Source organism: Saccharospirillum sp. HFRX-2, assembly GCF_043196805.1.
Classification (GTDB): Bacteria; Pseudomonadota; Gammaproteobacteria; order Pseudomonadales; family Natronospirillaceae; genus Saccharospirillum.
The window spans coordinates 1-104,847 of sequence record NZ_JBEBMU010000010.1 but is presented as its reverse complement, the minus strand read 5'-3'; the positions used below and the strand labels follow the sequence as shown (position 1 = coordinate 104,847).

At 56.0% G+C, this 104,847-nt stretch carries 114 protein-coding genes and 1 riboswitch; of the genes, 74 read left to right on the top strand and 40 right to left on the bottom strand.

What is annotated here, in order from left to right; genetic code table 11:
• The first annotated feature begins 217 nt into the window (after nt 1–217).
• From ABMA60_RS16950 to ABMA60_RS16925, 6 genes are read left to right on the top strand one after another with little or no spacing between them, the layout of a single operon-like run.
• A complete protein-coding gene (locus tag ABMA60_RS16950) occupies nt 218–643 on the top strand; it encodes a YbaN family protein (protein ID WP_392805605.1) in 426 nt (141 codons plus the stop codon).
• A 38-nt stretch (nt 644–681) separates the two neighbouring features.
• A complete protein-coding gene (locus ABMA60_RS16945) occupies nt 682–2,496 on the top strand; it encodes an extracellular solute-binding protein (protein ID WP_392805603.1) in 1,815 nt (604 codons plus the stop codon).
• Between the two features lie 13 nt (nt 2,497–2,509).
• Nucleotides 2,510–3,622, top strand: a complete 1,113-nt coding sequence (locus ABMA60_RS16940; RefSeq protein WP_392805600.1) for a microcin C ABC transporter permease YejB — start codon at nt 2,510–2,512, stop codon at nt 3,620–3,622.
• The gene (locus ABMA60_RS16935) at nt 3,619–4,650 is read left to right on the top strand and encodes an ABC transporter permease (protein ID WP_392805598.1); all 1,032 of its coding nucleotides are present in this window, start codon (nt 3,619–3,621) and stop codon (nt 4,648–4,650) included. Before ABMA60_RS16940 ends, ABMA60_RS16935 begins: the two co-directional genes overlap by 4 nt.
• A 1-nt stretch (nt 4,651) precedes the next feature.
• On the top strand, nt 4,652–6,238 hold the full coding sequence (locus ABMA60_RS16930) for an ABC transporter ATP-binding protein (protein ID WP_392805596.1): 1,587 nt from the start codon (nt 4,652–4,654) through the stop codon (nt 6,236–6,238).
• A 43-nt stretch (nt 6,239–6,281) separates the two neighbouring features.
• Nucleotides 6,282–7,190 carry a DMT family transporter gene (locus tag ABMA60_RS16925; protein ID WP_392805594.1) on the top strand — a complete coding sequence of 303 codons (909 nt, stop codon included), beginning with the start codon at nt 6,282–6,284 and terminating at the stop codon, nt 7,188–7,190.
• Here ABMA60_RS16925 and ABMA60_RS16920 read toward each other — a convergent pair.
• Complete coding sequence (locus ABMA60_RS16920) at nt 7,187–8,032, bottom strand: CPBP family intramembrane glutamic endopeptidase (RefSeq protein WP_392805591.1); 846 nt, start codon at nt 8,030–8,032, stop codon at nt 7,187–7,189. The two genes, ABMA60_RS16925 and ABMA60_RS16920, sit on opposite strands and share 4 nt — an antisense overlap.
• Before the next feature lie 103 nt (nt 8,033–8,135).
• Here ABMA60_RS16920 and ABMA60_RS16915 point away from each other — a divergent pair, with 103 nt between their 5' ends.
• Nucleotides 8,136–8,618 (top strand): peptidylprolyl isomerase, encoded by a 483-nt coding sequence (locus ABMA60_RS16915; RefSeq protein ID WP_392805588.1) that lies wholly within the window; start codon nt 8,136–8,138, stop codon nt 8,616–8,618.
• 91 nt (nt 8,619–8,709) lie between these two features.
• Here ABMA60_RS16915 and tpx read toward each other — a convergent pair whose 3' ends face one another.
• Entirely contained in the window at nt 8,710–9,207 is a 498-nt protein-coding gene (gene tpx, locus ABMA60_RS16910) for a thiol peroxidase (protein WP_392805585.1), read from the bottom strand.
• Nucleotides 9,208–9,306: 99 nt separating this feature from the next.
• Between tpx and ltaE the strand changes: the two genes are divergently transcribed.
• Nucleotides 9,307–10,335 (top strand): low-specificity L-threonine aldolase, encoded by a 1,029-nt coding sequence (gene ltaE / locus ABMA60_RS16905; RefSeq protein WP_392805583.1) that lies wholly within the window; start codon nt 9,307–9,309, stop codon nt 10,333–10,335.
• Between the two features lie 5 nt (nt 10,336–10,340).
• Here ltaE and ABMA60_RS16900 read toward each other — a convergent pair whose 3' ends face one another.
• Nucleotides 10,341–11,129, bottom strand: coding sequence for a choline/ethanolamine kinase family protein (locus ABMA60_RS16900; RefSeq protein WP_392805581.1), 789 nt, complete (start codon nt 11,127–11,129; stop codon nt 10,341–10,343).
• Between the two features lie 76 nt (nt 11,130–11,205).
• A riboswitch (TPP riboswitch) is annotated at nt 11,206–11,303 on the top strand.
• Between the two features lie 110 nt (nt 11,304–11,413).
• Between ABMA60_RS16900 and thiB the strand changes: the two genes are divergently transcribed.
• The 5 genes from thiB (at nt 11,414) to ABMA60_RS16875 (ending at nt 16,886) form a co-directional block, all read left to right on the top strand.
• Entirely contained in the window at nt 11,414–12,400 is a 987-nt protein-coding gene (gene thiB, locus ABMA60_RS16895; RefSeq protein WP_392805579.1) for a thiamine ABC transporter substrate binding subunit, read from the top strand.
• A 3-nt stretch (nt 12,401–12,403) separates the two neighbouring features.
• Nucleotides 12,404–13,909 carry an ABC transporter permease subunit gene (locus ABMA60_RS16890; protein WP_392805576.1) on the top strand — a complete coding sequence of 502 codons (1,506 nt, stop codon included), beginning with the start codon at nt 12,404–12,406 and terminating at the stop codon, nt 13,907–13,909.
• Nucleotides 13,902–14,627, top strand: coding sequence for an ATP-binding cassette domain-containing protein (locus ABMA60_RS16885; RefSeq protein ID WP_392805573.1), 726 nt, complete (start codon nt 13,902–13,904; stop codon nt 14,625–14,627). The genes ABMA60_RS16890 and ABMA60_RS16885 overlap by 8 nt, the downstream gene beginning before the upstream one ends.
• A 105-nt stretch (nt 14,628–14,732) precedes the next feature.
• Nucleotides 14,733–16,253, top strand: coding sequence for a methyl-accepting chemotaxis protein (locus ABMA60_RS16880; RefSeq protein WP_392805570.1), 1,521 nt, complete (start codon nt 14,733–14,735; stop codon nt 16,251–16,253).
• A 102-nt stretch (nt 16,254–16,355) separates the two neighbouring features.
• Nucleotides 16,356–16,886 (top strand): thioesterase family protein, encoded by a 531-nt coding sequence (locus ABMA60_RS16875; RefSeq protein ID WP_392805568.1) that lies wholly within the window; start codon nt 16,356–16,358, stop codon nt 16,884–16,886.
• Here the strand turns inward: ABMA60_RS16875 and ABMA60_RS16870 are convergent.
• Nucleotides 16,879–17,475: a phosphoribosyltransferase gene (locus ABMA60_RS16870; protein ID WP_392805565.1), complete on the bottom strand. Its 597-nt coding sequence runs from the start codon at nt 17,473–17,475 to the stop codon at nt 16,879–16,881. The genes ABMA60_RS16875 and ABMA60_RS16870 overlap by 8 nt on opposite strands.
• Before the next feature lie 66 nt (nt 17,476–17,541).
• Between ABMA60_RS16870 and ABMA60_RS16865 the strand changes: the two genes are divergently transcribed.
• A complete protein-coding gene (locus ABMA60_RS16865) occupies nt 17,542–18,117 on the top strand; it encodes a phosphoribosyltransferase (protein ID WP_392805562.1) in 576 nt (191 codons plus the stop codon).
• A gap of 3 nt (nt 18,118–18,120) precedes the next feature.
• Nucleotides 18,121–18,351 carry a hypothetical protein gene (locus ABMA60_RS16860; RefSeq protein WP_392805560.1) on the top strand — a complete coding sequence of 77 codons (231 nt, stop codon included), beginning with the start codon at nt 18,121–18,123 and terminating at the stop codon, nt 18,349–18,351.
• 60 nt (nt 18,352–18,411) lie between these two features.
• On the opposite strand, the gene ABMA60_RS16855 is transcribed toward ABMA60_RS16860, so the two are convergent.
• On the bottom strand, nt 18,412–19,095 hold the full coding sequence (locus ABMA60_RS16855) for a glutathione binding-like protein (RefSeq protein ID WP_392805557.1): 684 nt from the start codon (nt 19,093–19,095) through the stop codon (nt 18,412–18,414).
• A 345-nt stretch (nt 19,096–19,440) separates the two neighbouring features.
• Between ABMA60_RS16855 and ABMA60_RS16850 the strand changes: the two genes are divergently transcribed.
• Both ABMA60_RS16850 and ABMA60_RS16845 read left to right on the top strand, forming a co-directional pair.
• Complete coding sequence (locus ABMA60_RS16850) at nt 19,441–19,764, top strand: hypothetical protein (RefSeq protein ID WP_392805554.1); 324 nt, start codon at nt 19,441–19,443, stop codon at nt 19,762–19,764.
• Between the two features lie 81 nt (nt 19,765–19,845).
• Nucleotides 19,846–22,056, top strand: coding sequence for a glycoside hydrolase family 3 C-terminal domain-containing protein (locus ABMA60_RS16845; protein WP_392805552.1), 2,211 nt, complete (start codon nt 19,846–19,848; stop codon nt 22,054–22,056).
• 63 nt (nt 22,057–22,119) lie between these two features.
• On the opposite strand, the gene ABMA60_RS16840 is transcribed toward ABMA60_RS16845, so the two are convergent.
• Together ABMA60_RS16840 and ABMA60_RS16835 are read right to left on the bottom strand one after the other, a co-directional pair.
• Nucleotides 22,120–23,094 carry a quinone oxidoreductase family protein gene (locus ABMA60_RS16840; protein WP_392805550.1) on the bottom strand — a complete coding sequence of 325 codons (975 nt, stop codon included), beginning with the start codon at nt 23,092–23,094 and terminating at the stop codon, nt 22,120–22,122.
• 83 nt (nt 23,095–23,177) lie between these two features.
• Nucleotides 23,178–25,109, bottom strand: coding sequence for a DNA topoisomerase III (locus ABMA60_RS16835; protein ID WP_392805547.1), 1,932 nt, complete (start codon nt 25,107–25,109; stop codon nt 23,178–23,180).
• 154 nt (nt 25,110–25,263) lie between these two features.
• On the opposite strand from ABMA60_RS16835, the gene ABMA60_RS16830 reads away from it, so the two are divergent.
• A complete protein-coding gene (locus ABMA60_RS16830) occupies nt 25,264–26,934 on the top strand; it encodes a glutamine--tRNA ligase/YqeY domain fusion protein (protein WP_392805544.1) in 1,671 nt (556 codons plus the stop codon).
• Between the two features lie 84 nt (nt 26,935–27,018).
• Nucleotides 27,019–28,224 carry an HD-GYP domain-containing protein gene (locus ABMA60_RS16825; RefSeq protein WP_392805542.1) on the top strand — a complete coding sequence of 402 codons (1,206 nt, stop codon included), beginning with the start codon at nt 27,019–27,021 and terminating at the stop codon, nt 28,222–28,224.
• Between the two features lie 15 nt (nt 28,225–28,239).
• Here ABMA60_RS16825 and ABMA60_RS16820 read toward each other — a convergent pair whose 3' ends face one another.
• Nucleotides 28,240–28,569 (bottom strand): YqcC family protein, encoded by a 330-nt coding sequence (locus ABMA60_RS16820; RefSeq protein ID WP_392805539.1) that lies wholly within the window; start codon nt 28,567–28,569, stop codon nt 28,240–28,242.
• Between the two features lie 127 nt (nt 28,570–28,696).
• On the opposite strand from ABMA60_RS16820, the gene ABMA60_RS16815 reads away from it, so the two are divergent.
• Together ABMA60_RS16815 and ABMA60_RS16810 are read left to right on the top strand one after the other, a co-directional pair.
• Nucleotides 28,697–29,716: a DUF3549 family protein gene (locus ABMA60_RS16815; protein WP_392805537.1), complete on the top strand. Its 1,020-nt coding sequence runs from the start codon at nt 28,697–28,699 to the stop codon at nt 29,714–29,716.
• Nucleotides 29,713–30,099, top strand: a complete 387-nt coding sequence (locus ABMA60_RS16810) for a YchJ family protein (protein WP_392805535.1) — start codon at nt 29,713–29,715, stop codon at nt 30,097–30,099. Before ABMA60_RS16815 ends, ABMA60_RS16810 begins: the two co-directional genes overlap by 4 nt.
• On the opposite strand, the gene ABMA60_RS16805 is transcribed toward ABMA60_RS16810, so the two are convergent.
• The 4 genes from ABMA60_RS16805 to ABMA60_RS16790 are packed head-to-tail and all read right to left on the bottom strand — an operon-like array spanning nt 30,096 to nt 32,614.
• A complete protein-coding gene (locus ABMA60_RS16805) occupies nt 30,096–30,497 on the bottom strand; it encodes a GNAT family N-acetyltransferase (RefSeq protein ID WP_392805532.1) in 402 nt (133 codons plus the stop codon). The genes ABMA60_RS16810 and ABMA60_RS16805 overlap by 4 nt on opposite strands.
• A complete protein-coding gene (locus ABMA60_RS16800) occupies nt 30,494–31,219 on the bottom strand; it encodes an SDR family NAD(P)-dependent oxidoreductase (RefSeq protein ID WP_392805529.1) in 726 nt (241 codons plus the stop codon). Before ABMA60_RS16800 ends, ABMA60_RS16805 begins: the two co-directional genes overlap by 4 nt.
• Entirely contained in the window at nt 31,216–31,788 is a 573-nt protein-coding gene (locus tag ABMA60_RS16795) for a uracil-DNA glycosylase family protein (protein ID WP_392805526.1), read from the bottom strand. Before ABMA60_RS16795 ends, ABMA60_RS16800 begins: the two co-directional genes overlap by 4 nt.
• Nucleotides 31,789–31,813: 25 nt before the next feature.
• Nucleotides 31,814–32,614 carry an alpha/beta fold hydrolase gene (locus ABMA60_RS16790; RefSeq protein WP_392805523.1) on the bottom strand — a complete coding sequence of 267 codons (801 nt, stop codon included), beginning with the start codon at nt 32,612–32,614 and terminating at the stop codon, nt 31,814–31,816.
• Between the two features lie 89 nt (nt 32,615–32,703).
• Between ABMA60_RS16790 and ABMA60_RS16785 the strand changes: the two genes are divergently transcribed.
• Together ABMA60_RS16785 and sufT (ABMA60_RS16780) are read left to right on the top strand one after the other, a co-directional pair.
• Complete coding sequence (locus tag ABMA60_RS16785) at nt 32,704–33,291, top strand: CGNR zinc finger domain-containing protein (protein ID WP_392805521.1); 588 nt, start codon at nt 32,704–32,706, stop codon at nt 33,289–33,291.
• Nucleotides 33,292–33,397: 106 nt separating this feature from the next.
• On the top strand, nt 33,398–34,246 hold the full coding sequence (gene sufT / locus ABMA60_RS16780; protein WP_392805519.1) for a putative Fe-S cluster assembly protein SufT: 849 nt from the start codon (nt 33,398–33,400) through the stop codon (nt 34,244–34,246).
• 52 nt (nt 34,247–34,298) lie between these two features.
• On the opposite strand, the gene ABMA60_RS16775 is transcribed toward sufT (ABMA60_RS16780), so the two are convergent.
• From ABMA60_RS16775 to ABMA60_RS16765, 3 genes are read right to left on the bottom strand one after another with little or no spacing between them, the layout of a single operon-like run.
• Nucleotides 34,299–34,709 (bottom strand): ExbD/TolR family protein, encoded by a 411-nt coding sequence (locus ABMA60_RS16775; protein WP_392805517.1) that lies wholly within the window; start codon nt 34,707–34,709, stop codon nt 34,299–34,301.
• 1 nt (nt 34,710) lies between these two features.
• Nucleotides 34,711–35,430 (bottom strand): MotA/TolQ/ExbB proton channel family protein, encoded by a 720-nt coding sequence (locus ABMA60_RS16770; protein ID WP_392805514.1) that lies wholly within the window; start codon nt 35,428–35,430, stop codon nt 34,711–34,713.
• Nucleotides 35,431–35,440: 10 nt separating this feature from the next.
• Nucleotides 35,441–36,175 (bottom strand): energy transducer TonB, encoded by a 735-nt coding sequence (locus tag ABMA60_RS16765; protein WP_392805512.1) that lies wholly within the window; start codon nt 36,173–36,175, stop codon nt 35,441–35,443.
• A 235-nt stretch (nt 36,176–36,410) separates the two neighbouring features.
• Here ABMA60_RS16765 and ABMA60_RS16760 point away from each other — a divergent pair, with 235 nt between their 5' ends.
• The 4 genes from ABMA60_RS16760 to glp all read left to right on the top strand — a co-directional run bounded on the left by ABMA60_RS16760 (nt 36,411) and on the right by glp (nt 41,575).
• The gene (locus ABMA60_RS16760; RefSeq protein ID WP_392805510.1) at nt 36,411–36,917 is read left to right on the top strand and encodes a sigma-70 family RNA polymerase sigma factor; all 507 of its coding nucleotides are present in this window, start codon (nt 36,411–36,413) and stop codon (nt 36,915–36,917) included.
• On the top strand, nt 36,917–37,912 hold the full coding sequence (locus ABMA60_RS16755) for a FecR domain-containing protein (protein WP_392805507.1): 996 nt from the start codon (nt 36,917–36,919) through the stop codon (nt 37,910–37,912). Before ABMA60_RS16760 ends, ABMA60_RS16755 begins: the two co-directional genes overlap by 1 nt.
• Before the next feature lie 74 nt (nt 37,913–37,986).
• Nucleotides 37,987–40,212, top strand: a complete 2,226-nt coding sequence (locus ABMA60_RS16750; RefSeq protein ID WP_392805504.1) for a TonB-dependent receptor domain-containing protein — start codon at nt 37,987–37,989, stop codon at nt 40,210–40,212.
• Between the two features lie 127 nt (nt 40,213–40,339).
• Nucleotides 40,340–41,575, top strand: a complete 1,236-nt coding sequence (glp, locus tag ABMA60_RS16745; protein ID WP_392805501.1) for a gephyrin-like molybdotransferase Glp — start codon at nt 40,340–40,342, stop codon at nt 41,573–41,575.
• A gap of 3 nt (nt 41,576–41,578) precedes the next feature.
• On the opposite strand, the gene ABMA60_RS16740 is transcribed toward glp, so the two are convergent.
• Nucleotides 41,579–42,544: a cupin domain-containing protein gene (locus ABMA60_RS16740; protein ID WP_392805498.1), complete on the bottom strand. Its 966-nt coding sequence runs from the start codon at nt 42,542–42,544 to the stop codon at nt 41,579–41,581.
• 174 nt (nt 42,545–42,718) lie between these two features.
• Between ABMA60_RS16740 and ABMA60_RS16735 the strand changes: the two genes are divergently transcribed.
• A complete protein-coding gene (locus ABMA60_RS16735; RefSeq protein WP_392805495.1) occupies nt 42,719–43,543 on the top strand; it encodes an NAD(P)H-binding protein in 825 nt (274 codons plus the stop codon).
• Nucleotides 43,544–43,572: 29 nt separating this feature from the next.
• Nucleotides 43,573–43,989 (top strand): DUF4345 domain-containing protein, encoded by a 417-nt coding sequence (locus ABMA60_RS16730; protein WP_392805492.1) that lies wholly within the window; start codon nt 43,573–43,575, stop codon nt 43,987–43,989.
• Here the strand turns inward: ABMA60_RS16730 and gcvT are convergent.
• A complete protein-coding gene (gene gcvT / locus ABMA60_RS16725; RefSeq protein ID WP_392805612.1) occupies nt 43,974–45,101 on the bottom strand; it encodes a glycine cleavage system aminomethyltransferase GcvT in 1,128 nt (375 codons plus the stop codon). The two genes, ABMA60_RS16730 and gcvT, sit on opposite strands and share 16 nt — an antisense overlap.
• Nucleotides 45,102–45,278: 177 nt before the next feature.
• Here gcvT and ABMA60_RS16720 point away from each other — a divergent pair, with 177 nt between their 5' ends.
• Complete coding sequence (locus ABMA60_RS16720) at nt 45,279–46,172, top strand: NAD-dependent epimerase/dehydratase family protein (protein WP_392805489.1); 894 nt, start codon at nt 45,279–45,281, stop codon at nt 46,170–46,172.
• A gap of 2 nt (nt 46,173–46,174) precedes the next feature.
• On the opposite strand, the gene ABMA60_RS16715 is transcribed toward ABMA60_RS16720, so the two are convergent.
• The 4 genes from ABMA60_RS16715 to ABMA60_RS16700 form a co-directional block, all read right to left on the bottom strand.
• Entirely contained in the window at nt 46,175–47,254 is a 1,080-nt protein-coding gene (locus ABMA60_RS16715) for an NADH:flavin oxidoreductase (protein WP_392805486.1), read from the bottom strand.
• Nucleotides 47,255–47,339: 85 nt separating this feature from the next.
• Nucleotides 47,340–48,827, bottom strand: coding sequence for a PhnE/PtxC family ABC transporter permease (locus tag ABMA60_RS16710; RefSeq protein WP_392805483.1), 1,488 nt, complete (start codon nt 48,825–48,827; stop codon nt 47,340–47,342).
• Nucleotides 48,824–49,498, bottom strand: coding sequence for an ATP-binding cassette domain-containing protein (locus tag ABMA60_RS16705; protein WP_392805480.1), 675 nt, complete (start codon nt 49,496–49,498; stop codon nt 48,824–48,826). Before ABMA60_RS16705 ends, ABMA60_RS16710 begins: the two co-directional genes overlap by 4 nt.
• Before the next feature lie 11 nt (nt 49,499–49,509).
• A complete protein-coding gene (locus ABMA60_RS16700; RefSeq protein WP_392805477.1) occupies nt 49,510–50,370 on the bottom strand; it encodes a putative selenate ABC transporter substrate-binding protein in 861 nt (286 codons plus the stop codon).
• A 155-nt stretch (nt 50,371–50,525) separates the two neighbouring features.
• On the opposite strand from ABMA60_RS16700, the gene ABMA60_RS16695 reads away from it, so the two are divergent.
• Entirely contained in the window at nt 50,526–52,220 is a 1,695-nt protein-coding gene (locus tag ABMA60_RS16695) for an L-lactate permease (RefSeq protein WP_392805474.1), read from the top strand.
• Nucleotides 52,221–52,351: 131 nt separating this feature from the next.
• Entirely contained in the window at nt 52,352–53,035 is a 684-nt protein-coding gene (locus ABMA60_RS16690) for a hypothetical protein (protein ID WP_392805471.1), read from the top strand.
• A gap of 31 nt (nt 53,036–53,066) precedes the next feature.
• Here ABMA60_RS16690 and ABMA60_RS16685 read toward each other — a convergent pair whose 3' ends face one another.
• Both ABMA60_RS16685 and ABMA60_RS16680 read right to left on the bottom strand, forming a co-directional pair.
• Entirely contained in the window at nt 53,067–53,450 is a 384-nt protein-coding gene (locus ABMA60_RS16685; protein WP_392805468.1) for an MAPEG family protein, read from the bottom strand.
• Between the two features lie 55 nt (nt 53,451–53,505).
• Complete coding sequence (locus ABMA60_RS16680) at nt 53,506–54,408, bottom strand: LysR substrate-binding domain-containing protein (RefSeq protein WP_392805465.1); 903 nt, start codon at nt 54,406–54,408, stop codon at nt 53,506–53,508.
• A gap of 149 nt (nt 54,409–54,557) precedes the next feature.
• On the opposite strand from ABMA60_RS16680, the gene ABMA60_RS16675 reads away from it, so the two are divergent.
• Together ABMA60_RS16675 and ABMA60_RS16670 are read left to right on the top strand one after the other, a co-directional pair.
• The gene (locus ABMA60_RS16675; RefSeq protein WP_392805463.1) at nt 54,558–54,824 is read left to right on the top strand and encodes a hypothetical protein; all 267 of its coding nucleotides are present in this window, start codon (nt 54,558–54,560) and stop codon (nt 54,822–54,824) included.
• Between the two features lie 62 nt (nt 54,825–54,886).
• Nucleotides 54,887–55,480: a DUF502 domain-containing protein gene (locus tag ABMA60_RS16670; protein ID WP_392805461.1), complete on the top strand. Its 594-nt coding sequence runs from the start codon at nt 54,887–54,889 to the stop codon at nt 55,478–55,480.
• On the opposite strand, the gene ABMA60_RS16665 is transcribed toward ABMA60_RS16670, so the two are convergent.
• The 3 genes from ABMA60_RS16665 to bfr (ABMA60_RS16655) all read right to left on the bottom strand — a co-directional run bounded on the left by ABMA60_RS16665 (nt 55,481) and on the right by bfr (ABMA60_RS16655) (nt 56,726).
• Nucleotides 55,481–55,660, bottom strand: a complete 180-nt coding sequence (locus ABMA60_RS16665; protein ID WP_392805458.1) for a hypothetical protein — start codon at nt 55,658–55,660, stop codon at nt 55,481–55,483.
• A 119-nt stretch (nt 55,661–55,779) separates the two neighbouring features.
• Nucleotides 55,780–56,247, bottom strand: coding sequence for a bacterioferritin (gene bfr, locus ABMA60_RS16660; RefSeq protein WP_392805455.1), 468 nt, complete (start codon nt 56,245–56,247; stop codon nt 55,780–55,782).
• A gap of 2 nt (nt 56,248–56,249) precedes the next feature.
• The gene (bfr, locus tag ABMA60_RS16655) at nt 56,250–56,726 is read right to left on the bottom strand and encodes a bacterioferritin (protein WP_392805453.1); all 477 of its coding nucleotides are present in this window, start codon (nt 56,724–56,726) and stop codon (nt 56,250–56,252) included.
• A 249-nt stretch (nt 56,727–56,975) separates the two neighbouring features.
• Here bfr (ABMA60_RS16655) and ABMA60_RS16650 point away from each other — a divergent pair, with 249 nt between their 5' ends.
• A complete protein-coding gene (locus ABMA60_RS16650; protein WP_392805450.1) occupies nt 56,976–58,238 on the top strand; it encodes a glycosyl hydrolase family 8 in 1,263 nt (420 codons plus the stop codon).
• A 43-nt stretch (nt 58,239–58,281) separates the two neighbouring features.
• On the top strand, nt 58,282–58,824 hold the full coding sequence (locus ABMA60_RS16645) for a nucleotidyltransferase family protein (RefSeq protein ID WP_392805448.1): 543 nt from the start codon (nt 58,282–58,284) through the stop codon (nt 58,822–58,824).
• On the opposite strand, the gene ABMA60_RS16640 is transcribed toward ABMA60_RS16645, so the two are convergent.
• Nucleotides 58,821–59,726 carry a 1,4-dihydroxy-2-naphthoate polyprenyltransferase gene (locus ABMA60_RS16640; protein WP_392805446.1) on the bottom strand — a complete coding sequence of 302 codons (906 nt, stop codon included), beginning with the start codon at nt 59,724–59,726 and terminating at the stop codon, nt 58,821–58,823. The two genes, ABMA60_RS16645 and ABMA60_RS16640, sit on opposite strands and share 4 nt — an antisense overlap.
• Before the next feature lie 146 nt (nt 59,727–59,872).
• Here ABMA60_RS16640 and ABMA60_RS16635 point away from each other — a divergent pair, with 146 nt between their 5' ends.
• The 3 genes from ABMA60_RS16635 (at nt 59,873) to ABMA60_RS16625 (ending at nt 61,820) form a co-directional block, all read left to right on the top strand.
• On the top strand, nt 59,873–60,256 hold the full coding sequence (locus ABMA60_RS16635) for a DUF2750 domain-containing protein (RefSeq protein WP_392805443.1): 384 nt from the start codon (nt 59,873–59,875) through the stop codon (nt 60,254–60,256).
• Between the two features lie 11 nt (nt 60,257–60,267).
• Nucleotides 60,268–61,203 (top strand): DMT family transporter, encoded by a 936-nt coding sequence (locus ABMA60_RS16630; RefSeq protein WP_392805441.1) that lies wholly within the window; start codon nt 60,268–60,270, stop codon nt 61,201–61,203.
• 83 nt (nt 61,204–61,286) lie between these two features.
• Nucleotides 61,287–61,820, top strand: coding sequence for a dihydrofolate reductase family protein (locus ABMA60_RS16625; protein ID WP_392805438.1), 534 nt, complete (start codon nt 61,287–61,289; stop codon nt 61,818–61,820).
• 49 nt (nt 61,821–61,869) lie between these two features.
• On the opposite strand, the gene ABMA60_RS16620 is transcribed toward ABMA60_RS16625, so the two are convergent.
• Nucleotides 61,870–62,748: a bile acid:sodium symporter family protein gene (locus ABMA60_RS16620; protein WP_392805435.1), complete on the bottom strand. Its 879-nt coding sequence runs from the start codon at nt 62,746–62,748 to the stop codon at nt 61,870–61,872.
• A gap of 144 nt (nt 62,749–62,892) precedes the next feature.
• On the opposite strand from ABMA60_RS16620, the gene ABMA60_RS16615 reads away from it, so the two are divergent.
• Nucleotides 62,893–63,264 carry a hypothetical protein gene (locus ABMA60_RS16615; RefSeq protein WP_392805433.1) on the top strand — a complete coding sequence of 124 codons (372 nt, stop codon included), beginning with the start codon at nt 62,893–62,895 and terminating at the stop codon, nt 63,262–63,264.
• Between the two features lie 13 nt (nt 63,265–63,277).
• On the opposite strand, the gene ABMA60_RS16610 is transcribed toward ABMA60_RS16615, so the two are convergent.
• Entirely contained in the window at nt 63,278–63,925 is a 648-nt protein-coding gene (locus ABMA60_RS16610) for a 2OG-Fe(II) oxygenase (protein ID WP_392805431.1), read from the bottom strand.
• 238 nt (nt 63,926–64,163) lie between these two features.
• Here ABMA60_RS16610 and iscR point away from each other — a divergent pair, with 238 nt between their 5' ends.
• The 17 genes from iscR to der all read left to right on the top strand — a co-directional run bounded on the left by iscR (nt 64,164) and on the right by der (nt 80,409).
• The gene (iscR, locus tag ABMA60_RS16605; RefSeq protein ID WP_392805429.1) at nt 64,164–64,685 is read left to right on the top strand and encodes a Fe-S cluster assembly transcriptional regulator IscR; all 522 of its coding nucleotides are present in this window, start codon (nt 64,164–64,166) and stop codon (nt 64,683–64,685) included.
• Nucleotides 64,682–65,851, top strand: coding sequence for an aminotransferase class V-fold PLP-dependent enzyme (locus tag ABMA60_RS16600; protein WP_392805426.1), 1,170 nt, complete (start codon nt 64,682–64,684; stop codon nt 65,849–65,851). The genes iscR and ABMA60_RS16600 overlap by 4 nt, the downstream gene beginning before the upstream one ends.
• Before the next feature lie 29 nt (nt 65,852–65,880).
• Complete coding sequence (sufB, locus tag ABMA60_RS16595; RefSeq protein WP_392805425.1) at nt 65,881–67,317, top strand: Fe-S cluster assembly protein SufB; 1,437 nt, start codon at nt 65,881–65,883, stop codon at nt 67,315–67,317.
• Between the two features lie 94 nt (nt 67,318–67,411).
• Nucleotides 67,412–68,161 (top strand): Fe-S cluster assembly ATPase SufC, encoded by a 750-nt coding sequence (gene sufC, locus ABMA60_RS16590; protein WP_392805423.1) that lies wholly within the window; start codon nt 67,412–67,414, stop codon nt 68,159–68,161.
• Nucleotide 68,162: 1 nt separating this feature from the next.
• Nucleotides 68,163–69,458 (top strand): Fe-S cluster assembly protein SufD, encoded by a 1,296-nt coding sequence (sufD, locus tag ABMA60_RS16585; protein ID WP_392805420.1) that lies wholly within the window; start codon nt 68,163–68,165, stop codon nt 69,456–69,458.
• Entirely contained in the window at nt 69,455–70,675 is a 1,221-nt protein-coding gene (locus tag ABMA60_RS16580) for an aminotransferase class V-fold PLP-dependent enzyme (RefSeq protein WP_392805417.1), read from the top strand. Before sufD ends, ABMA60_RS16580 begins: the two co-directional genes overlap by 4 nt.
• A gap of 30 nt (nt 70,676–70,705) precedes the next feature.
• Nucleotides 70,706–71,083, top strand: coding sequence for a HesB/IscA family protein (locus tag ABMA60_RS16575; protein ID WP_392805414.1), 378 nt, complete (start codon nt 70,706–70,708; stop codon nt 71,081–71,083).
• 10 nt (nt 71,084–71,093) lie between these two features.
• On the top strand, nt 71,094–71,624 hold the full coding sequence (gene sufT, locus ABMA60_RS16570) for a putative Fe-S cluster assembly protein SufT (protein WP_392805411.1): 531 nt from the start codon (nt 71,094–71,096) through the stop codon (nt 71,622–71,624).
• Between the two features lie 43 nt (nt 71,625–71,667).
• Nucleotides 71,668–72,096 carry a SufE family protein gene (locus ABMA60_RS16565; RefSeq protein WP_392805409.1) on the top strand — a complete coding sequence of 143 codons (429 nt, stop codon included), beginning with the start codon at nt 71,668–71,670 and terminating at the stop codon, nt 72,094–72,096.
• A 155-nt stretch (nt 72,097–72,251) separates the two neighbouring features.
• The gene (gene ndk, locus ABMA60_RS16560) at nt 72,252–72,677 is read left to right on the top strand and encodes a nucleoside-diphosphate kinase (RefSeq protein ID WP_392805406.1); all 426 of its coding nucleotides are present in this window, start codon (nt 72,252–72,254) and stop codon (nt 72,675–72,677) included.
• Nucleotides 72,678–72,762: 85 nt separating this feature from the next.
• A complete protein-coding gene (gene rlmN, locus ABMA60_RS16555) occupies nt 72,763–73,938 on the top strand; it encodes a 23S rRNA (adenine(2503)-C(2))-methyltransferase RlmN (protein ID WP_392805403.1) in 1,176 nt (391 codons plus the stop codon).
• On the top strand, nt 73,935–74,699 hold the full coding sequence (locus ABMA60_RS16550; protein WP_392805401.1) for a tetratricopeptide repeat protein: 765 nt from the start codon (nt 73,935–73,937) through the stop codon (nt 74,697–74,699). The genes rlmN and ABMA60_RS16550 overlap by 4 nt, the downstream gene beginning before the upstream one ends.
• Nucleotides 74,700–74,704: 5 nt before the next feature.
• Nucleotides 74,705–75,823 (top strand): flavodoxin-dependent (E)-4-hydroxy-3-methylbut-2-enyl-diphosphate synthase, encoded by a 1,119-nt coding sequence (gene ispG / locus ABMA60_RS16545; protein ID WP_392805610.1) that lies wholly within the window; start codon nt 74,705–74,707, stop codon nt 75,821–75,823.
• Between the two features lie 73 nt (nt 75,824–75,896).
• Entirely contained in the window at nt 75,897–77,150 is a 1,254-nt protein-coding gene (hisS, locus tag ABMA60_RS16540; protein ID WP_392805607.1) for a histidine--tRNA ligase, read from the top strand.
• Nucleotides 77,151–77,216: 66 nt separating this feature from the next.
• Nucleotides 77,217–77,852 carry a YfgM family protein gene (locus ABMA60_RS16535; protein ID WP_392805398.1) on the top strand — a complete coding sequence of 212 codons (636 nt, stop codon included), beginning with the start codon at nt 77,217–77,219 and terminating at the stop codon, nt 77,850–77,852.
• Complete coding sequence (locus ABMA60_RS16530) at nt 77,852–79,006, top strand: PQQ-binding-like beta-propeller repeat protein (protein WP_392805395.1); 1,155 nt, start codon at nt 77,852–77,854, stop codon at nt 79,004–79,006. Before ABMA60_RS16535 ends, ABMA60_RS16530 begins: the two co-directional genes overlap by 1 nt.
• On the top strand, nt 79,006–80,409 hold the full coding sequence (der, locus tag ABMA60_RS16525) for a ribosome biogenesis GTPase Der (RefSeq protein WP_392805393.1): 1,404 nt from the start codon (nt 79,006–79,008) through the stop codon (nt 80,407–80,409). Before ABMA60_RS16530 ends, der begins: the two co-directional genes overlap by 1 nt.
• A 37-nt stretch (nt 80,410–80,446) precedes the next feature.
• Here the strand turns inward: der and xseA are convergent, their stop codons facing one another.
• On the bottom strand, nt 80,447–81,814 hold the full coding sequence (gene xseA, locus ABMA60_RS16520) for an exodeoxyribonuclease VII large subunit (protein WP_392805390.1): 1,368 nt from the start codon (nt 81,812–81,814) through the stop codon (nt 80,447–80,449).
• Between the two features lie 239 nt (nt 81,815–82,053).
• On the opposite strand from xseA, the gene guaB reads away from it, so the two are divergent.
• Both guaB and guaA read left to right on the top strand, forming a co-directional pair.
• The gene (guaB, locus tag ABMA60_RS16515) at nt 82,054–83,523 is read left to right on the top strand and encodes an IMP dehydrogenase (protein WP_392805387.1); all 1,470 of its coding nucleotides are present in this window, start codon (nt 82,054–82,056) and stop codon (nt 83,521–83,523) included.
• Nucleotides 83,524–83,666: 143 nt separating this feature from the next.
• Entirely contained in the window at nt 83,667–85,256 is a 1,590-nt protein-coding gene (gene guaA, locus ABMA60_RS16510; RefSeq protein WP_392805384.1) for a glutamine-hydrolyzing GMP synthase, read from the top strand.
• An 83-nt stretch (nt 85,257–85,339) separates the two neighbouring features.
• On the opposite strand, the gene ABMA60_RS16505 is transcribed toward guaA, so the two are convergent.
• The gene (locus ABMA60_RS16505) at nt 85,340–86,245 is read right to left on the bottom strand and encodes a LysR family transcriptional regulator (protein ID WP_392805381.1); all 906 of its coding nucleotides are present in this window, start codon (nt 86,243–86,245) and stop codon (nt 85,340–85,342) included.
• A 98-nt stretch (nt 86,246–86,343) separates the two neighbouring features.
• Between ABMA60_RS16505 and ABMA60_RS16500 the strand changes: the two genes are divergently transcribed.
• Nucleotides 86,344–87,213: an aldo/keto reductase family oxidoreductase gene (locus ABMA60_RS16500; protein WP_392805378.1), complete on the top strand. Its 870-nt coding sequence runs from the start codon at nt 86,344–86,346 to the stop codon at nt 87,211–87,213.
• A gap of 90 nt (nt 87,214–87,303) precedes the next feature.
• Here ABMA60_RS16500 and ABMA60_RS16495 read toward each other — a convergent pair whose 3' ends face one another.
• The gene (locus tag ABMA60_RS16495) at nt 87,304–88,437 is read right to left on the bottom strand and encodes an FAD-dependent monooxygenase (protein WP_392805376.1); all 1,134 of its coding nucleotides are present in this window, start codon (nt 88,435–88,437) and stop codon (nt 87,304–87,306) included.
• Nucleotides 88,438–88,540: 103 nt separating this feature from the next.
• Here ABMA60_RS16495 and ABMA60_RS16490 point away from each other — a divergent pair, with 103 nt between their 5' ends.
• Nucleotides 88,541–89,434, top strand: coding sequence for a LysR family transcriptional regulator (locus tag ABMA60_RS16490; protein WP_392805373.1), 894 nt, complete (start codon nt 88,541–88,543; stop codon nt 89,432–89,434).
• 76 nt (nt 89,435–89,510) lie between these two features.
• Here the strand turns inward: ABMA60_RS16490 and ABMA60_RS16485 are convergent, their stop codons facing one another.
• Together ABMA60_RS16485 and ABMA60_RS16480 are read right to left on the bottom strand one after the other, a co-directional pair.
• On the bottom strand, nt 89,511–89,912 hold the full coding sequence (locus ABMA60_RS16485) for a CopD family protein (RefSeq protein WP_392805370.1): 402 nt from the start codon (nt 89,910–89,912) through the stop codon (nt 89,511–89,513).
• 3 nt (nt 89,913–89,915) lie between these two features.
• Nucleotides 89,916–90,203, bottom strand: coding sequence for a DUF3817 domain-containing protein (locus ABMA60_RS16480; RefSeq protein WP_392805368.1), 288 nt, complete (start codon nt 90,201–90,203; stop codon nt 89,916–89,918).
• 206 nt (nt 90,204–90,409) lie between these two features.
• Between ABMA60_RS16480 and ABMA60_RS16475 the strand changes: the two genes are divergently transcribed.
• Nucleotides 90,410–90,820: a hypothetical protein gene (locus ABMA60_RS16475; protein WP_392805366.1), complete on the top strand. Its 411-nt coding sequence runs from the start codon at nt 90,410–90,412 to the stop codon at nt 90,818–90,820.
• Nucleotides 90,821–90,900: 80 nt separating this feature from the next.
• Entirely contained in the window at nt 90,901–91,179 is a 279-nt protein-coding gene (locus tag ABMA60_RS16470) for a hypothetical protein (protein WP_392805362.1), read from the top strand.
• A gap of 42 nt (nt 91,180–91,221) precedes the next feature.
• Here ABMA60_RS16470 and yghU read toward each other — a convergent pair whose 3' ends face one another.
• Nucleotides 91,222–92,085: a glutathione-dependent disulfide-bond oxidoreductase gene (gene yghU, locus ABMA60_RS16465; protein ID WP_392805360.1), complete on the bottom strand. Its 864-nt coding sequence runs from the start codon at nt 92,083–92,085 to the stop codon at nt 91,222–91,224.
• Nucleotides 92,086–92,291: 206 nt separating this feature from the next.
• Between yghU and tadA the strand changes: the two genes are divergently transcribed.
• The 10 genes from tadA (at nt 92,292) to ABMA60_RS16415 (ending at nt 99,485) form a co-directional block, all read left to right on the top strand.
• Nucleotides 92,292–92,771 carry a tRNA adenosine(34) deaminase TadA gene (tadA, locus tag ABMA60_RS16460; protein WP_392805358.1) on the top strand — a complete coding sequence of 160 codons (480 nt, stop codon included), beginning with the start codon at nt 92,292–92,294 and terminating at the stop codon, nt 92,769–92,771.
• A 37-nt stretch (nt 92,772–92,808) separates the two neighbouring features.
• Nucleotides 92,809–94,005: an MFS transporter gene (locus ABMA60_RS16455; RefSeq protein WP_392805356.1), complete on the top strand. Its 1,197-nt coding sequence runs from the start codon at nt 92,809–92,811 to the stop codon at nt 94,003–94,005.
• A gap of 59 nt (nt 94,006–94,064) precedes the next feature.
• On the top strand, nt 94,065–94,691 hold the full coding sequence (locus tag ABMA60_RS16450; protein ID WP_392805353.1) for a LysE family translocator: 627 nt from the start codon (nt 94,065–94,067) through the stop codon (nt 94,689–94,691).
• Nucleotides 94,684–95,100, top strand: a complete 417-nt coding sequence (locus ABMA60_RS16445) for a GNAT family N-acetyltransferase (protein WP_392805350.1) — start codon at nt 94,684–94,686, stop codon at nt 95,098–95,100. The genes ABMA60_RS16450 and ABMA60_RS16445 overlap by 8 nt, the downstream gene beginning before the upstream one ends.
• A gap of 30 nt (nt 95,101–95,130) precedes the next feature.
• Entirely contained in the window at nt 95,131–95,628 is a 498-nt protein-coding gene (locus ABMA60_RS16440) for a GNAT family N-acetyltransferase (RefSeq protein WP_392805347.1), read from the top strand.
• A gap of 8 nt (nt 95,629–95,636) precedes the next feature.
• Complete coding sequence (locus ABMA60_RS16435) at nt 95,637–96,341, top strand: HAD family hydrolase (protein WP_392805344.1); 705 nt, start codon at nt 95,637–95,639, stop codon at nt 96,339–96,341.
• Nucleotides 96,342–96,959: a class I SAM-dependent methyltransferase gene (locus ABMA60_RS16430; protein WP_392805342.1), complete on the top strand. Its 618-nt coding sequence runs from the start codon at nt 96,342–96,344 to the stop codon at nt 96,957–96,959.
• Nucleotides 96,960–97,038: 79 nt separating this feature from the next.
• Nucleotides 97,039–97,878, top strand: coding sequence for a hypothetical protein (locus ABMA60_RS16425; protein ID WP_392805339.1), 840 nt, complete (start codon nt 97,039–97,041; stop codon nt 97,876–97,878).
• An 87-nt stretch (nt 97,879–97,965) separates the two neighbouring features.
• Nucleotides 97,966–98,583 (top strand): MSMEG_1061 family FMN-dependent PPOX-type flavoprotein, encoded by a 618-nt coding sequence (locus ABMA60_RS16420; RefSeq protein ID WP_392805336.1) that lies wholly within the window; start codon nt 97,966–97,968, stop codon nt 98,581–98,583.
• Nucleotides 98,584–98,828: 245 nt separating this feature from the next.
• Nucleotides 98,829–99,485, top strand: coding sequence for a tetratricopeptide repeat protein (locus tag ABMA60_RS16415; protein WP_392805334.1), 657 nt, complete (start codon nt 98,829–98,831; stop codon nt 99,483–99,485).
• A 77-nt stretch (nt 99,486–99,562) separates the two neighbouring features.
• Here ABMA60_RS16415 and ABMA60_RS16410 read toward each other — a convergent pair whose 3' ends face one another.
• Genes ABMA60_RS16410 through ABMA60_RS16395 form a run of 4 tightly spaced genes read right to left on the bottom strand, consistent with a single transcriptional unit; the run spans nt 99,563 to nt 103,261 of the window.
• On the bottom strand, nt 99,563–100,258 hold the full coding sequence (locus ABMA60_RS16410; RefSeq protein ID WP_392805331.1) for a dienelactone hydrolase family protein: 696 nt from the start codon (nt 100,256–100,258) through the stop codon (nt 99,563–99,565).
• A 35-nt stretch (nt 100,259–100,293) separates the two neighbouring features.
• Nucleotides 100,294–101,802, bottom strand: coding sequence for a glycogen synthase (locus ABMA60_RS16405; RefSeq protein ID WP_392805329.1), 1,509 nt, complete (start codon nt 101,800–101,802; stop codon nt 100,294–100,296).
• Nucleotides 101,795–103,033, bottom strand: a complete 1,239-nt coding sequence (glgC, locus tag ABMA60_RS16400) for a glucose-1-phosphate adenylyltransferase (protein WP_392805327.1) — start codon at nt 103,031–103,033, stop codon at nt 101,795–101,797. Before glgC ends, ABMA60_RS16405 begins: the two co-directional genes overlap by 8 nt.
• A gap of 45 nt (nt 103,034–103,078) precedes the next feature.
• Nucleotides 103,079–103,261, bottom strand: a complete 183-nt coding sequence (locus ABMA60_RS16395) for a hypothetical protein (RefSeq protein WP_392805324.1) — start codon at nt 103,259–103,261, stop codon at nt 103,079–103,081.
• A 133-nt stretch (nt 103,262–103,394) separates the two neighbouring features.
• Here ABMA60_RS16395 and ABMA60_RS16390 point away from each other — a divergent pair, with 133 nt between their 5' ends.
• Nucleotides 103,395–103,859, top strand: a complete 465-nt coding sequence (locus ABMA60_RS16390; RefSeq protein WP_392805322.1) for a hypothetical protein — start codon at nt 103,395–103,397, stop codon at nt 103,857–103,859.
• A gap of 58 nt (nt 103,860–103,917) precedes the next feature.
• Here the strand turns inward: ABMA60_RS16390 and ABMA60_RS16385 are convergent, their stop codons facing one another.
• On the bottom strand, nt 103,918–104,703 hold the full coding sequence (locus ABMA60_RS16385) for a hypothetical protein (protein ID WP_392805319.1): 786 nt from the start codon (nt 104,701–104,703) through the stop codon (nt 103,918–103,920).
• Nucleotides 104,704–104,847: the final 144 nt, after the last annotated feature.

Here is a 104,847-nt window from a genome sequence, read left to right as displayed (position 1 = left end):
TTCAGAAAGCTATCGGCGATTTCGTCGAAAGCGGGGCGCATCTTACCATCGGTTTTGACCTTTGCAAGGCTTTTTCTAAAAAAATTATCTAAATCAGTGTGTTACACCGGTTTTAGCGCGCTTTACCAGCACCGGTGTACCGCCGGTCATTGGGCTTTGCTATGGTTGGAGTCCTGTTGAGTGTTCGGTGTACCGGCGGTTTAGAGGAAGTGGGTCCATGCATCGTTGGTTGTTTCGTTGGATGATTTTTACCGCTGGCTGGATCTGTGTCGGACTGGGCGCTTTGGGTGTGGTCTTGCCGGTTTTGCCGACCACGCCCTTTATGTTGCTGGCGGCCTTTTGTTTTGCCCGCACCTCGCCACGCTTCCACCGTTGGTTGTTATCTTCTAAAGTGTTTGGACCCTTGATCGACAACTGGCAGCGTGAGCGCTATATCGAAAAGCGCTCCAAGCGAACCGCCTTAATGGTGGTGGCCGTTACCTTCGCAGTGTCCATTGCCGTTGTTGATCCCTGGCTGTTGAAGGTCATGCTGGTTGGTTTTTGGGTCGGCTGTACCGTCGGTATCGGACGGCTGTCGACCGTACCATTGTCGCAACGCCAAGCGGCGACAAAGCCGGCCGTTGTACAACGTCGGCCATCCTAATAAGAACATCACATCATCTAATTTGTGAGGGAGTCATTATGAGAGCCCGTCTTGCGGCTGTGGTTACTGTGTGTCTGGCGTTTCCGGCGCTTGCTGAGGAAGACGTTACCGTCTCCTATTACATCGCCGAACGTGGCGAGCCCAAATACCAGCAAGGCTTCGAGCATTGGGATTATGTGAATCCGGATGCGCCTCGAACCGGATCAGTAACCTACGGCGCTCGTGGCACTTTTGATAACTTCAATCGCTTTGCGCTGCGCGGCACAACTCCTGCGAGTATCGCCTCTTATCTGTTTGATTCTCTGATGGTCGGTAATGGCGATGAAGTTGGAGTCTACTACGGGCTGATTGCCGAGCAGGTTGAGTATCCTGCGACCAATGACTGGATCATCTTTCATCTGAATCCGGATGCGACTTTTCAGGATGGCAGCCCGATTGAGGCCTCGGATGTCGCCTTTACGTTTAACCTCCTGATGACCGACGGCGTGCCGCAATTTCGCAATATCTATGAAGGTGTGACCGTTGAGGTTCTGGATACTCGTCGGGTGCGTTTTGATCTGCCGGGACCCAGCAAATCGAATCTGGTCGGCCTGGCAGCTTTGCCGGTTCTGCCGGAGCATGATTTCGCTGATCGTGATTTCTCCGAGCCCTTTGAAGACGTTCCGCTTGGCAGCGGTGCCTACACCATCAGTGAATATGAGATGGGTCAGTATGTTGTCTATCAGCGAATCGACGATTACTGGGCAATCGATCACCCGACTCAACGGGGTCAGCTGAACATCGAGCGAGAACGCGTTGACTATTATCTGGACGACACCGTTTTGTTAGAGGCCTTTAAAAAGGGTGACTATGATTATCGAACGGAATCGTCTGCCCGCAAGTGGGCGACTCAATACACCGGCAGTAACTTTGATGATGGCTTTATCATAAAGGAAAGTATTCCCCACGAAATACCGACCGGCATGCAGGGCTTTGTCTTTAATATCCAACGTCCGGTGTTTGAAGATCGCCGCGTCAGAATGGCGATCAATCAGCTGTTCGATTTTGAATGGACTAACACTAACCTGCTCTACGGTTACTACGATCGTACCTACAGCTATTTTCAGAACACCGAATACATGGCCACCGGACTGCCGCAAGAGCAAGAACTGGCTATCCTGGAAGAATTCCGCGGGCAGATCCCCGATGAGATTTATACCCAGCCCTACAGCAATGTGCAGACCGACGGCAGCGGTAATATCCGGCCACAACTGAGACAGGCATTAGCCTTGTTGCGTGAGGCAGGCTATGAAAGTCGCGATGGTCAGATGGTGAATATTGAAACCGGTGAACCCCTGAGTTTTGAGTTGCTGCTTTATCGGCCAGATAACGAACGTATTGCCATTCCCTTTAAAGAAAATCTGGCCAAAGCCGGTATTAACATGACCATAAGAACGGTCGACACCACTCAGTATGTCAATCGTTTGCGTGAGCGTGATTACGATATGGTGTCGCGCGCCTTCTTCAGTTACGCCTACCCCAACGACAACCTTCGAATTCAATGGGGCAGTGGCTATCTGGATTCCAGCTATAACATGGTGGGCACCCAGGACCCGGTGATTGATGCGCTGATTCAGGGGGTGATGGATAACCAGCAGGATGAAGAGTTATTGCTGGCCTATGGCCGTGCGCTGGATCGGGTGTTGTTGTGGCGTTATTACGCCGTACCACAATGGCATAACAGCGAACATTGGGTTGCCTACTGGAACAAGTTTGGTCGGCCAGAGCGCCTTCCCCGTTACTCTCTGGGCGCCTCGTCCTGGTGGTACGATGCGCAGGCGGCGCAAACCTTACCGGAGCGTAACGGTCGTTGAGTAAGCCGATTTTATGACTGCCTATTTAGTACGCCGGCTGTTGCTGATTATTCCGACGCTTTGGGCGATCGTGACCATCAATTTTCTGATTATCCAGGTCGCTCCCGGCGGTCCGGTTGATCAGATGATTGCCAAGCTGGAAGGCAATACCGCTTCTATGCTGGATCGCGTTACCGGCAACAATCAAAGCGATACCGCCGACAGTAATCAGCAAAGCAGTGGCAGTGGCAACCGCACTGGAGATTCCTCTTACCGCGGTGCCCGCGGCCTGACTGAAAAAGACATCGAAGCCATCGAAGCGCGTTTTGGGTTTGATCGACCATTACACGAACGCTATTTCACCATGCTGTGGGATTATCTGCGTTTCGATTTTGGTGACAGCCTGTTTCGTGGTGGGTCCGTTGTTGATCTGATTGTAGAGCGTATGCCGGTCTCCATTTCTTTGGGACTATGGTCGACGCTGATCATCTATCTGGTCTCTATTCCTTTGGGTATTCGCAAGGCGGTCAAACACTCTTCCCCTTTTGATGTCTGGACCTCAGGCGTTATTTTCGCTGCCAATGCCATTCCGTCTTTCCTCTTTGCCGTGCTGCTGATCATCCTTTTTGCCGGCGGCAGCTATTTCGATTGGTTTCCATTGCGTGGTCTGACCTCGTCGAACTGGGAAGAGCTCAGCCTGCTTGGCAAAATCGCTGACTATTTCTGGCATATGGCATTGCCTATTTTCGCCATGGTAATTGGTGGCTTTGCCGGCCTGACCATGCTGACCAAAAACTCTTTTCTCGATGAAATCCATAAGCAATATGTAATGACAGCGCGTGCCAAAGGCGCGACCGAAAAACGCATTCTCTACGGCCATGTGTTCCGCAATGCCATGTTGATCATCATCGCCGGTTTTCCCAGCGCTTTTATTGCCATCTTCTTCAGTGGTGCGCTGTTAATCGAAACCATTTTCTCACTTGATGGATTGGGACTGCTCGGCTTCGAATCCACGTTACAACGCGATTATCCGGTGATGTTTTCCACCCTCTATGTGTTTACCTTGCTGGGTTTGGTGATGAATATCATCAGTGACCTGACCTATACGCTGGTCGATCCACGCATTGATTTTGAGGCGCGCTCATGAGCTGGTTTCAGTTGACGCCGGTCGGTCGCCAGCGTTGGCAGCGCTTTAAAGCCAATCGTCGAGCCTGGTGGAGTTTATGGATTTTCGGCATCGTCTTTGTGGTGTCGATGGCATCGGAATTGGTTGCCAACGATCAGCCATTGCTGATCTGGTACGACGGCCAACCTTATTTCCCGGTCGCCACGACCTATCTGGAAACCGATTTTGGCGGCGACTTTGAGTTGCCCGCTGATTATCGCGATCCCTATATGCGCGAACTGATCGCTGAAAAGGGTTGGATTTTGTGGCCGCCCATTCCATACAGCTACAACACCATTAATTACGATTTGCCAAGCCCGGCACCGAGTCCGCCCACCAGCGATAACTGGCTGGGTACCGACGACAAAGGCCGCGATGTTGTAGCGAATCTGCTCTACGGTTTTCGCATATCCGTCCTGTTTGGTTTTGCGGTCACCATTATTACCGCGGTTATCGGCATTGCTGCCGGAGCGGTACAGGGTTTTTATGGCGGCCGGCTCGATCTGTTTATGCAGCGCTTTATCGAAATCTGGAGCAGCATGCCGCAGCTGTTTATGCTGATTATCCTGATGAGCATCGTTACTCCCGGATTCGGTTGGTTGTTGCTGGTTACGCTGCTGTTTGGCTGGATGGGTTTTGTCGGTGTGGTGCGCGCTGAGTTTCTGCGCGCGCGTAATTTTGAATACGTCCAGGCAGCGCGTGCCATGGGTATGAGCGACGGGCGCTTGATGTTTCGCCATATTCTGCCCAATGCCATGGTCGCGACCTTGACCTTTATGCCGTTCACCCTGTCAGGCTCAATCACTATCTTAACGTCACTCGATTTTCTTGGTTTTGGTATGCCGCCGGGGTCTCCTTCGTTGGGATTATTGCTGGCGCAGGGTAAAGCCAATATTCAGGCACCCTGGCTGGGTTTTACTGCCTTTTTTATCGTTGGTTTTATGCTCACCACGCTGATCTTTATCGGCGAAGGTGTGCGCGATGCCTTCGATCCGCGTAAGGCCTATTGATATGAGTTTGTTAGCGCTGAAACAGCTGTCGTTAGGCTTTAAGCAAGGCGATCAGGTTTTGCCCGTGGTGCACGATGTCAGCCTGGAATTAAACGCCGGAGAAGTAGTGTCGCTGGTGGGCGAAAGTGGCTCGGGTAAGAGCGTCACTGCGTTATCCATTTTACGTTTGTTGCCGGAACCGCCGCTGACTTTCCTCGGTGGTGATATTGAATGGAACGGGCAGTCGGTGCGCTCGATGAGCGACAACGAATTACGTCGTTTACGCGGCGGCAAAATCAGCGTCATTTTTCAGGAACCGATGACCTCGTTAAACCCGCTGCATACCGTTGAGAAACAGCTGGTGGAAATGCTCGAGTTGCATCGGCCGATGCGTCGCAGCGAGGCCGTTAAACAGGCGTTGGTGATGCTCGAACGCGTCGGCTTGAAATCGCCGGAGAAAAAGTTGCGCGCTTATCCGCATCAGTTGTCCGGCGGTGAACGGCAAAGGGTGATGATTGCGCTGGCCTTGATGAACGAGCCGGAGCTGTTGATCGCCGACGAACCGACCACCGCATTGGACGTAACCATTCAGGCACAGATTCTGGAGCTGCTAGTCCGGCTGCAAAAAGAGCTGGGTTTGACGGTGCTTTTTATCACTCACGATCTGACGCTGGTGAATCGCTTTTCCGATCGGGTGGCGGTAATGGAAGGTGGTCGCTTGGTCGAGGTGGGCACGACACGACAGGTGTTTGATCAGCCGCAGCATCCCTACACCCAAAAGTTATTGGCCGCCGAACCGGGCGATGCGCCAGCACCCTTGAACGACGATGCGCCCTTGCTGCTGGAAGCCCAATCAATGCGCGTCTGGTTTCCGATTCAGCGCGGCATTTTGCGCCGCACCGTGGATCATGTGAAAGCGGTCGACGACATCAGTTTCCGGCTGCATCAAGGTGAGTCGCTGGGTGTGGTGGGCGAAAGCGGTTCGGGTAAATCGACTTTGGCGCGCGCTCTATTGCGGCTTAATTCGGCTCAGGGCGAGGTGCGTTTTGATGGTCAGGATCTGCAGCCGTTGAGCAACACCGAACTGCGTCCATACCGACGTGCCATGCAGATTGTCTTTCAGGATCCGTACGGCAGTCTGAGCCCGCGTTTGTCGGTGGAACAGATTGTCCGCGAAGGGCTCGACATTCATCAGATCGGCACGCCGCAAGAGCGTGAACGCGAAGTGATACGCGCGCTCGAGGAAGTCGAACTGAACCCTGAATTGCGTTTCCGTTATCCCAACGAATTTTCCGGTGGCCAGCGTCAGCGCATCGCCATCGCGCGGGCTTTGGTGATGCGGCCGCGCTTTATTATTCTCGATGAACCCACCTCGTCGCTTGATCGCACGGTGCAGTTTCAGGTGATCGAGTTGCTTAAGCGATTGCAGGCTGATCATGGTCTGGCTTATCTGTTTATCAGCCACGATTTGAAGGTGGTTAAGGCGCTCTGTCACTCAGTGCTGGTGATGAAAGACGGCCAGGTAGTGGAGCAGGGTGTCGCATCCAGGCTGTTTGCTCAGCCGCAACATCCGTACACTCAAGCGCTGTTGAAGACGGCTTTTGGCTGAATGTTTTTAGCTGCGTGACCTCGAATAAAAACAGGATGAACTTATGACCTCTGTTTCGGCGCCTATCGTCGACCATCGCAAGGGCGTTTTGATTGCCGCTCTGGGCGTGCTGGTATTGAGTTTCGATGCCTTGCTGGTGCGTCTTGTTGGCGCCTCGCCCTACGACGTGGGTTTCTGGCGCGGTGCGCTGGTGTTTGTGTCGATGACGAGCTTTATTATTGTCACCGGTCGCGCTCAGCAATTTCGTATCTATGCAGCTCATGGTTTGGCAGCGGTAATTGTCACTATTCTGTACGGCATTAACACCGGCTTATTTGTGTTTAGTGTCAACCACACCTCGGTCGCCAACACGGTGGTGGTGTTGGCGTCGTCTTCGTTTTTTGCCGCTTTATTTTCCTGGGTGCTGTTGCGCGAGACGATTCCGTTGCGCACCTGGATTGCCATTATCGTCGCCATGTCTGGTGTGCTTATAGTGTTTGCCGGCTCCGTTGGTCTGGATCAATGGCGCGGCGATGCCCTGGCGTTATTGCTGGCCATGCTGATGGGCTTGATGCTCACCTTGCTGCGCCGCTTGCCCAACTTGCCCAAGATGCCGGTGGTGGCGCTCAGTGGGTTGGTCACATCTTTGTTATGCGTTGCGTTTTCCGACCCGCTGACCTTGGCGGCAAGCAGCTACGGCTGGTTGGCGGTCATGGGTTTGTTGCAGATGCCGGTTGCCTCGGTATTGATTATGACGGCAACGCGTTATTTGCCAGCGCCTGAAGTCAGTTTGTTTTTGTTGATCGAAACCTTGCTCGGCCCGGTCTGGGTCTGGCTGGTGTTGAGTGAAGCCATTCCGCCGCTGACCTTTGTTGGTGGCATTGCCATTATGGGCGCCATCTTCGTGCATTCCTGGCTGTCACTGCGTCGTCCGGAAACCGATCTGGTCACGCCGACCGACCCGCCGCTTTAGTTCACCGCTATTGCCGTTAATGGATAGGTAAACAACAGCAGGTGCGCCAGGTTTAATAGCCAGTGCACCAGCACCGCCCAGAGCAAACGGCCGGTCCATAAATAGGCCAGGCCGTAGACCAGTCCCGCCAGCGTAACCACAGCAACATAAGTCCAGCCACCGGCCAGATGCGCGATGCCAAACAAGACCGCCGCCAGCACCAGCGCAGGCCAGGGTCCCAGACGGCGCTGCAGCCAGCCTTGCACGACGCCACGAAACAGCAACTCCTCTGCCAGACAGGTATTGAGCAGGTTGGCGACGGCGAAAATCCACAAGGCGGTGGGAATGGCCGGTTGCCAGCTGATCAGTCCGCTCGACCAGGCCAGCAACAAGGGCAGGGCGATACCGCCGGTGAGTGCTGCGATGGTGAGGGTTTTATTGGGCAGTGGCCGGGCTTCCAGGCTGGAGCGAAACAGCGGCATAAAGGCCAGCAGCGACCAGGCGACCAACACCTTGTCGTGATTGAAATAGAGACTGCTGGCAATGCTGTTGGCTTTCAGAGCGCTGTCGGCCACAACCACCAGGCCCTGATAACCAGGCACGGCGTGGGCAAACAGCAGCGCGCTGATCACCAACCAAAGCGCACCACGAACAAGGTTCAGCCACAGAGGCCCTGGTCGCAATCGCATCCAGGCGGTCAGCAGCACATAACCGAGCGCCACAGCAAAGAACAGCCAGTCGGTATAGCCAATCAGAGCGGCGGTAAACAGCAGCAGGGCAGTGCCGCCGTAGCGCAGCCGGTCATGTTGCGCCAGGCCAAGCACGACCAGCGCCAGTGAATAGAAGAGGGCAAAAGGGAGCATGGCAGAGACCGCTGAAAGAATCGCACCAGTTGACCACAGTGGTGACTGGAGTCAACGCCACAGCTGGCTATAATGGCGCACCCTTACCGGCGCGGAGAATGTTATGCCGATCGAAAAGAATCAAGTGGTCTTGTTTCACTACAGCGTCAGCGATGAACAAGGTAACGACATTGAAAGTTCGCGCAGCGGCGAACCCAATGCCTATTTACATGGCCACGGTGGCATTATCCGTGGTTTGGAAGAAGCGCTGGAAGGGCGTGATGCTGGTGACAGTTTCAGCGTCACCATCGCGCCGGAAAAGGCCTATGGTCAGCGCCGGCCCGATGCCATGCAGCGGCTGCCGATCAAACATCTGCGCGGTGCCAAACGCTGGCAGCCGGGCATGGTTGCCCAGGTGCAGACCGACAAGGGCGTGCGTCATGTGATGGTCGCCAAGGTTGGTCACAAGTTTGCCGACGTCGACACCAACCATCCGATGGCCGGTAAAACCCTGACCTTCGATATCGAGATCATTGAAGTGCGCGCCGCCGAGCCGGAAGAGATTGCTCACGGCCATGTGCATGGGCCGGCCGGGCACCATCACTGACGCATAAAAAAAGGCGCCAATCGGCGCCTTTTTGTTGAACCCGAATTGCTGCTTAAAAGCTGCTGCCTAAAAGTTGCTGCCTAAAAGTTGCTCAGGCAACGGCGCTCAGGGCCGCATCGTAGTTCGGTTCATCGGCGGTTTCAGCCACCAACTCGGTGTGCACGACCTCACCATTTTTGATCACTACCACTGAACGCGCCATCAGACCGGCCAGCGGGCCGTCGACGATCTTAACGCCATAGTCCTGACCGAAGGCTTCACTGCGGAACACCGATACCGGCGTTACGCGATCCAGACCTTCAGCGCCGCAGAAACGTTGTTGCGCAAACGGCAGGTCGGCAGACACGCACAGCACTTCGACGTTATCCAACTTGCTCATGGCCTCGTTGAAATGGCGAACGGAGGCGGCGCAAGTCGGGGTATCGACGCTGGGGAAGATGTTCAGGACCACGGTCTTGTTGGCGAGGTCAGCAGAACTCAGCTCAGACAGATCGGTTTTGGTCAGCTTGAAAGCCGGAGCTTTGCTGCCCTTGGCCGGCAGATCGCCGCTGGTGTGGATGGGGTTGCCTTGTAACGTAATCTCAGCCATGAGGTCTCCTTGAGATTGAGAAGGTTGCCCTGCCTCAAGTGGGGCGCGCCCGCCCAATTGCAATGGTAAAATGTGGTTTTAGCCGCCAGGAGTTTGAGCATGTCGAGCCGTCCCGTCCCGATTGATTTACGCAGCGATACCGTTACCCGCCCCACCGAGGCCATGCGCCAGGTTATGGCTCAGGCCGAGGTTGGCGACGATGTTTATGGTGACGACCCCAGCGTTAATGCGCTCGAAGCGCGTCTGGCGGATATAACCGGTAAGGCCGCGGCCGTGTTGCTGCCCTCGGGCACTCAGAGCAACCTGGTGGCTTTGCTGGCGCATTGCCAGCGTGGCGAGGAATACATCGTCGGCCAGCAGTATCACACCTACAAATACGAAGCCGGCGGCGCAGCGGTGTTGGGCAGCATTCAGCCACAACCGCTGACCGTTCAGGCCGATGCCACGCTCGATCTGGCCGAGGTCGAAGCCTATATCAAGCCGGACGATGTGCATTTTGCCCGCACCCGTGTGCTGGCGCTGGAGAATACCCACGGTGGGCAGGTGTTGCCGGATGGCTATAGCCAGCAAGCGCGGGCCTTGGTCGATCGCTATGGTCTGTCGCTGCATCTGGATGGCGCGCGTTTGTTCAATGCGTCTGTGGCGACGGGACAGTCACTGCGTGAGTTGGCGGCGCCGTTCGACAGCGTCAGCCTGTGTTGCTCCAAAGGCTTGGGCGCACCCATCGGTTCAGTGCTGGTGGGCTCGGCAGAACTGATTCAGCGCGCCCGGCGTTGGCGCAAGATGGTCGGTGGTGGTCTGCGTCAGGCGGGCATTTTTGCTTCGGCGATTGATTATGCGCTGGATCATCATGTTGAACGCCTGGCAGACGATCATCGTCGTGCCGCCGAATTGGCCGCAGCGCTGGATGGCTTGCCGCACGTTCAAGCCACGGTCGCCCATACCAATATGGCCTTTCTCACGCTCGATAGCGCTGCCACGGGCGATGCGCTTAAGGCGGCTTTGGCTGAAAGCGGTTTGCTGATCGCCGGAGGTCAGCGCATTCGTCTGGTGACGCATCTGGGCATCGACGATGCGGCTTTAGCCACACTGATTGAGCGCATCATTGCGCATCTGAAAACTGCCTAAACCGGTTAACCCCAGCGCGCCAGCCAGTCCTCTGCGTCTGGTGCGCCGGCGGGGGCCAGTTCTGGGTTGGCGGCGTACCAGACGACTGCCAAGGCTGACATCATCGCCCGCGCTTGGTCTAAACGTTCACTGCTGATGTCCATCACCTCGGCCAGTTGGGTACTCTGAGCGTCGTTTAATTCAAAACCGCTGCACACTGCGGCCAGGTCCATCGCCGGGTCGCCCAGGGCCGCAAATTCCCAATCCAGCAGGACCCAGCCGGAGTCGCTCAAGGCCAGATTGCCCGGATGCCAGTCGTGATGGCACAGCCTCAGTTGCGCGGGCAGTTGGTAGTTATCGCAGCGCTGCAACACAGCTGTTGTGAAAGCCGGCGGCAGGTCGTTGGTGTAGTGGTGCAGGTGTCGGATCTGGTCGGCAATGTTCAGCGGCGTGCCGCTGATTTCGACCGCTTGCACCGCCATCAAGGCCCTGGTCAACCAGGCCAGATCGGTTTGTTCACCAGAAACCGGTACAGCGCCTTCATACCAGGGTGTCAGCAGCCATTGATCCTGAACCGACAGCGGTGTTGGTGACCAGGATTGATCGGCCAGAGTGATCAGCACTTGTTGCTCGCGCTGACGATCAATGCCCAGGCGCTCGGCATCAGGATGGTTGATGCGCAGGGCGTAACTGCCGGTGTCGCTGTTTACCCGGAACAGTCGATTGCAGAGCCCGCCTGGCCAGCGTTGTACCGCCAGATCATCCGGCAGTCGGTCACCCACTTGCTCCAGTGCCTGAAAAAGCGCCAGCTCCATTGCCTAACCCTCAGCGATCAAAAGTGCGCATTGTTGCAGAATTTGGACATCGCTGGCGACATCAGTAGAATGGCTCGCGTTCTCGCCGGGGTGCCGCTTGTGGAAGTGGCTGAGACTGACCCGTCGAACCTGAACCAGTTAATGCTGGCGTAGGGAGTTGAGACGATCTGCCTTGCGCAATCCTGCTTCAACCTTATCCCCCAGCAAACAGTTTGATGGCACCGCGCCAGGCGCTGTTTGTACGCCGGTAATTGTTCACTCACGACAATTCAACCGGATGCCTTATGAAACTGAATAGACTGCTCTTAGCTACTGCCTTGCCGTTGTTAACCGCTTCGGTTGTGGCCGATCCACTGACCATCTACACCTACGAATCCTTCAACACCGAGTGGGGCCCCGGCCCGCAAATCGAAGCCGGCTTTGAAGCTGAATGTGGCTGCGATGTTGAATTTATCGGTCTGGAAGACGGTGTTGCCTTGCTCAACCGGCTGCGTCTGGAAGGCAGCAACAGCGAGGCCGACATCATTCTTGGTCTGGACGATGCGCTGATCGCCGAAACGCGCGAACTGGGTGTACTGGCCGAACACGACCTGGATTTGTCCGGGCTCGACCTGCCTTACGAGTGGCACGATGACGCTTTCGTGCCTTACGACTACGGTCACTTCGCCTTTGTTTACGACCAGACCAAAGTGGATCAGGTGCCGGCCTCATTGGAAGAGCTGGTGTACGACTCCGATCTGTCCATCATCTACCAGGACCCGCGCGTTTCTACGCCAGGCCAGGGCCTGATGCTGTGGATGAAATCCGTCTTTGGCGACGACGCCGACGACGCTTGGCGCGAGCTGCAAAAAAAGGTGGTTACTGTGACCCCGGGCTGGAGCGAAGCCTATGCGCTGTTCCAGGAAGGCGAGAGCGATATGGTGCTCAGCTACACCACTTCACCGGCTTATCACATCACCGCTGAAGACACCGACCAGTATCAGGCGGCTATTTTTGAGGAAGGTCACTATGCCCAGATCGAAGTGGCCGCGGCGCTGGCATCGTCCGATCAACTGGAGCTGGCGCGCGATTTTCTCGCCTACCTGATCAGCAAGCCGGCTCAGGACGTATTGCCGGGCACCAACTGGATGTGGCCCGTGCTCGACAGCGCTGATGCACCAGCGTCGTTCGAACAGATGATGAAACCAAAAACGCTGATCTTCGATAGCGCCGAGGTCGCCGAAAACCGTAGCGCCTGGTTGCGCGAATGGCGTAATGCAGCGAGTCAATAAGGCATGAAGCCAGCGTCCGCCTATCGTTATCTGGGAGCAGTCCTGCTTGGGTTGACGCTGCTGCTGGCCGGTCTGGGCATGATCGCCCATCCCGGTCGCGGCCTGGATTGGGCGCTCTATTTTGATGCCTATCTGGGTCGCTTGCTGTGGTTTTCCATCTACCAGGCGGTGCTGTCGGCGGGATTGTCGGTGGTGTTCGCCTGGCCTTTTGCCTGGGCTTTGGCGCAGCGCTCTTTTCGTGGCCAATGGGCGCTGGCGGGATTTTTGAATCTCGCCTTTGTATTGCCTGTGTTGGCCGTGGTGCTCGGCGTGGTCGCCTTGTTCGGCCGCGAAGGCTGGCTGGCCTTGCCGGGCAGCATTTACGGCCTTGATGGTATTCTGATTGCTCATCTGGCGATGAATCTGCCGTTCGCCATTCGCCTGTTGTGGGATCGCTTGAGTCAGATCCCCGATCATCAATTGCGCCTGGCTCAGGTACTTGGCTTGAGCCCCTGGCAACGCTGGCGCCGTCTGGAATGGCCGGTGCTGCGCGCCGCTTCCGGTCCGGTTTTTGTGCTCGAAGCCTTGCTCTGTTTCAGCTCCTTTACTGTCATCCTGACGCTCGGTGGTGGCCCGGCCAATACCAATTTGGAAGTGGCGGTGTATCAGGCGCTGAAATACGACTTTGATGCGCGAGCGGCAGCCTTGTATGCGGTGATTCACGGTGCTGTCGCCTTAACGGCCATCGCAGTTCTGGGGCGCGGCAGTGTGCTCAATATGGAGGCGGCTCGGTTGCCAGCCAGTGTCGTTGCTCAGCGGCCCAAAGCGGTCCAGTGGCTGGCCATTGTCAGCCTGCTGGTGTTGCTGCTGGCGCCTTATTTAGCCTTGCTGGGCCGGGCGCTGCGTGATGATTGGTATTGGTCGGCGCGCTTGCTCCCGGCCTTGCAGACCAGTCTGGGCATCGCCTTGTTCAGTGCTGTCTGTGCTGTTGCTTTGGCCTTGACTCGTTGTATGCCGGTGCGCGGCACAGATCGTTCGCGCTGGCTGAACTTTGGTGTTTTGGTGATTCCTGCCATGGTGCTGACCACTGGATTGTTTTTGCTGTGCCTGCGCCTGGGCTGGGCCAAACAGGCCACCTGGCCGTTGATTATCTGGATCAATGCCTTGATGGCCATGCCACTGATTATCCAGCCGTTGCGCGCCCGGGCCTTGGCGGCGCATCAGCAATATCAGCGTTTGACGCTGGTGCTGGGAATGTCGACGCTTAACGCCGTGCGGTTGATTTACTGGCCATTGCTGCGCCCCGTCGTGCTCTGGGCGCTGGCGTTGGCGGCGGTACTTAGCCTTGGCGATATGGGCGTGGCGGCGCTGGTGGGACAAGTCGATTTTATAACCCTGCCATTGTTGATTTACCAATCCATGGGCAGTTACCAAATGACGCTGGCAGCGCAACTGATGATGCTGTTGCTGGTGTTGTGTGCGGCGCTGTTGTTATTGGCCGAATGGGCTCGAGGAGGCCGTCGTGCTTGAAGTCAGACGCTTAAACGCCAGCTTGGGCAACAGTCAATTTCACTGGGACTTTCAGTTGCCTGAAGGCTCATTGACGGCCGTTATCGGCGCCAGCGGCCTGGGTAAATCGACCTTGTTGAATCTGCTCTGCGGTTTACACCAGCCAACGGGCGGCGATGTCTTGTGGCAAGGTCACAGCTTGCTCGACCAGCCGGTGGCACAACGTCCTTTTGGCGTGCTCTTTCAGGCCAATAATCTCTTCGATCACCTCAGTGTCGAGCTGAATCTGGCCTTGGGTATAAACCCCAGCGGCCGCTTAACCGATTCGCAACAGGCTTATCTGGAGCAGGCCGCGCAACGCTTTGAGCTGCAAACCCTGCTGGCGAGACGGCCCGATCAACTCAGTGGTGGCCAGCAGCAACGTGTTGCTCTGGCGCGGGTGTTTCTGCAACGCAAACCAGTGCTGTTACTCGATGAGCCCTTTTCTTCGCTGGATCCGGCTTTGCGTCAGGAAGGCTTAAAGTGGGTGCGTGACATTCAACACGAGCAGGGCAGTACGGTGATTCTGGTGACCCATCATCTGGATGAAATGCTCGATGCCACCGACCAGGTTCTGCTGGGGCTGGAAAGCGAACAGTGGTTGAATTTAAGTCTGGCCGAATTCGAACGCAAACGCAGTGAGGGCGCGTTCGACACTCTATTAGGACGCTCACTGGCGAACCCCCAAAAAGTCGAATAAGCTGATTTGTTACCTGCTGTTAATCTGCGCTAAAAAGGTCGCAGTATGAACGGAATCAGTCATAACAATAAAAAGACTGTAGTAAGCCAAGTGGGATTCGGCGCGTTGTTGGTTATCGCCAGCCTTGCTATTGCAGCGACATCCGTATTCTGGCCGGGAACACCCTGGCCGGGGCTGGCCGCTGGTGTGCTGGCGTTGCTGTTCTGGTGGTTGCCGGGGCGTACCAAAAAGAACACCCCTGTGGTGGACTGGTCGGCGGACGATGATGAAGCATCGCCGGCACAGATTGGTCAGGCGGCCAGTCGCATTGCCATTGAATCAGCCGATGCGTCTCACTTTCTCGATGGCATCCAAAAACATCTGGTCGAACAGCAACGCGTTGCCGGCGCTTTGGCCGAACGCGTTGAAGGTTTGGAAGGCGCGGCCCAAGGCATGAGCGGTGCGATGGACGATGCCAATGCCCGCGTCGATGACGCCCAATCGCTGGCGCTGGCCGGCCAGGAGCGTATGGCCAGCGTTGAGCAGGCGCGCACAGGGCAGCGCGATCAACTGAACGCCTGCCAGCAGCAGATTGATCGTCTGCAGCAAGAGTCTGCCGCCATCGGCGATATTCTTGGCACCATTCATAAGGTCGCCGATCAAACCAACTTACTGGCATTAAACGCGGCTATCGAAGCAGCGCGAGCCGGTGATCATGGCCGGGGCTTTGCCGTGGTAGCGGATGAGGTGCGTCAGTTGGCGCGCCAAACCGCCGATGCCACCGATACCATCGGTCGCTTGCTCGGCGGCATGAGCGAATGCACCGACCAGACCAAAACCGCCATGGATGCGTTGCTCAGTGTCGATGCCGAACTCGATGAAGCCCTCAATGGCATTGGCGAGCGTTTGTCCGGCGTTGCCGATGGCATGACTCAGGCGCGCGATACCGTTCACTCCATGGCCGATCTGCAAACCGCAGTCAGCCAGGACAGCCAGGGCATCAGCTCCGACATTGAACAGCTGCACGGTTCGATGCAGTCGATTGAGCACTCTATTGGTGAAGCCTCCAACCGTATTCTGGCGCTGAGCGAACGTGTCGAAGGCATTTTTGTGCAGCTGCGCCATTACGATATTGATGATCGCCACACTCAGTTGGCGCGGGCTGCGATCAATGCCGCTGCTGATATCGCCGCCGTTCTGGAGAGCGCGATCGAGGCCGGCCATATCAGCGAGGAAGAGTTGTTTCGCTTTGAATATACGCCGATTGAAGGCACCGATCCGATCAAGCACAAAAGCCCCTTTGATGATCTGACCGATCAGTTATTCCCACCCATCCAGGAACCGGTGCTGGATGAAAACGACGATGCCATCTACGCTGGCGCCGTCGACGTCAACGGTTATTTTCCCACCCATAACAACAAATTTTGCCAACCTTTGACCGGTGATTACGACATCGATGTCGCCGGTAATCGCACCAAACGTATCTTTACCGATCGTACCGGGCGACGTTGCGGCAGCCACGAAGAACCGTTTCTGTTGCAGACCTATAAGCGCGATACCGGCGAGGTGATGCACGATGTTTCAGCGCCCATCTATGTGGCGGGCAAACACTGGGGCGGTTTCCGAATCGGTTATAAAAGCGACTGATCACACCGCCATTGTGAACCCTGAGTTGGCAATGGCGTGCTCGGTTTGCCTTGCTTTTATTGCCGCGTCAGGATGCGCCCGAACCGGTTTCAGGCGGTACTGATGAATCTTCTTGGTCGTTTATTGTTGTTATTGCTCGGCGCCATTTTCCGGCGCAAAAATGCCGATCCTCTGGCGCCATTGCGGGTGCGTTTTCGGGTTTGGCCGCACGATATTGATATCAATATCCACCTGACCGCAGCGCGCTATTTTTCCTTTGGCGATCTCTGTCGCACTCGCTGGATCATCGATACCGGTATGGGCCGCGCCTATCTTAAAGAAGGTTATCGCGCCGTACTCAACGCTCAGGAAATGACCTATATCCGTGAATTCCGCCCCTTCAGCCGCGTCGATGCGCGCGTCCAATTGGTGTGCTGGGATGAAAAATACGGTTATTTTGAACAGCGTTTTTACAGCGGCGATAAGCTGTTCAGCGTTGGTCACGCCCGCGTCGCCATTCTTAAAAATGGCAAGGTAAAAGGGCTGGATGAGGTCTTTGCTGATCAGGGGCTGGCGTTAACCTCGCCGCCGGAAACCGAAGCGGTGACCGACTGGAAAGCAACGCTCGCCGCCAAGCGTGAGACCTTCAGTTAACGCTGTCGAGAATCTCGGTGAGGTAGGGTTTCTGGCGGTCGATTTCCTCGCGCGAAAGACCATTCATTTCGTAAGGAAATACCAGCCAGTCTTCGCTTTGGTGCAGGCTGTAATCCGGCCGAACACCGGTTTGGTTGGCTGACGGTCGTTCGTAAAGCGTCGCCAGACGCGTATCGGACGGCATATTGCGCTTTAGGTGGCGGTTCAGTCGCTCCAGCACCGCCGCCAGGCTGTGGCCGGTGCCGAAGGCGTCATCGACGATCAGCAGACGATCATCGGCGTTGAGGTTTTCCAGCAGATATTGCGTGCCATGCACCCGAATGCGGTGCTGTGGTGCCGCGACCATATCGGCGTAACGGGTCATGCCCTGATAGGACGTGCGCAGTGAGGTATGGTCGGTTTTCACACCCAAGGTCTGCAAACATTCCTGGACATAGATGCCAACGGTGCTGCCGCCACGCCACAGACCGACAATAAAATTGGGCCGAAAACCACTTTCAAAAATCTGTACGCCGAGGCGAAAGGCGTCGCGAATCAGTTCGGCTTCATCGAGGTAACGTTTGGGGCGATCGTAATCGGGATGCGTCATGGGTTGCCAGTCGGGTCTGCTTTGGGGACTATTGCTCACTGCTCAGTTTTGGACGCTAACCTCGCCATGGTGAAAAAACAATACCTCAGTGCTCAGGGCCTGCTGGAAGACAGCTTTCGCCTGGCTGCTCAGATACTGAACTCCGGCTTTCGGCCGACCTTTATGATCGCCGTCTGGCGCGGCGGCGTACCCATGGGCGCGGCGGTGCAGGAGTTTCTCGATTACCACGGTGTACAAACCGACAACATCGCCATTCGTACGGCGTCCTACAGCGGCATCGATAACCAGAGCCGTTCGGTCAAGGTGCTGGGTCTAGATTATCTGATCAAACACATCACCCATGATGACGCGCTGCTGATCGTTGATGATGTTTTTGATACCGGCCGTTCGGTCGAAGCCATTATCGATGACATTAAGGCGCGGGCGCGACTCAATACTCCGCACGACATCCGCGTCGCTGTGCCCTATTACAAACCCTCACGTAATGAAACCGGCCGGGTGCCGGATTATTTCGTGCACGAAACCGAAGCCTGGCTGAAATACCCACATTCATTGGAAGGCTTAACGCCCGAAGAAATTCGCGATAACCGACCCGATCTCTACGCCATTTTGGCGCCTCACCTGCCCAAGACAGAGAGCTGATTGATGTTGTTGCTGTTGTTCTATTTGCCGTTGGTGATTTTCATCGTTGGTTACACCCTGGCGCTGACCGAAGCATTCCGCCAGTCGATGGCCTGGGGGATTTTGGTGTTGCTGCCGCCGATGGCCCTGGTGTACAGCGTTTGGCACATTCGCCAGCAGTGGTTGCCGACGATACTGATGGCGGTGCCGCTGGCGTTTATCTTTGGGATATTTCCGTTATTCGTGAACAGCTGATGGTTGTTTTTGATGGAGACAAGGCTGCGGTAACAGCCGCCTTGTCTCGAACAAAATCCATCAACTGATCGCGCAAACCGCAGCACCAGCCTGCACGCCCGGCCGGGCATAAAACCGCTCGCAATAGTCCATCACATTTTTGAACTCGGCGGTGTTCAGCACGTCGTGACCTTCGTAGAAATCGATGCACTTGATCCAGGGCGCGATGGCCATATCGGCGATGGTCAGTTCGTCGCCCATGATCCACTGCCGGCCTTCCAGACGCTGATCCAGTACACCCAACAAGCGACGGCTTTCGTTGGTGAAGCGCTCTTTGGAGTAGGCGTCGCTCTTGTCGGCGGCGAATTTATAGAAGTGGCCAAACTGGCCCAGCATCGGGCCTATATGGGCGGTTTGGAAGAACAACCATTGCAGTGTCTCCAGGCGACGCGCCGGGTCGGTCGGCAGGAAGCGACCGGTCTTCTCGGCCAGATAAATCAGGATGGCACCGGTTTCCATCAACTGCAGTGGTTTGCCGTCCGGACCGTTGGGATCGATGATCGACGGGATTTTGTTGTTCGGGTTGAGTTTCAGGTAATCCTCATCGAACTGCTCATCTTTCATGATGTTGACGGTGTGCGCTTCGTACGGCAAACCGCTTTCTTCGAGCATGATGCCGATCTTCTGACCGTTCGGCGTGGCCAGTGAATAGAGTTGCAGAACGTCCGGGTTTTCAACCGGCCAACGTTTTGGGAAGGCAGACATGAATGAACTCCAATGGTGACTGATAGCTGACCTTGATGGGGGCGCGGATTGCAGCCACAAGCACCGGCGCCTGACGATGGCTGCAAAATAACTGAGTTAATTGATCAGATGAATTGAAGGATGGTTGCACCGTCGTGACGCACGCGGCTGTTAATCGCACTGCCTTGGTGGCGATTTGGCGGCATGGTTTGAAGGCATAGTTTGAAGGCTTGGTTTGAAGGTATAGCGGCCAAGCCTGTGCGGTCCGGGTATCGATGGGGTTGAAAAATGCGCCCTGGCAAAGAGGTTGCTTAATAGCTATTACTCATAGAACTGAGTGACCCGGGGTCGAGTCAGGAGGAAAGCATGGTCAATAAACGGTTTAGCCAGATACTCAATCAGTGGGAAGAGAGCCGCCGTGCGCGCCAGCAACTGGTGTCGACCGAAGTGCAGATGAGTCGTTCCGACCGGGCCAAACTCGAAGCACTGGCGGAAGTCTATGACCAGCCGATTGAGCGGGTGATGGCCGACCTGATGCACAGCGCTTTGCTGGAAGTGGAGTCGAGTATTCCCTATGTTCCCGGCGCCAAAATCATTCGCATTGAAGATGGCGATCCCTGCTACGAAGACGAAGGCAAGATGCCGGAATACCTGGCAGCGCGCCAGCGCAAGACGGGTTCTGCGCACTAGTTGATCGATCCGGGGTGGCCCTGTGATCGCATCCTGAAACCGGTTACAATCCGCGCCCGAATGTATCGATGGGAGTAACCGGTGTTCGATCCTAAAGCCATCCTGGCGCAATTGACGTCTGAAGAAAAAGTTCAACTCTTATGTGGCCTGGATGCCTGGCATCTGCGCGGCATTGAACGCCTGGATATTCCTGCCGTTACCCTGACCGATGGGCCTCACGGCGTGCGTCTGAGCGCTTCTTCCACCCTCGATGGCAGCGCAGAACCGGCGACCGTTTTCCCGGTCGAAGCGGCCATGGGCGCCAGCTGGAACACCGAATTAATGAACCAGGCCGCAGCAGCCATTGGCGATGAATGCCAGGCGCTGGGTGTGTCGGTTTTGCTCGGCCCGGGTCTGAACGGCAAGCGCACTCCTCTGGGTGGTCGTAACTTCGAATACTTCTCCGAAGATCCCTTCCACACCGGTGCTATGGCGGCGGCTTTTGTGAATGGGTTGCAGAGCAAAGGTGTCGGCGCTTGCATCAAACACTTCGCCGGTAACGAACAGGAAACCCGCCGTTTTCTGATCAACGCTGAAATCGACGAGCGTACCTTGCAGGAACTCTATGTTGAGCCTTTTGCCAAGGCCATTCGTGAAGCGAATCCGTGGACGGTGATGGGCGCTTACAACGGCGTTAACGGTCCGCATGCCTGCCAGTCTCCCGATCTGTTGCAACGCATTCTGCGTGATCAGTTGGGTTATGAAGGCCTGGTGATGTCCGACTGGGTGGCGGTAAAAGATAAGGTGGCCTCTCACCTCAATGGCCTGGACCTGGAAATGCCCGGTCCGGCTGAACGCGACGAACAATTGTTGGCAGCGCTGGCCAGCGGCGAGCTGCCAGAAAGCGTGTTGGACGAACACGCTTTGCGCGTGCTGGAACTGATCAATCGCAGCCTCGATAACCGTCGCGACGTGAAACCCGATTGGAGCGCACACCACGAAATCGCCGTGCAGTTGGCGACCGAAAGTGCCGTCCTGCTGAAAAACGACCAGCAGCAATTGCCGTTAAACAGCAACCAGCGTCTGGCGGTGATCGGTGATTTCGCGCAAAACCCGCGCTTCCAGGGCGGTGGCAGTTCGCATATGACAGCCCGCCAACTGAGCGATGCACTGAGCGCCATCGGTGCGCGTGCGGAAATCGATTTCGCTCCGGGTTATACCGAAATGAGTGTCAGCGAAGCGCAGAAAAATGAAGCGGTTGCTCTGGCCAGCGACGCCGATGCCGTGGTGTTACTGACCGGCACCACCGACGCCATGGAAAGCGAGGGCTTTGACCGCGCCAATATGAAACTGGCGCCGGATCATATTGAATTGATTAAGGCGGTCGCGGCGGCAAATAAAAATCTGATCGTGGTTTTGCACGCCGGTTCGGCGGTGGAAACCCGTCAGTTTGAAGCCGAGGTGCCGGCGCTGTTGCAAGCCTGGTTACCGGGTGAAGGCGGTGGCGAAGCGCTGGCGCGTTTGCTGTTTGGCGAAGCCAACCCATCGGGCAAGCTGAGTGAAAGTTTTCCGATTCGACTGGAGCATAACCCGACCTATGAGACCTTCCCTGGCACTAAGGAGACGGTCGAATACAGCGAAGGTTTGTTCACCGGTTATCGCTATTACGACACTAAAGAATTGCCGGTGCAGTATCCCTTTGGTCATGGCCTGAGCTACAGCCAGTTTGAGCTGTCTGAACCACAATACGATGCTAGCGCGCGTCGCGTCAGCGTGACCGTCACCAACATCGGTGATCGTGCCGGTGCGGAGGTGGTACAGCTCTATATTCACGACCAGAAGAGTACTTATCGTCGCCCGGTGCACGAGTTGAAAGGCTTTACCAAAGTCTATCTGGAAGCCGGTCAGTCGCAGACGGTCAACATCGATCTGGACGTTCACGCCTTCGCCTATTTCGTGCCGCATCTGGGGCGCTTCGCGGAGGAAAGCGGCCGCTTTGAATTGCGTGTCGGTGTATCGTCACGCGATATTCGCGCGACCCTGTGGGTGGATATTGAATCCGACACCGAGGTGAGAATTTTACCGAACCTCAACGACACCGTGGCGGATTGGCTGAACGACAGTCGCACCAAATCAACCATGCAGGGCGTTTTCGATCGTCTCGGTTTCAACAGTGAACACCAGATGTATGGCATTGCCCTGGGTTTTCCGATTCCGCAGTTGATCGATTTTATTCCGCAGATGGGCTTCAGCCAGGCCGAAGCGGAGCAGACGCTGCAGGATTTGACAGCGACCTTCGAACGACTGAAATAAGTGAAACGAATTAAAAAAGCCCCCGTCGAAGCGCTTCGACGGGGGCTTTTTTTTGCGCCTCTATTAAGGCAACAGCACGGTAGAACCGGTGGTCTTGCGCGCTTCCAGATCCCGATGCGCCTGAGCCACATCTTTGAGTGCATAGGTTTGGTTCACATGGATGGTGACATCGCCACGACCGACCACATCGAACAAACGCTCCGCGCCTTCTTCGAGCAAAGCGCGGGTACTGATATGAGTCGCCAGCGTTGGCCGGGTGACATAGAGCGAACCTTTGGGCGCCAGGATGCCCGGGCTGAAAGGCTCGACCGGGCCGGTGGCGTTGCCGTAGGAGGCCAGCACGCCGAAGGGGCGCAGGGCATCGAGTGACGCCTCGAAGGTGGCCTTGCCGATGGAATCGTAAGCCGCCGCCACGCCTTCACCGCCGGTCAGTTCGCGGGCGCGTTCGGCGATATTCTCTGCACTGTAATTAATGATGTGATCGGCACCGGCGGCCTTGGCCAGTTCGCCTTTGTCGGCGGAACCGACACAACCGATCACCACAGCGCCCAGTTGTTTGGCCCACTGAGTGAGGATCTGACCGACACCGCCGGCGGCGGCATAAACCAGAACCGGATCGCCGGCTTTGACCGGATAAGTGCGGTACAGCAGATAGTGTGCGGTGAGACCTTTAAGCATCATGGCCGCAGCGGTCTGGTCGGTAATGTTATCGGGCAGTTTGAGCAGTTTTTCTGCCGGTATCAGCCGCGCTTCGGTGTAGGCGCCGGGGCACATCGGGTAAGCCACCCGGTCACCTTCTTTTAAACCGGAGACCCCGCTGCCGACGGCTTCGACCACACCAGCGCCTTCCTGCCCAAGCACGGCGGGGAAGTTAGCCGTGGGGTAGAGACCGGTGCGGAAATAGACGTCGATGTAGTTGAGGCCGACGGCGGTCTGTTTGATGCGAACTTCGCCCGGACCGGGATCTCCGACTTGAATGTCTTCCCATTTAAAGACCTCGGGGCCGCCGTTTTGGTGAATGCGGATGGCGTGCGTCATGACCTCTCCTGAATCGATTCGATTGTTTTTCGGTGTTGGTTCGGTGAGTGATGGCGGCAGTTTACTCTGTTGCCGTGCTGGCATCATCCAGCCTTGCGGCGGCGGTTCGCAGCGGGTTTGCGACGCGATGTTTTCCGTTGCCCGCGTCGTGGTGGTTTGCCCAGGCCGGCGAGACCTGCCGGTTGCCAGGAACGCAGCGTGCCGGTCAGCTCCTGCAACTCGCTGACCAAGGGTTGCATGAGCGTTTCATAACGCGCCTGGCCGCTTGCGATGTCACCGAGAATGGATTCCCAGCGCGCGGTGCGATCCGGCAGCGTGAGGCTTTGCGGCAGCGCAGTGATCAGCGCTTTGCCAGCCTCGGTAGCGTGCAAGGCTTTGCCCTGGCGGTGCAAGAAACCGCGCTTGAACAGCACTTCCAGAATACTGGCGCGGGTGGCTTCGGTGCCCAGACCGTCGGTTTCTTTGAGTACCTTTTTCAGCTCCGTGTCGGCGACAAAACGGCTGATGCCGGTCATGGCCGCCAGTAAGGTGGCTTCGGTAAAAGGCTTGGGTGGTTGCGTTGCTTTTTCGCGGATCTCGGCGTTTGCACAGTGCACCTGGTCGCCTTCCTTCACAGAGGGCAAAACCGTCTCGGCTTCGTCTTGTTTGCTGGGAAAGAGCGCTTTCCAACCCGCAACCAGTGTTTGTTTGGCCTGGGCGCGAAACAGTCCACCGGCCAGCCGTGCTTCGATTTTTTGTTCGCGGCGTTGCCAGGCTGGCAGGAACTGCGCCAGATAAGCGCGGCTGACCAGATAATAAATTTTCGCCTCGTCTTCACTGAGCCGGGTCACAGTTTTTCCGGTGGGAATGATGGCGTGGTGTGCGCCGACCTTGGCGTCGTTCCAGGTACGGCTTTTCTGGCTGAGGTTCAGTTGCGGCCAGGCGGCGTCGAGGCGGTTGTCGTTCAACACCTTCAGGCTGGCACGAATGGCGCTGGTGACCTGGGCGGCCTCGGCATGATGTTCGCTGGGCAGATAACGACAGTCCGAGCGCGGGTAGGTAATGGCCTGGTGTTTTTCGTACAGACTCTGCGCCAGATCGAGCACTTTTTGCGCGCTGAAACCAAACACCTTGTTGGCTTCCATCTGCAAATTCGACAGGCTCGGCGGTAAGGGCGCGTGCTGATTGCTGGTGTTTGCGCTGGCCAGGGTGATGTCGCCATCCTGCCCCTGAACGGTTTTCACGACGTGCTCAGCCAGCGGTCGCGACAGGTTACGGCCATCATCATCCAGCCAGGCTTCGCAGGCCTCGCTCGGTTGCCATTGAGCAGCAAAACCTTCGCCGGCTTGGGTTGTTAGTTGCGACCAGACTTCGTAATAGGGTCGGCTGGTAAAGGCGTCGATGGCGCGATCGCGATCAACCACCAAACCCAGTACCGGCGTCTGCACCCGGCCGATGGAGAGCACGCCCTGATAACCCGCGTTACGGCCGCCAAGCGTGACTGCCCGGGTCAGGTTGATGCCATACAGCCAGTCGGCGCGTGCCCGTGCCAGAGCTGAGACGGATAAAGATTGGAAGTCGCGGTTGGGTTGCAGTTTATCCAATGCACGTTTCACCGCGCTTGGGTTCAAATCGTTGATCAGGCAACGCTGGGTGCTGTCGAGCTTGGCTTTGGGCACCTTTAAATAGTGCAGCACTTCATCGACTAAGAGCTGACCTTCTCGGTCCGGATCGCCGGCGTGAATCAGTTGATCCGCCTGTTTGACCAGTTTGCGCACCACCGCAAGCTGCTTGGCGGTCTGGCGTTTGGCCTGGTATTGCCACTGGTCGGGCAAAATGGGCAGGGTGTTGAATGACCATTGCTTGAACGCCGGGTCGTAAGCGTCGGGCTCTGCCTGCTCCAGCAAGTGGCCGATGCACCAGGTCACCACCGTATCGCCGACGGTGACGCAGCCGTCCTGGCGTTGCTGTTGACCGGGCAGGGCGGCGGCAATGGCGCGCCCGAGGCTGGGTTTTTCGGCGATAAATAAGCGCATGGCAATCAGTGTTGAGATATGGATGTATATACAGTATTGGCTCGTGCCGTCCAGCGCAAGGCGCGGCCCCTACTCAGCGCGGCCCAAACCGGTATAATCGCCGCTTTGGCAAACCCCATTCTCCTGCCGAGCGATTTCCGGAGTCCGCATTCTGATGAGTGACAAGCCGTCCAACTTTCTCGCCACCCTGATCGAAGACGACCTGAAAAGTGGTAAGCACGACAAGATCGTGACCCGCTTTCCGCCAGAGCCCAATGGCTATCTACACATTGGTCATGCCAAATCCATCTGCGTCAATTTCGGTCTGGCCGAGCAATTTGGCGGCGTCTGCAATTTGCGGTTTGACGACACCAATCCGGAAAAAGAAGAGCAGGAATACATCGACTCGATCAAAGCCGATATTAACTGGCTCGGTTTTGAGTGGGTGGGTAAAGAAAAATACACCTCCGATTATTTTGATCAGTTGTACGACTGGGCGGTCGAGCTGATTAAAAACGGCGACGCCTACGTCTGTGATCTCAGCGGCGAAGAAGCGCGCGAATACCGCGGCACTTTAACTGAGCCGGGTCGCAACAGTCCTTATCGTGAGCGCAGCGTCGAGGAAAACCTCGATCTGTTTGCGCGCATGAAAAACGGTGAGTTCGATGACGGAGCCAAATCATTGCGCGCCAAAATCGATATGGCGGCACCGAATATGAATCTGCGCGATCCGGTGTTGTATCGCATCCGTCGCAAGGAACATCACCAGACCGGCAACAAGTGGTGCATCTATCCGAGCTACGATTTTGCCCATGGTCAGTCCGATGCGCTGGAAGGCGTGACGCACTCAATCTGTACGCTGGAATTCGAAGATCACCGTCCGCTTTATGACTGGTTTATCGAAAAACTGCCGGTGCCGGCGGTACCGCATCAGTACGAATTTGCGCGGCTGAATGTGAACTACACCGTGACTTCCAAGCGCAAGTTGAAGCGTTTGGTAGATGAAGCTGTGGTCGATGGTTGGGACGACCCGCGTATGCCGACCATCAGTGGTATGCGCCGGCGCGGTATTACCCCAGCGGCGCTGCGTCACTTTGCCGATATGGTCGGCACCAGCCGCGCCGGTGGCGTGGTGGACTTGGGTATGCTCGACCATGCCATTCGTGAAGACCTGAACGATAACGCGCCGCGGGCCATGGCGGTGTTGAATCCGTTGAAGGTGGTGCTGAGCAATTTGCCGGATAATCACCGCGAAGTGTTCACCGCGGCAGGGCATCCAAATCGCAGCGACCTGGGTGAACGCGAGCTGCCGTTCACCCGCGAAATCTATATCGACCGCTCCGACTTCAATGAAGATTCCAGCCTGTCACGGAAGAAATTCAAGCGACTGGTTTTGGGTGAGTGGGTGCGTTTGCGCAACGCCTACATCATTCAGGCCGACGAAGTGATCAAGGACGCCAGCGGCGAAATTATTGAGATTCGCGCCACGGCTGTTGAAGGCACCGTCGGCGCCGATGCACCCGAAGGTGTGCGTCCACGCGGGGTGATTCACTGGGTATCGGCGAGCGAAGGTTTGCCGGCGGAAGTGCGTCTCTATGACCGATTGTTCGATCACGAAACCCCGGATCGTGGTGGTGATGATTTTATGCAGTACATCAACGCTGAATCTCTGGCGACACTCAGTAACTGTGTGGTCGAGCCCAGCCTGGCGCAGGCCGCACCGGAAGCTGCCTTCCAGTTTGAGCGCGAAGGGTATTTTGTGCTCGACCGCTATGACGGCGGCAACGGCAAACTGGTGTTTAACAAGACCATCGGTTTGAAGGAAACCTGGACTCGAAAAGTATAAAAATTGATCAGTAATCTTTCTTATTGCGGATAATTTTTGTACTAGACTTGACCCGAAAAAGGAGTTTTTGGGTCAGGTTCACCGATGATCAAACGTATTCCTATCCGCAGCCTTAAAGTCGGAATGTACATTTCCGACATGAATACTGATTGGATTCCGCACTACAACTACAGTCGTCGCGGCAAAATCGGCTCCGACCTTGTGGTCGAAAAAATCCGCAAGCTCGGCGTTCGCGAAGTCTATATCGATACCAGTAAAGGCCTGGATTCACCCGATGGCGTGCCCTGGGATGAGATCGAGCGCGACAACCACGCTCAGTTGCTCAAGGTTGGTGAGCAGACACCCTACAACCGTCCGCGCGTTGAACTGGCCAGCGAACGCGACCACGCCGATGCATTACACGGCGAAGCCAAAACCCTGATCAACACCCTGATGGCGGACGTTAAACTGGGCCGCGCCATCGATATGGGTTCGGTTAATGGGGTCGCCGAGAGTTTACTGGAGTCGGTGTTTCGCAATCACAACGCCCTAACTTGTCTCGGTCGCATCCGTCATAAAGATTCCTATTTGATGGAGCACTCGGTGAATTTGTCGGTGCTGATGTCGGTCTACGGTCGTTATCGCAAATTACCCTACGAGGTACTGCACCAGATTATGGTCGGCGCTTTGTTGCACGACATCGGCAAGACGATGATTCCCGATGAGGTCTTGCACAAACCCGATCGGCTCAATGACGAAGAATTCGAAATCATTAAACGTCACGCTCTGTACAGTAAGGAAATTTTGGAGCAGACCGAGGGCGTGTCCGAGCTGACTATTCAGGTTGCCGCTCAACATCACGAAAAAATGGATGGCAGTGGTTATCCATTTGGACTCAATGGCGAGCAAATCAGCGAATACGGACGCATGACGGCCATCGTCGATGTTTATGACGCCATTACCGCCGATCGTGTCTATCACCGGGGTATTCCACCAACGGCTGCCATGAAGAAGCTCATTGAATGGAGTGATCATCATCTGGACCGGAAACTGGTGGATATTTTTATCCAGTGTATGGGGATTTACCCGGTCGGTTCTTTGGTGGAAATGAACAGCGGTTTGATGGGCGTCGTGATCGAAATCAATGAACACGATCAGATGACGCCAACCGTACGCCTGTTTCAGAGTTATCGATCCGGTCAGCCGGTTCCCTGGCGAGTGCTGGACTTATCGGTTCCGGGCTGTCAGGACGCTATTAAACGCGCGCTCGATCCACTGAAAGAAGGCGTGCAACTGGCGCAGTACATCTGATCGAGGTCGGTGGTGCTACTGGTCCTGACCAGGCTTGCCGAGCGCTTCGTCGATGCTATCAATAATGTGCAGTAATTGATGGGCGGGCAGGTCGCGTTGCTGATCAAAATACTGATCGGCGTAGGGCTTAACCAGCGCACCACAGGGCAGGGCTCTGTCGGCTTCAAGCAGTGCACGCAGGCGTTGGATGTAGATCCATTGCAACCACTGTGGCAGCGTCAGCGTATCGACCGCAAAGGGCGCAGTGCTGGCCAGGGCTTCGGCGCTGGGTGGAACGTCACTCCACAAATTCAGCCGACGCAGTTCGGTTTCCAGGTTGTCCAGTAAAGTTGCAATCTGAGCCACTGTCACTCCGGTGGTTTCGGTTATTGATAAAATGATTCGCGCTGAATTCTAGCGGTAACCGTCGAATCTGTCAGGCCGGCGGTTGAGCGTGTAGAATCGGCCCCGCTTTTTAACCAGTGTAGACAAAATGCAAGCCCCCACACGCCTCGGTGAATTTCTCGATCAAAGCGGTGCGCGCTACCGCTTGTTCGATCTCGGCAGTCAGTTAAGACGTCTGCCCCGTGAAGACTGGCAACGCTTTGATCAAGGCGGTGCCTATCCTTATCCCTATCTCAATCATGCCTGGTTGGTGTTGCTGTTGTGGCATCCGGATAATCGTCAGCAGCACGCCATCTGGTTTATGAAATTACCACTGGATGAACAGGCCGGTTTGCCGGCGCCCATTGCGGCGGATGTGTTGAACCGTTTAATGAAAGCGCTCGCTACCTCTGATGCCGATGAGCGCCAACGCCTGTTGACCGACCATCCGTATCAGTTCAAACCGGACGACCCCAAGATGGCCGCGCTGCATGCGCGCGCCGGTCGTATTCTCGGTGCGCCGCCGAGTCAATATTATGACGACGCTTATAACTATCTGCTCGGTTCGGCCCAACCGGATAGCTGGCAGGCCATAGGTCTGCAAGGCATCGCCGAGGTGTTGGAGTTGGCCGATGACAAGGCGCAAAAACAGCTGGCACAACGGCTGACTCAGTTGCCGCTGGAACCACGGCTGCAGGTATTGCAAATGCTGGAACATCATCGTCCGGTGTTGGCCTTGACCGAGACCATCATTGCGCTGGCTGATGCTCAGGCGGAGGTCGCGCAGGATACCGCGGCGCTGCGTGCTTTATCGCAAAGTGATGCCATTGGTCTGTTGCGGGGCTTTATCAGTCGGGCGCTGAATCGCCATCCGGATGCGCTCGATCTGGTACTGGCGTTATTGAGCCGACATCCAGCTTTACTCGACGATACCGACTTGAGTCTGGTGGCGTTAGATCGTCTGGCGCAGCTGGCCGATCAGGATGGCTTTAATCGAGTGGTGCAGGGTTTGGCGTTACAACCCGGTTTGGCCGGTTTGGTGTTGCAGGTGATGCGTCACCCTAATCGATCAGAACGACTGGCCGTTGCCATGGGTGGTTTGCTGGATGCCAAGCGGAGTGTGCAATGAGCGCCTGTCCTTGCGGTCGTCCGGCCGATTACCGTCAGTGTTGTGGTCGGTATCTTGAGCAAGGCGCCACAGTGCCAGACTGTGAAACGCTGATGCGCAGTCGTTATACCGCCTTTGTTCGACAAGACTTGTCGTACTTGTTAGCGAGTTGGCATCCAACGAGCTGTCCGGATTTGCAACCGGCTGATCTGGAAGGGTCGACCTGGCTGGGGTTAGAAGTGCTGCGCAGCAAGACCGGTTTTAAAAAAGGTTACGTCGAATTCCGTGCGCGCTATCGCGATGAACATAAAACCGAACACAGCCTGCACGAAATTTCCCGTTTTACGCAGCATAAAAAGCGTTGGGTTTATCTGGATGAAATTGACGCCTGGCCGGGCGATTAATCAGTGCGCTGCATCAGATTATTTGGCTCGGTAACCGTTTCAAAACCATAGCGTTGGTACAGGCTGGCGGCCGTCTTGGTGGCCAGCATAAAGCGACGTAATCCTTGCAGCCGTTCATCAGCCAATATCGCTTCAATCAAGAGTTTTCCCAGCCCCTGTCCTTGTGCCTGCGGCACAATAAAAACATCGGCGAGATAGGCAAAGTGCACCTGATCGGTAGTGACGCGGGCAAAACCAATTTGCTGACCGTCGCGGTAAATTCCCCAACATAATGAATGTTCAATGGCACGGGCAACGCGTTCGCGCGTAATACCCGGGCTCCAATAACTGTTGGTCAAAAAGTCGTGAATCACATCCAGGTCAAGACGGTTTTTATCGCTGCTGATGTCGATGGTCATGCCAGTATCTCGCTCACCGATTTCAATTCGCCGCTGCGGAAAGAGCCCGCAATGATTTGGCTGACGGCAGTGGCAACTCGATCCGGTTGTACCAGTGCTCCCTGTTGCTGAAAGGCGCGGAATTCTTCCACGTCGGCAAACTGACTGGCGTCGCTGCCACGAATTTCGGCCTGCATTTCGGTGTCGATCAATCCCGGGCTGATGCGCAATGTCTGGATAGGATGATCGGCGTTTTGTTGCTCTTCGGCGATCGATTCAGCCAGTCGTTCCAAACCGGATTTTGCCAGACAATACAGACTCCAGCCGCCGATACCGGTTTGGGCCGCACCCGAGGAAATAACCGCCAGGGTTTTGCGCGCTGGCGCGTCTTGAAAGTGCTGCAGAAATAAACCTGCGGCCGAGACATTTAAGGTCAGATTCACATCCAGATTTTGCCACCAATCGCGCGGTACGCTGGAAGACAGCGGACCGATAGGACCGATCTGAGCTGCGTTAAGAATTACCACCACCTCATCCCAGTCGCGGCTGGCCTGAACGCGGAATTCAGCGTCGATGACATCGATGGCTGCTTCGCGGCGGCTGAAGTCGGCATCGATATGAGTGTCGCCGGACCCGGAGCGGGAGAACTCGCGCACCGTCCAGCCTTGTTGTTGATACTGCTTAACCAGTTCGGCGCCGAGACCGCGTGAGCCACCGGTCATCAGGCAGAGTTTATTACTCATCGTTGTTCTCCTAAGGCGTTTGCGACCGCTGTTTTTAAAGGCGGAAGAATATCAGTTTCGAACCAGGGGTTGCGCTTTAGCCAGGCATTATTGCGTGGGCTGGGGTGCGGCAATGCCTGACGATGGTTATTCAGACCTAGGCGGACCGCGCTGGTCAGATCGGTGGCCTCAGGCCAGTGCCAGTTCAAGGCGTGGCGGCCAATGATCAGTGTTAACTGCAGGGATGTCAGTTGTTCCAGCAAGGCTTGTCGCCAGGCTGGCGCGCATTCCGGACGCGGCGGCGCATCGCCACTTTTAGCCCGGCCTGGATAGCAAAAACCCATGGGGATAATGGCGACCTGGGTCGGGTCGTAAAACTGTGTTTGGTCCAAGCCGAGCCAAGCGCGTAAGCGTTCGCCGCTGGCATCGAGAAACGGCTGACCGGCCTGGTGCGAGCGCAACCCCGGTGCCTGGCCGGCGATCAACAGCCGAGCCCGTCGATCGAATTGCAGGATAGGGCGCGGCGGCTCCGGCAACTGAGCCTGACATAGGCGGCAGGCGCGGACTCTGGCTAATAGATCATCGGACATGCGCCCATGATAACAAGGTCGGAGCCTAATCGGTCAGCAGCAAACCGACCAAGGCTTCGGGTGCATCTTCCTGCACCAGATGACCGGCACCTGCAATCAGTTCTGGTGATGGTAGCTGCAGTAAGCGTGCGAGTTCCTGACCCTGAGCCGGTGGAATAAAGGTATCTTCAGCGCCCCAGATCAGCCGGGTCGGGCAGGGCGGTTGTTGATAGAGCGGTTGCAGTTCTTCGATAGCGGCGCTGTTTGACTGCGCAATCCAGCGGTAGAACGCCGCCTGGCCGGCTTCGTCCTGCCATGGCTGGAAGTAGCTTTGGTGTGCTTCAGCCGATAAGGGTTGGTAGGCCGCATTCTGAATATAGGCCGCAAACATGGCCTGGTGGGCGTAGCTGGGCAGACCGGCGAAGGCCGCTTCGTGTTCGCGTACATGGGCAAAGAAGGGTGACCCGGAAGGTAATACCGCCACTGCATCCAGCAGCGTCAGTCGGCTCATTTGTGCACCTTCGATAAAGAGCGCACGCAGAGCTGCCAGACCACCAAAATCGTGTGCCAGCACCTCAGGCTGTGCCAGTTGCCAATGAACGAGCAGGGCTTTTAGCAGCCGTCCCTGTATCTGCGAGGGCACGTCGGTCGGCTTGTCAGACGCACCGGAGCCGAGCAGATCGAAGAAATAGAGCCGGTAGCGCCGCGCCAGACTGGGCGCAATGCGTCGCCAGACCTGGCTGGAGAACGGAAAGCCGTGCACCAGTACCAATGCTGGTCCGTTGCCTAAAGTACCCCAGGCGACTGCATGACCCTCGAACTCAAAGTGTCGATCCAGATTGAGCATTGCCTTCTCCTGTAACTATTAAATTCAATTTAATGGTATTTGAGATAACAAAGATTGCAACCGTTAATAAAAATTTATAGGTTACAGTCATGAAGTACGCATGGCAGACCTTAGCGCCCTTCGGTGGGCATCCTTTTCTCGACTTCCTCAACAGCATTGATGAGGAGGATAAGCAGCGTTCAGCCAGTGCATTGCCGGATTGGCCGGCTTTGCTGAGCTGGGCGGTGACCTTTGAATTGCTGGATCAGCAGGAAGCCAGCGAACTGCAAACCTGGCCCGATAAGCGCGCCGATGCGGAATATCAGCGCTTGCTCGAACTGCGGGAAACCGGCTACCGCGTTTTCAGTGCGCTGGCGGCTCAGCGTGAACCCGATGCAACCGATCTGGATGAGTTGGCGCAGACGGCTGCCATGGCGGTGGTGGCGTCAAAGCTGGTGGCTCAGGATGGTAAGGCGCTCAATTGGCAGGTCGATCGCACCGCCAAGCAGAGTTTGGTGGCTGTTCGATTAGGGCTTGAGTTGTTGGATCTGTTGTCGCATTCCGATTTGTCTCGGCTCAAAGAATGCGGTCGCTGCACCGGTTTGTTTCTCGATCATGGTCGCGGCCGCGGCCGTCGTTGGTGTCGTATGCAAAGCTGTGGCAACCGCGAAAAGGTGGCCCGGCATAGAGCGCGTTGATAAAAAACCAACCAAGGTGGAAAGCGCTGGTTTCAGGCCTTGAAATAGTTGACCAAAGCACTCAGGTATAGCGCCAGTTCAGTTCGCTTCACCTGCCGAGGTACGCATGGAAACCAGCCTGAAAATATCCACCGCCGCGCGCGATTTTCTCATTCAGTTATTGGCGCGTCAGAAGGTGGAGGGTATGGCCGCGCGCTTGTTTGTCAGCGACCCAGGCACGCCGCGTGCCGAAACCTGTCTGGCCTATTGCCGCCCCGGTGAAGAACAGCCGACCGATACCCGTCTGGAAGTCGGCGAAGGCTTGGTGTTATTTCTGGAAAAAGCCAGCCTGCCTTATTTGAAAGACCTAGAAATGGGCATTCAGGAGGACGAACGCGGTCAGCGACTGACCATCAAGGCGCCCAACGCCAAAACCCCCGGCAGTGTTGGCGATAGCCGTATTCTGCTGCGCGATTGCGCGGCACGACAGGTGCCGTCGGGTGCGGCGACGACCTTGCCCGAAGGCGCCGAAGTGCGCATCACCCAGTCGCTCGGTGGCAGTTATACGCTGATTTACGGCGGCAATATGGTGCGTGTCGATGGCAGCGACGCCGATGCTTTGGGGCTGGAGCCTAATGGTCTCAGCTTTGAGGCGCCGGCCGATGGTCGCATCAGTGAGGAGCAGGTTTGGCAGGCGTTGGCGACGGTTTATGACCCGGAAATTCCGGTCGACATTGTTAATCTCGGCCTGGTTTATAAGCTCGATATCGATCAGGAAAAACACAGCGTTGCTGTTGAGATGACGCTGACCGCGCCCGGCTGCGGCATGGGTGATGTGCTGGTTGGCGATGTGAAATTCCGCCTGGCTCAGGTGCCGCATGTGCAGCAAACGGATGTCGAGCTGGTGTTCGACCCGCCCTGGCAGCAGCACATGATGAGCGAAGAAGCCCGACTGGAAACCGGGCTGTTTTTCTAAACGGCCAACCGGGCTGTTTTTCTAACATTTTCCGGCCGGCTCAGCGGATTGTTTAGGAGCCCGGTTCGGTCAAAAATCCCAACGACTGTATCCCCGAGCGCTGAATCGCCGCCATGGTTTTGGCGACGTGCTCGTAGGCAACGGCGCGGTCGCCACGCAGATGAATCGGCGGTTGCGGGTCCCGTGCCGCCGCTGCCGCCAGCCGGCTTTCCAGCTCATCGAAACTCACCGCGGTACTGTTCCAACTCAAATCACCGCCAGCGCCGACCGAAATGGTAATGGTGTCGGGCGTGGCTTCGGTGGGGGTGTTATCGGCTTCCGGTAAATCCAGATTCACCGAATGGGTAATCACCGGCACGGTGATAATAAAGATGATCAGCAGCACCAACATGACGTCCACCAGCGGTGTCATGTTGATTTCGCTCATGACTTCGTCGTCTTGATTGCCGCCGCCAAAGGCCATCTCAGTTCGCTCCTCTTTTGCCGGTTTTTATCACCGTCGGTGTGCCGGTAATGAGATAGGCGTGCAACTGGCTGGCAAAGCGATCTAGCCGGCCCAGAATGCCTTTGTTGCCGCGCGTGATGGCGTTGTAACCGAGCACGGCGGGAATCGCCACGGCCAGACCGAAGGCAGTCATAATCAAGGCTTCACCGACCGGACCAGCGACCTTATCGATGCTGGCCTGACCGGACACACCAATACCGACCAGAGCGTGATAAATCCCCCAGACGGTGCCGAACAGACCGACGAAAGGCGCGGTGGAACCGACCGATGCCAGGATCGCCAGGCCGCGTTGCATGCGTTCACGGCTTTCATCGAGCGCGCTGCCGATGGCGGTGGTCAGCCAGTCGGTCAGCGGTAACTGACTGTTGAGGTTATCGCCGTGAGTGCGGTGATAGTCGAGCGCATCGCGGCCTTTGACCGCCAGCAACCGATAGGGGTTTTGCGGCGTGGCCGGTTGCAGGTGCTCCAGCGCCTCGTTGAAATCGTGCGCCTGCCAGAAGGCATCGAGTGATTTCGCCTGACGTCGCAGCCGCCACAGATCGAGACCACGGATCACAATCACCAGCCAGCTGGCCAATGACATCAACAGCAGCAGGATGGCCACACCCTTGATGATGGCGTCGCCTTGGGTCCATAACGCCTCCAGGCCATAAGGATTATCCAGTGTGGTTTCATGCATCACAGCGTGCTCACTTCAGTTCGAAATTGATGGGTTGGCGGAACCAGTAATCAATGGCTTCACCGTTCTGTGTGGCCGGCACATAGCGCCAGCGCCGTACCGCATCCATGGCTGTTTCGTCGAGACGGTCGTAGCCGCTGGACTGGAGCAGGCGAATATCACCCACGCTGCCATCGGCGAGAATCAATACTTCTAAGACCACTTCACCTTCATGGCCCAGCCGCGCTGAGCGCCGTGGATAGGCGGGCGATGGATTGTCCAGATGGGCGGCATCTGAGCGTGGCGCAACGATGGGCGCGCCCTCGGTTTCGGCGTCTTCGGTATAAAGGTCCGCCAGAGCTTCATTAATCTGTGGTGTTGATGCCTGCTCGGTTTCCAGTTCCGGTTCGGGCTCCGGTATTGGTTCAGGTTCGGGAACAGGTTCCGGCTCGGGTTTTGGAACAGGCACCGGTTCAGGCTCAGGAATAGGTTCTGGCTCAGGCTCGGGTACCGGCTCTTGCACCGGTTCGGGTTCTGGCTCGGGTTTAGGTTCCGGCGGTGTTGCCACCGCAGCCGGTGCTTGCACCGATTCCGCTGCCGGCACCGGTATCAGCATGCCGCTGACGGTCGGTGGTTTAACCACCAGCGAATCCGAAGGACCGGCCAGAAAGGCCGATGCCAGAACGGCGGCATGCAAACCCACGACGAACAGGAAGACAGCGATGTTCAGGCTGAGCTGGCGCCATTGGGTAGAGCTGTCATTCATCGTGAATCGTCGTTTGCCGTCTGGTTGTGAAAGTAAGTCGGGTATAAGCCGGTGTTTCCTGCCGCTGTCGATCCATACCACTGCAGGCGGGCGCCAAGCTTAAAGTTGCCAAGAACAACTATCAAGAGCGGTTGAGAGGCAGTCTCACTATCGATGTCCGTATCGGCCGTTTACAGGATGAAACATCAGAGTAGAATGATAATAATTATTATTTGTAATTGTGAAGAGGTTCGTCGTGGACGCACTATCCAGATCGGGAGTCGCCACTCTGTATCAGCAACATCAGCCCTGGCTGTACAGCTGGTTATGCCGCCGTCTGGGCTGTGAGTTCGATGCGGCTGATCTCAGCCAGGATACCTATGTACGCCTGATGGTAGCTGGCCGCTTGCCTGAACCACAGCGGGCACGTGCCTTTCTAGCGCAGATTGCTCGCGGTCTGGCGGTGGATCTGCACCGCCGTCGCGCGCTGGAACAAGCCTATCTGGAGGCGCTGCGTGCGCTGCCGGAAGCGGTGGCGCCTTCGGCCGAACTGCAGCAGATGACACTGCAGGTGCTCAGTCATCTGGATCAGGCGCTGGACACCTTGCCGGACAAGGTCCGCCAGGCCTTTTTGCTGTCCCGCTTTGAAGGCCTGACCTATGCACAGATTGCCAAACGTCTGGAGGTGTCGGTCGCCTCAGTGCGGCATTACATGCTGCAAGCGGCCACGCTCTGTCTGGTGACCTTCGAGGCGTTGGCCTGATGATCACCCGGCAGGTACAGCAACTGGCGGACCGGGCGCAGGTCTCCGCTCAGGTGATGAGCGAAGCGCTCGGCTGGCTGGTGCAGCAGTGGTCGAACGAATCCGCAACGCAGAACGATGCCGAGTTGCAGCGCTGGTTGCAGCGTGGCGCCGAGCAACAGCGCGCCTGGCAACTGGTGCAAGGGGTACATCAGCGTCTCGATGCGGTTGCCGATCCGGCCGCGGCTCAAGGCTTGCGCGCCGCCCATAAAGCCGCCGTCAGCCGCCGTCAGGCGTTGCAGTTGCTCAGCTTGCTGGGCGTTGCAGTACTGGGCGGTTATGGCGCCAGTCAAAGCCAGTGGCTCGCCCGCCATGGCGCCGGTGTGCGTACCGCCACCGGGGAAATCCGCTCGTTGACACTGCCTGATGGCAGTCAGTTGACGCTGAACACCGCCACCGCCGTTAACCTGCATTTCGATGCGCTGCAGCGTCAGTTGGCGCTGCTGGAAGGTGAAATTCTGATCGAGACGGCAACAGACAGCCAACAGCCGGCGCGGCCTTTCGCGGTGACCACAGAGCTGGCGCTGTTGGAACCGCTGGGCACGCGTTTTGTGGTGCGCCAGACACAGGACGGCAGCGGTCAGTTGACGGTTCTGGAAGGCGCGGTGCGCTTGCGTTTGCATCAGTCGGCGCAGTCTCAGGTTATCGATGCCGGCATGACCGCCCACTACAACGCCCAGCGCATCGAACGGCTCGGCCCGGCTCAGGAAGGTGCCGACTGGAGCGATGGTCGCCTGGTGGTTGAACGGCAGCCGCTGGGCCAGGTGCTGGACGAACTGAACCGCTATCGGGCGGGCGTGATTCACTACCAGCCGGAAGCCGGCGAGTTAATGGTGTCGGGGACTTTTCCGGTCAACAACACCGATCAGGCGCTATCGATGCTGGCCAGTGCCTTGCCAATTCAGGTCAATGCCAGGCTGCCATTCTGGGTGTCGGTAAAAAAAATCGCTGATTGATTAGCACTTTTTTTATCTCGTTCGGGAAACAGAGAAAGCGCTTTGTTTTTCTCTACCCTGAACGAGGAATCACTATGCATTCATTTCGATTTAAGCTTGGTGCTCAAGCTTGGCGTCCTTATCTGTTCGCCGCCTTGCTGCCGTTGACGGCACTGGCGCCGCTAACCCCGGCGCTGGCAGAAACCGCCAGCGCCAGCCGCCAGACCTATAGCATCGCCGCCGGTCCTCTGGACCGGGCCCTGACTGACTTTGCCCGCGCGGCCGGTGTGTTGCTGGCGGTCGATGCTGCGCAGACGGCCGGCAAAACCAGTCCCGGATTAAGCGGCGCCTTCACCATCGATGCTGGCTTTGATGCCTTGTTGGCCGGTACCGGCTTGCGCGCGGTACGCACCGCTGACGGCAGTTTTAATCTGGAAGCGGCTAACGAAGGCGTACTGCCGACGGTGACGGTATCGGGCAATGTGATTGATCCGAGCCAACGCCAGATGGTGGTCAGCAGCGATGCGATCGAGCGGGGCCAGGCGTCGGATCTGAACGAGGTGTTTCGCCAGCAGCCGGATGTCAGCGTGGGTGGCTCGGCGGCCGTGGCGGAGAAAGTCTATGTGCGCGGTTTGGAAGATCCGCTGCTGAATATCTCTATCGATGGCGCCAGTCAGTCCGGTCGCCTCTACCATCACGCCGGTCGGCTCAGTATCGAACCCGATCTGCTGGAACGGGTTGAAGTCGAAGCGGGCGCGGGTGCGGCGACCGCCGGTCCCGGTGCGCTCGGTGGTGCCATCCGCTTTGTCACCAAGGATCCGGACGATCTGCTGGCCGACGATCAGCGTTTCGGCGGCAAGGTTTCCAGCGCTTATTTCACCAATGGCGATGGCTATAAAGTCAATCTGACCGGCTATGGTCGTATTACCGACGCCTGGAGTGCATTGCTGTCGGTGAGCCAGGCGGAACAGGACGATATCGAAGACGGCAACGGCGATACCATGGCCGGCACCGCGTCCTTGCAGCAGGTCGGTTTTGCCAAGCTGGTGGGGGAGCTGACTGATGCGCAAACACTGAAAGTCAGTTACGACTACCGTATTGACGACGGCGAACGGCCGCGACGGCCACAGTGGGCGGCAGCACCATCGAACCCGCTGTTTCCTCTGGAGATCGAACGCGCTACGACCACCATCAATTATGAACTGGCACCGGCCAATGACCCTTGGCTCGATCTGGCCGTGACCCTCTACAACACTGACTCGCAAATCACCCAGGATGGTGCCTTCGGTCTCTATACCGGCCGTTCGATCAGCCAGGGCCTGAATCTGCATAACACCCTAAAGCCTGGCGCTCATGAACTGACACTGGGTGTGGATTACCGCCACGATGAACTCACCGCCGGCCCGGCCGACACCGATCCGGAAGAACTGCGCGATACCAACGCCGTGGTGGGTGTCTACGCTCAGGATAACTGGCGCCTGAACGACGCCTGGCAGCTCAGCGCCGGCGCGCGTTATGACCGCTACGACCGCACCGACCATAACGACCAGTCCTATGAAGAAGCCGGTTTCAGTCCCAATGCTCAGCTAAGCTGGCAGGTGACTGAGCAACTCAGCAGCTACGCGCGTTACGCCGAAGCCTTCCGTGGACCGCTGTCGCCGGACGCCTTTGTGTTGGATGGCGGCACCAACGATCCCGATCTGAAAGCCGAGCGGGCCAGCAACCAGGAAGTGGGCGTTGAATATGCGACTCGCCAGTGGTTTGTCGCCGCCAAGCTGTATCAGTCTCGCATCGACAATGTGATTGAAGAGCCGGGTTACACCAATAACTACGAGAACATCGGTACGCTGGAAACCCAGGGTTATCTGCTCAGCGGTGGTTTTGAGTTGGGCAGTTGGAGCGGCCAACTGGGTTATCACGTTAACAGCGCCGAGCTCGAAGGTGATCCGCTGAACGCCTACGACCACCCGGGTGTGGGTAACTCCATCGGCAATACGCTGACCGCCAGTGTTGATTGGTTGATGAACGACGCCTGGCAATTCGGTTGGGAACTGACCTGGGTGCAGGATTTGAATGATCTGGAAACCTCGGCTGGCGACATCGATAAGCCGGGTTATCAGGTGCACGATGCCTACGCCCGTTGGCAACCGGACTGGGTCGAGGGACTGGAGTTCAATGTGAGCGTCAGCAACCTCTTTAATGAGGCCTACCTGGATCACGCCACCAACGCCAGCTATCAGCATTTCTCCGGCTACGACATGGTGATCGGCCAGCTCGAACCGGGCCGCGATGTTCGCCTGGAAACCAGCTGGCGCTTTTAAGCAATAGCTTCTGAAAAATTTTCCCCTTCAAGGCCGCGCTCGTTTTGTGACGATCCTGGCCTTTTCTGTCTGGTCAGTGTCATCGCCTTTAGTCAGAATGGCGCTCGAATGACAGAGGGAAAATTCCATGGGCTGTTCTGATCGTCCGGGCCTGACGCCGTTGGCAGATGGGCTTGCGCATTTACTCGAGCTTCTGGTGCCGCTTGCCGGAGCTGAAAGCGTTGCCTTGAGCGACAGTCTTGGCCGGGTGACCGCCACCGCCATCCGCGCTGAATCGCCGGTGCCGGCCTGGGATAATTCGGCGATGGATGGCTACGCCTTGCGTCGCGCTGATCTGCTGGCCGATAAACCCTTGCCGGTCCAGGGGCGTTCGCTGGCCGGTCAGCCTTATACCGAACCGCTCAGACCCGGCTATTGCATCAGGGTGATGACCGGTGCCGTACTGCCCGCCGGTTGTGATGCCGTGGTGATGCAGGAAGACGCTGAGGTCAGCGACGCCGGCGTGACCTTCGACAAGGTCCCAGAAGAGGGCAACAACATTCGCCGCGCGGGTGAAGACTGCCGAACCGGTGATCGACTGCTACCCGAAGGCCATCGCATTCGGCCTCAGGATGTGGCGTTGCTGGCCAGTGTCGGTTGCGCTGAAGTGAGTGTGCGACCGCAACTGAAGGTGGGTCTGTTGGCGACCGGCGATGAACTGCGCCAGCCGCATGAAACCCTGGGCATAGGTGATCTTTATGATTCCAACCGGCCGGCGTTGCACGCCATGCTCAGTCGTTTGGGGGTTGAGGTGCACGACTATGGCGTGGTCGCCGACGATCCTGATCAACTGCGCAGCGTGCTGCAACAGGCCGATGCTGACTGTGACCTGGTCATTACCAGCGGCGGTGTCAGCGTCGGTGAGGCCGATTACACCCGCCAGATTCTCGGCGAGCTGGGGGAGATTGAAATCTGGAAGCTGGCGATCAAACCAGGCAAGCCTTTGGCCTTTGGTCGTCTGAGCAACAGCTGGTTTATTGGTCTGCCGGGCAATCCGGTGTCGTCTGTGGTGACTTTTCATCTGGTCGCCACGCGCGCTATCCGCAAGCTGCAAGGTCAGCCGGATAAAGCGCTGCCGACTTTGGTTGCCACCACCACTGCGGCCATTAAAAAAACACCGGGTCGCATGGATTTTCAGCGCGGTGTCTGGCGTCAAACGGAAGCTGGCGTTGAAGTGCGACCAACGCGCGCTCAGCAGGCTTCACACATTCTCGGTTCGATGACCGAGGCTAATTGTTATATCGCACTGGAGCAGGAGCGCGGCAGCGTGGCCGCCGGCGAGACGGTGACGCTGTGGTTGTTCGACGAACTGTTCGGCGGCTGAGCGTTACGCCGGCCGTTGCCGGTTCTTGCGCACTTGCCCGGGCGCTTCGCCGAATACCCGTTTGAACGCCCGGCTGAACGCGGCTTCGCTGCGATAACCCAAACGATCGGCCACCGTCATCATCGAATCTGCGCTGTTTTCCAGTTGCAGCCGCGCCGTCTGCATGCGCCAGCGAGTCAGGTAGCGCATTGCCGGTTCGCCCATCAATTCGGTAAAACGCGCACTGAAACCCGAACGCGACAGGCTGGCCAGTTGCGCCAGTCGTTCAACCGTCCAGTCTTGCTGCGGATGCCGATGCATGGCCGCCAGCGCGCGGCCGAGCTGTTTGTCGCGCAGCGTCGCCAGCCAGCCGGTACTGGCCTGGGGGCTGTTGCGCAGCCAGTTGCGAATGACCTGAATGATCAGAATGTCGGTCAGGTGCGACATCACCGTCTCACCGCCGGGGCTGAGCTGCTGCGCTTCATACGCCATATAACGCAGCGTGCTTTGCAGCCAGCTGCCTTCCGCTTCTTCCCAGCTATTGATCACCATCACCGACGGCAACGAGCGAATCAGCTGCTGGCCGGCGGCGTGGTCGAAGCGGGCCACACAGCAGATGGCGCGGCAGACCTCGCCGTCGCCACCAAACTGCATGATGTCGTAGCGTTCGCTGATATGCTGCGCCGGAATATCAAACAACGGCGTCGCCGCGCCATCCACGGTACTGGCGATGCAGTGGCCGCGACCGTGCGGCAGCATCACCAGGCTGCCTTGGGGCAGATGCACCGGCGCCTCGCCATCGGCCAGCGTCAACCAGCAATGTCCGGCGGTGACGACGTGAATCATCAGACAGTCGTCGAAGGGTGGCATCTCGATGCCCCAGGGCGCGCGCAGTTCCGACTGGCAATAGAAAATGCCGCTGAGTTTCAACAGGTGCAGGGCTTCGCCTAAATAGTCGTTGTGTTCGGGCACCACCGGTTGATCCGTCATCGCTTTCACCTGAATGTGGGTTGGCTAAATCATCGCTTATTTTGATCGAAAATCCATTGGCTTTGGATTTTCGATCAAGGAGTCCGGTGTTCTGGTTATATCCAGTCCAATGGCCAGCGCCAACAATAGCGTCTCTTCATCCACCCCTTAAATGATGACCAGAGGCTAAACAACATGACCACTCCATTCCCCATCTTGATTCTCGGCAAACAGGCCAAAACCGGCGCGCGCGTCGATGCGTTGTTGCGCAACCGTGGCATTGCCACACGTGCGGTGTCGCGCTCCACCGAACCGAGCTTCGACTGGTATCAGCCCGACACCTGGCCGGCTGTGCTGGACGGTGTGCAACAGGTCTATATGACCTTTCAGCCGGATCTGGCGATCCCGCAAGCGGAGTCCATCGTCACGGCGTTTTTCGAGGCGGCGAAACAGGCCGGAGTGCAGCATCTGGTGTTGCTGTCCGGCCGTGGCGAAGACGGCGCCGAGCGGGCCGAACAGGTGCTGATCAACAGCGGCTTGCGCTGGAACGTGGTGCGGGCGTCCTGGTTTGCGCAGAACTTCAGCGAGAGCTTTCTGACGCCCTCGGTAATAAGCGGAGAAGTGGCCTTGCCGGTGGGCGATGTGCTGGAGCCATTCGTCGATTGCGACGACATCGCCGAAGTGGCGGTAGCGGCGTTAACCCAACCGGAACTGGCGAATCGATTGTTCGAAGTCACCGGCCCGGAATTGCTGACCTTTGACGATTGTGTTGCTCAGATTGCCAAAGCGACCGGCCGCGACATTCGTTTTCGATCGGTACCGATTGACGGCTATCTGGGTTATTTGCAGGAACTGGGTTTGAGCGAGGCGGAACTGTGGTTGTTGCGCGAGTTGTTCACGCAAGTGCTGGACGGCCGCAACAGTCATCTGACGTCGGGCGTTAGCGACGCCCTGGGTCGCCCGCCGCGTCGCTTTGCCGATTACGTCGCCAAGGCCCAGCGCAACGGAGCCTGGGGTTGAACGTCGATGAACGACCGGAGGCACAACCCATGAAATGGCCAAGTTTGATTCAGTCGGTGTTGGGGGTCAGCGGCGGCGTGGCGCTGGTGATCGGTGGCGCCATCCTGCTAGCGCCGGTGAGTTTTTATCAGTCGTATCAGATCGTGCTGCCGGATTCCGTTGAGTTGCGCAGCGAGCTCAGAGCCACCGCCACTCTGTTGCTGCTGGCAGCGATGGTGATCTTGGCTGGCGCCCTGAGCGCCGCGCATCGAACCCGGGCGCTGTGGGTAGCCATCGGGTTCTACGGTGCCTTTGTGTTCGGTCGGTTGATCAGCGCGTTGTTCGATGGCGCGCCGTCTTCCGCGCTGACGGCCGCCTGGGCCGTCGAACTGGGGCTGCTGACATTGAACCTGATGGGAGTGATGGCCGCGCGTCGCGCCGCGACAACACCTCAGCCGCGCACGTAACCAGGCGCGACGAACGGCATTTTGCTGACTGTCATCGGCAGTTGCTTACCGCGCACTTCGGCGAACACCGCGGTGTCGAGTGCGCTGTAGGCGGCGTCGACATAACCCATAGCAACCGGCGCTGCAACGCTCGGACCAAAGGTGCCGCTGGTGACGATGCCGATCTTGGCGCCGTCGGCATTAAACAGCTCGGTGCCTTCACGCACCGGCGCGCGACCCTGGCCCAGCAGGCCGACGCGTTTGCGCGCCGCATCTTTGCGCTCGATCTGACCCAGAATCACCTCGGCACCGGGAAAACCGCCAGGGCGTTCGCCGTCGTGACGACGCGTCTTGGAAACCGCCCAGATCAGGCTGGCCTCGGCCGGAGTGGTGCGGGTGTCGATGTCGTGACCGTAAAGACACAAACCGCCTTCCAGACGCAGCGAATCACGCGCGCCCAGACCGATGGGTTCGACTTCCGGCTCCGCCAACAACTTACGCACCAGAGCTTCGGCCGCATCCGCCGGGATGGAAATCTCATAGCCGTCTTCGCCGGTGTAGCCACTGCGTGACACAAAGCAGTCGATGCCGTCGATATCCATTTGCTGGTTATCCATAAACACCAGTTCGCTGACCGCCGGCTGCAAACGCGCCAGCACATCCACGGCTTTCGGGCCTTGCAGTGCCACCAAAGCGCGATCGGTCAATTCGGTGACGGTGATATCGGCGGGCAGGTTGGCGCGCAGGTGGGCGATGTCCTCAGCTTTGCAGGCGGCGTTGACGACTAAATAGAGGCCATCGCCCTGATTGGTGATCATCAGATCATCGAGAATGCCGCCTTCAGCGTTGGTGAACAGCGCATAGCGTTGGCGGCCTTCCGGCAGGTCGATGACATCGACCGGCACCAGTTGTTCCAGCGCGGCCGCAACATTGGGCCCGGTCAGTTTGACCTGACCCATATGGGACACATCGAACAACCCGGCCTGGGTGCGGGTGTGTAGGTGCTCACCTTTCACGCCGAGCGGGAACTGCACCGGCATCGAATAACCGGCGAAGGGCACCATGCGCGCGCCCAGTTCGATGTGCAGGTCGGTCAGCGGAGTGTGGTTCAGGTTATCCGGGCTGGCGCTCATGGGCGTCTCCATTGGCAGGCGGTTGGGCCGCAGTGCGGCGCGAATCTGGGCGCGATGATGCAACAAAGCCAGCGCCATTCCAATAGCAAAGTTTCCAATAGGAAACTTAAGAAAAATGAGGCTCGGCGCTTTCTGGTAGCATGAGCGCCGCATTCAACCTAAGCAGTGAGGACTCTTATGCGATTGTTATTCACCGGCGGCAGCGGCAAAGCCGGTCGCCATGCCACCGCTTATCTGCGCGATCAGGGGCATCGGGTCACCAATCTGGATTGGGTTGCCTCGGATGTACCTGGCATCACCACCCTGAAAATCGACCTCACCGATGCCGGCCAGGTGTTCAATGCCTGCCAGGCTTACGCCGATTTTGACGAGCTGGAGCCGGGCACGGGTGTGCCGCGTTACGACGCCATCGTGCATTTCGCCGCTATTCCGGCGATTCTGCACCGGCCCGATAACGAGACTTACCGCATCAATACGCTGAGCACTTACAACGTGCTCGACGCCGCCACCAAACTGGGCATTCCCAAGGTGATCTTTGCGTCCAGCGAAACCACCTACGGCGTTTGTTTTGCCGATGGTTTAAAACAACCGGAATACCTACCCGTCGATGAAGAGCACCCGACGGTGCCGCACGACAGCTATGCCATGAGTAAGGTGGTTAACGAAGTCACCGCGCGTTCGTTCCAGGCGCGCACCGGCATCGATATCTACGGTCTGCGCATTAACAACGTTATTGAGCCGCATGAATACCAAGAGAATTTTCCGGCTTTTATGAACAATCCGGCGCTGCGTCGGCGCAATATTTTTGCCTATATCGATGCGCGCGATCTGGGTCAGATGGTGGATTGCTGCCTGAAAACCGATGGTTTGGGTTACGAGGTTTTTAACGTGTCCAACGATGATCTGTCGGTGGGTTTGAGCAATCCCGAAGCCATTGCACAGTTTTATCCGGGCGTGCCCATCAAAGCGCAGATGGGTGAATGGGAGACTTTCTACAGCAATAAAAAGGCGCGTCGCCTGCTCGGCTTCGCGCCCCAATATTCCTGGCGTGATGTGCTCGACGCCGACTGAAATCAGTCGGCGATAAAGCCCGGGAAACCGCGCAGATAGGTCATAAAGGTGTCGCTGATGCCTTCACCCTCAAGTTGCTGCGCAGCGATGGGTAAAGCCGGTACCGAGTAGTCGGCATCGGCTTTAACCCGCTTAGGAAAATCGTGCGCCATAACGCCGGCCTTGCCGATGGCGACATAGTCGGCGCCGGCATCCAGCGCTGCCCGCGCATCGGCCGCGGACATGATTTTTCCGGCGACGCCGAGCTTGATGTCACCGCGTGGCAGTTCAGTGAACAGCGACATCAACGTCTTGCCCGCAAAGTGTTCATCTTCCGGCTGTTTGTTGAAATCCCACAGCGATAAATCCAGATAATCCAAAGCAGCGCTGGCCAGCAACTGACGCGCGACTTCGATCATATCCGGCAGTTCCAGACCAAAACGTTCAGTGGAAATGCGCACGCCAATCTGAAAATCGGGCCGGCAGGCCGCACGGATGCCGTCGAGAATAGCGAATAACAGACGGGCACGATTTTCCAGCGAGCCGCCCCAGCGATCATCGCGCTGATTGTATTGCGCCGACAAAAACTGGGTGAGGATGTAGCCATGGCCACCGTGAATCTGCACGCCATCAAAACCGGCTTGTTCGGCGCGCTGGGCAGCGCTGACAAAATCCTCTACCAACTGCTCGACTTCTGCTTCGCTCAGCGCCCGGGCGCCGGTTTCAGCGTGAGCGGACGGGCCGACTTTATCGGTCACGCCATCAAAGGCGCGAATGCCGGCATGGTGCAGTTGCAGCGAAGACACCGCGCCGGCGTCGCGCAGGCCATCGGCCAGTCGAGTGAGGCCGGGCAGGTGTTCGTCACTGAAACAACCCAACTGACCAGGAAAGCCCTGGCCATTGACCTGCACATGGCTGGCGCAACTGGTGACCAGACCAAAACCGCCCTCGGCGCGCATCGTCAGCCAGCGGTATTCATCCTCGGCCAGGGTGCCATCGGCGTGACTTTGGGTATTGGTCAATGGCGCCAGCACCAGGCGGTTGGCGGCGGCCGGGCCACGTTTAAAATGCAGTGGGTTAAACAGATCGGAAGCAGAACTCATCACCAAACCTCAATGGTTAATACAACGGAACAGCGAGTGCGTGGCAGCTCACGTAATTTAATCAGTTACGTGAAGTAGGGGCGGCTCAGCAATAATGCAATGGTTGGCTGAGATGCAGGCGCTGACGCAAGCGTCGGGCAGTAGCATCGACCAGAACATTCAGCACGGCGGTGGCGATCAGCAGCACCAGAGCGCGATCGAAACGGAACTCGGAAAAGGCCGAATCAATAAAAAATCCGAGCGTGGGAATGCCCAGCATGCCGAGGATGGCGGTTTCGCGAATCACCGTTTCAAAACGGTAGAGGGTAAACGCCAGGAACAACCGATACTGACGCGGCAGGACTTCAAAGAAATAGCGGTTTAGCCCGCGTGACGCATCATCGCGCAACCGCAGGCTGCGACTGTATTGGCCAACCAGGTGACCGACGATGGCGCCGTTGTGCAGCCCGAGCGCTAACACTGCGGGCAGCATCGACGGGCCGAGCAGAATCAAGGCAATAAAGGCCAGCAGATATTCCGGCAGCGAGCGAAACACGATCAGCAGCAGATGGCCCAGGCCGCGGCTGGCGCGGTTGCCAAACAGCGGCGAGACCGCTGGAAAGCTGAGCAGGCCGATAAGTCCCATCAGCATCAGCGCCAGCATCGCCAACACCAGCGTATTGCCAAGGCCGGGGGCGATCTGGTCAAGCCATAAATCCTGCAACCAGGGCAGCAGGTTTTCCGGCTGACCGGCACGTAAGGGCGCCGGCACGATGTCATGCGTTAAAAAGCGCAGCATCAGGCTGGGATTAACGCTGGCGTTCAGAGGTAAGGCTAATAGCGAGGCCAGCGCCAGAATGGGCAGAGAACGGGCGCGGCTCCACAGCGGTAAGGACGCTATAAGCACCAGCAAGGCGTAAAAATAGACCGCGCCTTCGGCGTAAAAACCCTGGCGCAATAAAGATTCCAGATGATAGCCCAGCGTTGGCAAACCGATAAAACCGAGCACCGCCGAGGAACGCAAACCGCACTCCAGTCGGTAGCGCGTATAAGCCACCAAATGCGGCCAGGCTTGGGGGAGAGTGGTGAATAATAAGCGCGATAACGCCGAGGTATTAAGCGGTAATGCCTGGGCCGGACTGGGATCAACTTCCTCGAATATTTCGCCATAGACCTTGGCAAAAATACCGGCGTAGGGCACGGCGATCGCCAGCACACCGGCGGCGCTGTTGAGCCCCAATAACTGAATAAACAACAGTGCCCAGAACAGTTCGTGCACGGCGCGAATTGAGGCCGCGAATACCCGCACCACACGCCAGTGATACAGCAACGCCAAGCCAAAACCCGCTAGCGCGCCCAGAGCGACACCCTGGAGCGCGAAACTCAAGGTGTTGATTATGGCGGTGATCAAGGTACTGCTGTCGGGCCAGGCTGGTTGCAGCAAACCCAGCGCCAGTTGGGTCAGCTCGCGGCCGGGGTTCAGGGTTTGGATGCTGAAATCGGCCCAGGGCAAACACAGCAGCGCCAGCAACACAATCAGGCCGGTGGTGCGCACCATGGCGCGCGCAGAACTGTTCGGTGGTGCAGCTGTCATGCGGCGCTGGGGTAGAGTTGGGCGAGGTCGGCGGCGCGCAAGTCAGCGCTTGGGGCGTCGATGATAATGCGGCCCTCTTTTAAACCGATAATGCGCTGACAGTGCGTCAGTGCCTGGTCGATATTGTGCAGTGCCAGTACCACCGTTTCATGCTGTTCGTTGATCAACCTCAGCAAGTCGTCGGCCTGGTGTTCATCGACCGCCGACACCGGTTCGTCGCCCAAAAACACCGGCCGTTGTTGATAGAGGGCGCGGCCTAAATTGACGCGACTTTGCTGGCCGCCCGACAAGCGGTCGACCGATTGCAGTAAGCGATCCCCCAGCCCCAAACGCTGCGCCAGTTCACCCAGTTCGGCACGACGCAGCGGCGCCGGCCAGAGTAAATTGCGCAGGTTATAGAGCGTCGAATAACGATCCAGCCGACCCATATAGAGGTTATGAAACACCGTCAGCAAGGGGACCAGTCCACTGTGCTGTGGACACCAGGCCACCTGCTGGGGATGTTGCTGGCGCAGCGCGCGCAACAAGGTGGTTTTGCCGCTGCCGGATTCACCGAGCAAGGCGATGGTCTCACCAGCCTCGATGCGCAAATCCAGATCACGCAGGATCACCCGGCCATCCAGGCCGAGCTCGGCCTGGTTGATACGGAACAGGGGCGCAGCGTCCTTCACTAGGCGTCCAGTCACTCGTCCATCACACCAATGCTGATGGCGGTTTCTTCAATCGGCGCGTAGTCGGTGTTGCTGGCCGGTACGAAGCCTGAACGCGGGAAGGCCGCGAGCAAGGTCGGGTCGGTCATATTGAGCAGCGCTTGCTGGACGCGATCGGTAAAGCCTGCGCCAAAGCGGTCGTCGGCATCGCCGCGAATGGTCCACTGATAATCCGGATAGGTCGGGCTTTCCCAGATCACCTGAACGGCATCGGTGTCGATGCTGCCGGCCTCGATAGCGGCATCCCAGACGGCGTAATTGAGTACACCCAGCTCATAAGCACCGGATTCCACTAAGGCGATGGTGCGCGAGTGATCGCCAGAAAATCCAACTCGGCTGAAAACTTCTTCCGGCGCGGCTTCGAAGGCTTCACGCAGATAGTACTCGGGCATTAATCGACCAGAAGTGGAACCTTTGGAACCGAAGGTAAAGCTCAGTCCGCGCAGGGAATCATCGAGGCTGTCCAGCGGTGCCAGGCCGGTGCTGGTGTTGGCGATCAGATAGCTTTTAAAGGCAGTGTCTTCAGCGCCCTGGGCAATGGCCTGACTGCCCGGAACCAGACGCCGTGCCTGGACGCCGGTCAGGCCACCAAACCAGGCCAACTGGACTTGGTCGTTGCGAAAGGCGGAAACCGCAGCGGCGTAACTTTTAACCGGAATGTACTCGACCTCGACGCCCAGTTCGGCTTGCAGATAGTCGGCGATCTGGCCGAAGCGTTCGGTCAGTTGGCGTTCGTCCTGGTCGGGAATGGCGGTGAAAACAAAAGTGTCGGCCTGAGCGAAACCGGCAACCAGCGCCAGTAGTAGTCCTTGCAAAGCAATGGGAGCGCGCATGAAAGATCCTTAGAGTCGGCGAAATTAGTTTGCATAAATGGCGCGGCAGTATACCAGACTGAGGCGATCGGTCCTTGCTTTGATCTATCGCAAGGTGATGGTCATACCAAGGGGTTAAGTTAAGGTAACTGCCAAGGAAATAAGGAGAAAACAAGATGGAAATGCTGCTGTACGGACTCGCCTTTTTACCCATTTTACTGGCCGGCGTCTTGCTGGTCGGCTTTCACTGGCCAGCGTCGCGCGCCATGCCTGTGGTCTTGGTGGTCGCCATCATCATGGCTTTGTTTGCCTGGCAGATGCCGGCCATCCGCGTGCTGGCGTCGGTGCTGCAAGGCTTAATGCTGACCGCCGGTATTTTGTGGATCATCTTCGGTGCGTTGTTCTTGCTGAACAGCCTGAAAGTGTCCGGTGCCTTAACCGCCATCCGGGCCGGTTTTTCTCATATCAGCCCGGACCGCCGTATACAGGTGATCATCGTCGCCTGGTTGTTCGGTTGCTTCCTGGAAGGCGCTTCCGGCTTCGGCACCACCGCCGCCATCGCTGCGCCCTTGTTAGTGGCGCTCGGTTTTCCGGCCTTGGCGGCCGTGGTGATGGGCATGATGATTCAATCCACCCCGGTGTCTTTTGGCGCGGTGGGAACGCCGATCGTGGTCGGTGTCAGTGGTGGTCTCGATAAAGCCGGTATCACTGAAGCCCTGGTGGCATCGGGCAGCAGCTGGAGTGAATTTTATCGGCTGATGGTGTCCGAAATTGCCATTACCCACGGCGTTATTGGCACCTTGATGCCCTTGCTGATGTGCCTGATGTTGACCCGCTTTTTCGGCGCGAAAAAATCCTGGCGCGAAGGTTTGGCCGTGGCGCCTTTTGCGCTCTTTGCCGGCGCGACCTTTACCCTGCCTTATATGGCTGCTGGGGTGTTTCTCGGTCCGGAATTTCCGTCCATGATTGGTGCGCTTGTTGGTCTCGCCATCGTCGTACCAGCAGCGCAGCATGGCTTTTTGATGCCCAAAGAACGCTGGGATTTCGCACCCGCTGAGCAATGGCCCGCCACCTGGTTGGGCACCGTCAAAATCAACCTGGATGATCTGACTCACCACAAACCCATGCCCTTGGTGTTGGCCTGGGTGCCTTATCTGATTTTGGCGATGGCCTTGGTGATCACCCGCGCCATTGAGCCGATCAAAGACTTCTGCATCAGCTTTCTGTCGGTGCATTGGAACGACATTCTTGGCCAGGTCGGTGTCAGTGGCACTATCGAACCGCTGTATTTGCCCGGCGGCATTATGGTCTTGGTCGTCTTGATCACCGCCTTGGTTCAGCGCATCAAACCGAGCGAGTTACGCACTGCCTTGGGTGAATCCACCCATACGCTGATGGGCGCCGGTTTCGTGCTGGTGTTTACCATTCCCATGGTGCGCATTCTGATTAACTCCGGCGTCAATGCGGCTGATTTGCCATCCATGCCCAGAGCTATGGCGGAGCTGGTGGAAGTCTCAGTCGGAGCGGTGTATCCGTTCTTTACTGCCACCGTCGGTGCCTTGGGTGCTTTTATTGCCGGCTCTAATACTTTGTCGAATCTGATGTTGTCGGATTTTCAGTTCAACACCGCTCAACTGCTGGGTGTTTCCGGCGCCATGATGGTGGCCAGCCAGGCCGTGGGTGCAGCAGCAGGCAATATGATTGCCATCCACAATGTGGTTGCCGCCTCGGCCACTGTGGGTTTGCTGGGCCAGGAAGGCCGCACCTTGAGGCTGACCATTCTGCCAACGATCTATTACCTGGTCGCGGCTGGTTTGATCACCTTGTTGATGGTTTATGGCGTAGAAATCGGCGATCCGACGATGCTGTAGTGCGTTTAAGGATGCTAAAACGCTTAACAGTGGTAAGGCGATAAGGGTGCCGCCGAGCTGATTATTCGCTACATTGCTTGGGCGCTAACGACATCCAAAGCGGTGTCGGGCCGATAGAAAAGGAGTGTGAGATGAAATTGACTGTAGTCCGGTTCGCCTTGGCGGGCCTGGTGTCAATGACGACGATCGCAGTTGCCCAGGCGGTCGATTGGACCGAGCAACCGACCCAGGGCACGATCAATCTGGCGGTAGGTTTTCTGCCTGACCCCTATGTCGTTGCCTTAACCGCTGGCGGTGAACATGCCGCCAGCGAAACCCATCAAAGTTGTTCCGGTTTTATCAGCAACGCCCCCGATGTTGATTTGAACTACAACGCCGGTAGTCATTCACTGAGCTTGTACGTCGATTCCAATGCCGACACTACGCTGGTGGTCTATGACCCAGACGGTAACTGGCATTGCAGTGATGACTTTGCCAGCGACAGCGCCGGGACCAACCCGGGCGTGGTGTTATCCAGCCCCGCCTCGGGTAACTACAACATCTGGATCGGCACCTATGCTGTTGGTGAGTACCCCGATGCTGAGCTGAAAATTTCCGAAACCCAGCCAGTTTGGGACCCAAGCGACGATCATCCAGATAGCCGCGCGGACATCGAATGGGGTGATAACAGCAGTCACTGGGCCAACGACGGCGAGTGCGATGACCCGCGTTTTGCCGGCCCGGGTGCGGCGGCCAATAACACCGTCAGTGATCGTTATCACGACGCCAACGATTGCCGCATGCTCTACGATCAGGGCGAGATTTATTTGCGGTAACGGTTCTTGGAAATAACGGCGCTCTGCTGACTTAAACCACCAAAGTCCAGCACAGCAGAATAATGGCGGCGGCCGTCCACAGGTAAGTGATGACGGCGCCCCAGAAGCGCAATAATTTCACCGCCCCAATCATGCCCAGTGCATGCATGACGCGACCCAGCGTAAAGCCCAAAACCAGGACCGCCAGCGCCATATCGGCCGCCAGCTGCAGCGACAACGCCAGCACCAGCAAAGCGAACAATGGCATGTATTCAACGCCGTTGGCGTGAGCACGGATGGCGCGTTGCAACGCCGGCTGATCGCCATCGCCGCTGGAAATTTTAAAGCGACGACGCACCAGTGACACATTAAAGGCGAGCGTAAACAGCAACAGGGCGTTGGCGGCGACGAACAGGCAGAACCAATAAAACGACATAGCGATTTCCGAGTGATAAACCGGAGGCGATTGTAGAGAAGCCAGGCAGTGCTGGCTAATGGGGATGTCGCAGCTGTTCGATCACATAGCCGGCGAGCGCCTCGCTGGCAGGACCTCGGCCGTCGCGTTTTTCCATGAGCACCTGATAATCGCCCAGCGGTGGCAAGCCTGAAGCTTCGTCGAGCACGCACAGCGGCGCCTTGACCATATTGCGGGGCAGCGGCGCTACCGCCAGATCGGCCATCACCGCCGCCACCTGTCCGGCGCAGTTCTCACTGTTGTAGGCGACACGGTAATCGCGACCGGCGTTATCAAGCGCATCGACGGCCTTGGTGCGCCAGCAGCAGCCGTGCCTGGCCAGTGCCACCGGCAACACCGCACGCTGTTGAGCAACCCCGCCTTTACGGCCAGCCCAGACCAGCTCTTCGCTGTGCACCGCTTCGCCACGTGCCGGATCCTGGCCATCGTTGCCGGCGGTGATCAGCACGATATCCAGCTCGCCAGCATCCAGTCGCGCCAGCAAATCCCGGCTGCTGCCAACGATGACATCCACCTGCACCGCCGGATGGGAACGGCCAAATTGCGCCAGTACGGCTGGCAATACCCGGGTGCCGACGTCATCGGGCGTGCCGAAACGCACCTGTCCTTCCAGGCTGGGGGCCAGAAACTGGGCCACCGCTTCTTCGTTCAGTTTGAGCAAACGCCGCCCAAAACTGAGCAGGATCTCGCCTTCCGGCGTCAGCCGAACCTGGCGCGCATCGCGCACGAACAGCGCCTTACCCAGCATTTCTTCCAAACGCTTGATCTGCATGCTGAGCGCACCCGGGGTACGAAACACCTGACGCGCCGCGCGGGTGAAACTGCCGGTTTCGGCAATGGCGACAAAGGTGCGCACCAGGTCGGTGTCGAGCAGCGGTAGCGGCGCTTGCAAGGATTCGGCGACAGTGGCTTCAGTCATCGTTTAGATTTCCTAAACATAGGTTGTAGTTTTTTTAGTTTGTCTGAACTTGGATGTCAAGCCATGCTGATTCCCGTGGTCGCGACCCACAGCACTTAAATCCTGGGGACTAACCGCCTGGCTTGATGAAGCCGGCAAGAGAGGTCGCTATGTCGATGAATTCAGTTTGCAACACCACCCTGGAACACCACGCGGATCATCTGGATCGCCCCGCCTGGTGGGAAAACATTCACACGCTTCTGGTTGCTTGGCAGCGCCGCCGCCGTATCGCGCGCTTATTGGACTACGATGATCATCTACTGGAAGACATGGGCCATCGGCGCTCCGATTTGCTCGAAGCCCTGGCCTTGCCAATAGCGGTCGACGCGCGGCTTTTGTTATTGCAACGTAAAGAGGAGCGTCGTCGCACCGGCTGAGGCTGCAGCCGGTTGAACCCGTGTGCGACACTGGGTGCCGTTTTTTTTCAGGAGTCTGTTTGATGAAACGCATCCTGTTACGCGGCACTTTAAGCATTCTGCCGCTGGCAATTTCTATCTGGTTGTTCTGGTCGATAGCGGTCACGCTCGACAAAATTGGCAAGGCGCTGTTGGGCCTGTTTGGTCTCGATTCGCTCTGGCCCGGTGTCGGCCTGGCGCTGATGGTGGGCATTGTGCTGGCGGTCGGAACGGCGATGAGCATTCGACCTTTCTACTGGATGTTCCGGCAGTTTGAGCAACAGTTGATGCGCACCCCGGTGCTGAAAACCATCTACGGGGCGGTCAAGGATGTGGCGACGCTGATCAATCAGAACGAAAAAGAACCCCGGCGCCGGCAAACCGTCCTGATTAAACAAGGCAGTGGTTACACCGTCGGTTTTGTCACCAGCGACCGGCTGCCCATGCCGCTGGCCAGAGCCATGCCGGACCAGGACGAAGACGATCCCTGGGTGCCGGTGCTGATTCAGATCAGTTATCAGGTTGCAGGTCTGACGGTACTGGCGCGACGCTCGGATCTGATTGAAGTCGACTGGACCTTTGATGAAGCCTTGGCCTTTATGGTTACCGCCGGCATCAATCGTTCGTTAACCGAGTGATCAGGCGCGATACTCAAAACCGCCGCTGCCCAGCAGAAAGCTGATGGCCGAGCCGATTAACGCCAGGATGATCAGCGCCGGTATGGCGGCAATGGCCCACTTGACCATAAAGACGACCATCGACAAAAACGGCATACGAATGTTGGTGACGGTCACTTCGGTGGGATGGCGATCGGACATAAATCACTCCTTAGGTTAAGCATAAAAAAAGCAAGGCGGGAATTCAGCCTTGCTTTAGCTTTGAACGGATAAGGGTTCAATTGCAACAACTCCGGCGCGGTGGCCCGGAGTGAAAACAATCACATCTGCGATTGCAGGTAGCGTTCCAGACCGATCATCTTGATCAGTCGCAGTTGCTGTTCCAGGAAATAGGCGTGGTCCATCTCGGTGTCGTCGAGCAGCGTCACCAGCATGTCGCGGGTGACGTAATCCTGTTCGGCTTCGCACAGTTTGATGGTGTCTTTCAACGCATCCTTTACTTCAATTTCCAGATCGAGATCGGCCTGCAACATGGCCGGCACGTCTTCGCCAATGCGAATCGGCGCGCGCGTTTTCATGTCCGGTTTGCCTTCTAAAAACAGCATCCGTTCGATCAACTTGGTGGCGTGACCACGCTCGTCGTCGAATTCGTGATCGATGCGTTCGTAGAGTTTATTCAAACCCCAGTCGCGATACATTTGCGAATGCAGGAAGTACTGATCCATGGCCGCCAGTTCGTTCGACAGCAGCATGTTCAGAGCGTCGATGATGTTTGCCTTGCCTTTCATGATCAGTCCTCGTCGTTCATCTGCGCTTGCAGGTAGACTTCGATACCCATGGCGCCGATCTGATATTGCTGGGTTTCCACCCAGTCCAGTTGTTCTTCTTCGTCTTCCAGAATTTCGGTCAGCAAATCACGGCTGACGAATTCCTGATTTTGTTCGCACACTTCAATGGCTTCGCGCAGTTGTGCGATGGCTTCGATCTGAAAATCGTGATCGGCCTGCAGCATTTCTTCGGTGTGTTCACCGATCATCAATCGATTCAGTTTTTGCAGATTCGGTAGACCTTCCAGGAACAGGATGCGTTCGATCAGTTCATCGGCCTGCTTCATGTCTTTGATGGACTTTTTGTAGTTGGCTTCGTTGAGCCGCTCCAGACCCCAGTTTTTGTACATGCGGGCGTGCAGGAAATAGTGGTTGATCGCCGTCAGTTCGGTGGTCAACACCTTGTTCAGTTGTTCGATGATGCGGCTATCGCCTTTCACGATGGTCGCCTCCGATTGGTATGAAGTTGGCCGCAGTATAGCGATGTCGATCAGCGTTTTGGTAGGTTGGAGGGTTAAAACTTTTTACATTTTGTTACAGATGGGAAGGGATATCTTTTGCGAAAGGAAGCAAGGTTGGTTTGCAATCGATGCTGATTTGCATCAACGCTTAAAAGCTAACTTCTTTGTTACCTTAAAGGTGCACAATAATCAGTTTGATAACTGGGTTTTGAGTCCTGAGGAATCGCTATGCAGATCGGTCAAATTTGGCGGCCTTGGCGTCAACTGGGGTTTTGGGGTGTGTTCTTGGTACTGGTCACCTGGGTAACAACGGCGTTGGCGCAACCGCTGTTGCCCTTTCCACAGCATCAGACTTATGCAGCGGGCAGCTTACAGCCGTCGCGCTGGAGTCAGGCGCAACAAGATCGTCACGTGCTTGAGTTTTACCGTCAGTGGAAAGCGGATTATCTGGTCGCCGTGCACAGTGATGACGGTCTGCCTCAGTACCGAGTCAGCTTTGGTTCGCAAAATCCTGGCCGTACCGTTTCTGAAGGGCAGGGCTATGGCATGTTGATCGTCGCGCTGATGGCTGGCGCTGATCCTGAAGCGCGCGCTCTGTTCGATGGACTCTGGCGCTTTGCCCGCGCCTGGCCCAGCGATATCGATTCGCGGCTGATGGGCTGGCAAATTCCTATTGATGAAGAAGAGGGTAATGACAGCGCTTTTGATGGCGATGCCGATATTGCCTACGCCCTCTTGCTGGCCTCGCGCCAGTGGCCGGAAGGCGATTACCTGGCGGCGGCCAAGGAGGTGCTGGATGGTTTGCTCGCCAGCGCCGTTGGCCCGGACAGCGATCTGCCCACCTTTGGTGATTGGGTAGAGCCGGACGGTGAGGAATACAACCAATGGGGCACCCGCACCTCGGATTTTATGCCCGCCCATTTTCGCGCCTTTGCTGCCATGGCTGACGAGCCGCGTTGGCTTGATGTCCGTGACCGCGTTTTGGATGTGGCGCTGGCGCTGCAACAACAAGAAGCACCGCGCAGTGGCCTGTTGCCGGATTTTGCTGTCGTCGCTCAGGACGGCCAGGTCTATGCATCGCCGCCGAACTATCTGGAAACCAGTTACGACGGCCACTACTTTTTTAATGCCGGTCGTGACCCCTGGCGCCTGGGGACCGAAGCCTTGTTGAGTGCAGAACCGCGTGCCCAACAGCTGGCTGCCGGTATCGCAGGCGGCATGCGTCGTATCACCGATGCCGACCCTGCGCAGATGCAATCCGGCTATTTGCTCAGTGGTCTGCCGATTCCCTATGAAACCGAAAACAGCAGCTTCTTTATGGCGCCGGTCGGTGTTGGCGCCATGCTGTTAGACGATGGTCAGGATTGGCTGGACGATCTGTATGAGGCCGTATATAGACGCCATCAGGATTACTACGAAGACAGCGTCACCTTGCTCTGTCTGCTGGTGATGACCGGCAACTATTGGGACCCGGTCACAGCCACTCAGTGATTGTTGGTGTTATGAATTTTTCAGAACAGAGGGCGTTGTCTTAGTGAATACCGAACCAGTGCTTCGCTGGCTTGAACAGGATTCAGCGCGGATGGCGGCGTTGACCATTGCCGCCGAGCTGAACCTGCCGGACTGGTGCCTGGCCGCTGGTTTTGTGCGCAATCTGGTTTGGGATCGGTTGCATGCGTATCAGCAAATCACGCCCTTAACCGATCTGGATTTGATTTATTTCGACGCCAGTAACACCGACGAACAGCGCGACCAACAATTGCAAGCTCGCCTGAGCGCTGGTCTGGAAGCGCCCTGGTCGGTAAAGAATCAGGCCCGGATGCATTACCGCAATGGTGATGCGCCTTATCGTTCAACGGCCGATGCCATGAGTTATTGGCCGGAAGTGGAGACCGCTGTCGGCGTGCGCCTGAACGGCACTGGCGAGATCGAGTTGATCGCGCCATTTGGGTTGGATTCGCTCATGAATGGTTATCTCAGCCTGAACCCCAAGCGCCCCAAGCCGGAAGTCTTTGCGCAACGTCAGGCGGAAAAATCCTGGTTAACGACCTGGCCGCACTTGAAGGTTCGAATTTAAACCAGCGCCAACAGCAACAGCACAATGGCGATCAATAAACTGACTCTGAGTTCGTACTGAGCGGTGTGGGCCAACAAAGCATTGAGTTCACTGCCCCGATAGCGGCGCAGTTGATGATCCAACTGCCAGGCCCAGTACAGGCTGGGTAGCAGTGCGACCGGCAACAGCAGTGGTAACTGTCCCAACCCTGCGGCAACCAGTGCCAGCACCAGGGGGCTGACTAACGCCGCCCGGTACAGCCAATGAGCGCCCTTAGGGCCAAGCCGAACCGCCAGGGTGATTTTGCCGCTGCGACGATCGGTATCGATATCGCGGATGTTATTGACCATCAAAATAGCGCAGCAGGGCAGACCGACCATCAAACCGACCCAGAGACTGGCGATGTGCCATTGTTCGGCTTGCAACCAATAGCAGCCGATCACCGCAACCAGTCCAAAGAAAATCAGCACCGCCACTTCACCCAAACCATGATTGGCGAGCGGCCAGGGACCGGCGGAATAAGCCAGAGCGGCGATGATGGAGGCCATGCCGGCCAGCGTCAGTGGCCAGCCGCCGGCGATCACCAGCGGTGTTCCGGTCAGCAAACAAAACAACAGACAAACCCACAGCGCGCGACGCATATGCGCCGGCGAAATCAGCCCGCTTTGGGTGACGCGGGTCGGTCCGAGTCGCTCGCCAGTGTCGACCCCGCTTTCGGCGTCGAACAGATCGTTGGCCAGGTTAACCAGAATTTGTAATCCCAGCGCGCAGAGCAGCGCCAACAACGCCAGTGTCGGGTTGAAGTGGCCGTGATAAATGGCCAGGGCGACCGCCGCTATGATGGGCGCAACAGCCGCTGGCAAGGTGCGCGGCCGCGCCGCCAGTAACCAGGGATTGGTGCGATCTTTGGTTTGGACCGTCATGCCAATGAATTCCTTTTGGAGATTTATAGCGCCATGCTAACGCAAAAGCGTTGTCGTCGGCTGACCTGGCTCAAGCTCTGGTGCAATGCGTGCGGCGACCTAAGGCGGCGTCTTTGTTATGATGCCGTTTTTTGATGGATGCCTTTATGACCCAGTCTCCCAGCCAGCAACAACTCGATACCGTGCCCACCTTGCCCGCCGAGGCACGCTACGATTTCCTGGTGCGTTCGGTATTGGCAAATGAACAGGTCTGGACGCTGCGTGGTGACGACGGCACGGTGTTGATGTCCTGCGATGGCGATGACTGTCTGCCGATCTGGCCGCACGCCGAATTTGCCCAGCAGTGGGTCAGTGGTGACTGGGCCGATTGCGCACCCTTAGCCATCGATCTGGCTGCCTGGCTGGAACGCTGGTTGCCCGGCTTGCAGGAAGATGGCTTGGCGTTGGCGATATTCCCCGGCAAAAAAGAAGAAGGCATCGTGCTGGAACCTTTAGAGTTTCTTGAGCAGCTGTCCGCTGGTCAGGATTAAGCGGGCGCGCTGTGTCGCCATCGCCCAAGGTGTCGCGCCGAGTCGATAACACTGGCGTCGCCATCGCTGTCATTCTGGCGACCGGTTTTTTCCTCGCCTTGGGCGATGCGGTGATCAAGGGCATCAGCACGCACTTTACGCTGTGGCAGATTTTCACGCTGCGTTCGCTCTTGGTATTACCCGTTTTGGCGGTGGCGTTGCGTTGGCGTACCAAAGCCTTGGCGTTGTGGCCCAAGCGGCCGGGATGGACCTTGCTGCGCAGCGTCTTGCTCAGCGCCATGTGGATCGCCTATTACACCTCGCTGCTTTACGTTGAGCTGTCGATTGCCTCGGCGGTTTATTATTCCTCGCCCATCTTTATTACCCTCTTTGCCGCCATACTGCTCGGCGACAGCGTTGGTCGCGCCGGTTGGTTTGCCGTTGTGCTGGGCGCTGTTGGTGTCTTGTTGATCCTGCAGCCGACCGCCTCGGCTCTTAACCTCTATAGCTTGCTGCCCTTGGCCTCGGCACTGGCCTATGCCCTGGCGATGATACTGACGCGTTCGCAATGCGCCGACGAAGAACCGCTGCTGTTGTCGATCTGGCTGAACCTGGTGATGTTGTTGCTCGGCATCGGTTTCAGCCTTGTACTGAGCCAGTTTTCTTCCGCGTCCCTGAGTGCCGGTGAAGCCTTTTTGTTCGGTGCCTGGGGCGCGATGAATTTGCTGCAGTGGGCGGCCATGGTCGTGCTGGCGGTCGCCATTATTGTCGGCAGTGTTGGTGCGGCGGTGGCCTATCAATTGGGCCGGCCGACCACCGTTGCCACCTTCGATTTTGCCTATGTCGCCTTTGCCACCGCCTGGGGTGCGCTGCTGTTTCACGAAGTACCTGGACCGATCGCCAGCTTGGGAGTCGTGTTGATCGCAGCGGCGGGTTTGCTCGCGGTGCGCAGCCGTGGAGCCGAATAAAAACGGTTCGTTTAATCCGGTCCGTTTCTGTCCCAATGCCTAGCTAAACTGCGTCGCTCTGTTCACCAAAAGTGAGACTCTGTATGCAAACAGCGGTGTTTATTGCTACCAGCCTGGACGGTTATATCGCCCGACCCGATGGCACTCTGGATTGGTTATTGCGACCGGAATATTCGCCTGATGAGGAAGACTTTGGCTATGCCGATTTTATCGCCACCGTGAGTTGTGTGGTCATGGGGCGGCACACCTTCGAGCAGGTGCTGAGCTTTGACGACTGGTTTTATCACGGCAAGCGCGTGGTGGTGATCTCACGCAGCAAAGCAGCGGTGCCCGATGGCTTTGCGCATGATGCCGAAAGCTTTGTTGGTTCGCTGGATGACCTAATGCAGCAGTTGCAAGACCAGGGCGAAACGCGGCTGTACATCGATGGCGGCCAGTTGATTCAATCCTGTCTCAGTGTCGACTTGATTGACGAAATGATCATCACCCGGGTGCCGGTGCTGCTCGGTTCCGGGCGGCCACTTTTTGGCGCCTTGCCCGCGGACCTAAAGTTCCAGCATCAGCATACCCAGGCTTACGCCAACGGTCTGGTGCAGTCGCATTATCGACGGCGTTAGCCGTCGGCGAATTCCTGGGCCAGCCATTCAGTTCAACCCTTGCTGCTGCTCAGGCGTTAGCGGGTTTGGCCGCCGCCTGAGCATCGCGATAACGCACCCAGGCCACATAACCGAAGCCGGGCAGGTTCATCAGTACGCCATAGATCAGCGGTACTGCGGCCAAGGCCGGCTGGTGCATCAGGCTGATGGCCACCAGCAAAGCCGTACCGGCGTTTTGAATGCCCACCTCGACGGCCAGTGTGCGGGTTGCCGCCACTGGCAGACGCAGGCGGGCGGCAATCCAGCCAGCGGCCAGCATGGCGACGCACGACAGCAGCAACACCGCCAGCGCCTGAGTCGGGTTCAGCAGCCGGCTCCAGTTAGTGATGATCAGGCCCAGCACCACCAGCAACATCAAGCCGGTGCCGATCCGTTTGCACCAGGGTTCCAACGGGTCCGCCAGTCGACTGGCCCAGTGACGGATGGCCATGCCGACTAATACCGGTACCAAAGTAACCGCCATCAATTGTTTGATGGTGGTGGCGATCGGTAATTGCAGGGCAACCCAGTCGCCGCCCGCCTGAGTCAGGTAAAGACCAAACAACAGCGGCAGCGTGAAGGGCACCAGCAGGCTGCTGATGGCGGTCAGGCTGATGCTCAGCGCCACCTCGCCGTTAGCGAGATAGGCAAACAGATTCGAGGTAGCGCCGCCGGGGCACAGCGACAGTAAAAACAAACCGGCGGCGGTGGCGCCATCCAGACGCAGCGCGGCGATAACCACCAGCGCCAAGGCGGGCAACAACAGCATCTGTAACGCCAAACCCAACAACGGCAGCGCTGGTGCTTGCAGCACCTTGATAAAATGTTGGCGGGTTAAGCCCAGGCCCATCGCCAACATAATGAAGGCGAGCACCAGCGGCAGAATGACTTGAGAAAGTGTGGCTGACATCAGTTACAGTCCTTGAGTTATGACAGCCTCAGGCTATACAACCTGGCCGCTACGACCTTGACCTACGGCAAGTGGCGCGGTGGTTTTTGTATGGCAGGTTGCTGCCTGACGGTTTATGACAGTCAATAAATTGAGCGAGTTGTTATGTTGATGCAACGCAGCGGCGTTAATTATTTTGGGCAAGTCTTGGTGGGTTTTTTGGCGCTGGCGCCGGGTCTGGTCCTGGCGGTAATCGGTGGGCTGGGTACGCTGCAAAGCCTGACTTTTTATGTGTTCGGCTATGGTGTCGAGATGAGTCCGGCGGTGCTCGGTGCCACCAGTGTGACGCTGTTACTGCACCCTTTGCTGTTTATGCTGGGGTTTTATTTGAGCCACCGTGGTGGCCGCGTGCTGCTGGGCAAAAGTGCCTTGCTGACGGGAAAGCGCGGACCGCTGTTGTGGCCTGATTGGCGTTATGCGCTGGCGGTCCTGGTTGTCTATTTGCTGCTGATGGGCGTGCGGCTGCTGCTGTCCTGAGCCGGCCGGTCGATCAACGCGCCGGGTCGACCCAGTCGGCCGTACTGTTGTTACGCCGAAACCAGCCGGTTATGGAAAAGCGGCTGCGGTTGGCGGCCAGTACTTCGTGTGGGAACTCTTCGCTGAGAAAAATCACCATGGCGCCGAGGCTGGGTTGCAGTCTGGTCAGTTCGCTGTCGTCGTGATCGTAGAGCACGATCTCGCCGCCATTGGATGAATTCCAGTCTGGGTTCAGATAGGTGACGGTGGTCAGTACCCGATTGGAGCGGCCGCGAAACGCATCCAGATGCTTGCGATAAAAAGCGCCACTGTCATAGCGGGCGTAATGGCATTCGTAGTCGAACAACCCCAGCAGTAAACGCCGGTTCAACTCCACCCGTAAGGCTTCGGTTGCCGCCAGATAACGCTGTTGAGCCTCGGTGTTCCCGGTTAACCAACTGGTGGCATCGCGGCGAATCAGCTCGTTAGTATGGTGATCCTGGCGACGGCCAATACCCGCCTGGCGCCATTGGTCTTCTGGCAGGCGGTGCAAATCCTGCAGCAGATCCAACGCCAGGCCAGATTCCACGCCCAGGGGCAAAGAAACCCAACCGGGGCCGCGCAGGCGATCAGCGATCAGGTCGTAATCCCAGAGCGGCTGGGTAGCAGGTTGGATGATCAAATGCATATCCTCAAAGCGGACCGGCGAGCATAGCGACCGATGACGGCGGGTAAAGCAAAAACTTTTGATCGTGACGATCACTACTGGAACGCCTTTCGACTCGAACAAAGCCCTTGAAAAGCGCCGCCAGGCCCCGAAATAGAGCGGTATAAATAGTTGACTGTTTTACTCGGGTATTTATAATTCGCGCCACTATTGAGGTTGCAACCGAGCCTGGAACCCGCACGGGAGCCGCGTTATGAGATTAACCACCAAAGGCCGCTACGCGGTCACCGCCATGCTGGACCTGGCGCTGAACCAGCATGCCGGCCCGATCAGCCTGTCCGATATCTCACAGCGACAGGATATTTCGCTGTCCTACCTGGAACAGCTGTTCTCCAAACTGCGTCGTCATGAGTTGGTGACCTCGGTGCGTGGACCGGGTGGTGGTTATCGTCTGGGTCGTACCAGCGCAGAAATCAGCGTCGCTGACGTGGTTGATGCGGTCAGTGAAAGCCTCGATGCCACCCGCTGCAAAGGCAAAACCGGCTGCCAGCAGGGCGAGGTCTGTTTAACGCATCATCTGTGGCAGGACCTCAGTTCCCAGATTCACGATTTTCTCGATGATATTTCCCTGGCCGATCTGGTCGCCCGGCGCGACATCCAATCGGTCAATCAACGTCAGAATTTGTATTTGCAGGAGAGCCAGGGCGAGGTGCCGGTGGACGAGGGCGCTAAGCGCCGGTCCAGCGAAGCGACCATCCTGGCGAGTCAGCTATGAATAACGCACCTATTTATTTTGATTACGCCGCCACCACGCCGGTTGATGAGCGAGTGGCGCAGAAGTTGATGCAGTTTCTGACCCGCGAAGGTCAGTATGGCAACCCGGCCTCGCGCTCCCACCTGCTTGGTTGGCTCGCGGAAGAAGCGGTGGAAGAAGCCCGTAATGAGCTGGCTGAGTTGATCGGAGCCGACAATCGCGAAATCGTCTGGACCAGCGGCGCTACCGAGAGCAACAACCTGGCGTTAAAAGGTGTGGCGGAGAATTTTGCGCCCGATGATTGCCATCTGATCGTCAGCGCAACCGAGCACAAAGCCATTCTCGACCCAGCCGAATACCTGCGCAAACAAGGTTACGGTGTGACGGTATTGTCGCCCGATCGTGATGGCGTGATCAGTGCCGCAGCGGTCGCCGAGGCGCTTCAGCCCAATACCCGTTTGGTTAGCATCATGGCCGCTAACAACGAAACCGGGGTGTTGAATCCGGTTGCTGAAATCGGTGCTCTATTGGCCGAACGGGATATCTGGTTTCATATCGACGCCGCTCAGGCGGTGGGCAAAATTCCGGTCGATGTGACGGCTTGGCAGGCGACCTTGTTGTCAATTTCCGGCCATAAATTTTATGCGCCCAAAGGTGTCGGCGCGCTCTATGTGAAGCGGCGTTCGACCCTGGAACTGAAAGCTCAGATTCACGGCGGTGGTCATGAACGAGGCATGCGTTCGGGCACCCTGGCGACCCATCAACTCGTTGCCATGGGCGAAGCCGCACGCATCTCCAAAACCGAACTTGTTGAAGAAGCCGAACGCATCGGCGCCTTACGTGATCGTTTGTGGGCGGGCATCGCCGATCTGGGTGATGTGCATATTAACGGTGGCGGCGCACCACGCACGCCCGGCCATTTAAATGTGGCCTTTGCTGGCGTCGACGGCGAAGCGCTGATGATGGCGTTACGGCAACTGGCGGTCAGTACCGGTTCGGCCTGTACCTCCGCCAGCGTTGAACCGTCACATGTTTTAAAAGCCATGGGCCTGGCCGACAGCGTGGCCCACGGTTCGTTGCGTTTCAGCCTGGGACGCTACACAACCACTGCAGAAGTGGATCAGGCCATCGACAGTATTCGTGAAGCCGTGCCGGCGCTGCGTAAGCAGTCATCGGTGGCTTCCTAAAAGGACGACCGTCCTCTAGGTGATAGACCATGAGTGAAAATATTGAGCAGTATCTGAAATCGGAATACGCCGCGGGTTGGACCACGGATGTTGAATCCTTGACGATTCCACCGGGCCTGAACGAAGACGTTATCCGACTGATTTCGGCCAAGAAACAGGAACCTGAATGGATGCTCGAGTGGCGTCTGCAGGCGTTCCGTGCCTGGCTGGAAATGGAAGAACCGAACTGGGCACACGTGAAATATCCCAAGCCGGATTTTCAGTCGTTGTCCTATTATTCCTCGCCCAAGAGCATGGAAGATCGGCCCAAGTCGCTCGATGAAGTCGATCCGGAATTGCTGCGCACCTATGAGAAGCTGGGCATTCCTGTGCACGAGCAGGAAGTGCTGGCCGGTGTCGCTGTCGACATGGTGTTCGACTCGGTCTCTGTAGGCACCACCTTCCGCGAAAAACTCAAAGATGCCGGGGTTATTTTCTGCTCCATTTCTGAAGCCATTCAGGAATACCCGGAGCTGGTGAAGAAATACCTCGGTTCCGTGGTGCCGCAGAAAGATAATTTTTATGCGGCGCTGAACTCGGCGGTGTTCTCCGACGGCAGCTTTGTCTACATTCCCAAAGGCGTGCGTTGCCCGATGGAATTGTCGACCTATTTCCGCATTAACGAAGCCAAAACCGGTCAGTTTGAGCGCACTCTGTTGATTGCCGATGAAGGCAGCCATGTCAGTTACCTGGAAGGTTGCACCGCGCCGATGCGCGATGAAAACCAGTTGCACGCCGCCGTGGTTGAGCTGGTCGCACTGGACGATGCCGAGATTAAATACTCGACCGTACAGAACTGGTACCCGGGTAATGAAAAAGGCGAGGGCGGTATTTTTAACTTCGTCACCAAGCGCGGCATGGCGCACAACCGCTCGAAAATTTCCTGGACTCAGGTGGAAACCGGTTCAGCGGTCACCTGGAAATACCCGTCGTGCATTTTGAAAGGCGACGACAGCATCGGTGAGTTTTATTCGGTGGCGCTGACCTCGAATTATCAGCAGGCCGATACCGGTACTAAGATGATTCACCTGGGCAAAAACACTCGTTCGACCATCATCGCCAAAGGCATCAGCGCCAAGCGTTCGGAAAATGCCTATCGCGGTCTGGTGCGCATGAACCCGGGTGCCGAAGGCGCGCGTAACTACACTCAGTGTGATTCGCTGTTGATTGGCGATCAGTGCGGCGCTCATACCTTCCCGTACATTGAATCGAAAAACCCGACCGCGGTGATCGAGCACGAAGCGACGACCTCAAAAGTCAGCGACGACCAGCTGTTTTTATGCCAGCAACGTGGCATCGATCCGGAGAAGGCGGTGTCGATGATCGTCAACGGTTTTTGCAAGGAAGTGTTCAAGGAATTACCGATGGAATTTGCGGTCGAGGCCGGCAAATTGCTGGAAGTCAGCCTCGAAGGCGCGGTGGGTTAAACGCACCGGAATGAGTCAGCGGCCGGTTGCTGATACCGGCGGTAAACGTACGGCAATCGTACCGATAAAGAGTTAAACGACGGATACCAACGCAATGCTTAAGATTGACAACCTCTCCGCCCAGATAGACGACAAAGCCATCTTGCGCGGCCTGAATCTGGACGTAAAAGCGGGCGAAGTGCACGCCATCATGGGCCCGAACGGCGCCGGCAAAAGTACGCTCGGTCATGTTCTGGCCGGCCGCCCTGGCTATGAAGTAACCGGCGGCAGCGCCGAATTCGATGGCCAGTCTTTGTTTGATCTGGAACCGGAAGAACGCGCCCAGGCGGGTCTGTTTCTGGCGTTCCAATATCCGGTTGAAATTCCCGGCGTTTCCAATATGGAATTTCTAAAAGCCAGCGTCGATGCGATCCGCCGCTCGCGCGGTCAGGAAGCCATGAGTTCGATGGACTTTATCAAACTGGCGCGGGAGAAATGTCAGGCGGTGGATTTGCCGCAGGACTTCCTCAAGCGTGGCGTCAATGAAGGCTTTTCCGGCGGCGAGAAAAAGCGCAACGAACTGCTGCAGATGATGTTGCTCGAACCCAAGCTGTGCATTCTCGACGAAACCGATTCCGGTCTGGATATTGATGCCTTGCAAGTGGTTGCGAATGGCGTCAATGCGTTACGCAGCCCCGATCGCGCCATGATAGTGGTGACCCACTATCAGCGTCTGCTCGACTATATCGTGCCCGATTACGTTCACGTTCTGGCCAAAGGCAAGATCGTCAAATCCGGTGGTCGTGAGCTGGCGCTGGAACTGGAAAAGCAAGGCTACGGATGGATCGACGAGGAGGTAGCCTGAGGTGGCCGTGGTATCAATGCAGGCACAGAATGCGCATCAACAGTTGCAGGCAGCGACCGACTGGAGCTGGCTGTCAAACTGGCGCGCGCTCGGCTGGGAACGTTTCAGCAATACCCCCTGGCCGACGCGTAAAACCGAAGACTGGAAATACACGCCGCTGCGTTCCTTGACCCATACCGACTGGCAACTGGCAGCGCCATCCAGCGCTGCTCAGGGTGTCGATTTTGGCGATTGGTCACGCCTGACGCTGACACTGGTGGATGGACAACTGGTCAATCATGACGAATTGCCGGAAGGCGTCAGTGTGCGTTTGTTGTCAAAAGCCGATGCGCAAACACGCAGTGAATTCGAGCAACGACTGAGCAAAACCCTGGCCGGTGAACGTCAGCTGTTTAATGTGTTTAATCAGGCGATGTTGACCGAAGCGGTGTGGATTGAAATTGCGCCAGGCACGGTGCTCGATAAACCGCTGCATCTGAATCAGGTGATTTCCTCGGCGGCGACCGAACGCGTCATTCCGGTACGAATACTGGTCGATCTTGGTGATCGCGCCGAAGCGACTTTAGTGGAAACCTTCAGCAACGAAGCGAGCGGTGCGGTCTTTATTAATCCGGTCACCGAATTGCAGTTGGCCGCTAATGCGCGCCTGCGGCATTACCATCTGTTGCTTGAAGAAGGCGATGTGCGCCATCTGGGTTCGGTGCATGCATCCTTAAGCAGCTACGCCAATCTCGACAGCTTTCATATGGCGCTCGGTGGTACTTTGAAGCGCAAGGATCTGGTGGTTGAACACAACGGCAGTGGCGCTGAATTGAGTTTGAATGGCGTCTATTTGCCGCGCGGTCAAGAACATATCGATTATCACACGACGTTGGAGCATTGCGTGCCGCACTGCACCTCCAGCGAAGTGTTTCGCGGCATCATCGCCGATAAAGCCAAGGCGGTTTTTAACGGCCGCATTCATATCCATAAAGATGCGCAAAAAACTCTGGCTGAATTAAGCAACAAAAACCTGCTGACCAGTCATCAGGCGGAAGTGGATACCAAGCCAGAACTGGAAATTTATGCTGACGACGTTAAGTGCGCTCATGGTGCCACCGTTGCTCAGCGAGACGACAGCGCGCTGTTTTATTTTCTGGCGCGTGGCATTCGTCGTGAAGAAGCCGAGGTGATGTTGAATTTCGCCTTTATTAACGAATTGCTCGATGGTCTGGCTGACGCTCCGGTGCGGGATTTATTGCAGCCGCTGTTGCGTGAACGCTTTGCCCAGGGCGCCGCGCTGGAGCCTTTGGCATGAGTTTTAACCTTGCCGAAATACGCGCCCAGTTTCCGATCCTGGATCAGCAGGTCAACGGCAAGCCGCTGGTGTATCTGGATAACGGTGCTACCACGCAAAAGCCCAATGTGGTGATCGATGCGATTTGCGATTACTACCGCCACGATAACGCCAATGTGCACCGCGGTGCTCATGCTCTGAGTGATCGAGCCACCGGCAAGTTTGAAGCCGCGCGGGAAGCGGTGCGCGGTTTTATTAATGCCGCCAATCGCGAAGAAATTATCTGGACCAAGGGCACCACCGAAGGCATTAATCTGGTGGCGTTCAGTTGGGGGCGCGAGCATCTGCGTCAGGGTGACCGGGTGCTGGTGTCGACCATGGAACACCACGCCAATATCGTACCCTGGCAGTTGCTCGCCGGTCAGACCGGTTGCGAATTGGTGCCGATGCCAGTCGACGACCAGGGTCAGATTGATCTGGCGGCGCTGGATGATCTGCTCGATGAGCGCGTCAAATTGGTTTCGGTCGTCCACGTTTCCAATGCGCTGGGCACGGTGAACCCGGTCGAAAGCATTGTTGAGAAAGCCCATGCCGTGGGTGCCAAGGTATTGATCGACGGTGCTCAGGCCGTGGCGCACTGGCTGCTGGATGTCCAGGCGCTGGATTGCGATTTCTACAGTTTCTCAGCGCATAAAATGTACGGCCCGACCGGTATGGGCGCGCTCTACGGCAAGCGCGAGCTGCTACAGGCGATGCCACCCTTTATGGGCGGTGGCGAGATGATTGAAACGGTCTCTTTTGCCGGCACGACTTATAATGCGCTGCCCTATAAATTCGAACCGGGCACCCCCAATATTGCCGGTGCCATCGGTATGGGCGCGGCGGTTGAGTTTCTCGAAGGGCTGGATCGCACAGCGCTGGCCGCGCATGAAACCGATGTGCTCAATTACGCAGTCGAGCGCGCTCAGTCTTATCAAGGTTTGCGCTTGATCGGTGAAGCGGATCACCGCGCCGGTGTGCTTAGCTTTTTGCTGGAAGGCGCTCACCCGGCCGATATTGGCATGTTGCTCGATCAACAGGGTATCGCCGTACGCACCGGTAACCATTGCGCCATGCCGGTGATGGAACGTTTTGGTATTACCGGAACGGTCCGCGCCAGTTTCGCGCTCTATAATAGTAGGGACGATGTCGACGCTCTGTTCGCCGGCCTCGACAAAGTAAAAACATTTTTGCTGTGACCATCATGGCCAGCAACAGGAGGGGATCTCATGAGTGTTGAATCCTTCGACCCGAACCAGGCCGCACCTGCGGTTACCATGACCGCTGCGGCGGTCGAACACGCCCGTCGCCAGATCCAACAGGCCGGTGCCTCGGGCATTCGCCTGGCGGTGAAAGAAAGTGGCTGCTCGGGCTACATGTATGTGGTTGATTTTGTCTCTGAAGCGGATGACAGCGATCTGCAATTTGCCGTCGCCGACGACGTAACTTTGTTCGTAGAGAAAAGCGCCTTGCCGATTGTGCGTGGTACCGAGATCGATTTTGGCGCCGATGGCGTTAATCGAGTGATCAAGTTCAACAACCCCAACGTCAGCGCAGAATGCGGTTGCGGCGAGAGCTTTATCATCGACCAAGAAGAGGCGGTGTGAGCGCTCGCCGATGACTGAAAAACGCATGGTGGTGACGCAACGCGATGTACCGGCGCGTCTGGTTCCGGTTGGAACCCCCATTACCATCCCGGCCGACAGCTTTATTACCCTGACGCAGTCGCTGGGTGGCAATTACACCGTGGTACATCAAGGCAATATGGCGCGTATTGATGGCCTGGATGGCGATGCCATCGGCATGGAGCCGCAGGTGTTGGAGTTTGCGCCCAGTGCCGACGGCCAACCCGATGAAGCCCATCTGTGGCAAGCCTTGGCGACGGTTTATGACCCGGAAATACCGGTCAATATTGTCGATCTCGGGTTGATCTACGGCGTGCGCATCGACGGTCAGACGGCTCACATTGAGATGACGCTGACCGCGCCGGGTTGCGGCATGGGCCCGGTACTGGTCGATGACGTTAAATATAGAGTTGCCCGGGTGCCGGGCATTGAAGCGGTCGAGGTCGAACTGGTGTTCGATCCACCCTGGAACCGGGAGCGCATGAGTGAAGAGGCCCGGCTTGAGACCGGGCTGTTTTTTTAATCCCGACCGCTTTATTTCAGCTTTTTAACCATGGGATAGAACCATGAGCAGCGAATTCGGCGTCGACATCACGCCTGACGACATTCTCGAAGCCCTGTCTTTCTTCGATAGCTGGGAAGACCGCTATCGCTACATCATCGATCTGGGCAAAGAACTGCCAGCGATGGATGACAGCCTGAAAACCGACGAGCGCATCGTGCGCGGCTGCCAAAGCCAGGTCTGGTTGGCGCACAGCGTCGATAACGAACGGCTCTATTTCCAGGCGGATTCTGACGCTCATATCGTGCGCGGTCTGCTGGCAGTGGTATTGGCGGCCTACAACGGACGTTCCAGCCAGGCGATTTTGGATTTTGATGTTGAAGACTACTTCGGCAAGCTCGATCTGGTGCGTCATCTGAGCCCGACGCGCGGCAATGGTTTGCGTGCCATGGTCGGTCGAATTCGCGATATCGCCGTACAAAACGCTGTTTAAACGGCTATTCAAACGTTTCGATGCCGTTGTTGACCGCTGTTTTGTCATTTGAGTCGGTAAAATGGGGTGCAACGAGGGTGCGGCCATGGTAACGGGCCGGCCGGCCACGTATAATCCGCCGCCGACCAATTGACCCTCAGTGGAGAATAATGCCCATGGCCAAAGAACGTACTCTGTCCATCATCAAGCCCGACGCCGTTGCCAAGAACCTGATCGGCGCCATCTACAGCCGTTTTGAAACCGCTGGTCTGACCATCGTCGGCTCCAAAATGCTGCGCTTGAGCCAGGAACAGGCCGAGGGTTTCTACGCCGAACACAAAGAACGTCCTTTCTTCGGCGCTCTGGTTGAGTTCATGACCTCAGGCCCGGTTGTGGTTCAGGTGTTGGAAGGCGACAACGCCATTGCCAAAAACCGTGAAATCATGGGCGCGACCAACCCGGCTGAAGCTGCCGCTGGTACTCTGCGTCACGACTTCGCCGCCAGCATCGACGCCAACGCCGTACACGGCTCTGACGCCCCGGCTTCTGCCGAACGCGAAATTGCGTACTTTTTCAATGAGAGCGAAATCTGCGCTCGATAAAGCTTAACGCCTGACGGGAGACGCCAAACCAAGTTAGCGTCAAGCGTCTCTCGTCAAGCGTCTTCCGTAACCATCGGGAACCAAAATGACTGAACAGGCACCATCCAAAGTTAATCTTCTGGGCATGGGTTTACCCGCGCTGGAAGATTTTTTCGTCAACGAACTGGGCGAGAAAAAGTTTCGCGCCACCCAGGTGCTGAAATGGATTCACCAGCGTCGTGTTGATGACTTTGATGCCATGACTGACGTCAGCAAAGCCTTGCGCGAAAAGCTCAAGGAAGTGGCGGAAATCGTCACCCCCGAGGTTACCTACTGCAAAGATTCCAAAGACGGCACGCGCAAATGGGTCATGAAAATGCCCGGCGGCAGTGCGGTCGAAACGGTTTATATTCCTGAAGACGGTCGCGGCACCCTCTGTGTGTCATCGCAGATTGGCTGCGCGCTGGACTGTTCATTTTGTTCCACCGGTAAGCAAGGCTTTAACCGCGACCTCAGCTCGGCGGAAATTATCGCTCAGGTTTGGGTAGCGGCACGGTCTTTCGAAGTCGGTGAAGACGGTCAGTCGTCCGCCAAAGAACGCCGCATCACCAACGTGGTGATGATGGGCATGGGCGAGCCGCTGTTGAATTTCGATAACGTCGTCGAGGCCATGGGCCTGATGATGGACGACAACGCCTACGGCCTGTCCAAGCGTCGCGTTACGCTCAGTACCTCCGGTGTGGTTCCGGCTATTTATGAACTGGCCAAAGTGACCGATGTGGCCTTGGCGCTGTCGCTGCACGCGCCCAATGATGCGCTGCGCAATACGCTGGTGCCGCTGAATAAAAAGTATGGCATTCAACAGGTGCTCGATGCCTGTAATCACTATATGTCGCGGTTCAGCGAGAAGCGTGTTACCACCATCGAATACACCCTGATCAACGGCGTTAATGATAAGCCGGAGCACGCCCATGAATTGGTGCAGGTGTTGCGTAATACGCCGTGCAAGATCAACCTGATTCCGTTTAATCCGTTTCCCAATTCCGGTTACGAACGGCCGAGCAATAATCGCATGCATCGTTTCCGCGATATCCTTCATGCCGCTGGCTACAACGTCACCATTCGCAAGACACGCGGTGACGATATCGATGCCGCCTGCGGCCAGTTGGTCGGTCAGGTAAGCGACAAAACCAAGCGTTCGGTGCGTTATATCGAAGCGGTGGAACTGGGCCGTACCGCGGCTGACATCGCCTCTAGCCGGGGCCAGCGGGGATCGCTGTGAAACGGCTGACACTGGCGGCGCTGCTGACTGTGCTGCTGGCAGGCTGCGTTGCTACCAGCAGCAGTCGTCTGGATGGCCAGGCCAATACCGATAAAGCGGTACAGACCTATATACAGATCGGCTATCGCCATTTCGAGAACAACAATTTGCACCAGGCCAAGGCCGCCTTGAACGAAGCTTTGTCGCTCGATGATGAAGCGGCCGGCGCCTATTTAGGTTTGGCGCGGGTGTTTGATGTCGAGCGCGAAACGGCGCTGGCGGAAGAGAATTTTAAACGCGCGGTGCGTTATGGCGGTGGTACTGAATCGATGTTTCAGTACGCCGTTTTTCTGTATAACGAAGGCCGTTATCAGGCCGCCCGTGATGGTTTTATTGAGGTGACCGAGGATGCGTTTTTCCAACGTCGCGCTCAGAGTTTTGAATATCTGGCCCTGAGTGAACGTCGTCTTGGCAATGATAGTGCAGCTATTGATGCCTATCGTCGTGCACTGACGCTCGATGCCGACCGTGCCAGTGCTTATTTGGGATTGGCCGATCTGCTCAATGAACACAATGAACAGGCTGCTGCCTTCGATGCTTATCAGTCGTTTATGCAGTTGGCGGAAGCTGATCAAAGTGCCAGCAGTCTGTGGTTAGGCATTCGCCTGGCGGACTCGAATCATGACGCTGAACTGGTTAATAAACTGGCTGAACAATTGGCCGCTCGTTTTGCCAACAGCGAGGAATTCCAGCTTTATCAAAGCTGGCGGGAGGAACGATGAGTGATATGAACAAACGCCATCAAAGCCCGATTAAACGCCGGGTCTCGCGTAAGATCTGGGTAGGTTCGGTGCCGGTGGGTGGCGATGCGCCGATATCGGTGCAGAGCATGACCAACACCGAAACGCGCGATGTCGATGCCACCGTCGAGCAGATTAATCGTATTCATCAGGCGGGTGCCGATATCGTTCGCGTTTCTGTGCCCTCTATGGATGCCGCCGAAGCCTTTGGCAAAATCCGCCAGCGCGTCGATGTGCCTTTGGTCGCCGACATCCATTTCGATTATAAAATTGCGCTGCGTGTCGCCGAGTTGGGCGTCGATTGCTTGCGTATTAACCCGGGCAATATTGGTCGTGAAGACCGCGTGCGTGCGGTGGTGCAGTCGGCTAAAGATCACGGCATTCCGATTCGTATTGGCGTCAACGCCGGTTCGTTGAGCAAAGATCTGCAACGCAAATACGGCGAACCGACACCGGACGCCTTGGTGGAATCGGCGCTGACTAATATCGATATTCTCGATCGCCTCGACTTCCACGAATTCAAGCTCAGCCTGAAAGCCTCGGATGTGTTTATGGCGGTCGCGGCCTATCGCAAGATTGCCGATCAGATTGACCAGCCGTTGCACTTGGGTATTACCGAAGCCGGTGGCTTGCGTTCGGGTACGGTAAAATCGTCGGTTGGTCTGGGCATGCTGTTGATGGATGGCATTGGCGATACCTTGCGGGTGTCGCTGGCGGCGGACCCGGTCGAAGAAGTCAAAGTCGGCTTTGATATTCTGAAGAGTCTGCGACTGCGTTCTAAAGGCATTAACTTTATTGCCTGTCCGTCGTGCTCGCGCCAGAACTTCGATGTCATCGGCACCATGAACGCTTTGGAAGAGCGTCTTGATGATGTGATGACACCGCTCGATGTCGCCGTCATCGGGTGCATTGTCAATGGTCCGGGAGAAGCCAAAGAAGCCGATGTCGGTCTGACCGGCGGTACGCCTCAGCATCTGATTTATGTTGATGGCGAAAAAGATCATAAGGTCGGTCACGACAATCTGGTGGATCACTACGAAAAACTGATCCGTCAGAAAGTGGCTGAAAAAGAAGCGCAAGAGGCGAACCTGATCGCCAAGGACTGATCGGTTTCAGTTCGTTGTCGCTGTGTTGTAATCGGGAGAAAGTGAGTTGTCCACACTGCAAGCCATTCGTGGCATGAACGACATTCTGCCGGACGTAAGTCCAGTCTGGCAGTATCTGGAAGCGCAGGTGCGCGCCGTGCTCGACCAATATGGTTATCGTGAAATTCGCATGCCAGTGGTCGAGCCGACGGCGTTGTTCAAACGCGGTGTGGGTGAGCATACCGATATTGTCGAAAAAGAAATGTATACCTTCGAAGACCGCGGCGGCGACAGCCTGACGCTGCGTCCGGAAGGCACCGCAGGTTGCGTGCGCGCGGCCTTGCAGCACGGCTTATTGCACAACCAGGTACAGCGGTTGTGGTACACCGGTCCGATGTTCCGTTACGAGCGTCCGCAGAAAGGTCGTTACCGTCAGTTTCATCAGATTGGCGCCGAAACTTTCGGCATGGCCAGCGCCGATATCGATGCCGAATTGATTCTGTTAAGCGCGCGTCTGCTCAACAATTTAGGTTTGAGTGAGCACGTTACCCTGCATCTGAATACGCTCGGCAGCAGTGCCGCACGCGCCAGCTATCGCGATGCCCTGGTGAGTTTTCTGGAAGGCGTTGCCGATCAGTTGGATGACGACAGCCAGAAGCGCTTGCACACCAATCCTTTGCGCATTCTCGATTCCAAAAGCGAAACCACCCAGGCGTTGCTCAACGACGCACCGGTCTTTGATGACTATCTCGATGACGAATCGCGTGAGCATTTCCAGCTGTTGTGCGAGTTGCTCGATGGCGCCGGCGTGAAGTACGTGATCAATCCGCGCCTGGTCCGTGGTCTGGATTATTACTCGCGCACCGTCTTTGAATGGATCACCGAGAGCCTGGGTGCTCAGGGTACTGTTTGCGGTGGCGGTCGTTACGATGGCCTGGTACCGCAACTCGGAGGCAAGGAAACGCCGGCCGCCGGTTTCGCCTTAGGCGTTGAGCGACTGATACTGTTGCTGGAAACCCTTGAAAAGATTCCGTCCAGCGTCTTTGCAACCCTGGATGCCTACTTTATTCTGGCCGGCGATGCCGCCTCGCGCGAGGGTTTCAAGCTGGCCGAGCAGTTGCGCAGTGAGATTCCCGGTTTGCGTCTGCAAGTGAACTGCGGCGGTGGTTCCTTTAAGAGCCAGATGAAAAAAGCCGATAAATCCGCCGCGCCTTTGGCGTTGATTTTGGGTGACGATGAAGTCGCCCGGCAGCAGCTGACCATCAAGCCATTGCGGGATGATCGCGAACAAATTCAGTGCGGCTTTGATGTGGCCGCCGATCAGTTGCAGTCGTTGCTGACTAACTGACTCTATTAATGACAAGAAAGCCTTCGGTTGTGACTGAAGGACGCCTCTGACAGCAGGAGTGACAAGGTGTACGACACAGAACAGGAACAGATTGAAGCGATCAAAAAGTGGTGGTCGGTTTACGGCAACTACGTCATTGGCGCCGTTCTGGTGGCCCTGGTGGCCTTTTTCAGCTGGACGTTCTACAAGAACACAAGCCAGTCCAAACTCGAAGCCGCGTCCACGCTTTATGATGATTTGATGAGCGCTGTGGAAAATGAAGATGCCGACACCGTCGCTGCGCGTATTGATAATCTGAAAAGCGGATACAGCGACACCGTTTATGGTGTTTACGCTGCGTTGCAAGGCGCCAAGCAGGCGGTTGAGGGCGGCGATCTTGTCGCTGCGGTGGACGAGTTGGAATGGGCGCTGGATAACGCCGATGACAGCCTGGCGCCGGTAGTGCATCTGCGTCTGGCGCGCGTGCATTATTCAGCAGAAAACTATGACGCTGCCTTGGCCGAATTGGACGCCATTGATCGTGAAGGCTTCGAAGTGCCCAGCCATGAACTGCGTGGTGACATCCTGCTCAGCCAGGGTGATGTGGATGCGGCTCGTGCTGCCTACCAGACCGCTCTGGAAGAATCCGCCCAGCAAGGCGTCAATGCGCCTTATCTGGAAATGAAGTTGAACGACCTGGCGACTGAGACGGACGAAGCTTAATGCGCAATGCCCTGATTCTGGCCGCGCTGGTCAGCCTGTTGACGGCCTGTGCCGGCGGTTCACTGCGTGAAGCTCAGGCACCTTTGCCGGAAGAGCGGCCGCAACTGGTCGATCTGCGCATCGACTGGTGGCAGATGCTCGAAGAGCGTTACACCGAGATGCCGTTCAGCCGCATCGCTCCGCTGGTGACTGACCGCGGCATTCTGACCGCTTCGCCGCTGGGTGAAGTGGCGTTGTTGTCGGAGTCGGGCAAGTTTATCTGGCGTCGCCAACTGGCCGATCAAATTACCGCGCCACTGGCCGCCGATGAGCGTCAGATGGTGATCATGACCGGCAATGGCGACGTCAAACTGTTCGACTGGGACGGCCGCGAGCTCTGGTCCAGTGCTATATCCGCGCTGGCAACCGAAGCGCCTCTGCTGCTCGAAGACCGTCTGATCGTGCAGACCATGGACGGCCGGGTGATGGCGCTGGAGCGCAATACCGGCCGGCCGCTGTGGGTCTATCAGGACGCCGAACCGGAGTTGACCATTACCGGTACCGCCCGACCGCTGCTGGTGAATGATCTGGTGGTCACTGGTCTGGCCAACGGCAAACTGGTTGGTTTGAGCCTGGCCGATGGTTCGCCCGCCTGGGAATACCGCATCGCCCGCGCTCAAGGTAAGACCGATGTCAGCCGCTTGGTCGATGTGGATGCCAGCGTCACTCGTGTCGGCGATTACCTGCTCGCTGCTGGCTATCAGGGCGATATGCTGGTGTTGGATGCAGCTTCCGGTCAGGTTCTGGCCAGCCAGCTGTTGTCGACTTACCGCGCTGTAATACCGGGTCAGAATTACTGGTACGCGGTGAACGATCAGAGCCATGTGGTGGCGCTGGATCCGCGCACCCTGGCTGTGGTCTGGACTCAGGAGCAATTCACCTACCGTCGTCTGAGTCAGGTGCTACCCTGGAAAGATAAACTGGCGGTCTCCGATGCCGATGGTTATGTGCATCTGCTCGACGCCGAAACCGGTGAATGGCTGGCCACTCGTCTGGTCGACTGGACCGGTGCCAGCACCGCGCCGGTGGCTTTGGGTGACGACTATATTCTGCAACAAGGCAACTCGTCGCGAATCAAACGGCTGTCGTTCCGTCAGCCCAACGAGGCTCGTTAATGATCCCGGTAATTGCCTTGGTTGGCCGACCGAACGTCGGCAAATCTACCCTGTTTAACCGCTTTACGCGCAGTCGCGACGCTCTGGTCGCCGATTGGGCGGGGCTGACGCGTGACCGTAAATACGGTGACGGCAAGCTCGATGATCGTTCCTTTATCGTTATCGATACCGGTGGGATCAGCGGCTTTGAAGAAGGCCTCGATGAGCGCATGGCTCAGCAATCGATGGCCGCCATCGAAGAAGCCGATGTGGTGCTCTTTATCACCGATGCACAATCGGGTGTGACCGCCGCCGATAACCACATTGCCCAGCATCTGCGCAAAACCGGTAAGCCGGTGCATCTGGTGGTTAACAAGACCGATGGTCTGGATACCGATGTGGTCCTGGGCGATTTTCACGAGCTGGGTTTGAAAGAGTCGCCGCGGCCAATTGCGGCTGCTCACAACCGAGGTGTGCGCTCACTGCTCGAAGACGTGCTCGCCGAATTTCCGGCCGATGACGATCCGCTGGCGACCGAAGACGATGACGACAGCATCCGTCTGGCCATCGTCGGCCGGCCCAATGTTGGTAAGTCGACCCTGGTTAATCGCATGCTTGGTGAAGAACGAGTCGTGGTTTACGACCATCCCGGCACCACCATGGATTCCATCTACATCCCTTACGAGCGTGATGATCAGGCCTATACGCTGATCGATACCGCTGGTGTGCGGCGCCGTAAAAGTATTTCTGAGGCGGTGGAGAAATTCTCCATCGTTAAAACGCTGCAGGCGATCCAGGATGCCAACGTGGTTATTCTGGTGATCGATGCGCGCGATGGTCTGGTCGAGCAAGACATGCACATGCTCGGCTTTGTGCTGGAATCGGGTCGGGCGTTGGTGGTTGCCATTAACAAATGGGACGGCCTGGATCAGGACAAAAAAGACCACATTAAAGAAAGCATTGAACGGCGCCTGCCGTTTTTGGATTGGGCCGATATTCACTTTATCTCGGCGCTGCATGGCACCAACGTCGGCCATCTGTACAAGTCGGTGAACCAGGCTTACGCGTCAGCGCGGGGCAAGTGGAGCACCAATCAGCTGACCAATATTCTGAAAGGTGTGATCGAGCTGCACCAACCGCCGATGGTGCGCGGTCGACGCATCAAGCCGCGTTATGCCCACCAGGGCGGTTCTAATCCGCCGGTGATCGTGGTGCACGGCAATCAGCTCAACGAGTTGCCGGGCAGTTACAAGCGCTATCTGGAAAATGCCTTTCGCAAAGCCTTGAAGGTGCGTGGTACGCCGATTCGTTTTGAATTCGTCGTGGGTGAGAATCCCTATGCCAATAAAGCCAGTACTCGCACCGGGGTACGCAAGAGTCGCGAGCACGCTAAAGGTCGCACTCAACGCGGCGGCCGCCGTTAAAGAAAATGGCAACCCGATCCCGGGTTGCCGGCTTGCCTCAGTCTGCCTTGGGAGCCGTTAACGGCTCCTCCATTTCGATCTTCTCTACGCTACTGACGACTCGTCCCTGACGCAGCAAGGTAGTGATGCGTTGGCCAGGCGTTAGGGTGTCAGCGTTCTGCACCACCTTGTCGTTTTCATCGCGAGTGATGCTGTAGCCGCGCTCTAACGTATTGAGCGGCGATAAGGCATTCAGTCGGCTGGCCAGCGAGCCCAGCTGTTGCCGACGCGGTGGCAGTTGTTGTTGGGCCAGTCGGCGCAGTTGTTTATCGAGCTGTTCCAGGCGGCGTCGGTCGCTGTTCAGTTGATTGACTGGGCTGGCACGACGCAAACGGGCGGTAAGAGTGGTAAAGGCCTGAGCGCGACTGCGTTGACCCGATTTCAGCGCCCGTATTAACCGACCTGCACGGTCGTCCAAGCGTTGCTGCCATTCGCGCAATAAACCACCCGGATCACGCAGCCGCTGACGCGCATGGTACAAACGCCGGCGATCAGCTTGCAGGCGTTGGTCGAGCCCTCGCGCCAGGCGAGCGCGCTGGTTGATCAGCGCGCGGCGAATATCATTCTGATCGGGGCTGACCAATTCGGCTGCCTGAGACGGCGTAGCGGCGCGCACATCGGCGACAAAGTCGCTGATCGACACATCGACCTCGTGACCAACAGCGGAAACGATGGGCAAGCGGGAATTGAAAATCGCCCGCGCGACGATTTCTTCATTAAACGACCACAAATCTTCCAACGAACCCCCACCACGACCAACGATCAAGGCATCAACCTGGTTCAACCGGTTGGCGGTTTCAATGGCGCGTACGATCTGCCCCGGTGCTTCCTCGCCCTGAACGGCGACCGGATAAAGAATGACCGCCATAGCAGGGAAGCGTCGTTTAAGTACGGTCAGAATATCGTGCAGCGCCGCCCCGGTGCGCGAGGTGACAACACCCAGCGTACGAATGTGATCCGGCAGCGGCTGCTTATGTTCAGCCGCAAACAGACCTTCTTTTTCCAGGCGTTCCTTGAGCTGGAAGAACGCCTGTTGCAAGGCGCCTTCACCTTCGGGCTGCATCGACGACACGATGATCTGATAATCGCCACGGCCTTCATACAAGCTAACCCGGCCACGCACGATGACCTGGTCGCCTTCTTTGGGTTTATAGCTGGAGCGTTGCAGGCTGGAGCGGAACATGGCGCAGCGCACCTGAGCGTTGCCGTCTTTCAGCGTGAAATACAGATGGCCAGACGCAGGCCGTGCCACATTCGACAGTTCGCCACTGACCGGAACGGCCGGATACTGGTTTTCCAGCAGGAATTTAACCTGGCGGTTGAGCTGACTGACGGTGAGCGGTGCTTGCGGGTCTGACAGTGCCATGGAAGTCCTGGAATAGAGATAGGCCCAGGCGGCACTCGCCCGGACGGGCGTTTTGATCAGCCTTTATATCAATAACGGCGGTTACATATGTGCGGCCCGCATTGGGGCAGCCTATATAAACCGGCGATTTGAGCATAAAACTTTGCTCGAAGTCAAAACTGGTTATAATGCCGCGCCAACTTAGGTTGCTGCTGTCTCTGCTGGCAACCGCCATTCCCACTTCGCCCGGAGGGAAGTCCATGTTGCGCATCGCCCAAACCGCTCTCACTTTCGATGATGTCCTGCTCGTGCCCGGTTTTTCCGAGGTCCTGCCCAAGGATGTCACGCTCAAAACCCAACTGACCCGTAATATCAGCCTGAACATTCCGCTGATGTCCGCCGCCATGGACACCGTCACCGAAGCTCGCCTGGCCATCGCCATGGCGCAGGAAGGCGGCATCGGCATCATTCATAAAAGCATGGGTATCGAACAGCAGGCGCAGCAGGTGCGCTTGGTGAAGAAGTTCGAAGCTGGGGTGGTGCGCGATCCGATCACCATTCAACAGAATGCGGCGGTTCGCGAACTGCTGGCGCTGACAGGCGAAAACAATATTTCCGGCGTGCCGGTGATGGATGGCGACGATCTGGTCGGCATCGTTACCAGCCGCGATGTGCGCTTTGAAAAGAACCTCGATGCCCGCATCGAAACAGTGATGACACCGCGCGATCAACTGGTGACCGTCAAGGAAGGCGTCGCGCCGGATCAGGTGCGTCAGCTGTTGCACGAACATCGCATCGAAAAAGTGCTGGTGGTCGACGACGACTTCCGGCTGCGCGGTCTGATGACCGTTAAAGACATCAATAAAGCCCAGGCTTACCCCAATGCCTGCAAAGACAGCGATGGCCGTCTGCGTGTGGGTGCCGCTGTCGGTACTGGCCCGGAAACGCCGGACCGCGTCGATGCCCTGGTGCGTGCCGGCGTCGATGTCATTGTTGTCGATACCGCCCACGGCCACTCTAAAGGTGTAATCGACCGGGTGCGTTGGGTAAAAGAAAACTATCCGCAAGTGGATGTGATTGGCGGCAATATCGCCACCGCCGCCGCCGCTCGCGATCTGGCTGAAGCCGGCGCAGACGGTGTCAAAGTCGGTATCGGTCCGGGCTCTATCTGCACCACTCGTATTGTCGCCGGCGTCGGTGTACCGCAAATATCCGCCGTGGCCGATGTGGCCACTGAATTGTCGGGCAAAGGCATTCCGGTGATCGCCGATGGCGGCATCCGTTTTTCCGGTGATATTGCCAAAGCCATTGTCGCTGGCGCTTCAGTGATCATGGCCGGTTCCATGTTTGCCGGTACCGATGAATCGCCCGGTGAAGTCGAACTGTTCCAGGGCCGCGCTTACAAAAGCTATCGTGGCATGGGCTCGGTTGGTGCCATGGGCCAGACTCAGGGTTCTTCCGATCGCTACTTCCAGACCGTGGAAAGCGGTGTCGAGAAGCTGGTGCCGGAAGGCATTGAAGGCCGCATCAACGTTAAAGGTCCGCTGCATGCGGTGGTGCATCAGCTGATGGGCGGACTGCGCGCCTCCATGGGTTACACTGGCTGCCGCACTATCGAAGAGATGCGCACCAAGCCCGAGTTTGTACAGATCACCGGCGCGGGAATTAAAGAAAGCCACGTGCACGATGTGCAGATCACTAAGGAAGCGCCCAACTACCGTCTGGCTTAAGATGGCGTGAGCGATTTCCGACACCGGCTTAGGCCGGTGTCTTTGTTTTATCGGCGCCAAGAGGGTGCCAAACGCATGATCAGCCGCAGCGGATAAGCCGCTCGGTATAACCGTTTTCTTCGTCTGACTGCTGGAACGCCGCCATGACTCAAGTTGATATTCACGCCCAGAAAATTCTGATTCTCGACTTTGGTTCGCAGTACACCCAATTGATTGCCCGCCGCGTGCGCGAAATTGGTGTCTACTGTGAAATCCACACCTACGAGATGACCGCCGAAGACATCGATGCCTTTAACCCGCACGGCATTATTCTGTCCGGTGGACCGGAATCGGTGCATGCCGATCAATCACCGCGCGCACCGCAGCGCGTTTTTGATTTCGGCGTGCCTGTGTTGGGTATCTGCTACGGCATGCAGACCATGGCCGAACAGCTGGGCGGCTCGGTGATCGGTTCTAAAGAACAGGAATTCGGTTACGCTGAAGTGCAGGTCGATAACGCTGGCAAACTGCTCGACGGTTTCAGCGATCGTGACTCAGGTGGCAACAACGCTGGCAAAGCCATGCTCGATGTGTGGATGAGCCACGGTGACAAAGTCAGCGCCATGCCCGAAGGCTTCCAGTTGATGGCTTCGACGCCGTCATGCCCAATTGCCGGTATGGCTGACGACAGCCGTCGTTTCTACGGTATTCAGTTCCACCCGGAAGTGACTCACACCTTAAAAGGTCTGGAAATTCTTGAGCGTTTTACCCGCACCATCTGTGGTTGTGATGCGCTCTGGACCGCCGCCAATATTATCGAAGATATGACCGCACGGGTGCGCGAACAGGTCGGCAACCGCAAGGTGTTGCTGGGCTTGTCTGGTGGTGTTGATTCGTCCGTTGTTGCGGCGCTGTTGCATCAGGCCATTGGCGATCAGCTGATCTGTGTATTCGTCGACAACGGCCTACTGCGCAAAGGCGAGGGCGACCAGGTGATGGCGACCTTCGCCGAACATATGGGCGTAAAAGTTATTCGTGTCAATGCCGAAGAGCGCTTCTTGAATGCACTCAAAGGCGAAGCCGATCCAGAGAAGAAACGCAAAATCATCGGTCATCAATTTATTGAAGTCTTCGATGAAGAAGCGACTAAATTGCAAGACGTCGACTTCCTGGCTCAGGGCACGATTTACCCTGATGTTATCGAGTCCGCCGCGTCCAAAACCGGCAAAGCGCACGTTATCAAATCGCACCATAACGTCGGTGGTCTGCCGGACGACATGAAGCTGGAATTAGTCGAGCCGCTGCGTGAATTGTTCAAAGACGAAGTGCGTAAAATCGGCCTCGAACTCGGCCTGCATTACGACATGGTCTACCGTCATCCGTTCCCGGGTCCGGGGCTGGGTGTGCGCATCCTCGGCGAAGTAAAAAAAGAATACGCCGACCTGCTGCGTGAAGCCGATGCCATCTTTATCGAAGAGCTGCACAAGGCTGACTGGTACCACAAAGTCTCTCAGGCGTTTGCGGTATTCCTGCCAGTACGCTCGGTCGGTGTAGTCGGCGACGGCCGACGTTACGAATGGGTGATTGCCGTGCGAGCGGTGGAAACCATCGACTTTATGACCGCCCGCTGGGCGCATCTGCCTTATGAATTATTGGGCCGTGTTTCCAGTCGTATCATTAATGAGATCAGCGGCGTATCCCGCGTCACCTATGATATTTCTGGTAAGCCGCCGGCGACGATTGAGTGGGAATAACTAAAAAGGGCGGCTGAGTAGCCGCCCTTTTTGATTAACGCAGAGTGTTTTTTATCAGTAAAAACGCTCAAAAAAACAGGCGTTCAATCTTCAGTTTGCTGCCGAATAAAGTCGACGAAGGCACGCAGTGGGGTCGGCACCAGTCGCCGACCTGAGTAATATAGAAAGGGTCCGCTGAACGACAGCCACCAGGGTTCCAGAATGGGCACCAACTCGCCGGAATCGAGATGAGGTTGCAGCCATTCTTCGAACAGGGTGATCACCCCGGTGCCGGCAATGGCCGCTTGTACTCCGACATCCACAGCACCACCAATGCTGACGACTAAAGGGCCTGTGGGTTTGACATAAACTGCATGACCATCGCGCTCGAATTCCCAACTGTCGGCAATGCCGGAATGAAATTTTCCTAAAATACAGGGGAAATTCAGCAGGTCGGCAGGCTCCTTTGGTTCGCCCAGTCGCGCCAGCAACGAAGGCGCTGCGGCGGTGGCATAACGTTGCACTCTGGGGCCGATGGGAACGGCAATCATATCTTGTTCGAGGTGTTCGTCGTAACGAATGCCGGCATCGAATCCAGCGTCGAAAATATTCATGACATTGCTGTCGGCTTCAACCTCCAGTTCGATATCCGGGTAAGTTGCTAAAAACTCGGGCACCACTTTGGTCAGAATCAGCTTGGTGGCACTGACCGGAACGTTCAGTCGCAGTTTGCCGGCAGGTGTGTCGCGGTAAAGGTTGATGTCGTCCAACGCCGAGTCCAGTTCGGACATCACAGGTTCCATTCGGGTCAGCAAGGCAGCACCGGCGGCGGTGGGCACAACCGAGCGAGTGGTGCGGTGAAGCAGCCGGACACCGAGGCGGCTCTCCAAGCGCCGAACGGCATCGCTGAGTCGGGATGCACTGATGTTGCTGGTCCGTGCGGCTTCGCGAAAACCGCGTGCATTGGCTACGGCAACAAAGGCTTTGAGATCGTTGAGGTCTGCATTCATTGTGCTGAATACCGTACAGGCTGTTCTGATTTGATCTAATTGTCGCACAAAAGGGTACGCAGTAGGCTAGCCATCGTCCACTACACAGGAGTTAAACGATGAGTGACGTACAGCAAGCCGGACGATTTATGTTGGGTGATAAGTCGGTCTATCGCATGGGCTATGGCGCTATGCAGTTGGCTGGCCCCGGTGTGTTCGGGCCACCCGAGGATCGCCAACAAGCCTTGGCGGTGTTGAAGGCGGCCGTTACGGCCGGGGTAAACCACATTGATACCTCGAATTTTTACGGTCCGCACATCACCAATCAACTGATTCGTGAAGCCTTGCACCCCTATGCGGAGTCGTTGACCTTGGTCACCAAAATAGGCGCTAAACGAGATGACAAGGGCAACTGGTTGCCTGCGTTTTCCGAACAGGAATTGATTCAGGCAGTGCACGACAACCTAACTAATCTGGGCGTGGAGCAACTGGACGTGGTGAATCTGCGCGTCATGTTATCCGCGGAAGGGCCGGCTGAAGGCTCCATTGCCGAAGCGTTTTCGGTACTGGCGAAGTTGCAACAGCAAGGGCTCATTGCGCATCTGGGGTTGAGTAATGTGACCGCCACTCAAGTGGCTGAAGCACAACATATTGCTCCGATTGTCTGCGTACAGAACCAATACAATCTGGTGCACCGGAACGATGATGCGCTGATTGATTGGTTAGCTGAGCAGGACATTGCCTTTGTGCCATTCTTCCCGCTGGGTGGTTTTTCACCATTGCAGTCTAACGCCTTGCAACAGGTCGCCGACGAGATGGCGGCAACGCCCATGCAAGTCGCCTTGGCCTGGTTGCTGCAGCGTTCGGACAACATTCTGTTGATTCCCGGTACGTCTTCAACGGCCCATCTGCACGATAATCTGGCAGCGGCCAAGCTAGAGTTGCCTAGCAGTGCCGTTGAAAAACTGAATGCGATCACCGCTCAATAACGTATTAAGTGAGGATTGCCTGGTGCCCTGTCAGCAAATTGATGGGGCTTTTATATAAGTCCAAGCCTCTAACCAGTCATCATCTTCCATCTAAGATACACGTAATCCTTGCATATAAAGATCGCTCAGTTGTTGTGCTGAAATGCTCGAGGCAGTTCTATTGGCTGGAAGTATTTTGCTCGAGGATTCCTGGCTAAATAATTGTTTGGCGACCTGCCTGCCTATTTGTTGTGCGCTGGTGGTTTTATGGATTCGGGTCTCGTAAAGCTGTTTCAAAATTATATCCAGTTGTTTGTCCGTACTGAGTAATTGAGACAAGTGCCAAGCATCTTCAAGGGCTTGACTGGCTCCTTGTCCGGATGTGGGCAAGGGGGCGTGCGCCGCATCGCCGATAATAAGAAGGTTCTCCTTGTGCCAATAGGGCAGTGGATCGAGATCATGGACAAAGATGCGTTTTAAACTGTCTGGCTGGTAGCTATTGAGTACCTGTTGAACTTTGTCTGGCCAATGCTGAAAACGTTGCTGCATTTCGTCAAACCAGTCATGTTGCGATCTGGATCTATCAAGTTCACAGGGCCAGGCCGCTGCCCAGTAGCAATATTGTTTGGCAACGGGAACGATGCCAAAACGTTCTGTGTTGTGGCGATAGTCATGAATTGTTTTTCGCAGTGGCGCGAGGTCTATCTTGCTAATGCCGATGATGTTAATAAAGCCTTGATATTGAGCGGGTACAGGCTCTTTGTATAGACACTCGCGAGCAGCAGAACGCATACGTCCATCACAGCCAACTACCAGATCAAAATCTTGCTGCAGTTGAGTAATGTCCTGAGTATTTATGGTTTTATTGAAGTGAATTGTTGCGCCCAGCGTCTCTGTTTTTTCTGCCAGCAATCGGATTAAATCTTCGCGCAATATGCACACCGTTGGAAAGCCACAAATCGAATCCAGCGTTGCAATACTAAACTCAGCTTGTTGGTTATTTTGCCGGTCAAACTGACATGTGAAACTTGGCTGGCCCCCGGCTTGGATCAGTTGATCCATTAAACCCAATTGTTTGATCACAAAGCTGGCATTCGGCCATAAGGTAACGCCAGCACCGATCGAGGAATAGTTGCTGCTTCTCTCGAATAAGGTGACCTTGATGCCTGCTTTTCTGGCAAAAATTGCCAACGCCAAGCCCGCCACACCAGCACCGATAATGGCCAACTGTTTAACTGTGCTCATCTGAATATTCCTAACGGCTCACAGGAAAACTGATGATTACAAAACCATTAAATAGGATATATATGCTATTTTTGGTTTGTTAATCCCATTTGGTGAGACAGTTGTGCTGGATAACATCGAATTGCAATGGCTGCTGAGCTTTCAGAAAGTCTATGAGCAACTGAGCTTTAAGCAAGCCGCTGAGCTGCGGCAGATCCCAAAATCGAATGTGAGTCGACATGTCGCTTTGCTGGAGCAAGCGCTTAATGTTCGATTATTAGAGCGTACGACGCGAAAAATGGTGGCGACGGAAGCTGGTAATCTGCTTTACCACAACCTTTCGCCACTGCTGGTTGCCATGGAGGATGTGCTGCAAGAGGTCCATCAAGATGGCCATGCCATTTCAGGGCACTTGAAAGTTATTACACCGGACTTGCCGTTTTTGGCTGAGGCCATGGCCGAGTTCTGCCATAAGCATCCAAGGATTCAACTCAGTTGCGACACCCGGCTGGATCCCGAAGAGGGGTTACTAGAGGGCTTTGATCTGGTGATTCGCTTTGGCCGTGGACCCGTGGAAGATTCAGGGTGGGTCGCTAGAGAACTGATTCGCTGGCCTAGCTGTGTGGTGGTGTCTCCTGGTCTTTTAAATCGATACTCACTGCCTGCTTCAACGACTGAACTCAGCAAACTCCCCTGCATTACCAGCTTATCCGTGTTGCAGGGTATGCCGTGGAAATTCAAAGGAGCAGGCGCTGTTGATGTGACATCTTCTTACAAAGTGAACAGCGGACAAATGGCGAAGGCTGCGGCACTCAAAGGTTTAGGTTTTGCAATCCTTCCTTGGGAAGCCTGCCGAAACGAATTTGAAGAAGGGGCTTTAATTAAAGTAGACGAGTTAGCAGATGAGCCGGAAGATTTGGTTTTGTACGCTTTTTATTCGGGTCGTAAGTACCCACTGGCAAAAGTGAAGGCGTTTGTGGAGCATCTTCAGACTGCCATTCAGCATCATTACCCTTAGGCCCATTTAATAAAATGGTCTTATTAGCGCCTTACATATGGCTTTATCAATAAGTATTTAGGGGCCTTGATGGATCTTAATACAGCTTGGTCTCAACCATAAATATTGCTAAAGCCATCAATACCAGCATGGCTAATAATACTGGCTTAACATGACTTTGAATGGACTCAAGGTCGTCCTTATTCAGCATTCTTCGTGCTTGCCCGCTTAACATGCCGTGCATGCCAGACAACACAAACACAGCAGCCAGCTTCACCCAAACCCAGGTGGCGCCGAACCAGCCGCCCCAGTAAACCAGGATCAAGCCCAGTACCCATACCAGCGCCATGGCCGGTGTAGTGACTTTTTTGTCCCAGGCACTGAGTAACTCTAAATGAGCCTTAGCGGGTCGTAGTAAACCCAGTGCCAAGGCCACCATGCCGGATATCCAGACAATGACGACGAGAATGTGCAGGCTTTTGGTGAGCAGGTAGAGCATGGTTTAGGCCTCCTGTCGTTTGCGCATCCAATAGTCGTTGATAAAACCACCGAAGGGAATAAAAGCGCCAACGATTAATGCCAAACTATAGACGATGCTGATAGTGCGCATAAATAAAGCGCGCATCAGCACGAAGATAAATAGCAAGAAGCAGATACCATGAATAGAACCGACAATGCTGACGGCGATGGGGAGTCCCACCATGTATTTTAATGGCATGGCAACACAGAACAACAGCACAAGTGTGGCGGCTTCGGCCAGATTAGCCCAGCGTAGAGGGGTGTCTGTCATAACAACTTCAGAGTGAGAAATATGCGCATTAGAATGCCAAACTTTCAAGCCGATAGCCCGTACCAAAAGTCAGTTTCATTGCCGATATATTGGATATCCATCCATGCTTTCGAATTGAGAGAACAGTAGCGGAGTTCTCTGGATAATTGCCGACCCGCAAAAAGTGTATGCTAAACGACCGGTTCGCTTACCACGGGTTCAGCTAAATGACGACTGAGGTTTATATCCTGATTGCAGGATCCACGGTGATGCTTATTACCTGGTTAATGGCCATGAAATTCATTCCTAAGCTCACCGGAATGACCAAAGATCTACCTGATGGTATTGGCGTCCCCAAGGATGAGAGCGGCTGGGGTACTGCTTATGTAAATGGTCCAAAATTCAGCGGTTGCGTGAAGTTAGTGGTCTTTGACAATGGGTTTGTTGTTAGAGCAATGCCTATTTTTGGAGGTATGAAGCTTTGGCTGCCAGCGGATAGCATTAAAATACTAAGCCAGAAAATGGATGGCAGATCGATTCTGCCTCGTTACATCGAGTTCAGCAGTCATGGCAACTATATTAAGTTATATGATGGACTGGCCGATTGTTTTCATAAGCACTATGAGTTCCAACAGTGAGTGGCTAGGTTACCCAAGTATTGCTTCAAGCTTTATGTCAAACTGAAGTGAATGAGTTGAATAGAAGCCTGGAACTTCGAATGAAAGATAAACTAAGACAGCTGTGCAATCCCATCCTGAAAATTTTCGAAACGGATGAGCCGGCGGTGAATTACAACCCGTCTCATCGCACCATTCTTCTTGGCGTCAGCATCTTGTTTTTTGTACTGACTATAGTGGCGGCCTGGTTTGCCTATTATGTCGGTAGTCTGGGTGCGCTAATTCCCATCATCGTCTTTCTTGGTGTGTCACTGACATTGTTGATTGTTGCAACTCTGGGGTCGGACAATGCCGTGGCTAAAATCTGGGGCAATCGATAAGGGCGGCATAAACGCCGCCCGTGAAAGGCTGGTGATAGCGCTTTAATCGGCCAGCTTGTCCTGTGTCTTGGTCTTGAAATCACTGGCATTATGGCGCTCGTGCAACTGTTCTGACGGTTCACCGATCACTCGATTCACCATCCGTCCACGCTGTACTGCTGGACGTTTGAGAATTTCATCGGCCCAGCGTTGAACATGTTTGTATTCGTGAACGGATAAAAATTCGGAGCTGCCGTAGGAGTCGAATTTCACCAAGCTGCCGTACCAGGGAAAGATGGCGATGTCGGCAATGCTGTAGTCGTCGCCGGCGATGTAATCGCGCTCGGCCAGTTGCCGGTCGAGCACATCTAATTGACGTTTGGTTTCCATGGCGAAGCGGTCGATCGCGTATTGAATTTTCACTGGCGCGTAATGATAAAAATGGCCAAAGCCGCCACCCAAATAGGGGGCGCTGCCCATCTGCCAGAACAGCCAGTTCAGGCATTCAGCGCGTGCAGCACCGGGTTCTGTCGGCACGAACTCGCCGAATTTCTCGGCCAGATAGAGCAGGATTGAGCCAGATTCGAATACTCGAATGGGGTTGTCACCAGAGTGATCCATCAGTGCCGGAATTTTGGAGTTCGGATTGACCTCAACAAAGCCGCTGCTGAACTGGTCACCTTCATTAATTTTGATCAGCCAGGCGTCGTACTCCGCATCACTGTGGCCGAGGGCCAGCAATTCTTCCAGCAGGATGGTGACTTTCTGGCCGTTGGGCGTGGCCAGCGAATAGAGTTGTAAAGGGTGTTTGCCAATCGGTAACTGTTTATCGTGCGTCGGGCCGGCGATGGGTCGGTTGATGCTGGCGAACTCACCGCCGTTGGCGTTGTCCCAGGTCCACACTTTGGGTGGGGTGTAATCAGTCACAACAAGGTCCTCAAGGTGGGTGGCGTCTGGATAGATCCATCAGCTTGATAGAAGTTCCTCATCCTGACCCAGTGCCAGCGGCTGGGCAACCGATGCAACAGTGATACGCTGCGTTTCCGCTAAGCTAACCTTGTTGCGAAGCCGCCGGCTGAACTGGTCTGAGGGCTGCTGTATGATAGCGGCCTTTTTCACGGGAGGGCAGGTCGATGGACGACACCCACTTTATGCGCCTGGCGCTGGCGCAAGCGCAGCAAGCCTTTGCCGCCGGTGAAGTGCCGGTGGGCGCGGTGGTGGTCCATGATGGCCAGGTGGTCGCCGAGGGTTTCAATGAACCCATCGGCCGGCTCGACCCCAGTGCGCACGCCGAAATGGTCGCCATCCGCAAGGCCGCTCAAGCTGTGGGCAATTATCGGCTCAGTGGCGCTACGCTCTATGTGACGGTCGAACCCTGCACCATGTGCGCTGGTTTGTTGGTGCACAGTCGTATTGAACGTTTGGTCTATGGTACCACTGAACCCAAAAGCGGTGCCGTGCGTTCCAACCTGCAGCTGTTTGATTCCGGACCCTATAACCACCGCCTGGAGGTTGTCGGCGGTGTGCTGGAAGACGAATGCGCTGAATTAATGTCGCGTTTTTTTGCCGAACGTCGTGCGCGACAAAAAGCGCTGAAAAAGAGTGCTGGCTGATGGTTGAGCACCTCGATGTTAAGTACTGAGAAGCCCAATGCCTGAATTAACCTTTCAACAGAAAGCCTGGCGCTTGTCGCCAATGTACGCCTGCTATTTCACCCTCTTTGGCGTGGTGTTTCCTTATCTGGCGCGATTTCTGGATGCCCGAGGACTGACCGCCCCGCAGATTGGTGTTATTTCGGCGTTGGTTTTTGGCGTCAATGTATTCGCCCCGTTTCTGTTCAGCCTAATTACCGATCGCACCGGGCGGCGATTGCCGATGATCCGCTTCGGCTTTGTCATGATGGGGCTGTTTTATTTGCTGACCTTGTTTGGCACCGGTTTTTATTGGTACCTCGGCGTATTCGGTTTGTTCGGCATTTTTTTATCGGCGGTATTACCGCAGATGGAAGGCTTGGCCATGACCGTGCTCGGGCCTGATAAAGCCCGCTATGGCCAGGTCCGGTTATGGGGTTCGGTTGGTTACGTCATCATTGTCTGGTTGCTGGGTATTGCGCTGGATTATCTGCCGGTCACCATCTTGCCGGTGATTGGCGTGGTGCTCTGTGGCCTGATGTGGCTGACCACGCTGTTGATTCCAGCCGAGACCCGCCTGAATTCCGCTCAGCGCAACGCCATTCGCGCCGGCGAGACTCAGTACATCGACTGGCGTCAGGTCAGTGTTTTGCTGGCGGTGGTGTTTTTTTGGCAGATCGGCATCGCTCCCTACAACACCTTCTTCGACCTGTTTTTAAAAGCGCGTGATTTCAGTGCCAGCACCATCGGCTTTTTGATCAGCTTTGGTACCGCGACAGAGATTGCCATTTTCTTGGTGATCGGCTCCTGGTTTCAACGTTTTACCGAACGTTTCTTATTGCTGACGGCGCTGATCGCCACGGTATTGCGCTGGTCATTGTTGGCAATGGTCGATAACAGTTTTGCGCTGGTTTTCTTCACCCAGATGTTACATGCGCTGACGTTTGGTGTGATTCACTCGGTCGCCATTCATCGTGTCGGCCGGTTGTTTCCGCCCAGCCGCCAGGGCTTGGGGCAGGGGCTCTATGTGGCAACCGGCATGGGTGTTGGACTGATTGTTGGCAACCTGCTGTCTGGTTGGTTGTGGACCGGAGCCGGTGCCGTCTATTGGACGGGTGCAGCCAGTACCGCCATTGCCACCCTGATTGCGTTTTTTGCCTTTGGTGCCATTCGAGGTCAGGACAGCGCGACCGAATCTGCGCGCCAGGATGCCTAACACAGTTCGCCGCGATATAGTGGACTCATTGTTCAACTCACGGTCGTGACGAGGGTGATATGGCCGACATCCATTACTGGTTGATCATTTCCGCTGCTCTGATTGCCTGCGCCAGCCCAGGTCCAGCGACACTGGCAATTTCCAGTACCGCTCTCAGTGGTGGCCGGCCACGCGCTTTGGCCGTGGCCGCTGGCATCTGGAGCGGCTCCCTGGTCTGGTCGGTATCCGCCGCCTTCGGCTTGAGCGCCATCATGCTGGCCAATGCCTGGCTGTTCGAAATATTTCGTTATCTGGGCGCAGGCTATCTGCTGTATCTGTCTTACCGCTCGTTTCGTTCGATGTTGCAAGCATCCATGCCGGTGACGCCTGTTGCTTCCCAGGGAGCACTGCTGGCGGCCTATCGGCGCGGTTTGCTGATCCACCTGACCAATCCCAAAGCGGTGTTGTTTTTCGGCGCGCTCTATTCATTGATGCTCAGCCCGAACACAGCGGTAATTTCGTTACTCAGTGTGATTGCTGTCATCAGCTGCACCAATGCTGTGGTATTTTTTGGTTACGCTGTTTTATTTTCCAACGCCAAAATACGCCGTGGTTACGATCAATCGCGTCGTTTTTTCGATGCGGTTTTTGCTGGCTTTTTTGCCTTCGCTGGCCTCAAGCTTTGGGTGAGTCGGATTAATGATTGAGATCATCTCCGTTGGTGCCAGCTACGCAACGGAGCTGGCGTTGTTGAACCAGATGTTGATCGCGGAAGAAGGCAGCACGACGCTGTTAAATCTGGTGCAGCTGGCTCACCGGATGCAGCAATGGCTGGCGGGTGACTATCAATGTTTAGCCGCCTTCGAAGGCGAGCGAATGATTGGTTATTGCTTGTTTGCTCTGCAGCCCGATCGAAATTATGTCCGTCAACTCTACGTAGTGTCAGACCAGCGTCGACATGGTCATGGCCGACGGCTTTTGGAGCGCGTGGAGGCTATGGCTACACCCGGCAAACCAATGCATTTGGAAGTTCTGGCAAACAACGATCGAGTATTGGGTTTCTACCAAAAATTGGGGTATTCACCCTTTGTGTATGAATTAAGAAAACAACGCTAGCAGAGCGATACTTAATATTAAGGAGGGCTCTTGATTCGCGAAGCAACCGCAAACGATTTTGACGCCATCTGGCCCATTTTTGAAACCATTGTTGGTGCCGGCGAAACCTATGGTTATGCCACCGATACCCCTCGCGATCAGGCCTATCAGCTATGGATGGCGTTGCCGCGCAAAACCTTTGTCTATGAAGACGACAAGGGTGACATCCTGGCGACCTACTATTTGAAGACCAATCAGGCCGGGCCGGGCAGTCACGTCTGTAACTGCGGCTATATGGTGTCGCCCGCCGCTCGCGGCCGGGGCCTGGCGACTGAGTTATGCCAGCACTCGCAACAGATCGCCCGAGATTTGGGTTATCTGGCGATGCAGTTCAATTTTGTCGCTGCCAGTAATGACGGTGCCGTACGGTTATGGAACAAACTGGGTTTCGAAACCGTCGGTCGTTTACCGCGCGCTTTCAATCATCCCACGCTGGGGTTGGTCGATGCGTTGGTGATGTATAAATGGTTGGCTGATCCAGCGGACTAGGCAGGTGCATGATCAAAGCGGTTTTTTTCGATCTGGATAATACGCTGGTTGATAGAAACAGCAGTATTGACCGATTTGCTGAGAGGTTCGTTGTTAACTTCATCGATCAACTTAAGGCGACCGATGCCGCCAAAATAGCATCCTTAATCAAAGAACATGACGGCGGTGGTTATTTATCCCCGGATTCTGGATTTAACAGTTTGGCAGACGCTATTTCGACAGCTCTCTTCGAAAAGTTGTTGTGGCGTTTACCGCCTTCGGTAGGTGATATAGAAACCTATTGGCGTTATGAATTTCCGTTGTGCTCGGTAGAAATGCCGGGTGCTTTTTCGTTGCTGACTCAGCTTTATAGCCATGGATATTATTTAGCCGTTATTTCTAACGGTTCCGATAAAAGCCGACATCGCACTCTTGAGTCAACTCGGTTGAATACCTTGATAGAGCGGGTGACCAGCTCGCAAGCAGCTGGGGTCAGTAAACCATCGGTAGCCATATTTCATAAAGCTATAGCGCACGCTGGGTATTTACCGGAACAGTGTTGCTATATTGGTGATCATCCCATTAACGATATAAAAGGGGCGAACAATGCCGGGATGCAGTCCATCTGGCTCAGAGGCTTTCATGGTGGACAAAAGTTACCGGAAGACACGCTAACCGTTGATCGGCTCGATGAAGTGTTAGGTATTATCGACAGGCTCGAAGGGAATAATTAAATGGCTGATTCAAGCCGGACTCACCGGGTGCCCAGGTCTGATCCCTGGCAACCGTATCTGCAGAAGTCGCTGAATAAACCATCGAACCCGGTTGTCACGGTGGCGGCTAAACTGAACCAATCAAGGCTTAATCGCGCCGTTGATGTTGGTTGTGGTGCGGGTAATGACTCAGCTGCGTTGCTCGATCTGGGCTACCAGGTGGCTGCTTACGATGGCAGTGCTGAAGCCGTACGCATCTGTAACGAACGCTTTGCCAGCGAGTCTGGCTTCTGTATTGAACAAGACCGGTTTGAGACCTACGACTATCCTGAAGCAGGATTGGTGATCGCATTCTCCAGTTTGTTTTTCTGTGAACCGGAGTGTTTTGATTTGGCTTGGGGCAATCTCAGCTCTGCCATAAAACCCGGTGGCGTCTTTGTTGGCCATTTTCTGGGGCCAGAAGATGACTGGGCACAGGGTTATCGGTTGCCAACCTGCCCATTAAGCAAAGCTCGGGTGCTGTCTTTGTTCGGCGCATTCCGGATTCACACCTATAAAGAACAGAACGAGATTGGCACTACTCGGCTGGGCTTTGATAAACACTGGCATACTCATCAGGTTCTGGCGATAAAGCGCTGAACCGGGCTGCGCTCAATGGTGGAGCTTATTGCGACTGTGCTATGGTCAAGGCCCTGTTGAATGCATGGAGAGTCGAGCGATGCTCGCACGCACTGCCTTTTCGTTGTTGCTGTTGTCATTGCTGGCTGGTTGCGCCGGTCAGGCCACCTATGAGGTACCGCAGTCGGAGACCTTTGCTGATTGGGTGGAAGCCAAAGCTGTTTATGAACGCAGTCTGGCTCAGGTTATGGGTTCGGTGCCGGTACCGGATGCTGCCGAGCAGGAAGATGCTTCTTTAATTCAGGCCATCGATCAGAACCTTTACCCGCATTTGTTTTGGGGCTATATCCAGGCCGATGGTCAGATTATTGCCGCCACCGATGGCCATACCGAAGGTCTGTGGATTCTGTTTTTGGAAGAAAACCATCCCAGCCTGGCTCAGGCGGGACCAACCTTGCAGACTGGACAGCAGGCTAATCTGACTGCGGTAACAGTGCGGCCGAATCGTATTTCTCCGGCTTTTGCCGGCGTCTTTATGACTCACGAATTAATGCATGGCTTTAATGAATTATTTGCTGATGGCGCGCTGCCGGAGGCGAGTGAATTCAATGCTTATTCAGTCGAGAAAGCCGCCTACAATTACCGTTATAACGGGCGCCTGGATAAGGTTCTGGATGATCTTCTCGATGAAAGTGACATCGATAGCTACGACGATTTATTGGCCTTTACTCAGGCTGAAGATGATCGCCTGGATCAGTTCCTATTAAACATTGACAGCGACTTGCAGCACGGCCCAGCGCACAGCCCGGAAGAGCACGAAATGCGTCTGGGTTTTTATTTAATGGCGACATCAATTCGGGTTGGTGAACGCAGCGGCAGTAGCTTTTTCGATAATACCGCTCGCTTAAATCGGTTGCTGGAACGATTCGGTCGTTATTGATCGTCGAGCTTCCATAAAACCAAGACTGTTTACAAGCGGCGGAATTGTATTGCTTTAGGATTGTATTGCTTATAGGAGAGTGTCGTGGTGAATATCAGAAGTGAATATGATGTCCGTAACGAGGAAGATCTCAGAGACGTTATTGCGCCACCCAGCTCGGCCGTACCCGATAAAGTCGAGGCTTTATTAACTGAGCAGTTCAGTCAGTTTATTGCCCGCTCACCTTTCGCTCTGGTTGCGACCTGCGATGCTCAGATGCAAGTGGATGTATCACCAAAAGGGGATGCTCCGGGTTTTGTTCGTGTATTGGATGACCATACTCTGGTTATACCGGAACGTAAGGGAAACCGGCTGGCATTTGGGTTCCATAATATTCTTCAGACCGGTTCGATCAGTCTGATTTTTATGATTCCCGGTACCCGTGAAACGTTAAGAGTTAATGGTCGGGCTCATTTAAATCGAGATCCTGACTTGTTAGCAGAGCTGGCTGCGGATGGCAAAGCTGCACTGTTGGCAACAGTGGTTAAGGTTGAGGAAGCTTTCTTTCATTGTGGTAAAGCTTTAGTTCGCTCTGGTCTGTGGCAGGTTTCAACTTATAGCGCTGAGGCCGAGACCTTGGTACGTCAGTATTTTTCAAATCTTCGATCTATGAAAGTCGAAGCTGTCAGTGATTATTTGGAAACCAATTACACAGAGGAGCTTTAGACCGGGTTTCATTTCTTTGAAAATGAATACTGGATCACAAAATATAGACACTGCTGATGAGAGTTTAATTTCTTCGCAATCGTAATCGCTGACTGGTTCACAAATTTGCAATTTAGTTGCTTTTTTCTTCCCTGATTCAAACGCTTATTCAATCGCTTGATCGTTAATCTCCAGCCTTGTGGCACAGGGTTTTGACTCCCTTGTGTTCAAACACATGGATGTTTATGGCAAGGAAGGAGAGAACGATGGCAATGATTGCCTCTTTGCAAGTCATTAATAAGGCGATTGACGGCGGCGAGTTCGAACGGGCCAGTAAGCTATTAGTACCGCTGATTAACAGTTATCCAGATGATCCTGAAATACGACTCCACTATGCGTTGGTGTTGTCGCAATTAAATGAGCTGGAAAAGGCATTAATGCAACTTAAAATCCTGTCTAAGGATTACTCTCAGGTACCGGCAGTGAGTATTAATTATGGCGACATACTTAATCGCTTGGGTCGAAATGAGGAAGCTATTGAAGTGCTAAGTCGTTTTGTACGCAAACGGCCGCGCTTTTTTCTCGCTCGATTTAATCTCGCGCAAGCGCTGAACGATGCCGGCCATCTTGATGAAGCGATTGCCGAGTACCGGATGGCCCTTGCGCATGCTCCGGATCAGGGAGATGCCTGGTTCAGTTTGGGGAAGCTGCTTCTGAATGATGGTCGGGCAGCCGAAGCTATTGATTGTTTCACTCAGGCACTGGAGCGACTTCCCGAAATGTGTCAACCCAAGGTCGCCCAGCAACTGAGACGTGCCTGGCAATTGCAGGGGTATGCAGTCAAGGAGCCAGCGATTCTTCGTAGGGAGCGAGATGAGTTGTCAGCCCTGTATGACAGTCTCGCTCACCACAGTGGACACTAGGACGTTGCTGAATCAAGCCGCTCAGATGAGCGGCTTTTTCGTTTTGAAGATCATTTAAATTTCAGGACTGCATTGCGCTATAAATGCTTAGCCAAAAACTCCAAACTGCGCCCGTGTGCCAGCGCTGAAGCTTTCTGGTTGTACAGCGAACGCCCCCAACAGTTAAAGCCGTGACCGGCATCGGGATAGTCAAAAAATTCGGCGATGTTTTTACCACTAAAAGCGGCTTTTATGGCAGCGACTGCATCAGCTGGAATACTGCCATCCTGACCACCATGGTGGAACTGAATGGGTACGTTAATCTGCTTGGCTTCATCCAGATAGTCGACGGTTTTGCCCCCGTAATAACAAACGGCAGCATCGGGTTTGCCAGTCGCAGCGGCGCGGAAGGCCAGTTGGCCACCCAGGCAAAAACCCAGCACGGCTGTTTTGCCAGTCACTTCATTACGCGCTTTTAAACAATCGACGGCATCGGCGACATCGAGTGTGGCCTGGTCGCGGTCAACACTTTTCGCCAGACCAAATGCTTTTTCATTGCCTGCCTCGTTGTACTCTAAATCGATGCGCGGTTCGATGCGCCAAAATACATCCGGTGCCAGGACGGTATAGCCCGATAAAGCAAATTGATCGGCTACGGTTCGAATATGATGATTCACGCCCCAGATTTCCTGCAGCAAGACAATGCCGGGGCCGCTGCCGGTCGGTGGCAGTGATAGATAACCTTGAAATTGTTGGCCGTCGCGGCTGGGAATATCGATCCAGGATGCATTCATGATAAAGCCTCCATCAGGATGTCAGTGTTATTGGTTTAACGCGGGGTTGAATGATTTTCAGCGGTTGAATTGACGCGAGGTTTGTTCAGCAGCAGTCGGTAGAAATCGACATAGACCTGCGCCGAATCGAGCCACTCGAAACGTTGTGCCATGGCATTGCGTTGCATTTGTTGCCAGACCTCCGGCTGCTGGGAAAAGACACTGATCAGTTGTTCAAGTGCCTGTTGCAGGGTGACCGAGTTCGGTTCCAAAAAACTAAAGCCAGTAGCGTTATTGTGGTTGGTCGCTGTGTCGTTCAAGGCGGTGACCGTATTTTTCAGACCGCCAACTTCGCGCACCAGAGGCAGGGTGCCATAGCGCTGGCTGTAGATCTGGTTCAGCCCACAGGGTTCGAATAAAGAGGGCATCAAAAACGCATCACCGCCGGCTTCCAGACGATGCGACAGGGCCATGTCGTAACCTTCAACGAAGCGAACTTTCAGTGGAAAACGTTGCTCAAGGCTGTGCAAACGCGCTGCCAGTTCGGCGTCGCCGGAGCCGAGCAGAATAACCTGAATATCGGCCTCTTTTAATATCTCTTCCAGGGCCGGTATTAACAGATGAAAGCCTTTTTGATCGGTGAGTCGGCTGATGGACACCAGCAGCGGCACCGGGCGTTCGGCCAAGCCGAATTCCTGTTGCAGGGCGGCTTTGCAAAGCGCTTTACCAGGTTCATCGATGTTGTGGAAATGAGCGGCAATATTGGGGTCGGTTTCGGGTGACCACTGGCCATAGTCGCAGCCATTAAGGATGCCGATCAGGTCTTGCTGGCGAGCGCGAAAAAACCGACCCAGACCGTGACCGCCGAGATCGGTCACCAGTTCTTCGGCGTAGCCGGGACTGACTGCATTGAGGCCATCGGCAAAATGGATACCGCCTTTGAGCAGATTGATGCGGCCGTAATCTTCGAAGATATCTTCACGGAAATAGCGAGCTTCGATGCCCAGAGGTTGCAGCCAACTGGCATCGGCATGGCCCTGATAAGCACCGTTATGTAAGGTTAGCAGGCTGCGTGTCTGAGCAAAGAAGGGTTCATCTTTGAAGTGCTCGGCCAGGTAGTAAGCACCGAGCGCGCTTTGCCAGTCGTTCAGGTGCACGATATCGGGTTGCCAGTCGTTGACCAGACACCATTGCAGCGCGCCCTTGCTGAGGATGGCGAAACGACGCGGGTTGTCGTCAAAGGCATGATAACCATCGTCGTAAACACCGGCTCGTTCAAAGCTTTCTGGATGCTCGATCAGCACCATCGGCAGGCCGTCGTTGTCACCGGTGCGCGCCTGGATGGTGTGGCGTTCGGCTTGACTCAACGGCAAGTTGATTGGCTGGGCTGGCCAGTCGCGCCAGTGTTCGCGGATGCGCTCGTAGGCAGGCATGACCACTTTGACATCGTGGCCCATGGCTTTTAAGCAGGCGGGCAGGGCGCGGGCGACGTCGGCGAGACCGCCGGTTTTGACCAGTCCTTCGACTTCAGAAGCAACAACCAGAATTCTCAGCGGTTCAGTCATCAAAGCCTACACGCGCGCCCTTGGGAATGACGACAACGCCACCGGGCGAGACGTGGAAGCGCTGGCGGTCCTGTTCCGGGTTTTCACCGATGACGGTGCCTGGTGCAACGGTGACGTTTTTATCGAGAATGGCGCGACGAATGCGACAGCCGCGGCCGATGTCATTACCGCCCATCAGCACACTGTCTTCGACGGTGGTGTAGCTGTGAATATGGCTGTTATGACCGAGGATCGATTGATGCACGCTGCCGCCGGAAATGATGCAGCCACCGGAAATCATCGAACTGATCGCCTGGCCGGTACGGTTGGCTTCGTCGTGCACGAACTTGGCCGGTGGCACCGCCGGATGATGCGAACGCAACGGCCAGTGACGGTTGTACAGATCAATCGGCGGCGTGACTGCCAGTAAATCCATATTGGCTTCGAACAGTGAGTCGATGGTGCCAACATCGCGCCAGTAACCGCTGGTGTGTTCGGCTTCGCCGCGGATGCTGTTGGTGGAAAAATCGTAGACATAAACCACCCCGGCTTCGAACAACTCGGGGATGATGTTGTGGCCGAAGTCGTGAATCGAATCGGTACGTTCGGCGTCGGCGCGCAGGCTGCCGACCAGGGTGTCGGCCTCGAACACATAGTTGCCCATGCTCGCCAATACCCAGCCCGGTCGACCGGGAATGGTTTTGGGGTTGGACTTGGGCTTTTCCTGGAAACCGATCATCTTATGGTTTTCGTCGATTTCAATAATGCCGAATTGATCGGCCTGCTCGACGGGCACTGGAATGGCCGCGACCGTCAGGCGGGCGTCATCGTGGCTGCGATGAAATTCGATCATCTGGCGCACATCCATTTTATAGATGTGATCGCCACCAAAGACGCAGACGATTTCCGGATCCAGCCCTTCCACCAGATCGATATTCTGGTAGATGGCATCGGCGGTGCCCTGGTACCAGTGTTTGCCCATCTGCATCTGGGCGGGAATGGGGTCGATAAAACGGTTGGTCAGGCCGGTGACGCGCCAGCGCCGGCTCATGTGTTTCATTAATGAATGGGATTTGAACTGCGTTAACACAAAGATCTGCAGCAGATCAGAGTTGACGAAGTTATTGAGCACAAAGTCGATGATGCGGTAATTGCCACCAAAGGGTACCGCCGGTTTGGCGCGGACCGAGGTGAGAGGTGCCAGGCGTGTGCCTTCACCGCCGGCTAAGATCATGGACAGTATGCCGGACATAGCCGTTCCTTCTGGTTAGTCGTTCAGGCGCAGCGCCAGGACAAATCAGGCGATGCGGTTTTGCGGCTCGCCAGCATTCGACAAGGAGCGTTCGAACAAGGCTGGGTTCGTCACTTTGCTGAAAAAGACCGGCGAATTCCAGGGCGCTTGTCGCTGTTGCTCAAAATAGACCAGCGCTGCCACAAAGGCCACGACCGCCAGCAGGAAGAAGATCAGACGCTTGTTCATGATGGTGTTTGGATTGCGCTGTTCAGGAGATGGATCGCATTGTGTACCGGTTGATTCCGAAATGGCAAGGGAACTGCTGGCGAGTTCTGGTAAACTGCTGACGGTTTTATCGTTTAGTCAGTTGAGGTCCGTTATGAAAACCCGTCTGGGTCTGATTCTGAGTCTGTTGTGCTGTGCTATCACCACCCCTGTTCTGGCTGCCGAGGTTGTATTAACCGTCCAACCGCAAGCCCGGTTGCAGCTATCGCCGTTGGTCGACCAAACACTGACTGAAACCACGACTGTGACAGTCCATCCCGAGGATGCGGGCAGCCCTGAAGGCGCCCTGAGTGAACCCTTGCCGGATTATTGTCTGCTGTCAGTTGAGGTGGATCTGGGGCAGTCCGGGGCGGTATTAACCCCCGGCAAGATGATCTGCATTACCGAGGATCATCGCATTCTCGAGGCTCAGCCGCAGGCCGAAATTGTCGACCTGGGAGAGTGTCAGAATGAGAATGGCAGCTGTGGTCGCTATCGCCTGAGTACGGAACAGGTCGGTGAGCTGCGGTTGTCGGCACCGATGGAATTCAGTCTGCAGCCGCGTAATATGAACAACTGATGGTTGATCTCGATGACCGGTTTGAGCTGTTGCTGAAACCGGTCTGCTTCGCCTGGGATCAATCGTAAACGTTCTTCTTCTTCCAGCTTTCCTGATCTTCCACCATGGATTCCATGCCTTCGGCCAGTTTCTCGGCCTGGGTTGAAGACAGCTGAGTGCGATATTCCTGCCACTCCTGCTTGGTACTATTGAGTTGATTGCGCAGTGCCATTTCTTCTTGCTTAAAAGCGCCGGCATGGCGAGAGGCGGTGATGGTGTCCATACCTTTTTGGAAAGCCCGGCAGGCTTCTTGATAATTTTTGCTGTTCACGCACTGCTCGCCGCGTGAACCAAAGAAGCGAACCGCCGTCTCTACCAGCTTTATTTCCACCTGAGCGAGCATCTTTTCTGCGGCTGCCTTATCCATGTGGCCGGTTTCGTAGTTGCGTTTGATAAACAGGAATAAGGCTTTAAGAGTGTGACGATGCAGGTTGATTTCTTCGGGTGATAAATTCGGGATCGTTGCCTTGGGGGGATGCAGTTTGGCTTGGGCACGCTCGGTGGTGAGCTGTTCGTAATCGCTGATCAGATATTTTTCCTGATCGGGCTTTAATTTCACCTGTGCCCGTAAGTTTTGCAGCAAGGCTTGATAAATAAAGTCGCGTAATTCGGCCGACAGGTAACCTTCGGGCAGACTGCGTAAGACGTTATTCAGTTTGCGGAACTGGGTGTTGAGGTTTTGCAGTTGCTCACGAACAGCGGCCTGATGACGATGGCGACCCTGGGTAATCATCATGGCCACCAGCATCACAACGACCATGATGACCGCCGCTATGGAGAGCAAAACCTTTATATCGATGCCCATGAACCGTTCCATCATCGTGAAAGGAACGGTTTGTTCCTTTCATGCACTATTCAGTGTAATGCAAAAATAGGGTGTCGCCGAGCCCGGCAAAACCGGCGCTTGACAGTTAAAAGAGGCGTCCTTAAAGTTCGCCGCCTGCTGATT

Bases quoted from the DNA above. Each gene is read 5' to 3' on its own strand.
- ABMA60_RS16640 (WP_392805446.1), bottom strand. From the start codon at position 59,726: ATGACGGTCCAAACCAAAGATCGCACCAATCCCTGGTTACTGGCGGCG.
- ABMA60_RS16710 (WP_392805483.1), bottom strand. From the start codon at position 48,827: ATGACAGCTGCACCACCGAACAGTTCTGCGCGCGCCATGGTGCGCACC.
- ABMA60_RS16775 (WP_392805517.1), bottom strand. From the start codon at position 34,709: ATGGCCTTTGGCGGCGGCAATCAAGACGACGAAGTCATGAGCGAAATC.
- tpx (WP_392805585.1), bottom strand. From the start codon at position 9,207: ATGGCTGAGATTACGTTACAAGGCAACCCCATCCACACCAGCGGCGAT.
- ABMA60_RS16770 (WP_392805514.1), bottom strand. From the start codon at position 35,430: ATGCATGAAACCACACTGGATAATCCTTATGGCCTGGAGGCGTTATGG.
- ABMA60_RS16810 (WP_392805535.1), top strand. From the start codon at position 29,713: ATGAGCGCCTGTCCTTGCGGTCGTCCGGCCGATTACCGTCAGTGTTGT.
- ABMA60_RS16715 (WP_392805486.1), bottom strand. From the start codon at position 47,254: ATGAGTTCTGCTTCCGATCTGTTTAACCCACTGCATTTTAAACGTGGC.
- ABMA60_RS16795 (WP_392805526.1), bottom strand. From the start codon at position 31,788: ATGTCCGATGATCTATTAGCCAGAGTCCGCGCCTGCCGCCTATGTCAG.
- ABMA60_RS16740 (WP_392805498.1), bottom strand. From the start codon at position 42,544: ATGACGGATCAACCGGTGGTGCCCGAACACAACGACTATTTAGGCGAA.
- ABMA60_RS16665 (WP_392805458.1), bottom strand. From the start codon at position 55,660: ATGTCCGATCGCCATCCCACCGAAGTGACCGTCACCAACATTCGTATG.
- ABMA60_RS16615 (WP_392805433.1), top strand. From the start codon at position 62,893: ATGTTGATGCAACGCAGCGGCGTTAATTATTTTGGGCAAGTCTTGGTG.
- ABMA60_RS16890 (WP_392805576.1), top strand. From the start codon at position 12,404: ATGAAGCCAGCGTCCGCCTATCGTTATCTGGGAGCAGTCCTGCTTGGG.
- sufT (WP_392805519.1), top strand. From the start codon at position 33,398: ATGGAAACCAGCCTGAAAATATCCACCGCCGCGCGCGATTTTCTCATT.
- sufC (WP_392805423.1), top strand. From the start codon at position 67,412: ATGCTTAAGATTGACAACCTCTCCGCCCAGATAGACGACAAAGCCATC.
- ABMA60_RS16730 (WP_392805492.1), top strand. From the start codon at position 43,573: ATGAAATGGCCAAGTTTGATTCAGTCGGTGTTGGGGGTCAGCGGCGGC.
- xseA (WP_392805390.1), bottom strand. From the start codon at position 81,814: ATGGCACTGTCAGACCCGCAAGCACCGCTCACCGTCAGTCAGCTCAAC.
- ABMA60_RS16765 (WP_392805512.1), bottom strand. From the start codon at position 36,175: ATGAATGACAGCTCTACCCAATGGCGCCAGCTCAGCCTGAACATCGCT.
- ABMA60_RS16475 (WP_392805366.1), top strand. From the start codon at position 90,410: ATGACGACTGAGGTTTATATCCTGATTGCAGGATCCACGGTGATGCTT.
- ABMA60_RS16785 (WP_392805521.1), top strand. From the start codon at position 32,704: ATGAAGTACGCATGGCAGACCTTAGCGCCCTTCGGTGGGCATCCTTTT.
- ABMA60_RS16565 (WP_392805409.1), top strand. From the start codon at position 71,668: ATGAGCAGCGAATTCGGCGTCGACATCACGCCTGACGACATTCTCGAA.
- ABMA60_RS16825 (WP_392805542.1), top strand. From the start codon at position 27,019: ATGATCAAACGTATTCCTATCCGCAGCCTTAAAGTCGGAATGTACATT.
- ndk (WP_392805406.1), top strand. From the start codon at position 72,252: ATGGCCAAAGAACGTACTCTGTCCATCATCAAGCCCGACGCCGTTGCC.
- ABMA60_RS16925 (WP_392805594.1), top strand. From the start codon at position 6,282: ATGACCTCTGTTTCGGCGCCTATCGTCGACCATCGCAAGGGCGTTTTG.
- ABMA60_RS16855 (WP_392805557.1), bottom strand. From the start codon at position 19,095: ATGTCTGCCTTCCCAAAACGTTGGCCGGTTGAAAACCCGGACGTTCTG.
- ABMA60_RS16790 (WP_392805523.1), bottom strand. From the start codon at position 32,614: ATGCTCAATCTGGATCGACACTTTGAGTTCGAGGGTCATGCAGTCGCC.
- ABMA60_RS16580 (WP_392805417.1), top strand. From the start codon at position 69,455: ATGAGTTTTAACCTTGCCGAAATACGCGCCCAGTTTCCGATCCTGGAT.
- ABMA60_RS16870 (WP_392805565.1), bottom strand. From the start codon at position 17,475: ATGACGCATCCCGATTACGATCGCCCCAAACGTTACCTCGATGAAGCC.
- ABMA60_RS16850 (WP_392805554.1), top strand. From the start codon at position 19,441: ATGGTCAATAAACGGTTTAGCCAGATACTCAATCAGTGGGAAGAGAGC.
- ABMA60_RS16625 (WP_392805438.1), top strand. From the start codon at position 61,287: ATGCAAACAGCGGTGTTTATTGCTACCAGCCTGGACGGTTATATCGCC.
- sufB (WP_392805425.1), top strand. From the start codon at position 65,881: ATGAGTGAAAATATTGAGCAGTATCTGAAATCGGAATACGCCGCGGGT.
- ABMA60_RS16390 (WP_392805322.1), top strand. From the start codon at position 103,395: ATGAAAACCCGTCTGGGTCTGATTCTGAGTCTGTTGTGCTGTGCTATC.
- ABMA60_RS16755 (WP_392805507.1), top strand. From the start codon at position 36,917: ATGATCACCCGGCAGGTACAGCAACTGGCGGACCGGGCGCAGGTCTCC.
- ABMA60_RS16410 (WP_392805331.1), bottom strand. From the start codon at position 100,258: ATGAATGCATCCTGGATCGATATTCCCAGCCGCGACGGCCAACAATTT.
- guaA (WP_392805384.1), top strand. From the start codon at position 83,667: ATGACTCAAGTTGATATTCACGCCCAGAAAATTCTGATTCTCGACTTT.
- der (WP_392805393.1), top strand. From the start codon at position 79,006: ATGATCCCGGTAATTGCCTTGGTTGGCCGACCGAACGTCGGCAAATCT.
- ABMA60_RS16415 (WP_392805334.1), top strand. From the start codon at position 98,829: ATGGCAATGATTGCCTCTTTGCAAGTCATTAATAAGGCGATTGACGGC.
- ABMA60_RS16385 (WP_392805319.1), bottom strand. From the start codon at position 104,703: ATGGGCATCGATATAAAGGTTTTGCTCTCCATAGCGGCGGTCATCATG.
- guaB (WP_392805387.1), top strand. From the start codon at position 82,054: ATGTTGCGCATCGCCCAAACCGCTCTCACTTTCGATGATGTCCTGCTC.
- ABMA60_RS16485 (WP_392805370.1), bottom strand. From the start codon at position 89,912: ATGCTCTACCTGCTCACCAAAAGCCTGCACATTCTCGTCGTCATTGTC.
- ABMA60_RS16800 (WP_392805529.1), bottom strand. From the start codon at position 31,219: ATGAGTAATAAACTCTGCCTGATGACCGGTGGCTCACGCGGTCTCGGC.
- ABMA60_RS16680 (WP_392805465.1), bottom strand. From the start codon at position 54,408: ATGACTGAAGCCACTGTCGCCGAATCCTTGCAAGCGCCGCTACCGCTG.
- ABMA60_RS16450 (WP_392805353.1), top strand. From the start codon at position 94,065: ATGGCCGACATCCATTACTGGTTGATCATTTCCGCTGCTCTGATTGCC.
- ABMA60_RS16405 (WP_392805329.1), bottom strand. From the start codon at position 101,802: ATGACTGAACCGCTGAGAATTCTGGTTGTTGCTTCTGAAGTCGAAGGA.
- ABMA60_RS16930 (WP_392805596.1), top strand. From the start codon at position 4,652: ATGAGTTTGTTAGCGCTGAAACAGCTGTCGTTAGGCTTTAAGCAAGGC.
- gcvT (WP_392805612.1), bottom strand. From the start codon at position 45,101: ATGAGCGCCAGCCCGGATAACCTGAACCACACTCCGCTGACCGACCTG.
- bfr (WP_392805455.1), bottom strand. From the start codon at position 56,247: ATGAAAGGCAAGGCAAACATCATCGACGCTCTGAACATGCTGCTGTCG.
- ABMA60_RS16435 (WP_392805344.1), top strand. From the start codon at position 95,637: ATGATCAAAGCGGTTTTTTTCGATCTGGATAATACGCTGGTTGATAGA.
- ABMA60_RS16700 (WP_392805477.1), bottom strand. From the start codon at position 50,370: ATGCGCGCTCCCATTGCTTTGCAAGGACTACTACTGGCGCTGGTTGCC.
- ABMA60_RS16835 (WP_392805547.1), bottom strand. From the start codon at position 25,109: ATGCGCTTATTTATCGCCGAAAAACCCAGCCTCGGGCGCGCCATTGCC.
- ABMA60_RS16695 (WP_392805474.1), top strand. From the start codon at position 50,526: ATGGAAATGCTGCTGTACGGACTCGCCTTTTTACCCATTTTACTGGCC.
- hisS (WP_392805607.1), top strand. From the start codon at position 75,897: ATGAACGACATTCTGCCGGACGTAAGTCCAGTCTGGCAGTATCTGGAA.
- ABMA60_RS16750 (WP_392805504.1), top strand. From the start codon at position 37,987: ATGCATTCATTTCGATTTAAGCTTGGTGCTCAAGCTTGGCGTCCTTAT.
- ABMA60_RS16900 (WP_392805581.1), bottom strand. From the start codon at position 11,129: ATGGAGCTGGCGCTTTTTCAGGCACTGGAGCAAGTGGGTGACCGACTG.
- ABMA60_RS16480 (WP_392805368.1), bottom strand. From the start codon at position 90,203: ATGACAGACACCCCTCTACGCTGGGCTAATCTGGCCGAAGCCGCCACA.
- ABMA60_RS16860 (WP_392805560.1), top strand. From the start codon at position 18,121: ATGTTGTTGCTGTTGTTCTATTTGCCGTTGGTGATTTTCATCGTTGGT.
- ABMA60_RS16685 (WP_392805468.1), bottom strand. From the start codon at position 53,450: ATGTCGTTTTATTGGTTCTGCCTGTTCGTCGCCGCCAACGCCCTGTTG.
- tadA (WP_392805358.1), top strand. From the start codon at position 92,292: ATGGACGACACCCACTTTATGCGCCTGGCGCTGGCGCAAGCGCAGCAA.
- ABMA60_RS16950 (WP_392805605.1), top strand. From the start codon at position 218: ATGCATCGTTGGTTGTTTCGTTGGATGATTTTTACCGCTGGCTGGATC.
- ABMA60_RS16505 (WP_392805381.1), bottom strand. From the start codon at position 86,245: ATGAATGCAGACCTCAACGATCTCAAAGCCTTTGTTGCCGTAGCCAAT.
- ABMA60_RS16620 (WP_392805435.1), bottom strand. From the start codon at position 62,748: ATGTCAGCCACACTTTCTCAAGTCATTCTGCCGCTGGTGCTCGCCTTC.
- ABMA60_RS16650 (WP_392805450.1), top strand. From the start codon at position 56,976: ATGCAGATCGGTCAAATTTGGCGGCCTTGGCGTCAACTGGGGTTTTGG.
- ABMA60_RS16915 (WP_392805588.1), top strand. From the start codon at position 8,136: ATGCCGATCGAAAAGAATCAAGTGGTCTTGTTTCACTACAGCGTCAGC.
- ABMA60_RS16445 (WP_392805350.1), top strand. From the start codon at position 94,684: ATGATTGAGATCATCTCCGTTGGTGCCAGCTACGCAACGGAGCTGGCG.
- ABMA60_RS16815 (WP_392805537.1), top strand. From the start codon at position 28,697: ATGCAAGCCCCCACACGCCTCGGTGAATTTCTCGATCAAAGCGGTGCG.
- ABMA60_RS16675 (WP_392805463.1), top strand. From the start codon at position 54,558: ATGTCGATGAATTCAGTTTGCAACACCACCCTGGAACACCACGCGGAT.
- iscR (WP_392805429.1), top strand. From the start codon at position 64,164: ATGAGATTAACCACCAAAGGCCGCTACGCGGTCACCGCCATGCTGGAC.
- ABMA60_RS16495 (WP_392805376.1), bottom strand. From the start codon at position 88,437: ATGAGCACAGTTAAACAGTTGGCCATTATCGGTGCTGGTGTGGCGGGC.
- ABMA60_RS16600 (WP_392805426.1), top strand. From the start codon at position 64,682: ATGAATAACGCACCTATTTATTTTGATTACGCCGCCACCACGCCGGTT.
- ABMA60_RS16455 (WP_392805356.1), top strand. From the start codon at position 92,809: ATGCCTGAATTAACCTTTCAACAGAAAGCCTGGCGCTTGTCGCCAATG.
- ABMA60_RS16430 (WP_392805342.1), top strand. From the start codon at position 96,342: ATGGCTGATTCAAGCCGGACTCACCGGGTGCCCAGGTCTGATCCCTGG.
- ABMA60_RS16635 (WP_392805443.1), top strand. From the start codon at position 59,873: ATGACCCAGTCTCCCAGCCAGCAACAACTCGATACCGTGCCCACCTTG.
- ABMA60_RS16735 (WP_392805495.1), top strand. From the start codon at position 42,719: ATGACCACTCCATTCCCCATCTTGATTCTCGGCAAACAGGCCAAAACC.
- thiB (WP_392805579.1), top strand. From the start codon at position 11,414: ATGAAACTGAATAGACTGCTCTTAGCTACTGCCTTGCCGTTGTTAACC.
- ABMA60_RS16530 (WP_392805395.1), top strand. From the start codon at position 77,852: ATGCGCAATGCCCTGATTCTGGCCGCGCTGGTCAGCCTGTTGACGGCC.
- ABMA60_RS16805 (WP_392805532.1), bottom strand. From the start codon at position 30,497: ATGACCATCGACATCAGCAGCGATAAAAACCGTCTTGACCTGGATGTG.
- ABMA60_RS16670 (WP_392805461.1), top strand. From the start codon at position 54,887: ATGAAACGCATCCTGTTACGCGGCACTTTAAGCATTCTGCCGCTGGCA.
- ABMA60_RS16935 (WP_392805598.1), top strand. From the start codon at position 3,619: ATGAGCTGGTTTCAGTTGACGCCGGTCGGTCGCCAGCGTTGGCAGCGC.
- ABMA60_RS16865 (WP_392805562.1), top strand. From the start codon at position 17,542: ATGGTGAAAAAACAATACCTCAGTGCTCAGGGCCTGCTGGAAGACAGC.
- ABMA60_RS16920 (WP_392805591.1), bottom strand. From the start codon at position 8,032: ATGCTCCCTTTTGCCCTCTTCTATTCACTGGCGCTGGTCGTGCTTGGC.
- glp (WP_392805501.1), top strand. From the start codon at position 40,340: ATGGGCTGTTCTGATCGTCCGGGCCTGACGCCGTTGGCAGATGGGCTT.
- sufT (WP_392805411.1), top strand. From the start codon at position 71,094: ATGACTGAAAAACGCATGGTGGTGACGCAACGCGATGTACCGGCGCGT.
- ABMA60_RS16425 (WP_392805339.1), top strand. From the start codon at position 97,039: ATGCTCGCACGCACTGCCTTTTCGTTGTTGCTGTTGTCATTGCTGGCT.
- rlmN (WP_392805403.1), top strand. From the start codon at position 72,763: ATGACTGAACAGGCACCATCCAAAGTTAATCTTCTGGGCATGGGTTTA.
- ABMA60_RS16940 (WP_392805600.1), top strand. From the start codon at position 2,510: ATGACTGCCTATTTAGTACGCCGGCTGTTGCTGATTATTCCGACGCTT.
- ABMA60_RS16830 (WP_392805544.1), top strand. From the start codon at position 25,264: ATGAGTGACAAGCCGTCCAACTTTCTCGCCACCCTGATCGAAGACGAC.
- ABMA60_RS16395 (WP_392805324.1), bottom strand. From the start codon at position 103,261: ATGAACAAGCGTCTGATCTTCTTCCTGCTGGCGGTCGTGGCCTTTGTG.
- ABMA60_RS16575 (WP_392805414.1), top strand. From the start codon at position 70,706: ATGAGTGTTGAATCCTTCGACCCGAACCAGGCCGCACCTGCGGTTACC.
- ABMA60_RS16470 (WP_392805362.1), top strand. From the start codon at position 90,901: ATGAAAGATAAACTAAGACAGCTGTGCAATCCCATCCTGAAAATTTTC.
- ABMA60_RS16690 (WP_392805471.1), top strand. From the start codon at position 52,352: ATGAAATTGACTGTAGTCCGGTTCGCCTTGGCGGGCCTGGTGTCAATG.
- ABMA60_RS16500 (WP_392805378.1), top strand. From the start codon at position 86,344: ATGAGTGACGTACAGCAAGCCGGACGATTTATGTTGGGTGATAAGTCG.
- ABMA60_RS16720 (WP_392805489.1), top strand. From the start codon at position 45,279: ATGCGATTGTTATTCACCGGCGGCAGCGGCAAAGCCGGTCGCCATGCC.
- glgC (WP_392805327.1), bottom strand. From the start codon at position 103,033: ATGTCCGGCATACTGTCCATGATCTTAGCCGGCGGTGAAGGCACACGC.
- ispG (WP_392805610.1), top strand. From the start codon at position 74,705: ATGAACAAACGCCATCAAAGCCCGATTAAACGCCGGGTCTCGCGTAAG.
- ABMA60_RS16945 (WP_392805603.1), top strand. From the start codon at position 682: ATGAGAGCCCGTCTTGCGGCTGTGGTTACTGTGTGTCTGGCGTTTCCG.
- ABMA60_RS16840 (WP_392805550.1), bottom strand. From the start codon at position 23,094: ATGACGCACGCCATCCGCATTCACCAAAACGGCGGCCCCGAGGTCTTT.
- ltaE (WP_392805583.1), top strand. From the start codon at position 9,307: ATGTCGAGCCGTCCCGTCCCGATTGATTTACGCAGCGATACCGTTACC.
- ABMA60_RS16875 (WP_392805568.1), top strand. From the start codon at position 16,356: ATGAATCTTCTTGGTCGTTTATTGTTGTTATTGCTCGGCGCCATTTTC.